This is a genomic window from Vibrio sp. D417a, from assembly GCF_030248595.1.
GTDB lineage: Bacteria > Pseudomonadota > Gammaproteobacteria > Enterobacterales > Vibrionaceae > Vibrio > Vibrio alginolyticus.
Genome location: NZ_JAHGAM010000005.1, coordinates 56,168 through 171,510, shown reverse-complemented (window position 1 = coordinate 171,510; position 115,343 = coordinate 56,168). Strand labels below are relative to the sequence as shown.

Below are 115,343 nucleotides of genomic sequence, written 5' to 3'. Positions count from 1 at the left end.
TTAGAAGTGATGAAACTGCTGAGTGAAATCACCACCCAAGGCAATACCGCCGTGCTCTTGGTGACCCACAGCCATGAATGCGCTGAATTTATGAAAGCACGGCTGCGATTGGATAACAGTCAGCTACAGAACAGCCATCAAGTAAACAAACATGAGCTTCACCATGAAGCAAACTAAGCCATCAAACAACAGATTCACTCATACTCGACTCGCCCTGAATCTGTTTGCAGCGCACTATCGGCAGGCGCCACTGCAAGCCGCCGCAATTCTGATCGGTATCGTGCTGGCCGTGACCTTGTTTGTTGCGGTGCAAGCCATCAACCTCAATGCCAAGCGCAGTTATGCTGAGTCTACCGAGCAGCTCAGCGCACAAGCTCAGAACTTAATTATTCCACCAGCAGGGCAAAACTACCTGCCTGAATCGCTCTACTTCACCCTTAGACAAAACGGACTCAGTGCAGCGCTACCTGTAATCGAAGGGCGAGTGAGAGACGAACAAGGGCGTCGCTGGTCAGTGCAAGGTAGCGAGTTGATTGCCGCCATCTCTTCGCGTTCTCGGTATTCTGCAAACGGAAAGTCAGCAGAAAACCAGCAGAACGTGTCTTTGTTCGACAGTGCTTTACCTTTGCCTGAGCTTTTAGCCGGCAAGCCGATCGTGATGATGAGCCAATCTCAACATCAAAACTTAGGGGAGGTAGAAACCCTAACTCTGGACGACATTCCAACCCAAGTGGTGGTGCTACCTGACGAATGGCAGTTAGGTAGCCGAATGTTGATGGACATTGGTTTTGCGCAGCAACTGCTCAATAAACAAGGACAGCTCAGCTACATTGCGGTTTTCCAGTCAGGTGATAAAGGGAATAAAAACACGCAAGCAAAATGGCAGAACCTGATTGGCGATCAAGGGCAATGGATTGCCAATAATCAAAGCACTGACCTTGGCTCACTGACCGACAGCTTTCACCTCAATCTCACCGCAATGAGTTTACTCGCCTTTTTAGTTGGGCTGTTCATTGCCTACAACGGCGTAAAATACAGCTTGCTGAAACGCAATCGTCTGTTAGTACAAATCCAACAGGCAGGTGTTGCACCGAGCATTGTGTTCTCTGCACTGTTAGTTGAACTCACTCTTCTCGTTACCATCGGCGCTTCCCTCGGTTTTGTATTGGGCATGCAGCTCAGCCATTGGTTACACCCGACCGTGGCACTGACTCTAGAACAGCTTTATGGCGCGACACTTCTGCCCGGCACTTGGCAGTGGCAATGGTGGGCGCAAGCGCTGCTGCTCACGTTAGCCGCCACCCTATTAGCATGTTGGCAGCACTTTAAACAGCGAGTACGTCAGCCGCTTTCCTCTCATGGTGGATTTTATCAAGCGCCGGAAGCCTCTAACGAAAACCAATTGTTCGTGATAGGTGCTGCGTTGACGACTCTCGCACTCGCAGGGTTATGGCTGAGTGAGCATCACCGCTTCACCATGGCGTGGCTCGGCGTGCTTGTGGTGTCGATTCCTTTGTACCTACCCAAAGCACTCAGCGTGTTAGCCAATTGGTGTGAAAAGCGCACCAGTTCTGGTTTGATGCAGTATCTGTTTGCTGAGCTACGCGAGCTGATTTCTCCGCTTTCTCTCGCCATGATGGCACTGCTGCTCGCCGTTACAGCCAATATGGGCATGAACACGCTAGTTGGTAGCTTTGAATCCACCCTAAAACAGTGGTTAGAACAAAGGCTGCACGCCGATATTTACGTCAGCCCTGCCCAAGGAGAAATCGCTGATGTAGAGCGCGCGTTGGGGCAGTTCGACAAGGTTGAGACCGTCTACAAGCAATACTACGTCGACGATAATCTGCAAGGCTTACCGATTTTGCTTGGCACCAAAGACAAAGACACCTTAGAGCAAACCATGGTTTTCAAATCGCATTTGGAGAACTTCTGGCCACGCTTTTACCAAGGTGAGTTAGTCGCTATCAGTGAGCCAACCGCGGTCAAACTGGGTTTATCACTGGGTAGCGAGCTCACGCTTGATGCCGTTCCAAATAAGAACCCACTTGTGGGTGCGGTATTCCATGATTACGGCTCACCTAACGGTGAAGTCTTATTAGCACCAAAGCTATGGCAAGAGAGCGACTTTACGGACTTGCCGACAAGCCTTGGCATTAAAGTATCTGGTGACCCACAAATCGTGTACGACCAACTGCGCGAGCAATTGAATCTGCACCCAAGTCAGCTCTACGATCAGGCGCAAATCAAATCCATCGCGTTGGATATATTCTCGCAGACCTTCGCCATTACACGCGCGCTCAACGGCGTGACGTTGATGGTCGCGGTGATTGGTTTGTTCAGTGCTTGCTTCATGTTGCTCGACGCGCGCAAAGCCGCCATTGCAAGGCTGTACGCACTTGGCGTTAGTCGTCGTAAATTAATGACCATGGTGGTCGGACAGATCGTCGCTTTGGTCAGTTTTACTCTGGTTATCGCCCTGCCCCTCGGAGCCATAGTGGGTTACGTACTGACAGACATCGTCACCTTACGCGCTTTTGGTTGGAGCTTAAATTATCTTTGGAATTGGAGTGACGCGCTGAGCATTGCGGCAATCACCATCTTGGTGGCGGTGATTGCAACCTTGATTCCGCTGTGGCGATTGGTCAGCAAGCCTGTCGTATCCAGTTTGCAAAGCGAGGTGTTGTGATGGTTCGATTAGCAAGCAAACTTGCTCTACTCATAAGCAGCTTATTCCTGTTCGGTTGTGAAGATGCCCAACAAAAAAATATGGGCACGCAAAATATGGGCACGTTGCTGGGAAGCGGAGATACGCAAAGCGAGAGCAAACTATTCACACCCGTAGAAAAAGGGATTGAACTCACCTTCCCCACCGATCATCAAGCGCACCCGAATTTTCGTCATGAATGGTGGTATTTAACCGCCAACTTAATCGATGCAGACGGCAACCCACTTGGCGTCCAGTGGACACAATTTCGCTTTGCTGCTGCGCCGCCAAAGGACGAAGATGACGTGAAGAAAACCGAGTGGCAAGCTCAACAAATCTACATGGCGCACAGCGCAGTCACGACCGCAGACAAACACTACGCCGATGAAAAATGGTCGCGCGATCAAGCCTCTCTCGCAGGCGTTGATTCTTCACCATTTCGGGTTTACCTCGATGATTGGCAGTGGACTTCTTCAACCACCGATCTCTTCACTGCCACATTGAATGCAAACTCCGAACAGTTTGGCTATTCGCTGACGCTTACCAGCACTGCGCCTTATCAAAAGCAAGGCGAGCAAGGTTACAGCACCAAAAGCGCCGATGGTCAGGTGGCTTCGTATTACTACAGCCAACCGTTTATTGATGTCTCCGGTGAAGTCACCATCGACGGCAAAACCCATCAAGTGTCGGGCAAAGGCTGGATAGACCGAGAGTGGAGCTCGCAATTCTTACTCGACTCACAACAAGGCTGGGACTGGTTTGCCCTAAGGTTGAATGACGACACCAGCTTGGTGGTGTTCCAATTGCGGGATTCCAAAACCGGAGCAGCCAGTTACTCCAGCGCAAGGCTGATGCAACAAGATGGTTCTGGCATCGCCATTTCTCAAAAATACATTCAGTTAAAGGCGACTAAGCAAACAGAAATCCAAGGTCGCAATTATCCAACCGAGTGGCAAGTGTCGATTCCTAACCAGCAAGTTGAGCTTACGGTTTCTGCACTCAACCCGAACGCAAAAATGCCCCTTTCTGTGCCTTATTGGGAAGGCCCGGTGCGTATTGATGGCTCTCATTCTGGGACGGGTTACATGGAGCTAACAGGGTATTGAAATATTGCGCGGGAGCCCCAATTATTCTGCTAGAACAAATACTGGCAACCAAGTCATACACTGATTGAAAGGAAATATGATGAACCCAATTATCGCCTTGCTGAAAGAGAACAACATCAGCGATGAACAGATCAACGAAATCTTCCAGACTCTGACGCAAAACCCGCTCGCAGCAATGGCAACCATCAGCCAACTAGGTTTGCCACAAGACAAGCTACAAATGCTGATGGCGCAAGTGATGCAAAACCCTGCGCTAATCAAAGAAGCCGTAGACGAGTTGGGATTGGATTTCTCAAAGGTTGAAGAAGCACAAGAGAAGCTTCAAAGCCAAAACCAAGGCAACTAAGTCTTAGCCATTTAGCGCTGAATATAGAAAAGGCCGTTAACCCGAGCATTTGGGTTAACGGCCTTTTTTATTGGCTACTTTTTTGTCGGCTAATAATCAGCGATTTAAAGACGCGAATTGTTCTGCGGTCATACCGTAGTAAAGTTTATCGTCAAAGCCTTGCTCTAGTTTGTAGTAGTCTTTCTGACGGCCTTCTTGAGTAAAACCATTTTTCTCTAACGTCTTGTAAGAACCAGCATTAGAAGCGTAGCAATCGGCACTGACTTTATGCGCGTTTAGCTCAGTAAAGCCAATCTCGGTCATCATTTGGCAAGCGCGAGTCGCAACGCCTTTACCCCATGCACAAGTTGGTAATTGATAACCCACTTCGTAGTTGCCAGTTAAGAACATCACCGCGGTCACTGCACACATTCCCATGTACTGGCCTTGTTGGTCACGAATCACGAACGTTGGGCTATCTGGCCAAACACCCTCTTTGATCGCTTGTGCCGTATTTTCAATAATAGGGCCAAAGAAACCCTCATACAGGCTGTTGTCAGCAGGTGCGAAGAACAGATACTGATTGACCTTATCGTCGTTCAACATCTCGATAATATCTTGTAGATCAGAGCCTTGAATCAGTTGGATAGTCAACGATTCGTTAAATGGGATGGCTTCGCCTTGTTTTAGTTTTTGATATGACATGTGTTACCTCGTTATCTGCTGAAAATAGTAGCTCAGCGGATAAGAGAAAAATTGGATTTTTGCGACAACTTTCGGGCTGATTAGCAATGAATTACGACTCAAAGTCGCCATAGATATCGATGGTTAAGTCGCGCTTTTTCAAGTATTTGCTCGGCGTTTTTCTTAGCTGCTGTTTGAGGGTACGAATCAAATGTGATTGGTCACTGAAACCAAATTGTTGTGAGAAGCTCGCCCAATCAATCGCTTCTTGTTGCTTGTAGAGGGTCAAAATCATCTGCTCCAGACGTGCCATTTGTTGATACTGCTTAACGCTCAACCCCACCACTTGCTTGAAACTGCGCTCAAGCGTTCTTCGAGAACAGGCGCACTGTTTGGCTATCTCATCAATATCCATCGCTAGTTCAGGTGAGCGTAGTGCTTGAGCGTCCATCACGGCCACCGCTTTTTGCGATGCCAAAAACGGTTTGCTGCGGCAAGGTTCGATATCTAACGCAGCTAGATGTTGTTTGATGTAGTTCAGCAAACATTGCGGTGAATCTTGCAACTCTAGCTGCCATAACCCCTGTTGAAAGCGCTCATCAAACGCCGTGTTGAGCCAATCAAACCATTCGCATTGGTTAATTGCAGCTACTTGGGATGCATCACTAAACTGTGATTCAATGGCATACAACCCTCTGGGCGAAAGGTGATACCAATACGCTTGATGGGTGCCCTATCTTCCAACAACAGCAAGTGTTCGTTAGCCGTTAATAAGTGACAGCCTTTGCCAGCAAGCTTAGTGTCTCCCGTGTCGTAGCTGTAGCCTTGCTCTGGTGGCGTAAAGAGTAAATGAGCACGCGGGTTTGGAATAAGGTGCGGCTTGGGGTTAATGACTTCACCCTCTGGCACTTCCAAGTACCAAACTTGATGAATGAGCCATTCGTACTCTGGCAGAGACTGTTTCCAAGCTATCATGATTGTCCTAGCGGTTAGTAAAGATAATAAGCGCGACGTTTTTGCTTCAACATCTGTTCGTTGAGTGTGACTGATTGACGCTCATCTCGCCACGCATTTCTCACCTAGTTCCCTTGCAAGCTTGTTGGATTACGGTAGGCTTTGAGCAGAGAATACAAGCTGAAAAGAACAAGGAAATACCTCGATGCGCGTCGACTACCACCAACGACTGATTCCTGTGATTCGCTTTTTAGAACAACACTTTAATGAACCACTCAACCTGCCAGAAGTAGCCGCGCTGGCGAACCTTTCCCCTTATCACTTTCATCGTACCTTCAAAGCCGTGCAAGGCGAAACACTGGCCGACTTCATTCGACATTTACGTCTAGAAGCCGCCGCCGATGACTTATTCAAATCCAAGCAACCAGTATTGAACATTGCTCTAGAGTACGGATTTTCTAGCTCACAGAGCTTAGCCAAAGCCTTCAAACAACATTATGGCGTTACACCTACGGCCTTTCGTGACTGCGAAAACTATCAGCAATTTTCTGAATTAGCACGAAACAGCAAGATTGGACACACTTTGCGCAAGAATGGAAACGAAGTAACACCAAGCGATTCATATACTGGCTCTGAACTCACCAAATGGAGCACGACAATGGAAACGCAAAACTTTGAAAAAGCAAAACTGGCTTACATTCGCGTAAACGGCCCTTACGGCCAAGGCTATGAAGAGCCATCAGGTCGCCTGTATCAATGGGCAGGAATGAAAGGTTTGGCGGGCAATACCTGCATCTTCATCTACCATGACAATCCTGAAATCACGCCAGACGAGAAGTGCCGTACTGATATCTGCTTGATGGTGCCAGAAGACACGGAAGTTCCGAAAGGCATTGAGCGGCAAGACTTCCCCGGCGGTCAATATGCGGTGATGCGCCAACACATTACTGATCCGAGCCAATACTCAAAAGCATGGGATGATGTCATGAGCAAGGTAATTGAATCTGGTATTGAGAACGACGACCGTCCTTGCTTTGAGCTTTACCACCGCTTCGACCCACAAACACACGATGCAGACGTTAGCTTCTGCACCGCCATCAAATAAACCAAAAGCCTGCGTACTTGCAGGCTTTCTTGTCTTTGTAACGTGGTAAGAACCGCTTAAATCGCTTCGCCGTTTACCGTTACTGCTACATCAATGTTGCCACGAACTGCGTTTGAGTATGGGCAAACTTGGTGTGCAATGCGCGTTAGCTCTAGCGCTTGTTCTTGTGGCATGTCTAGCTCTACCGCTAGGCTCACTGTTAATGCAAAGCCGCCGTTATCGTTCGGACCAATGCCCACTTCCGCTGTTACGGGTGCACTTTTCAGGTTTACTTTACCTTCACGTGCTACATGCAGAATCGCGTTAGAAAAACATGCCGAATAACCCGCTGCAAAAAGCTGTTCTGGGTTAGTTGCTGCGCCTGTGCCGCCCATTTCCTTCGGGTATGACAGCTCTAGATCGAGAAGACCGTCATCAGTTTTTACTTGACCATTACGACCAGCCAAAGCGGTAGCTTGAGTTTTGTATAGAGTAGTCATGCGAGTGTCCTTCTTAATTTAAGTTGCGCACAATTTAATTGCTTGCAATCTTATATCGAAGTAAAGATCGTTTGCAACTATATTGTGCACAATTTATTTTATGACTCTCTTTCCCTGTGAGCAGGTAGGCAACGCCAATGAGCCAGTGTTACACCGACAACACCATGACCGACGACGATAAACTCTTACTCGAAAACCAAGTCTGCTTCCCGCTCTACAGCGCAGCAAATGCAGTGATCCGAGCGTACCGCCCGTTGCTGGACGAGCTTGATCTGACTTATTCGCAGTACTTAGTGATGATGGTGTTGTGGGAGAAAGATGGTGCCAGTGTGAAAGAGTTGGGGTCACAACTGCATTTGGACTCAGGCACACTCACACCGCTGCTTAAACGCTTAGAAGCAAAAGGCTATGTAGAGCGTGGTCGCAGTGAAACCGATGAACGCGTTCGCGTACTCAACCTAACCAAGCAAGGTCGTGACCTTAAAGAACAAGCTAAGTCGGTGCCAAATGCCATGATGTGTAAAATCACATTAGAGCTGGATGAAATGATCATGCTGAAGAAGCTGTGCGGCAAAGTGCTCGATAATCTGAGCTAACAAGATAGAAGCATCCGCTTCACCACTTCCTATTAGAAAGAGCCTGCCGAGATGCAGGCTCCTTCGATCTTAGTTAGACGATCTACTCAAAGTAATCATCGGTATTCTCTATTGCTAATCTGCCTTCATCTTCAATAAAACCTATCAAAGCAAACTCATCTACATCGGATATGCCTATCAAGTGAAATAGGAAATGGCTATCAATAGGATAGTTACAAGCGATTTTCCTTAAACACACTCCGATGAGAATATACTTTCCGAAAGCAACAACAGCTCAGCTTAAAACATTCAAAGGAAAGTAAATTATGATTAATACTCAAATCAAACCATTTGCAGCTACAGCGTACAAAAACGGTGAATTCGTTGAAGTAACAGAACAAGACGTTCTAGGTAAATGGGCAGTATTCTTCTTCTACCCAGCAGACTTTACGTTTGTATGTCCAACAGAACTGGGCGACCTAGCAGACCACTACGAAGAGCTACAAAAACGTGGCGTAGAAGTTTACTCAGTATCAACTGACACACACTTCACTCATAAAGCATGGCACGACAGCTCAGACACAATCGGTAAGATTCAGTACTACATGCTTGGCGACCAAACAGGCAACATCACAAACAACTTCGGTGTGATGCGTGAAGGTCAAGGTCTTGCAGACCGTGCAACGTTCCTAATCGACCCAGAAGGTACTATCCAAGCAATGGAAATCACTGCTGAAGGTATCGGTCGTGACGCAGAAGACCTACTACGCAAAGTGAAAGCAGCTCAATACGTAGCAGCACACCCAGGCGAAGTTTGCCCAGCAAAATGGAAAGAAGGTGAAGAGACACTAGCTCCATCACTAGACCTAGTTGGCAAAATCTAAGCCACTGAAATTTAAGTTCTAATCAGTTCCGATTTCCTTTTTCTGATTAGAACTGAATTAGAGAGCACTTCAGGTTAGATACCTTGACGACCTTCTGCCTGATTTGCTCTCTCACCCTCAGGTTTTATCTACAGTAACCACTTTTTATTACCTATCTGAATAAGTAGGTGTGCAGTAATTGCGTAGAAAAAATCGTTTAGAACCAGGCATAGATTTTCGATAGCTAGTTACTCTAACTACAAAATCTATAACGCAGTTATCAACGATTTTAGCTAGCAAGAATGAACAAATACTTGTTTTGATTGGTAACTATTTAATTAAGGTAGTAACAACTATGTTAGACCAAGCGATCCAACAACAACTCAAACAATATCTGGCTAATGTAAAAGAAGAAGTTCGTTTAGTGGTTAGTCTAGATGAAAGCAAAGCATCGAATGACATTTTGTCTCTAGCGAACCAAATCGCAGAGATGAGCGACCTAATCACTGTTGAACGTGACGACAACGCAAGCGCACGTAAACCAGTGATGGCGGTAACTAACCCAGCAAAAGGCACAGCACTACGCTTTGCAGGCTTGCCAATGGGTCACGAATTTACCTCTCTAGTATTGGCACTACTTCACTCTGGCGGTCACCCAATCAAACTAGAACCAGAAGTGATTGAGCAAATCGCAGCACTAGACAAAGATCTAGACGTAGAAATCTTCATTTCACTGTCGTGTCAAAACTGTCCGGACGTGGTTCAAGCGTTCAACATGATGGCGGCGATCAACCCGAAAGTAAAAGCAACCATGATCGACGGTGGTTTGTTCCAAGATGAAGTGAAACAACGCGACATCATGGCTGTACCAAGTGTATTCGTGAACGGTGAGCTATTCGGTCAAGGCCGTATGTCTCTGACTGAAATCCTAAACAAAGTGGATGACGGCGCGAGCGAGAAAGCGGCGAAAGCACTGAGCGAAAAAGACCCATACGACGTGCTTGTTGTCGGCGGTGGCCCTGGTGGTAGCGCAGCTGCTCTATACGCCGCTCGTAAAGGTATTCGCACTGGTGTTGTTGCTAAACGCTTTGGCGGTCAGGTTATGGACACCATGGCAATCGAGAACTTCATTTCGGTAAAACGTACTGAAGGTCCAAAACTGGCAACTGACCTAGCAGAACACCTAAAAGAATACGACGTAGACGTAGTGACTGAGCAACAAGCTGAAAAGCTAATGGGCGCAGCACACACAGAAGATGGTTTGATTCACATCCAACTTGAAAGCGGCGCAACGCTGAAGAGTAAGAGTGTCATCTTAAGCCCTGGCGCACGCTGGCGTGAAATGAACGTTCCGGGTGAGCAAGAGTACCGCAACAAAGGTGTCGCGTACTGCCCACACTGTGACGGTCCACTGTTCAAAGGCAAGAAAACCGCAGTTATCGGTGGTGGTAACTCAGGCATCGAAGCAGCTATCGACCTTGCTGGTATCGTAGAACACGTAACGGTTCTTGAATTTGCAGACGTACTTCGTGCAGACCAAGTGCTTATCGACAAAGCGAACTCACTACCAAACGTAGACATCATCACGATGGCGCAAACAACAGAAGTAGTGGGCGACGGTACTCGCGTAACAAGCTTGAAGTACAAAGACCGCAACACAGATGAAATCAAAGAGATTGAACTGTCAGGTATCTTTGTTCAAATCGGTCTAGTACCAAACACAGAATGGCTAAAAGATTCAGAAGTAGCGCTATCTGAGCGTGGCGAAATTGAAGTCGGTAGCCGTGGCGATACTAGCCTAGAAGGTGTCTTCGCAGCTGGTGACGCAACAACCGTTCCTTACAAACAGATCATCATTGCGATGGGTGAAGGTGCAAAAGCAAGCTTAGGCGCATTTGACTACCTAATCCGTAAGCAAGGTTAATCTCCAATTTCTTGAGCACAAAGCGCACGGTGCTGTGTTTTCTTCCCCGGAAAACCAATCGGGGCACCGTGACAGCGATGAGTAACAAGAAATACAATCAAAAAACCTAGAAGCCCAAAGACTTTGCCAGCAGATATTAACTGCTGGCTTTTTTGGTTTGGGGAGAGGTGTAAGCAAATCTCTCAGCGCTCCGAGTTCAAACTGGAGGGAATGGCTCTACAATCACGGATAATTCAGTTCACTCCACCAGCATCACAACGCGCTGCGAATAGATTCTGAATACTCGCTTAGGCTCTTGCAGAATGACGCTGTTCGTTTATCGTTCTCTCCCCGTCATTCCCGCGAACCTAGGTGAGACTCGGAATCTACTCACCGTAAACTCGATCGAAAATGAGTAGCACGAACAAACAAAAGTTGAAACAAGGTTGCAAGCACCTTACCCAACATTCAACCTCAAACCAGCAACCCCACCTAACCTCCCCTTGTATCAAACTCCGAAGCTCTCAACACGCAGAGCTCAAAAGGGAGGAACTGGTTCTGTGCTCGCGGATAGTTCAATTCACAACGCAACATAACAACACACTGAAAGTAGATTCTGAATACTCGCTTAGGCTCTTTCAGAATGACGCTCTTCGTTTAGCACTCTCTTTCCGTCATTCCCGCGAACCTAGGTGAGGCTGGGAATCTACTCACCACAAACTCGATCGAAAATGATTAGCAAGAACACGAACAAACAAAAGGTGAGACAAGGTTGCAAGCCCCTAACCCAGCTCTCAGATTCAAAGCACCAAACCCACCGAATCTCTCAATGTATCCAGATCCAAAGATATCAACCCTAAAAAATTTTAAAAAAGCCCTTTACCTCAACTTTACTTGAGGTTTTAGCATATTCATCGTTGGCTAGAAAATGACAAAAAGGAGCACATCATGATCCAACTAGAACATATTAACTTAGTCGTGAAAGATATCCCTGAAATGCTGAAGTTTTACCAAACTGCATTTCCACATTGGTACGTGCGTGATGAAGGTAAAGGCGAATGGAGTGGCAAGCCAAGAAACTGGCTACATTTTGGCGACGAGTATCAATACATAGCCATGAGTGACCATGGCGAAGGAGAAAACCGCGAGTTGAGCGGGCACCAAGTTGGGCTAGCGCATTTTGCTTATGTGACCAACAACGTCGATGCAATCATCAAAAGACTAACCGATGCAGGTTATCTGATTGCCCAACCTGGTGCTGATGAACCATACCGCAAAAATGTGTATTTTGTTGACCCTGCCGGTTTTGAGATTGAATTTGTTGAATACCTGGCGGATGACCCAAAACTTCGTAACCTGACAAGCTAAAAGAGATGTAAATAATAAAACGCCAGCAGATAGTGACTGCTGGCGTTTTATTTTTTATCTATCGGGCTTCTTTATCGCATTAGCGCTGTTTGGCAAAAACCTGAGTCCAGTAATACCCGTAGCGTGCAGAGTGATTTTCGACAAGCGACGCGCCCATCTGATCAAAATCCGCACTCATGATATTAAGGCAGTGGCCTTCACTCGATAACCAAGCATTAACGACGGCGTTAATGCTGCTTTGCCCTACTGCGACATTCTCACCAATGGCGCTCCAAGCATAGCCCGTTGCGTTAACTCGATCTGACATTTTGCTGCCATCAGAGCCTGTGTGGCTCATGAAATCGCTGTTCGCCATGTCGCTTGAATGTCGATAAGCGGCGCTTTCCAAATCGTAGCTCCAAGTCAGGGCCCCAACAGGTGGCATGGTGGTTGCACCACACTGTTGTGTAGTAGAGCGGGCGCTGTTGACCGCTGCAAGCATCTGCTCGGCAAATGTGCCTTGTGACGATGTGGAACCTGTGTTTTGTGAGCCGCTTTCTGCTGGGGCTGACGACTCCCCGTCGCCGCCACATGCGCTGAGAAGTAGGGCCAAAGCAGGCACTAAGATCTTAGTTGGCATTGTCTTTCCTTTATGAGTGACGAAGAGCAAACTGCGCTTTTCGATAATAACGCCCAATAAACTAACAAAAACCAATAAAAGCGCCATATAGCTTAGGGGGTTTTAACCAAAGACTCACATGAAGTTTTCAATCGCCTTGGTTCGGTCGATAAATCGGCAACGTTTCAGCCCAAGTATGGAATGGCGTTTCATCCATATCCTGTATTGCTTGAGTGATAAAATCGATGAACACCCTAACTCGTGCAGGCACATATTCCCGGTTGGCATAGAGAAGATACACGCCATTTCCTGCTTGGCGCATGCTCGGAAATATCGGCACTAAACGCCCCGATTTAAGCCAGTCTCTCGCGATAAAATGAGGGATCTGAGTTAATCCTAAGCCTTCTGCGCAAAGCTCTGCCATGGATTCACCGTCATTTACAATATAGTTTCTTTCGGGGTCATATTCACTCGCACCGTCTGGTTCTGGCATCCGAATCGGCAACAGTTTCCCCGTTTGTTTAAAACGAAAACGAACCCAAGAATGGTCATTGAATACATCCGGGCCACTCGGAACACCATGGCGCGCTAAGTAATCCTGACTGGCACAAATGATAAAATCGATAGGGCTCAGCTGACGCACAATCAATTGACTATCGTGAACGACACCAGAGCGAATCGACACATCAATACCTTGCTCAATAATATCAACGTAGGCGTCATCGTAATGAATATCGATAGTGATGTTAGGGTAGCGGCGACAAAACTCTTTTAATAAAGGACGAATATAGAGGCGACCGTACGAGACTGGCACATTAATCTTAAGCTGCCCTGAAAGCGCATCATTGTGACTTTTTAATGAATCCTCACATGCCGCCAGCTCCTCCAGTACAAACCTAGCAGTATTTGCGTACCTACGACCAGCTTCTGTCAGGCGGCTCTGTCGCGTAGAACGTTGAAAAAGCTGTATACCCAAATCGCTTTCAAGACGATGTATGGCTTTACTCACGGTCGAAGGGTCAGTGCCATACACTTTGGCAGCCGCAGCAAAACTACCGCCATCTAAAGTGGCAATAAAAAATCGTAGGGACCGTATCTTATCCATATAACCAATGAACTCTATTCATGAATTTTATTCACTTTAGTAAAGACCAAGTGGCTCTTCAATCACTAATTAGCCTAAATATAATGAACCTCAATAACTTGATGCTCTGTTAGCGAGGAAAAAACCATGGGTAAAAACGGATTGAAGAATGCACTACAACTATTGATAGCGACACTAGTCCTATTCTTTGGGGTGCTTCAAACAGCACATGCCGCAGATAAACGAATTGGTATTCTGGTTTACGATGGCGTACTGACCTCTGATGTTACTGCGCCTTTAGAGGTCTTTGGCGTCGCAAGTCGTCTCACTTGGTTTAGTGATTATGACGTGCTCACCATTTCCGTCTCAGATCAGAAAACCATCACCACTGAAGAAGGATTAAAAATTGGTGTGGATGCTTGGATTGGTGATCTGCCGGAACTCGACGTATTGGTTTTAACATCCAGCTATGACATGGATGCACTAATCGAAAATAAAGATCTCATTCACTTTATTAGAACTACCTCAAAGGCGGCAGATTGGATGGCAAGTAATTGCTCTGGCGCGTATTTGTTAGCCGAAGCTGGCCTTTTAAACGGTAAAAAAGCAACAACTTGGGCCGGAGGTGAAAACGGCTTTCAAAGAGATTACCCAGCAGTCAAAGTACAAGTCGACCAGAATTTTGTCATTGATGATGGCGTTATCACTTCGAACGGTAGCCTAGTTAGCTATCAAGCTGCTCTTAAGCTACTTCACCTTATGACTTCAGAGTCTAAAGCTCAGGAAGTCGCAGATGCCATCCAGTACTCACGCTTTTCCAACCAACCATTTTAAGCGTGTAAGAAAGAAATCAGAGTCACCCTTCGATATTTGGAAGGTTAACTCTTCGAATTTGTCTTCCTAATCGAACAACCCTTTTTATCACTGTAAAAGCGATAAAAAGGGTTGTCGTTCATCTGGCAGACACAACGTGCTCTCCAAACTTTTTATCTTAATGCTATGGAAAAACATAAACGTTACGAAGCACTGACGAAAGATCGATACCAAGAGATCTACCGTCTCGCGTATTGGTTATGCAAAGATCACCACCTTGCTCAAGATTTAGCGCAAGAAACCTTTCTGAAAGCGTGGCGATTCTTTGATAAATTAAATGACCCCAACGCCGCGAAGTCTTGGCTCATTACTATTTTGCGTCGTGAGAATGCTCGGCGCTTTGATAGAAAACAGTACGATTTTGTCGACATTGATGAGTGTGCAATACAGACAAAAACCTACCCTGGCAGTGACTACGACATGGCCCAAGATTGGCTTCAAAAACAAATGATGATTCTCGAACCCAAATACCGAGAACCGTTGCTCTTGAGCTTAGTGGCTGGGTTGAATCATGATGAAATTGCCCAAGCCTTGAGGCTCAACCACAACACAGTGGCGACTCGATTATTCAGAGCGCGTAATCAGATCATCGCACAGAAGGAGAGTCATTAAGACACAAAAAGTAGTCAACCATGTAAACTAACTGGCTATGCTCCGGTCTATTTCATAAGTCGTTACACAACTCGACGCTTTAACGCTTTACATCAAGCGCGACTAGATGAACACTTCTTGTCAAAGTACAATAACAGCCGACATAGAGTAGAGTCAGTAAAACATTATGAGTAACACGACGGCGAAAAAGCCGAATCCCTTATTTGAAATCCTTTTCAACGTATTTATCCCTTCCTTCATTTTGATGAAGTTTAGTGGCGATGAGCATCTAGGGACAGCAATGGCGCTGGTTGTCGCTTTGCTATTTCCTATCATTTATGGCGGTATGGACCTTGTCCGTAACAAGAAATTTAACTTTATTTCTGCTCTGGGCTTTATCAGTGTTCTACTAACTGGTGGCATCGGCTTGTTAGAGCTTGATACACGCTGGTTAGCACTAAAAGAAGCCCTGATTCCTGGCCTGATCGGTTTAGCGGTTTTGGGGTCAACGTTTACCCGCTACCCACTGATGCAGAAGTTAGTACTGAATGACACAGTGTTGAATCTCGCGTTGATTAACCAACGTTTAAAAGAAAATGGTAAAACCGATGCGTTCGAACGTTGCCTTATGTCTTCTAACTACCTGTTTGCAAGTACTTTTGCGTTCTCATCTGCAATGAACTACTTCCTTGCGACTTGGATTGTGACTAGCCCTTCTGGTACTGCTGCCTTTAACGAAGAGTTAGGAAAAATGACGCTGTACAGTTACCCAATGATTGCCATCCCAAGTATGTTGATGATGTTTGGTATTTTTTATTACATTTGGCGTCAAGTACGTGCGATGACATCGCTCGAAACAGAGCAAATCTTCCATCTAAAATAGCCCTATCATTACAAATAAACCCATAAAAAAGGGAGGATTTTATCCTCCCTTTTCTCAACAGACTCACTGTAAATCATAGCGTCAAAATGATTTTACCTGACACTGCTGACGAGCGTCGCTCAACCATTTCAATCGCTGTTTGAAAGTCCTCTAACGACAGATCATATGCAACGTTTAACTTTATGTCGCTGCTAATAAAGTGTTCTAACATTTCAGCGAACACCGTCTTTCTCCCGCCTTTACCTACCGATTCTTCCCAATACCGCAAAAAGAATGTACTAAAGTCGATGTTGTTGGCCTTCATCGATTCAAAAAACTCAGGCGTATAAGGCGTTAACGACAATGTTCCGTAGTTGATGTATTGGCCGTTTTCTTTCAAGGTACGAATGAGATCCGTGCCAGCCTCACCGCCTATCGCATCCAAAGCGACCGTTGGTTGTGGCAGTTGGCGCGTTTGCAGCTGCGCTTGTAAGTTTTTCTTCGCGTCCAACACTGGAATGGTATCGTACGGATACTCGTCTCGCTTTGAGGTCACAGCAATCAGTGCAAAACCCAGTGAATGGGCGAGCTGGGCAAATATCTTACCGATCGCTGACCCTGCTGCATTGATGATCACCACATCGTCTTTGTTCAACTTAGCTACTTTAGTGGTGATCACCCACGCGGTTAACGCGTTGATGTACAACTGACAGGCATAGCCGTTCTCCAAACTCTCAGGTAGCGGAAAAAGATTCTCAGGCGAGGCATCTATGTAGTATTGCCAAGTCCCACTCATCGCCACCAACACCTTTTGCCCAACTTGAAGGTCAGTTTGATCAACTGCACTGACTTCCACCACACGCCCAACCGCTTCAAATCCCGGCACGCGAGGTGGTACGTGAACGCGGCGGTATTGCCCAACACCATGAATGGAAAGCAAGTCACTTGGGTTAATATTGGTGGCTTCCAGTCGCACCCGAACCTTGCCCTGAGCAAGCGGTTTGAGGGGCTCTTTTTCCAACGACAGCGACGTTTTGGGTTGACCAAAACAGAATTGATTCACTCGAGTATTTATCGTTGGTGCCATTGTTATTCATACCATGTAATTGAAATTCAAAAAGGAAGTTTCGTAACTTCTACTCAAAAGCATTAAGTGAAGTCGAAACTCTGTATTTCTACCTGCGCGATGCGCCGTTCACTCTAAACTGTTGTGGCGTCATATCAAAATAGGCTTTAAATGCTTTGATGTAGGATGAGTCGTTTTGATAACCCACTAGGTCTGCAATGGCTTGGATTGGCAACGATTCATCTAACAAAGAAAGCGAGTAAATTAGCCGAATTTGTTGCCGCCAAAGTAGAAATGAAGTGTTGAATTCCTTGGCGAACAGCCGTGATAAAGTACGCTCAGACGCCCCAATTTTCTCCCCCCACTCTTTTAGCGAACAGCTCAACGCTGGCTCGTCAGTCAGTCGCTCGAAAATCAGTTTTAGTCGTCTGTCTTGTGGCAGCAATAACTGAAATGTCTGCACGTTGCGTTTCAAAATTTGATCATGCAGCACCGCCAGTAAATGCAACACTTCTTCGTGGCTTATCTCACCTTCACACAGTCTGCGGATCTCTTGTAAAAGCTCATTTAAAAACGACGTTAAAGCAATGGTTCTCACTTGTGGCTCGTACGTCGCACCAAACTCAGGGTTGAGGTAAATACCAACAAATATCGTATTGCTTAGAGCAATCGACTCGTGTTGAACACCCGCAGGAACAAATAACGCAGAGGTGTGCGGAACCAAATGCTGATAATGCTCCGTTTGTGTTTGCAATAACCCTTTGATAGGAATGATGATTTGATGCCAAGTGTGTTGATGCAGCGCATCAATGTAACCTTTTGGCATGTCGATGGTTTTCACTAAAACAGGAGAATGGGAATTCGCGGCCATCATCTCATTGGAGGTGACGACGCCTGACTTCGAATCAATTTGGCGAGTTAGCATTGTTAGTTGTCTTTTCATCCCTACACCGACACAAGTTTACTAGGCTATCATGCTCCGCATCGCGAATGAAGGTAAACACTTTATCTCTCATTCAAATAATAAGGAGGTTGCATGAAGAAAATCGGCGTCGTAAAAGCTGTGCTAGCAGGGAAAACCGTCCCTTATGCTCATGGAGCGCAAAGCGCAATCAACAAACAAGTGCTGCCTGAGCGCCAGCACGCAACTGAGCTTGGTTTTATCAGTGATGAACAAGGCGATCCGCGCTTTCATGGTGGCATTCAAAAAGCGCTTCATATTTACCCAAGCGAACACTACCCAATCTGGCAACAAGAATTAGGCGAAAGAACCATTTTCCAATCCGTCGGCGGCTTTGGCGAAAACATCAGCTCCGAAGGCGTCACCGAATCCACGATTTGCTTGAAAGATAAAATTCGCATCGGCTCAACACTACTGGAAGTGTCGCAAGGTCGCATGCCTTGTTGGAAACTTAACGTACGCTTTGACCAACACGACATGGCGAGAAGACTGCAAGATACGCTTCGAACAGGCTGGTATTTCCGAGTGCTGGAAGAAGGCGATATCGGTGCAGGTGACGAGATTATTCTGTGCGAAAGACCTTATCCAGAATGGCCATTGGCTCGTATCATGGGTGCGGTTTTCACTGGCTGTTTAGATAGAAAAGAACTCACTAAGCTGTCTGAGCTGCCGTTAGTCGAGTCTTGGGGCAAGCTGGTCGAGCGCCGTCTAGAAACTGGTGAAGTCGAAGATTGGGAAATGCGCTTGATTGGCCCAACTGCCGTTAATACTCAAAAGTAAAATTTGTAAGCCATGCTCTGAACCGACTATGCCGTCAAGAGCGTGTTTTTTGTTTTACTTCGCACTCGGGGCTGGGCGTTTCGACTTACCTTGAAACTGCTTAATGCTCTTCTTAGCATGAGTTCGACGGTTGGCTTTTTTATCGCGTGGCGCGCGTTTGCTCTCGCCAGTTGATGGCTTATCCGTTACTGGAAAACCTGCCAGATCTTGCACTGGTAATGCACGTTGAGTCAGATGACGAATCGCGCTTAGTGCGTCCATTTCACCATGACAAACCAATGACACCGCCACACCTTGTTCGCCTGCGCGAGCGGTGCGCCCTACTCGGTGAACATAGGTTTCTGCATGCATTGGCAGTTCAAAGTTGATCACTACAGGCAATTGCTCAATGTGAATGCCGCGCGCTAGTAGATCGGTGGCAATCAACACCTGAATTTGCCCAGATTTAAACTGCGCCAGTGCTTCTTCTCGCTCATCTTGACTCTTATTGCCATGCAGCGCATTGGTTGAGATGCCCGCTTTATTCAGCTTCTTCGCTAAGCCATCGGCGTTCTCTTTCGCACCAATAAAGACTAATGCCTGAGTCCACGCGTTTTTTTGAATCAGTTCAATCAATGCCTTGGTTTTACTGCCTTTGTTAACGAGGTACAGCGTTTCAGCAATATCTTGGTTGGTGCTGTTTTCTTGATGCGCTGCAACTTGCTTTGGTGCCGGCATAAGCAGCTTCGCTTTACCCTTCAACTCATCTGAAAACGTTGCCGAGAACATCGCGGTTTGACGCTGGTTTGAAATCAGCCCCGCAATATTTTGTACGTCAGGCCAAAAGCCCATATCCAACAGACGATCCGCTTCATCCAACACTAGGTAATGGATATTGCTTAAGTCTAAACCGTTGTTTGCCAGATCAACCAAACGACCTGTCGTCGCGACAAGGATATGAGGATTTGTCGCTAGCGCCTGCTGTTGTTGCTCTTTATCAACGCCGCCACACAAACACACTGCGTTGAGTTCAAGAACTTGACCAACTTGGTTAATTGCTTCACTCACTTGCATTGCCAGCTCACGAGTTGGCACAAGAATCAGCGCTTTTTGCTCTGGATTGACACCCAGCTTTTCCAACAAAGGCAAACCATAAGCAAGGGTTTTGCCGCTGCCTGTATTTGCCAAAGCCAATAGATCTTGACCAGCCAACAGCTCAGGAATGGCCAACGCTTGAATATCGGTCGGTTTCTTGAAGTCTTTTGGCAGTGCGTGAATCAGCTCAGAACTCAATGAGAGAGTAGAAAATGGCATTAACGAAAACCTTGTACTTTGGGTTGAAGAAGCAATAAAAATAATGAAGATGCGGTAAAACGCAGGCGCGGACTTTACCACAATCTGCTAGGTGAACCATCCTATTTTAGGCGCTTAAACCAAGCGTCGCCTACGCAAATCGTCAGAAAACTAAAAAGCGCAAAAAAGCCGTTAGTCTGTACTGCCACAGAGCTAACGGCTAAAAAACCTTGAAGAGAACGCTTCATCAGCCTTTCACTGCGGCTGAAAAGAAATGTGCAGTTTATTAAAGCACAGCTTTACGATTCGGTAAGAACACTTCACCCAACATGCAACGAACCGAACCACCACCAATAGATTCTATGGTAGAAACGTCGAATGGCAGCAATTTACCGTGCGTTGCCAATTGGTTTCTTTGTGCTGGTGAAAATGCATCGTACGCCGATTGCGACATCGCAATCACCTTGTCGCCGTTGATCGTTTCTAGTTGCAGAATGTTACCGCAGAACTGGTTCATCTGATCAAGCGAAATTGAGATGACTTGCTTGTCTTTGGCGAGTGACTTCATTACAAAACGACGCTCAAATTCTGGGATCACTTCGTCACAAATCACGCAAAACTGTTCGCCAACCGCCATCATCACATTGGTGTGATAAATCGGCGCACCAGACGGCAAACGAGTTTGGAAAGAAATCACTCGTTCATAGCCAATACGATCGGCGTAATCTTCTAAAACCAGACGATCACAACGTTGTGAGAGTGCGGCATAGACCGTTTTATTTAGGTGGTCAAACACCATCACACCCGTGCTTTCTAAATACGCTTGCTCGTCAAGATATTCAGTTAGACTGCTGCGTCGATGAACTTCTCGCCCTGCTTGCGCTAGTGCTGCCACAAGCGCATCGGGACGTACTTCTTTTTGACGGTTTTCACAGGCCATTGGAAAGGTGTACAACGTGCCATCTGGCGTAGTGCTAAACCAATTGTTTGGAAATACCGCGTCTGGCGTTGCAACATCTGAAGTTGGATAATCAAACTCAACAACTTGAACGCCCTCTTGACGCAGCGTTGCAACCATACTCGCGAACTCGGCCATTACTCGACGTGAGACTTCTTCTTGGCTGAGTGACACTTTATGTTGGAACTCATTATCTTGTGCGGTTTCTTCATTAAAACGAAACTCTTTCGGTGGCACCATCACTACGCAGTTCGCGGTTTGGCGCTGAGCACTTTGCGTGCTTTCTTCTTTCCCATTAGCAAATTGGGTCACTGATTCGTGTAATAGCATCCAATACATTCCTTATCACTAGAATGAGGAGATTGTAAATTTATTGTTAACTTCAGTTTTGCTGTTTTGACAATTAATTTAATTGCCCAAAAGTAATTTTTGCTGCATTAAGTTCATTTTTCCCTAAATTTTATTGTCACTTTGCAGGTTTAAGCTTTTATTGCACCGTGATGAACATGATAAGAATTCATCATAAGAATCAGAACCATAGACAATCACACCCATAACCAACTAGTTACATTTAAGACACAATCGGTTAGACTATTTTTTCGCCCCTCTCGTCAATCGGTCTGCTTTATCGAGGAGCAGGCAAGAAACTCTCATACACGCGGTTTCGTCCAAAGCAGCGTGAATCGATGGATTTAGCCACCCCAAATGGCACTGTTTTAACTTTAGGATGAGTTATGTTTAAACGATTTGAAGGCTTTACAGAGCCGTTCCCCAAATCTACGCCGGATCAGCCTCCTTCAGGGATGTTCGCTTTTCTGCGTTATTACACTCGTGGTTATGAAAAGCCTTTGATCATCATGTCTTTGATGGCCACAATTGTGGCTGTTGTTGAGGTAATGTTGTTTGGCGCCATGGGACAATTGGTTGATTGGTTGTCTACCAGCAATCCAGAAACGTTCTTACAAGACAACAAATCGGATTTGATTTTCTACGGAGCCTTATTGCTGGTTGTCATGCCTATATTGGTGATCTTGTACTCGTTGCTCGTTCATCAAACGTTATTGGGCAACTACCCAATGTCTATCCGCTGGCTTGCACACCGGTATTTGCTCAATCAAAGCTTGAACTTCTATCAAGATGATTTTGCAGGTCGAGTCGCAACGAAAGTCATGCAAACCTCATTAGCTGTGCGCGAAACCGTGATGAAAGCTATGGATGTGTTTGTTTACGTTACGGTTTACTTTACCAGCATGATCATTATGTTAGCGACGGCAGACTGGCGTTTGATGATCCCAATGATTGTCTGGCTACTCGCTTACATCGCTATCCAAATCTATTTTGTCCCTAAGCTCAAAGACGTCGCTTCAGCGCAGGCCGATGCACGTTCGACAATGACAGGGCGCATCGTCGACAGTTATACCAATATTCAAACCGTCAAACTGTTTTCTCATAGCCAGCGCGAAACCCAATATGCCGAGCAAGGCATGAAAGGATTTTTAAATACGGTCTATCGTCAAATGCGCCTAGTGACCGGCTTCGACGTCGCTGTAGAGATCTCAAACTATATTTTGGTATTTTCCGTTGCTGCTTTATCGATTTACCTGTGGTTGGATAGTGCCATTAGCGTTGGCGCGATTGCGATTGCTGTTAGTCTTGCATTGCGCGTAAACGGTATGTCGATGTGGATAATGTGGGAAGTTGGCGCCCTCTTTGAAAACATGGGAACCGTTGTCGATGGAATGAAAACGCTCTCTAAGCCTATTGATATTAAAGATAAACCAGGTGCAAAAGACTTGGTTGTCACTGAAGGAGGCATTCACTTTGATAACGTCAGCTTCCATTACGGTGAGAACAAAGGCGTAATTAGCCATCTCGATCTCAACATCAAACCAGGAGAGAAAGTCGGCTTGGTTGGGCGCTCCGGCGCCGGAAAATCGACTTTGGTGAACTTGTTACTTCGTTTCCACGATGTCGAAGACGGCAGCATTAAGATCGATGGACAGAACATCTCAGAAGTCACACAAGACTCTTTGCGTTCAAAGATCGGTATGGTGACCCAAGATACTTCTCTGCTACACCGTTCAATTCGAGACAATATTTTGTATGGCAATCCAGATGCGACAGAAGAAGATTTGCTGAAAGCCACTAAGCAAGCGCATGCCCATGAGTTTATCGAAACTCTGACCGACCCATTTGGTAATGTCGGATACGATGCGCAAGTTGGTGAACGTGGTGTGAAACTGTCTGGCGGCCAACGTCAGCGTATCGCAATATCTCGTGTGCTACTCAAAGATGCACCATTGCTGGTATTGGATGAAGCAACATCGGCTCTAGATTCAGAAGTCGAAGCAGCGATTCAGGAAAGCTTGAATGAATTAATGCAAGGGAAAACGGTTATTGCTATCGCTCACCGATTATCGACCATCGCACAAATGGATCGCCTCATCGTGCTAGATAAAGGCAGCATCGTTGAACAAGGTTCTCATCAAGAACTCATTGCGAATAACGGCATTTACGCCCAGCTTTGGGCGCATCAAACTGGCGGATTTATCGCTGAAGAACTAGACAATCAACACGCTTCTTAACGAGTGATAAGCTCAATAAAAACGGCGCTTTAAGCGCCGTTTTTTATTTAAATCCATGGCTAGATGCTCATATAGCCATTGTGGTTTCTCATATATGAGACACTCTCCATGATAAAGCTCACACTTTTTCTGCTAATATACCGCCTCGTTGCGTATCCATTGCAATGAACACAATACAGAGTATTGAGCCGTCTTCATTTGTCATTTCACTTTTTGAGAAACAGCTATACTCAATAGATGGCTTAGTTATTATATTAACAATAAGGTAATTAGCTTATGTGTAAATGTGGTTCAATGCAGATCGTACAACTCAAACCAAGTTGGGCTGACAAGCTATTTGGCTACTCAGAAAGATGGAAATGCCAACTTTGTTGTAAGATCTACCGCATCTAAAATTAAAAATAGAATCTTAGTTTTTCTAAGAAAAAGCAGTGGCCCGACAATGATTGTCGGGTTTTGTTTTTCTGAGCATTCATTTTTTGTCCCTTCTCTACAAGATTACTCATCACGGCAAAACCTAGCATCTTAATGTGACTTAGGTATAGAATCAGGCCCACTTATTCTTTCCGATATTCATATATAACTGGTCACTATGAACAAAAGTTTGCTAACGAATGTCCTCGCTATCGCTTTGATGGCTGGAGGTCATCAATTACAAAACGACTATCTTTGGTATGCAGGGCTGTTTGCGTTCTCAGGCGCCATCACCAACTGGCTTGCCATCCATATGCTGTTTGAGAAAGTGCCTGGATTATACGGTTCTGGCGTGATCCCCGCACGATTTGAAGAGTTTAAACTGGCTATCAAAAACCTGATGATGGAACAGTTTTTTACTGAAGCGAACATTGACCGATTCTTGAATAAAGAAATGGCGGGCGGTGTGAACATCGATCTTCAACCAGTAATTGAGAAAGTAGATTTAAATCCAGCATTTGATTCCCTAGTGGAAGTAATTGAAGGCTCTCAGTTTGGTGGCATGCTAGCGATGTTTGGCGGCTCGGAAGCGCTACAACCCATGCGCCAACCTTTCGTCGAAAAGATGCAAGAATCCATCATTGAGTTGAGCAAGAGCGATAACATCAAAGAAGCACTGAAAGAGCAATTCGAATCTCCTGCAATGATGGATGAGATAAAGCAGAACATTGAAGGTATCATCGATCAACGTTTAAGCGAATTAACACCGGCATTAGTTAAAGAAATGGTGCAAAAGATGATCAAAGAACACCTTGGCTGGCTAGTCGTTTGGGGCGGTGTTTTTGGTGGTTTAATTGGCGTTATCAGTACCTTTATCGGGGTATAATCGCTCACCGATTTATTAAAAAGGAGCTTCGGCTCCTTTTTTTATCTTGAAAAAATAATACGCCAAGTCACGCTCAATAAGGAGACTCAACACATACCTCGCCTAACCAAGGAGCTCGGGATTAACACCAAATCCCGTTTTATGTTCTTCTATGACCACTTCACTACGAGTTTGAATCACGCCCGGAAGCGTGCCTAACTTGCTCGACATAAACTCCTGATACGCTTTCATGCTCTTAACACGAACTTTTATCATGGTATCGAAATCTCCAGAGAGCGAGTAGCACTCTTCAATTTCAGGCATCAATTCCACCGCTTTCGCAAACTTTTCAAAAATAGAAAAACTGGTTTGGTCTAAACGAATATGGATGAATACTTGCACATCCAGCCCCAACTTTTCCGCATTCAACTCCGCATGATAACCATTGATGTACCCTTCTTTTTCTAGTCGCTTTACACGGTCAGAACATGGAGAAGTCGTTAAGTTAATCAGCTTTGCTAGTTCTACAACCGGAATTCTGCCTCTCGAATGAAGCACTCTCAAAATATGTAAATCAATCCGGTCCAATTGATAACTCATTAACCCACTTCCTTGTAACCACTTAGAAAGCATCACATTAATCGTTGCTCAAACAATTGCAAACCATCAAATGCACAGCATGTGAAATTCAGCAGAGAATAACCAGAAAACAACGAAGGAGGGAAAGAGCTATGATTATTGCCGCTCACTTAGTAACCGTGATATGAAGAGAAAAAGCAACCTAGCGGCTCCCGCGGAGTCGCAAATTTGAAAGCGCATGACACGCCTGTATAGATATGTCGTTCGGGCAACACTGCCCTATTTAGCCATTAATCATGGCTATCACTCAGAATTAGAGTGCGGCCGATGTATGCCGTGTAGGATGTGGAACAACCTCTCCAATTGCACGATGATTACAACAACGGCAGTAGTATTGAGGCTCCATCTCGTAATAATGTTCACCTGATACAAATTTCGCCATCAGCTGTGTAAAACTCACCATTTTGCCTGTTAACGAGTCAACAGACTGAGGCTCGCAACGCTTCATAATCACTTTATGTTGCGTTGATTTTCTACAAGCTGCGCAATATATATCCGGCATTTCTCTTCTCCCTACTTTTTCGTCCTACTGACAATTGACATATTTTGTTCAAAATAATTCCACAATTAAAAAGCTCCTTTAATTTTTTGTGCCCTATCTTCAAAAAATTGAACGAAAGTATCAAAAAACTGAGACATTGGTCAGACCTCAACTTTTGCACCATCAATATGAGCAAATGTGCTTATGTGTGTAATAATACGACACATTACACATAAGCAATTGTTCGGGCTTATTATTTAGTAAGGCGCATGACAACTACACGCCTGGCTAGATCGAGCTTTCGAGACGCCTTGTTATCTCGATTTACCCCGCAAACCAGTTGCTAGCAGCTATAGCCGTCTCATCAAGGAAGAAATGCATGACGATACAACCGATTCTCACTACCGAAAGACTCGTCCTCCGGCCATTCAATATCGATGACTGCCAACAAGTGGCTTTACTCGCTGGAGATAAGCGAATTGCCGACATGACAGCAAACATCCCTCATCCTTATGAGCGACCGATGGCGCAAGCATGGATAGATAGGCACGATCCGATGTATCAGCAGCATCAAGGCGTGGCGTACGCTATTACCTTGCGAAACACTGGGGAGTTACTTGGTGCAGTGAGTTTACCGCGTATCGAAGAGGGCTACGGTACATTAGGCTATTGGGTTGGCGTGCCACATTGGGGGAAAGGCTATGCATTCGAGGCCTCCAAAGCCTTACTCGAATTTGCTCGAATGCACTTTGAGTTAAACGGAATAACCGTGATGCATTTGGTGGACAATCAGCGTTCTAAATCGGTGATCCAAAAACTAAATATCCCTTACATCGGTGACAAAACATTGCGCATGCAAGGCAAAGAACGAAAGGTTTGTGTCTACCAACTCACGTTCGTCGCTTCTGAATAAAGTCGAGGAATATGTCGGATGATCATCCATGAAACTTCACAAAATCTGCCCAAGAACAACCCTTTCTTGCTAGGAACTGTATTGTTGTCGCTGTTCTATTTTTCCTACCTAGCAGACAAGATCGTCGAGTTTGGACTCGTAGCACTCACAATAATAGGATTGAAACTGCTCTCAACGTACTTCACGCGCCGCGCGTTCAATCCTAAAACGCTAGATATCGAGGCAAGCACCAACACCTTGAAGTACCGCCAGGGCTCAACGGTTTACTTCCGTCTACCTCTTGATGACATTGTCAAAGTCCAAATACAGAAAGAGTTCTTCTCTAGCAAAAGTTTGATGCTCTACACAGTCAACGACGCTTACCAAGTGCCGAATTCAGACAATTTCGATTCTCTACAGTTAAAGGATTTAATGAAACAACTTGAAGAGAGAATTGATGATCAATCTCGCTAAAACGAAAAGAGAAGACATTCTAGAATGTTGCCAATTTGGTCTCTAAATAGAAAGACAAAAAAGCCAGCAATAACGCTGGCTTTTCTCTGTGTTAGTCTTGTGCGACTTTCACGCGAATTTTGCTTTTTTCTACGTTCGTCAAATTCAGTGCTTCAAGAGCAGAAATGGCTTCTGCTTCGTCCGGCATGATGACAAAACCGAAGCCTTTCGACAAACCCGTGTCTTGATCAAGCACTAGCGAACACAGTTCTACTTTGCCGTACGCTGAGAATAATTTGCGGATATCTTGCTCGGTCATGTGACGAGCCAAGTTTCTTACTAAAAGTTTCATAATGAACCTAGTTGGTTTGATAACGGTTCGATTCTCTCAGTTTCTCTCTGGCAAACCAAGTGAATAATATGACGGCGTTGACTAGATCATTCTAAGTACATCTGTTTAAATGATTTTCCGTTCATTTTTCACCCATAGGAGAGTCGGCATGGAAACGAAACGTCTCAAACTCATCCCTGCTTGTTTAGAACGAGCCGAAGAGGCGCATCAAGCTGTCGTTCGCAGCCAAAAAACTCTCGAAGTCTATCTGCCGTGGGTGCCTCATGTGCTGACATTAGAAGCGATGATAGAAGGGACAGAGAAAGCCATCGCAAACTTTGAAAACTTCGAAGAAGAGCTGCGTTACTACATCATTGAAAAGGAAAGCGATCGCTTACTGGGTGCGGTCGGCCTGATGATTCGAGATCCCGACGTACCATCCTTTGAGATAGGTTATTGGTTAGATAATGCTGCCGTTGGCAATGGGTATGTTGCCGAGGCTGTGCTCGAAGTTGAGCGCTATGCGTTTGATGACTTGGGTGCCAAGAGAATCGCAATTCATGCTGATAGCACCAACCAAAAGAGCCGGGCTGTAGCCGAGCGCTGTGGTTATGAGTTCGAAGGAGAGCTCAGAAACGAACGTCTGACTACATCGGGAGAGCTGAGTAACACCGTTATTTACGCCAAAATTCGTCGCGACTAACACTCCAATCTAACCGAGCAATGCTAAGCTCTGATCTCAAGCTACCACCATTAACGCTAATTAAGTTTCAGATAAAACAAAGCCCGCTAAAATAGCGGGCTTTGTGTTCATATACGGGAAGTTACTAGTCTAGTTCAACCAGTTTTTTCTCGAACGACTGGTGTTGGTCTAACACGTCTTGCGCAGCACCGCCCGTTGCTTTACTTACCACAATGATAGCAAGCGTAGAGAAGATGATGCCCGGTACGATTTCGTACACATCAAACCAACCGCCAGTTAGCTGCTTCCAAACCACGATAGTGATACCACCAACAAGAATACCTGCTAACGCGCCGTTACGGTTCATACCGCTCCAGTAAAGGCTAAGTACAACCGCAGGACCAAATGCCGCACCAAAACCAGCCCAAGCGTAAGATACAAGACCAAGTACTGAGCTATCAGGCGTCATCGCTAGGAATAGCGCAACAAGAGAAATAACGATAACACCGATACGACCAATCATTACGATTTCTTCAGAAGACGCTTCTGGCTTGAATACTTGCTTGTAGAAATCTTCTGCAAGCGCTGAAGATGAAACAAGGAGCTGTGAGTCAGCGGTACTCATTACCGCCGCTAGGATTGCTGCTAACAACATACCCGCAACGACAGGGTGGAATACTGCGTTAACCAATAGCATGAAGATCTTCTCGCCGTCTTCTAGTTGAGTACCCGGATGACCCGTAACCCAAACCAGACCAACAAGACCAACAAGCATTGCACCAACCATAGATAGTGCCGTCCAAATCACTGCGATACGACGTGCAGTCGTTAGATCTTTGTTTGAACGAGACGCTTTAAAACGCGCTAGGATGTGTGGCTGACCAAAGTAACCAAGGCCCCACGCCGCTAGAGAGATAATGGCAATCGCAGACAATGGTTCGCCTTTCGCGTCATTCCATAGCGTTGCAAGTTCTGGGTTGATGTCATGTAGATCAGAACTTAGCTGACCTAAACCACCGTCCATTACCGCTATAGGAACAATCATTAGCGCAGCCGCCATTAGAAGACCTTGCACTAAGTCAGTCCAAGATACCGCTAGGAAGCCACCGAATAGTGTGTAAGAAACGACACACACCGTGCCGATGATAACAGCGTAGGTATAATCTAGACCGAATACCGTCTCAAACAGTTTGCCCCCTGCGACCAAACCTGAGCTGGTGTAGAAAAGGAAAAATAGAAGAATGAAAAACGCAGAGATTGTCTGAATCAGTTTCGACTTATCGTTGAAGCGACGTGACAGGAACTCTGGCAACGTTAGCGCGTCAGTTTGGATACTGTAGGTACGAAGGCGTTTTGCACTGATGAGCCAGTTTGCCCATGTACCAAGAAGTAGACCGCCGGCTAACCAGAAGGCCTCGATACCCGCAGCGTACGCATAGCCAGGCAAGCCTAGCAGCAACCAACCACTCATGTCTGAAGCACCTGCAGATAATGCAGCAGGCCACGGACCTAGGCTACGGCCACCTAGGAAGTAGTCAGATGAATTGGAAGTCCTCTTATACGCGTAAACGCCAATAGCAACCATAATCAGTAAATACGCCACAAAAGTGGACGTGATAGCAAAGCTATTTTCTATCATTAGATAGTCCTCGTTATAATTATTTCCTTCCTTGCCTGCCCTGATATTTTACCGTCTCAGCAATACATCAGAGTATAAAAAACCAATCTGGACCGGCTCTCAGTCCAGTTACTCCAGATTGGCATTACAAGTCAGGTTAGTGAGTTTCGTTCCCCAACTCGAGTAGAGTTGCGTTACCACCCACCGCGGTAATATTTATCGTTCGAGTGCGCTCAGTAATGAAGCGCAACGAGAGATGAGGATCATGAGCCCATTTCGGTGACTCTAAATCCGTTTCAGAAACTAAGCCGACGATTGCACCGTCACGCTTAGCTAGTTGAAGATTGAGCGCATGCTCAACCTGTGAACGCCCAACATAACCCACACTACGTACATCGCTCTCAAGCAACGGGGCAGACGCATCGTACGCAACAACCTGGACTAAGTTAGATGGGAAGTTTGCCAACGCTACAGCTTGCTTAACCAATTGGTTTAGCTCTGCATTGTCACTGCAAACGACCACACTGTTGCCTGCAATTAAGGCACAGGTGATCATCGCAAAAGCACTGTATAACGCATTATCAGCAGGCTCGATGTTGTTTTCACAAATCACCAAAGCCACACCGCGTCCTGCGGCATACAGTTCGTTAGTTTCCCCTGTAGGGCCAACTAACTGGTGAGTTTCTGCAAGAAGAGCTGATGCTTGTTGCAAGTGGTAAGAAACCACTTTGGCAACGCTAGACTGCTGCCCTTCTAGTGCAGATTTAAATGCCAGAACATGCTCGCATTTGTAATCAAAATCAGTCAGATTCCACTGCTCCCACGCAGAGAATGCATCTTTAAAATAGGTGATCTGATGAACCATAATGCGACTCCTTATGCGTTTTCTGCTTGAGCAAGAAGATGTTGAGTAAAGCGGAATAGGTAGTGTGGACCACCAGCTTTCGGGCCAGTACCCGACAAGCCTTGACCACCAAACGGCTGTACACCAACCACAGCGCCAACTTGGTCTCGGTTGATGTAGCAGTTACCTACTCGAGCATGTTTCTCAATCCAACGGTACGTGGTTTCGTTACGGCTATGGATACCCATCGTCAAGCCAAAACCTGTTTTGTTGATCTGCGCAACCACGTTCGGTAATTCAGACGCTTTAAAGCGAACAATGTGCAAGATTGGACCAAATTGTTCTTCTTTCAGCACATCGATGCCCGAGATTTCAAACGCACTTGGTGAAACAAAGTCACCATGCTGACACGATTCATCCAGCTGTAGTTGAGCGACTTTAGTCTGTGTTTTGCTCATTTGCTCAAGGTGAGCGAGGAGTTTTTGTTTTGCATTGCTGTCGATAACCGGACCAACATCTGTTTTGTGTAGGTAAGGTAAACCAACATGCAGTTCATTCATCGCACCCTGAATCAGGTTGATCATACGGTCTGCTACATCTTCTTGTACAAATAGAACACGAAGGGCAGAACAACGCTGACCAGCAGATGCAAACGCCGAACGAATCACATCACGCACCACCTGCTCTGGCAATGCAGTACTGTCCACAATCATTGCGTTTTGGCCACCTGTTTCCGCAATAAACGGAACTGGTTTCGCGCTGCGCTCCGCGAGCGTAACGTTAATGCGTTGCGCCGTTGCCGTTGAGCCAGTGAATGCCACACCAGCAATGGCATCATGAGAAGTCAGTGCATGACCAATCTCAGCGCCGCGACCAGTAAGTAACTGAATCACACCTGCAGGGAAACCAGCATCCAGCATTAGTTCAATAGCGCGAGCGGCAATTAAGCTTGTTTGCTCAGCAGGTTTTGCAACCACTGTGTTACCCGCAATCAGTGCTGCCGTCACCTGACCAAGGAAGATAGCCAACGGGAAGTTCCAAGGGCTAATACACACAAACACACCAAGACCTTCACGGCTAGAAATGCGTTTCACACCATCAAAGCCTTCTAGCTCAAATGGCTGTAGGTTTTGCGCTTGTTTCGCGTAATAACGACAGAAATCCACCGCTTCACGAACTTCATCAATGCTATCGTGAATCGTTTTACCCGCTTCTTTGTGACAAATCGCCACCAGCTCAGCTAGGTTTTCTTCCATTAAGTCAGCAAGCTTTTCTAAACAAGCCGCTTTTTGTTCAACAGGAACGGCTTTCCAATCAGAGAAAGCAGTTTGCGCCGCATCAATTGCAGCGGAAACGTGATCAAGAGTTGCAAATGCCACTTTGCCGACTTCAATTCGGCGATCGTACGGTGCGGTGATGATCTCAGCGGCATTTTCCTTGATCATGCATTCGGCAAAACGCTCACCATTGATCATCGGGCCTGCAACCCACTGATTGTCCATGAAGCTTTCTACCTGCGCTTCAAATGGCTTCGCCTCACTGTCGATATCAATGTTGACGCCATATGAGTTCTTACGCTCAGGGAAAATATCGGCAGGCAATGGAATTTTGTCGTTGTGTAGCGTGTCAAAACCCGTCAACACATCCACAGGGTGGTGGGTCAACTCATAAATCGGACAACGCGCATCAACTAGACGGTGTACAAACGAGCTGTTCGCACCATTTTCAAGCAGACGACGAACCAAGTACGGAAGAAGATCAGCATGGCTACCGACAGGTGCATAAATACGTACTGGCTGACCGTACATTTTCATAACATGGTTATACAGAGAATCACCCATACCATGCAGGCGCTGGAACTCGTATTCTTTGTGCTCCGCCATGACAGCAATTGCCGTCACCGTGTGAGCATTGTGGCTTGCAAATTGTGGGTAGATATTACCGCGAACACCTTCGCTAAGTAGGAAACGAGCACAAGCTAGGTATGCAACGTCCGTCGCTTCTTTGCGAGTGTATACTGGGTAATTTGCATAACCCGCTTGTTGAGACCACTTGATTTCGCTGTCCCAGTACGCGCCTTTAACCAAACGCAGAGGAATAACGTCACCTTGTTCTTTTGCGAGTGCATTTAGCCACACCAAGACTGGTAGCGCACGTTTTGAGTAGGCTTGAATAACCAAACCAAACTTGCCCCAACCCTTCACAAGATCGCTACGGTATACTTTCTCAAATAGCTTCAGAGAAAGCTCAAGGCGATCCGCTTCTTCTGCATCGATTGTGATTGCAACGTCGACTTCAATTGCACGTTTCAATAGCTGCATTAGTGAGTCATACAACTCTGTCATTACACGTTCTTCATTTGCGACTTCGTAGCGCGGGTGTAATGCAGAAAGCTTGATGGAAATCGAAGGCGCAGGGCTGGTGTCGTTACCGTAAGTCTCGCGACCCACCGCTTCGATCGCCATTAGGTAATCTTTGAAGTACTTGTTCGCGTCCGCTGTAGTTAACGCCGCCTCACCCAACATATCAAATGAGTAGGTGAAACCTTTGTCGCGCATTGGGCGACCGTTCTTCTGCGCTTCTTCGATCGTACGACCACGAACAAACTGGTGACCCATGATCTTCATTGCCTGATACATGGCTTTACGAATCACAGGCTCAGAGAATTTATTTACCAGACGGTTTACAGCCTGACCTGGGCTCTGGGTGCCTTGCTCACCAAGACCAACCACTTTACCTGTTAGCATGAGGCCCCATGTTGATGCGTTAACAAACACAGAGTCAGAGTTCTTCAGGTGAGATTTCCAGTCTGCGACACTCAACTTATCTTTAATCAAAGAATCTGCTGTCGCGGCATCTGGGATGCGCATTAATGCTTCTGCAAGACACATCAGCAAGATACCTTCTTGAGTATCTAAGCTGTATTCCAGCAATAAAGCATCAATCATCTGGATTGACTTCTTATCGGCACGAATGGCTTCGATAAGGTGGGTCGTTTGGGTAGTGATCGCCGATTTTTCATCCTCTGTCGGCGTCGCTAGTGGCAATAGTTGCTCTAGCCATTGAGACTCGTCCACCATATATAATGGCGAGATCAGTGACCACAACTTATCAAGCGGCTGCCCGATAAATTCCGGTGTCAACACGTTCGTAGCTGTAAACATGTGTGTTCCTCAATCTCACTCCTCGAAAACCGCTTCGAGGATTATCAATGGCTGGCAGTGTATTTTGAGGCCGATAAGAATACTTGTCAAAAACTACGACATTTTTGCCAAAAACTCGCTTTTATAACAAAACATCCACATAGTCACATTCAAATAGGTAATATTTTGTGTTGTAAATTTTAATTTTTTCATTGCATTCACAACAAAATATCAAGAATATCAATAAGATTTTTGTGAAGAGCTCGTTCTAAGAGAAAATGTAGGATCAAGTGGCATATCAACCACTGCAAAGAACAGAGAATTTAAAAAAACGAGAGATAGGTCACGTGAATAAAACATAAAAAAACCATGCATAGTGCATGGCTTTATTCTGATTGATGATTATTTGACCTAAAAAAACGCGTTGTTATCCAACTTGTTTTTTATAACGGGAAGGTGATATTCCCTGTAAGCGAGTAAAAGTATGAGTAAAAGTACTCTGGCTTGAGAAGCCAGTAAACTCTGCAATTTGCCCTAAAGAAAGGTGCCCTTGCTCGATTAATTCACGAGCCATGTCGATTCGCTTTCCAAGAACATATTGATGAGGTGTAATCCCCATCTGCTCTTTAAACAAGCAATGGAACTGACTTTCCCCAAGAAACACTCGCCCGGCCAATTGAGCCACACTAATCTTATGACTCAGGTGCTGCTCAATGTAACGATCAATCGCCTCCAAATCAAAGCGCGACTCTTTTCGACTGGTCTCAAATGCCGAGATATGGCGCTGCATTAATGCAATCACAGTGTCGTTACACGCACGACTTAACAGCAGGTCATCCGGATGGTTTCGCATTTCCTGAACCAACATCTGTATCAACTTCTGAATTTGACTATCTAACTGGAAGTAGACATGATCTCTCTCCAGGTTATTGATTTTTTGAAGCATTTCAGGATCATCATTTGTCGGTTTGGGCATATTCAGCACCAAAATATCCGATTGATTGATGACGCCACCGAAAGCATGATCAGAGCATGCGGTGACCACACAACCTTGACCAGGGCCGACAAGATTACCTCGCCCGCGCACTTCAAATTCGGCTTGCCCTTTTAAACCAATCACGATCTGCGTATAAGAATGATCGTGGCAATCCATATAAGACGGAAGTGTGATCAGCTCCGCCGGCTTTGGCAGAATAATCTCTTGATATGAAAGGATTTTTTGGTTATCTGAGTCACTCATTTTAAACAGTCGTCTTTACACGGTCAGCTTACGTCTTCGCATCATATACCTTCTTTGTTGGGTTGCAACTTTTACCCAACTCAATCGACAAGATCAAATCAGCATGATCAAGTTCATTTACATGATCATAGTTCCGGAACGATGATCATGCGAGGTTAATTTACGGTCAGTGAGCAACCAATTTTATTAACAAAAACGGATAGATAGGCAACACCTTACGTATACATAATCAATCAATGTAAAGATCCTTGTTACCGAACAATCTGTTATTTTGTAAAACACCGTGCTCCATATTAGATAAGTCGTCTCCGAAACGGATCGAAACCCACGCTTAAACTCAACATAGAGGGATTTCCCCCCTTACTAATATGCCTCTGATTCAATACATTAGTTATCGAGCTTTAAGATGCATACGATCTAAAGCTCTCGGTATCTCATTGATACCTCTAACTTACTTAGCAGACCCTCGCTAGGTAATTTAGAACCTCTTCTACACGTCGACAAGATTATATCTTGTGTTGCCAGCCCGTCTTCAGGCTGGCTTTTTTTTCGCTTCTCAACAATGAAAACAATGGCATAAGCTGATATCATAGCTTTTGTCTCACTGTCCCTCTCATATGCTTAGGTGCTGCTCTTTCGCTCACAAGTGATATGAACGTCAACCACATTACAACTGAGTTGTAGGAAGCATGATCAAGGACGATACGAGTTGTAAGCCGAACATTAGGCGGACATCCGTGAGCGCACATATCTGTAATGAAACAGACCATTTTCCCAATTAAACTCTTCGTTCCATTTCGTCGTTGTCTATGACTACCTGACGAAAACATCGAACACCATGAATTTAATTGGATTGAGCGCCAATCAACGAACGTGTTCTAGCAACGTAACTGCCTACTTGGCAACATCAATACGAGCCATGTAACACGGACGTCTCTGTATTGGTAAAAGCAGTATGTAGTGAGTCCTTTTGTGAATATTTCAGTCGATACCATAGAACAGTCCCTCCTTAAACAGCTACCAGGTTGTTGGGGATGCAAAGATAAAGATTCGGTATTCCTATACGTAAACCAGGAATACGCAGAACTGTTAGGGCACACGTCGCCCGAGGAGTGCTTGGGTAAAACTGATTTTGATATGGCCAGCCCAACCACTGAATGCGCGCAAGAATTTCAACGCCAAGATAAACACGTTCTCGAAACTGGCGAGTCACTAAAAATTCTGGATATCCACCCTTATCCAGATGGCCGCTGGCGAGCACATATATTTACTAAAACACCGTGGCGAGATGACAAAGGCGACATCGTAGGCACCATTTTCTACGGAAGGGAACTCACCGACACCGCCGTGATTGAAGTCGGGTATTGGGTTTGTCGTGCAATCAGTACCAACCCAAATCAACAATCCATCTTTCGTTTTTCTGACTTACAACCAAAACCAGAGAAGCTCACATGCCGCGAGCAAGAAACGCTTTTCCTCTTGCTCTATGGCAAAAAGCCTCAATTCATCTCTCAGGTCATGGGCATATCAACAAAAACCGTTGAAGGTCACGTCGCACGCTTACGTAATAAGTTTGCAGCGAACAGCAAGAACGAGCTAATAGATAAAGCAATGGAAGCAGGCTACGGCTCTGTTGTACCCAAAACGCTGCTTAAGCATCAATTATCGGTTGTGTTGAATGGAGAGCGATAATTCGCATCGCTTCCACCTACAAAAACACCGCCCCAATTCGGCGGTGTTTGTTTATTCATGAGGGACCATAAGCCTATGGCGCTAGACGATCAATGTCCCAACTTCCATCATGCTGGGAGAAAAGAAAACGATCGTGAAGGCGATGTTCGCCACCTTGCCAAAATTCGATGCTCTTTGGTTTTACGCGAAAGCCACCCCAAAAGGTTGGTACTGGTATTTCACCCTTAGCAAACTTCTGTTTTAGCTCTAAAAACTTACCTTCCAACACACCTCTGGCAGAAATACGGCTACTTTGTTTGCTCGCGATTGCGGCCAACTGGCTCTCTTTAGGACGAGAAGTAAAGTATTTCATATTCTCTACGGCGGTAAGCTTTTCAGCCACACCAGTAATATGAACTTGGCGCTCTAACGGATGCCAAGGGAAGTGCAAACTAATATTGCTGTTATGCTCTAGCTGCTGGGCCTTGCGACTGCCTAGGTTGGTGTAAAACACAAAACCATCTTTGTCGACGTTTTTCAATAGAACAATGCGTTGAAACGGCATGCCATTTTCATCAACCGTTGCAACTGTCATCGCAGTCGGGTCCGTTAAACCCGCTTCAACTGCTTGCTCTAGCCACAGATTAAATTGATCAATAGGATCAGCTTTCAAATCTTTACGACGCAGCCCACCTTTGGTGTACTCACGACGAATATCAGCAAGTTCCATCTTTACTCCTTCACTCGTTTTTGTCGATTGTGCTCCCGATACTGAGGAAATACAAGGACATCATTGTGCTTGTTATCGTTGCCGCTCACAGCATCACAGTGCGTCATTTGATACCATGACACAAAAAACCAGTGAGCCGATCGTGAACTTACTCAACCCCAAAGCCCTACGTCATTTTTTACTGCTACTGTGTGCCGTCGGCATTTCAGGGCTTGCGCTTACTCATCATTACGCAACTCAATACCAACATGATCAATGGCAACAAAAGCTAGAGAGACAAGCCGCGCAAGTGTCACAAGAAGTGGACTACGAACTGGCAAAGTTTGAACAGATACCAAACCTATTAAGTCACGACCCAAGACTACTCAAAGCAGTCGAGCGCGGAACGCCCTCTCAAGAGCTCAACCTACTGTTATCAGATTGGTTGAAGCAAAGTTTGGCCGATACTATTTACGTTCATGACCGCACCGGGTTAGTCATTGCCTCAAGTAACTTTCAGCAAGAAGATACGTTTGTTGGCTCTAGTTTTAGCTATCGCCCCTATTTTAAAAATGCGCGACGCGGTGAGCCCGCTCAATACGTTGGATTAGGCGTACGCTCGAATAAACGTGGGTACTTCTTCTCATCTCCGCTGTGGGTAAATGAGGAAGTCGTTGGCGTGATCACAGTAAAAGTGAATTTGGAGCAATTAGAACAGCGCCTTTCGCAAACCACGACTGACGTACTCATTACAGATAAACACAATGTCGTGTTTATGAGCAATTTACCAGACTGGCGCTATCGTGCACTTTTCCCACTGTCATCGAGCGCAATAAATGAACTTACTGAAACGCGTCAATATGGCGATACCTTGCCCGAATATTTTGGTGAGTTAACGGCACACAGTGGTGTCACGGAGTTTGATGACAATCAATTGCTTCTATCACCGAATTACCTCGCATACGCAACACACTTATTGGATAAAGGGTTTCGCGTCGTTGCCTTAATTAACCACAACAGCGTTCTTGCCGCCGTTTTACAGGCCGATATCGTCTTCCTGATCTTATATGCGCTCATTGCTCTAATTGCGTTAGCGTGGTTCCAAACCCTAGTTAACAAAGCACGCCTTGCCCATCTCAATGTGAGCCTAGAAGAAAAAGTAGTGCAACGGACACTAGTTCTGAGTGAAGCCAACCAAAAACTACAACAGACTATCCGCCAATATGAGCAAAGCCAACAAGAGCTTAAACAAACACAACAAGAACTGACGCAAGCCGCGAAATTGGCACTGTTGGGCGAGCTATCAGCCAGTATTAATCATGAGATAAATCAGCCACTTTCCGCACTAAGAACCTATACCGAAAACTCGCAGCGTTTGTTGGCAATGGAAAAATACCCAATGGTCGCTGACAATTTGGGCAAAATGCTGACACTCAATGACACCATTTCGGAAGTCATTGCCCGCTTAAAAGTCTTTACTCGGAAAACCACGCACGATTCACACAATGAAATCTCAGTACTGCACGACGCGGTACATACTGCCACCAGCATTTTGAGCAACAAGCTTATTAAGCAAGGAGTAACACTAAAAGTTCCGGCCATAGACTATGATGTGAAGCTGGCCATTCACAGCGTTGAATTAGAACAAGTGCTGATAAACCTCTTCCACAACGCCGCACAAGCGATGGAAAACCACTGTATCGATCCGCAAATATCCATTGCTGTTCAGTGTCATGATGACAGTTGCGACATTCTTGTTTCCGATAACGGACCAGGGATGTCAGACGAAGCCCTAGCAAAAGTGTTCGACCCATTTTTTACGACTAAGCCGGAGGGTCTTGGATTAGGTTTGACCATCTCCAAGCGGATTATAGAGAGCTATCACGGCTCCCTCTGTGCCTATAAACATCAGAACACAGAACAACAAGCAGGAGGGATGACCTTTATCGTGACGCTACCAATAGTCAATCAGAATAAACGTACCCCAGAAGTGGAAAACGACCATGAATAACCCAGTTTTCTTTGTTGATGACGAACCACACATTCGTGATGCCGTGTCTCAAGCCCTGCTGATTGAAGGGATAGACGTCACCTGCTTACCAAACGCAGTAGAAGCCTTACGCGTAATCGACTCAAATACGCCTGCGATTATCATTACCGATATCCATATGCCCGTGATGGATGGCTTGGAGTTTATGCGAACTTTGCGAAGCAAAAACGATCACTTTCAATTCATCGTACTTACTGGACATGGAGATGTGAAAACCGCGGTAGATGCGATGAAAAGCGGCGCGTACGACTTTCTAGAAAAACCGTTTTCAACGGAACAGCTCATGAAATCGCTCAACAATGCCAGCGATAAACTGAACTTGTTGCAAGAAAACATCTGGCTTAAGAAAGAGCTCGACATGCAAACTCATGTTGGTCCGAAAATGATTGGTCACAGTAAGGCCATGGTGAGCATTCGTCGCGCCTTGATCAGTGCGCCTACAAGCCAGCCGCTCATTTTTGTAGGTCAAGATGGTACAGGTCGCCGTCTCGCCGCACAATTTGCCCACGACATACATGCAACACCGGATAGTGAGCTAATCGCCGCTTCTGGTGAAGACCTCTATGAGCTTTCATTAGAAGCGCTCGACAAAGCCATACACCGCTTAAGTGAAGGAAAACGCCACTGCAGTTTGTACTTACATAGCGCAGAGCATGTATCATTTGAGCAATGGGAATACTTGTTCAAGCACCCAAAACTTGAACGTGTTTTTGGCGCGACCACCCAAGCCGAGCCGCCTCTAAAATCCCTGGCGACTCTAATTCACTTACCAACGCTCGATGAAAGAAAGGAAGATATAGGGCCTTTATACAAGCACTTTGTGCGCCACACCGCGAGCCGATATCAGTTACAGCCACCACATATCAGCCTAGAAGAAGTCAAACACCTCACCAGTCTCGAATGGCCAGAAAACGTTAAGCAGCTACGCCAATTTGCTGAACTTCGTGCCCTCAAGCCAGATACTTTTAGAATGGAAGATTGGAATAGTGAGAAAAGTCTTGAAATTCAGAGTATGACTCAGCGCACAGAATACTTTGAATATTGCTTGTTATTCGATGCATTGCAAAGACATCGCGGCAGACTCAAAGAGGTTCAACTAGAATTACAGGTATCACGCAAAACCTTGTACGACAAACTAAAAAAACATCAGTTGGATAAAGCCAAGTTCAAGGCGTAATAGCTATACTCCGGCGCTAATTATGCTTTTGTTTGATTTAGAAAGTGTAAGAAAGCTCATTTGAAGAGAGAATAACCCTCTTCTCATATTTTATTAGCCGAGCATGCTGACATGATCGGTTAATAATAATAAGATCAAAAAGATAATCCGTAATTATATAAGCAGGGACTGTGATGAGCCGAGATAACTACAACAAACTCAACGATGAAGAGTTGGATTTTGTTGATGACAAAACTGCAGCATTGCTCCTCAATACCCCCAACAGCGCGCGTTTTATGCTCTGGGTTATGGTGCTATTTTTCATTGCAGCAATAGGTTGGGCATCTTGGGCTGAAATCGACAAAGTCACGGTTGGTCAAGGCAAAGTGATTCCCTCCTCACAGGTACAAGTAGTCCAAAACTTAGAAGGTGGCTTAGTCAAAGAAATCTTAGTCAAAGAAGGTCAGTTGGTTGAAAAAGGCCAACAGTTACTGCTTATCGATGACACCCGCTTTCGCTCAGATTTTCGTGAACGTGAGCAACAAGTTGCCAACCTTACCGCATCTGTGCTGCAACTATCCGCTTCTATTAACAGTGTTGCCGTTAATCGTGATTTTGAAACGGAAAACTGGCGTCAAAGTGTACTACTTGATTACGGTAAACTGACCTTCCCACCAACCTTGGAAGAGACTCGACCTCAACTCACACAGCGTCAAAAAGCAGAATATCGCGAAGATCTAGATAATTTACGCAACCAACTTTCTGTTATTGACCAACAAGTGCAGCAAAAGCAGCAGGACTTGGTAGAGATCCAAGCACGAGTAAGGAACTTGCGTCAAAGCTACCAATACGCGAAAAAAGAACTCGATATCACCAAACCTTTGGCAGACGAGGGCGTTGTTCCTCGTATTGAACTGCTCAAATTACAGCGCCAAGTCAACGATACCCGTCGTGAAATGACGTCCAGTGAGCTCAAAATTCCCGTATTGCAATCAGCGATTCGAGAATCCATGCTCAACCGTATTGATGTTGCACTCAAATTCCGCTCTGAACAGCAAGAGAAACTCAACAGCGCCCAAGACCAGTTATCTGCTTTGGTTGAATCAGCGGTGGGCTTGGAAGATAGAGTAAACCGAACGGTTGTGAATTCGCCAGTAACAGGCAAAATCAAAACACTGAACATCAATACTGTCGGTGGTGTTATCCAACCTGGTATGGATATCGTCGAGATCGTACCAACAGAAGACACACTATTGGTAGAGGCGAAAATTGCGCCAAAAGACATCGCATTTTTACGCCCAGATCTTCATGCTATCGTGAAGTTTACAGCTTACGACTTCACAAAGTACGGCGGTTTAGAGGGAGAGTTGGAACATATCAGCGCGGATACCACTCAAGATGAAGAAGGCAACAGCTTCTACATTGTTCGTGTACGCACCGAAAAAACAAACTTTGGTCAAGATGCAGATTTACCAATCATTCCAGGAATGACAGCATCGGTCGATATCATCACAGGGAAGCGAACCGTTTTGGAATATCTACTTAAACCGATTTTAAGTGCCAAAACGAACGCCTTGAAGGAGTAAACCACATTAAGATACTCGCGATAGGGAGTATTGAGCGATAAGCGATTAAATAAAAAGCACTTATTTCTCACTGACGAACTCTCTAGAAGAGTATACTTGTGATACGAGTCGAATATGCGATCCAATTTGCAGCGTAAAGTTACATTATTAATCAGCTTAAGTTGTTTGTCGTTCCAACTTGGTGCGCTGAACAGTAAAGAACAACGATGGGTCAATACGGTCACAGCGGTGTACGGCGAACGTGCGGGATTGCGCGTAAATACATGGCGAAAGAACCTCGACTTATTTAAACAATTAGAGACTCATGAACAGCTCGCTGGCGTTAACGACTTTTTTAATCAGCTGTATTTCGTTGACGACATAAAACTGTGGGGAAAGACAGATTATTGGGCTACGCCACTCGAATTTTTAGGGAGTAACGCAGGAGACTGTGAAGATTTCACTATTGCTAAGTACTTCTCTTTACTCGAGCTAGGAATACCAGATTCAAAGATGCGGTTAATATACGTAAAAGCCATCGAACTGAATCAGTTTCACATGGTATTAGCTTACTACCCTACCCCAAGTTCTGAGCCGCTCATTCTCGATAATATCAATCCTGACATTGTCCGAGCCTCTAAGCGTAGCGACTTGCTACCGATATACAGTTTTAATGGTACAAACCTGTGGTTGATGAAGTCATCTGCTAGCACTGGAGAGCTGGCAGGGAAAGCATCACGGTTGAGCCTTTGGAATGACTTACGCTCGCGCGAACGTAAGTTGCAGTTAAATAAACCTAAAATTAACTATGACGAGTGAGAAACATGACCCTATATAAGAAGCTTGTGGTGGGGATGGTTACGGTCTTTATACTCTTGTTGGCATCAGTATTCGTAATCCAATTCAACACGACTCGAGACAGCTTGGAGCAACAGCAACGTTCAGAGGTCAACAACACTATTAACACCGTAGGTTTGGCATTGGCTCCTTACCTAAAGGACAAAGATAAAGTCGCGGTTGAGTCCGTGATTAATGCTCTATTTGACGGCAGCACCTACTCAGTTGTTCGTCTTACAGCATTAGATTCTGACTACCAGATCGTGCGTACTTACCCAGTTAAACCAAGTACGGTGCCACAATGGTTTATCGACATGAATCTATTTAAAGCGATTCACGATAAGCGTGTTGTGACCAGTGGTTGGATGCAGCTCGCCGAAGTAGAAATCATTAGCCACCCAGGCGCAGCTTACGAGCAGCTCTGGCAAGGTTTTATTGGCTTGCTGTCTGTATTCAGTGTCATTTTTCTAGCTGGTTTAGTGGCAATTTCATACATCCTACGTCGCTCGCTAAAACCATTAACGGCCATCGTAAATAAAATGCATGAAATCGCGAATAACCAATTTGGTGAACCGCTTGCTCGTCCAAGAACCAAAGATCTTATCGCGGTGGTAGATGGCATTAACATGATGTCTGCTCAAATCGAGCTATCATTCAAAGAGCAAGCCAAAGAGGCGCAACGTCTGCGTGCTCAGGCTTACCTCGACCCTATATCTAAATTGGGTAACCGCTCATTCTACATCAACCAAATTGACCAATGGCTTGCAGAGCAAACGCAAGGGGGTATCGCGCTACTCCATGCTGAATACATTGGGGACATTTACGAGACCAAAGATTACCAACGCGCAGATGCCCACGTTAAAGAACTGTCTCAACGTTTGAAAAACACCATTGATGTACCGGGTGCCACTATTGCTCGCTTATCTAGTGATGAGTTCGGCTTGCTTTTCCCTCATATGGATGAGAGCGAGTTACGCATTTTATCGGACAGCATCGTCAATTGTGTGAACGGCCTAAATACTGACCCAACAGGCTTAGCAAAACCTAAAGCGTCACTAGGGGTTGCACACAGCAAAGATCAGAAAACGCGCTCTGAAATCCTCTCGATGGTGGACAACGCACTATCGAAAGCCAAAGCGCAACCAGACAAGCCATACGGCTTCATTGGCAGTGATACACCTTCTAGTTTGATGGGTAAACAGCAATGGAAAGCGTTGGTTGAAGAAGCCATTCATAGTGATTGGGTTAAATTCCGTTTCCAAGCTGCGAAAAACACATGGGGTAAAGTATTCCACAACGAAGTATTTTCAAGCATCGAAAAAGATGGTGAAACGTATCGTGCGAATCAATACCTATTCGCACTAGAACAGTTAGACGCCACCAACATCTTTGACCAGTATGTCATTGAATCAATGATTAAGATGCTAGAAAGTGGTGAACTTAATGACCCAGTCGCGATTAACATCGCGCAAAGCAGCTTGTCTCAACCATCGTTTATTCGCTGGACAACTAGCATGCTGGAAAAACACGCCAAAGTGGCCTCTAAGCTACATTTTGAAATTCCAGAGGAATGCTTTATCGATCAGCCTCACCACACAGCACTGTTATGTAATGCCATTCGCCAATCAGGTGCTGAGTTCGGCGTAGATAACTACGGACGTAACTTCCAATCTTTGGAATACATCCAAGAGTTCCGCCCGAACTATGTGAAGCTCGATTACCTATTCACACACAACTTGCACGACGAAAAACAGAAATTCACGCTAACGTCGATCTCTCGTACTGCCCACAACCTTGGTATTACGACTATCGCATCGCGTATCGAAACTCAAATCCAGTTGGATTTCCTCACTGAACATTTTGTTGAGGTATTCCAAGGATTCATCGTCGACAAGGAATAAAAAGGTTTATCAACGATGAAAGACCCTTTACTGAATTCGCTCATTTACGTTAGCCGTTACTATGGGTTAGCTAACTCGCCAGAAGCGCTAGTCAACGGACTACCGCTATCTGACGGTAAACTGACCCCATTTTTGCTACCAAGAGCAGCGGAAAGGGCCGGATTGGTTGCCAAGGAAAACCGCGCAGAGCTGGAGAGCATCTCCAGCCTAATTCTGCCGGCAATCTTAGTTCTTAAAGGCGGTGACTCTTGCGTTCTCAACAGCATCAATATGGAGAAACGCGAGGCCGAAGTCACAACCCTAGAAAGTGGAATGGTGCCGATCTCTATTCCATTAGAAGACCTACTTGAGCAATACACTGGTCGGTACTTTTTAGTTAAAAAGCAATTCCGTTTCGATGAGCGCTCTCCCGAAGTGCTCAAAACCAACGAAGGCCACTGGTTCTGGTCAACCTTGTGGCAGTCAAAACGCATCTACCGTGATGTTTTAATCGCATCACTTCTCATCAACCTCTTTGCGGTTGCCGCTCCGCTATTCACTCGCTTGGTGTACGACAAAGTGGTTCCGAATCTTGCGTTTGAAACCCTATGGGTACTAGCAAGTGGCATTTTTGTCGTGTTCCTGTTCGACTTCATTCTCAAGTCGCTGAGAAATTACTTCATTGATGTGGCGGGCAAGAAGTCTGACATTCTGATTTCATCCAAACTGTTCAGCAAAGTGATGGGGATTAGAATGGAATCGAAGCCGCCTTCGGTCGGTGCCTTCGCTCGCCATTTACAAGAATTCGAATCTATTCGAGAGTTTTTTACTTCAGCGACCGTCAGTGCTCTCATTGATTTGCCTTTTGCCATTTTATTCTTAGTGATTATATGGCTAATGGCTGGCGATCTTGTGTATGTACCGATGGTGGGCGTGGTCATTTTGATTATTCACTCGCTACTGATACAGGGGCCGCTGCGCCGCTCCATTGAGGAGGGTTCACGCCTAGCATCGCAAAAATATGCCAATTTGATAGAGAGCTTGGCTGGGTTAGAAACCGTAAAAATGCTCAGTGCGCAAAGCCAATTCCAATACCGCTGGGAAGAGGCAGTTGCGCACATGGCGAACTGGAATATAAAAAGCCGACGAATTACGGATAGCATTCAAAACGCGGCGGGTTTTGTGCAGCAAAGTAGTAACGTAGGGATGATCATCCTAGGCGTTTACTTAATTGCAGAAGGCGACTTAACCATGGGCGGTTTGATTGCCGCAACCATGCTTAGCGGCCGCGCGATTGGTCCTTTGGTTCAGTTATCCTTACTCTCTACGCGCTACAACCAAGCGAAGTCTTCTATGACAATTATCAATCAAGTCATGGAAATGCCGGATGAACAAGAAGAAGGTAAACGTTACATTCACCGCCCAATAGTACAAGGCAAAATTGAACTTGAACGCGTGACCTTCCACTACCCAGATTCACCGGTGGCGTCGATTCGAGATTTGAGCTTGACCATTAACCCAGGCGAAAAAGTAGCGATCATAGGCCGTATCGGTTCGGGTAAAACCACGTTAGAACGTCTCATCATGGGCTTGTATCAGCCGACGGAAGGTCATGTTCGCATTGATGATACCGACATCGCACAGCTGCATCATGTCGACATTCGCCGTAATATTGGTTGTGTGCCGCAAGATTCGAATCTGTTCTTTGGTTCTATCCGCGACAACATTACGCTAGGTCGCCCATTAACCGATGACCGTGACGTACTAGACGCAGCGAATCGTGCCGGTGTTACTGCGTTTACGCAATCTGACCCAGCGGGCTTAGAACGCCAAGTTGGTGAAGGCGGTGCAATGCTTTCGGGTGGTCAACGTCAAGCAGTCACGATCGCTCGTGCATTTTTGGGTCGTCCTCCTGTTCTACTCATGGATGAACCAACCAGTGCGATGGATAATCGCTCAGAGATGCACATTAAACATCAATTAGCACAGTTGAAACCTAGTGAAACGCTGATTCTGATTACGCATAAAACGTCTATGCTCGACATCGTTGATCGCGTAATTGTGATGGAGAAAGGCAGCATCATCGCAGATGGCCCTAAAGCGCAAGTGCTGAACGATTTGAAACAAGGCAAAGTGCGTGCGGTTAGCTAGCCTGAATTCACATTGATAAAAGACAAGGGCCCCGTTTAACTTGTGTTTAACGGGGCTTATTTTATTGTGAGCCCGAGATAATTAAGTTCTTCAAGCGCGACCCAAACGAGTACAAGGCCAACAATCACGAATAAAATCATAATCGCCTTTTCATCTTCTTCCATTTTTCAACGCCCTAAAAGCTATTTCAATTAATACACCTTAGGTTATCAGGACAAAAGTCATATTCAGCTCGTTTATAAGGAACTAGCGTCATAGAATGTCGGATATGGGATACAGCTCAAAGATTGCTCTCTTCAAAATCACGTCAGCTTTGATTGAATATAAGTCATAAAGCCAAAGAGTTCGCAATGCTCACTAAGTCTTTGATTAACCGATATAGTACTCTGTGGTACCTCAACACAGAGACAAATGGTGTAAAGAAAAATTGTGATTACTTACAGCAAAAAATCAGCTATAAAAGCCGCTTTCTAGATATCGTCGAGATGAAGAAATGAATGATTGGATCCAATTAGAGCAAGTGAGCCAGTATTTCACTACGGGCTCCCTCGGTTACAAACTATTGATGGGCATTTTTGTCCTGATCGCGTATCGCATCCTGAAGAGGATTGTAAATAGAGCCATCCTAAATTTGGCAACAACGAAAGGTGTAAAAAAGGCTCGTTTGAGTTTTATTCAGCGTTGTTTCAATGTCGCGCTGCTATTTTTGACCGCCTCTATTTTTGCCATTATCACAGGTATTGGCTATGGCGATGTGTCTTTGTTCCTATCGTCCATTTTTGCCGTATTAGGTGTGGCATTTATTGCGCAGTGGTCAATTCTGAGCAACATCACTGCCAGCTTTTTGATCTTTTTTGTCTTCCCATATCGAGTGGGTGACCGAATTAAAGTCGTAGACAAAGATGAAGACATCTGCGGTGAGATTCAAGAAATCAGCATGTTTCACGTGTTAATTAAGCACGACAACGGTAACTTGATCACTTACCCAAACAACCAGATTTTGCAAAAAGCAGTGCTAAAGCTGGCGAAAAACAAGCCAGAGCCAAGTAAAGTAAAATCTCGGATTTATACTCGCAGAAAGAAATAACCCACTAAAAAGCCGATGTATCTACATCGGCTTTTTAATGCACTTCTTTTTAAGTTTTAGTGTTGACCTCAACCTAGCTTGAGGTTTTAGCCTTAGTCGCACGATTAAAAATCAACAATGAAAAAAAGGAACCATTGTGTCCAAAATTGCGATTATTTATTTCTCTAAAACCGACGTTACTGGTCAGCTTGCTCGCGCGATTGCCGCAGGTGTTGAACAACAAGGCATTAAACAGCAAGATGAATGTGAAATCCTCTCTCACCGAATTGAAGGCAGTGAGATTATTGAGGGACGTTTTGTGAACCCTAAACTAATGGATGAACTTGCTGAGTGTGATGCGATTATCTTTGGCTCACCGACCTATATGGGCGATGTAGCAGCGCAGTTTAAAGCATTTGCAGATGCAAGCAGTGAATCTTGGTATTACCAAAAATGGGCGAGCAAAATCGCGGCTGGCTTTACCAGTGGTGGGGCAATGAATGGCGACCAATCTTGCACATTACAATATCTACAAACGCTCGCTAACCAACACGGCATGATGTGGGTCGGGTTGGATAAGATCAGCAATTCTGGGGAGCAAAACCTGAATCGTTATGGTGTACAAGGTGGTATTGTTGCACAAGGTGGTGAAGGTGGTCAGTTGCATGCTTCTGATGTTGCAACAGCGGAGTATCTTGGCAAACGAGTCGCTATGCTCGTGAACAAGCTCTCCACTCGCTAACAATAAAAAGAAGCCCCGTAAGATACATCTTCGGGGCTTCATATTTATCGCTTGTTTTGAGCGCTACTTCTTGATGTAGAGGTCTTTCGAGTAGATACGACCTTCTACGTTGTTCTTGGCAAAACCGCCAACCGTAGGACGAACCAAACGCGCTTGCATGTAGTAGTAAATCGGTGCGATTGGCATATCCGCCGCCAACAATTGCTCGGCTTGATCATAGAAACCTTGGCGCGCTTTCTCATTGGTTGCGGCCAATGCACTGTTCATCGCGTTGTCGTACGCTTCACTGCTGTAACGTGCAAAGTTACCCGAGGAACCTGAGCGAAGTAAGCTCAGGAAAGTAGACGCTTCATTGTAATCACCACACCAGGAAGCGCGCATCACATCGAAATTGCCTTGTTTACGCGCCACTAAGTATGACTTCCACTCTTGGTTTTCTAACTCCACGTTTGCACCGAGATTTTTTTGTAGCATCGACGCTATCGCAACCGCGATCGATTTGTTTGCCTCACTGGTGTTGTACAACAATTTAAAATCGAGCGGCTTGTCTTGGCTGTAACCCGCTTCTTTTAACAACTGACGCGCTTTCTCGTCACGTTGTTGCTGACTCCACTTACTGTATTCAGGCGGCGTCGCATCAAACCCTGCGGTGTACTGATGCGCAAAAGTATAAGCAGGAAGGTTGCCCACTTGCGTGACACCATTCGTAATCACATCGCGCATGATGGAGTACGACACCGCTTGACGCACTCGCACATCATCAAATGGCGGACGAGTGGTATTGAACGCGTAGTAATACGTGCACAATAATGGCACCACCGTGTAAGCCTGCTTGTAATCTTGTTTAAGCTTCTGCGCCATATGAGTCGGCACATCTGACGTGATATCCACCTCACCTACCGCATAGCGATTGATCGACGCGTTTTGGTTTTCAAACGGAATGTAAGTCACTTTGTTTAAATGCGTATCAGCACTGTCCCAGTAATTTGGGTTCTTGACCAGTTCAATGCGCTCATTCACAACCCACTCATCCAATGTGAATGCACCGTTGCTAACAAATTGGTCTGGATCGCTCCACGGCTTGTCGCGGTTTTCCACTGTCGCTTGATGCACTGGCATCATGGACGTGTGCCCGGTCATGGCAACAAAGTACGGAACTTGACTGTCCAACTCAAAACGTAAGGTGTATTTATCCACCGCCGTGATACCGAGATCGTCCAAAGGCTTTTTACCCTCTGCCACATCGGCGATGTTTTTGATCTTGGTGAGTTTGAGATACCAAACATTTGGAGAAGCGGTTTTCGGATCTACCGCTCGGCGCAGTGAATAGACAAAATCATCCGCCGTCACAGGCTCGCCATTCGACCATTTCGCATCTTTGCGTAGGTGAAAAACAAAGGTTAGGTTGTCCTTGGTTTCCCACGATTCCGCCACTCCGGGAATTATGTTTCCGTCACGATCTTGAATTACCAGCCCTTCAAATAAATCACGAATCACGTGCATTTCTGGCAGACCTTCGGCTTTTGCCGGATCAAGCGTTGCCGCCTCTGCGTCATTCGCACGCACTAAATGTTGCTCTGCGGCGAGTTGAACGCCGTTAGGTAAGGTATCCGCAACAACAGATGCAGAAAAAAAAGGGGTGAATAAAGAGGAAATCAGCAACGCCGTTGAATGTTTTTTAAAATCCATATCGTTTTTCGTTCTCCTAACGCGTCTTGTGAAGCAAGCGCCACAATTAACATTTCAACCGTTGACGAGTTTAAACGGTTCGGTTTAGCTAGGTTTAATTAGCTTAGATATTGATATTACTTCATCAATCAGGAGATTACGGTGAGTCTAATTCCAAGAACGGAAAGAGCGACATTTTTAATTCGGCCAACAACATACGGTCATTCCGTGCTTGGTGCGCCATTACTGTATTTTCCGGCGCAAGTCGAAAGTGCTTCGCGAGGTTTGATTTTGGCAGGCACTCACGGGGATGAGACAGCCTCGATTGCAGGTTTGTCCTGTGCGCTAAGAAGCTTGCCAGCTAAAAACTTACGACATGATGTGATTCTGTCAATGAATCCTGACGGCAACCAGCTAGGCACACGCGCAAATGCAAACCAAGTGGATCTCAATCGCGCGTTTCCAACCCAAAATTGGACTGAGCATGGCACCGTATATCGATGGAGCTCTCACACACCCGTTCGAGACGTAAAGGTGAAAACAGGCTCTAAAAACCAGCTAGAGCCAGAAGTTGGCGCATTAATTAACTTGATTGAACTGCGCAGGCCAAAGTTTGTGGTGTCGTTTCATGAACCGCTTGCGTTTGTAGATGATCCCAAACATTCCAACCTTGCCAAATGGCTCGGCGAGCAGTTTCAGCTGCCAATCGTGGACGATGTCGACTACGAAACACCCGGCTCATTCGGCACTTGGTGTAGTGAACGTGATTTACCTTGCATCACGTTGGAGTTACCGGCAATTTCTGCCGATCTCACCATTGAAAAGCATCTCCCCGCCTTTATTGCTTTGCTGATGCACGATCCGGATCTTTAGTTCGCTGTTGGTTAAGCGATCATGTAAGGATCTGTTTGATGTCGGTACTGATATCGCTGATCAACTGACGTGCACTTTCGTCTCTTTGCTGAACCAAGATGATAAACAGCAAATCGGTGATCACGTTTTGCGCGGTGCGCGAAGCAATGGATGAGCTGCGATGTTCCGTTTCATTGGCAATCGTATCAAACGTAATATCGGCAATACCGCGCAAGCGGCTTCTCCCAGGAGCAGATAACGCAATCACCTTCGCGCCCTGCTCTTTTGCCGCTTCTGCCGCGACGAGAGTTTCTTTGCGTTCGCCCGAATACGAAATCGCAATCTGCACATCTTCTGAAGAGAGGGTACGAGCAACAGCAATCTGCACGTGGCTGTCTTGTTCAGAAAGCGCCGTAATACCGAGTTTAAGCAGTTTAAAGCTTAAATCCTTCGCGGTCAGGGCTGAGCCCCCAATCCCGACCACTTGCACTCGACGCGCTTCACTCAACCATTTCACCGCTTGGTGACACGCTTCAAAAGACAGCGCATTGGTGGTTTGAAACATAGCGTCGGTTTTCGCTTTCACCAGTTTCTGTGAAATAACCGCGATGGGATCATCTGCCAAAATATCACTGTGCAACGGTGTCGACTGCATCGCATGCTTACGGCCAATCTCTTCATTCAGAGCTAACTTAAACTCGCTGTAGCCTTTAAAGCCAATACGCTGAGTAAATTTCACAATGCTCGATTGACTCACTTTTACTTGCGCCGCAAGTTCTTGGCTAGTGAGCAGCGCCGCCTTTTCTGCGTTTTCAACAATCCAATCGCCGACCAAACGACCACTTTGCGAAAGCTGAGTACGCCTCGCGACTATCTTATTGACAACTGACACAACAAAAACCTCAAAAAATTTAAATAAATTATTCCAAAACAAAAATAATTGGAGTTTGATTTAACCCCATGATTATTCTAACCAAGCCAGTTTATACCGGATGTAATGGACGTATATTTTCTCTCATTATTCCAAATTTCTCCTGCACAAAGAATAACCTCAAGTGTGATTTTTATCACCAAAACAGAATATTTTATTCCATAGAATCACCCTCAGATTGAACATTACGAAGAGTGTAAAACATGAAAATTGATTTAAGCCGATTGGTGACAGAAAGCTGTAATCCAGCCAGTGCAGAGATTGATACGCTTTCGACCATCGAGATGCTGCAAGTCATTAATGAAGAGGATCAAAAAGTCGCGCTCGCGGTCAAAGCAGTGCTACCACAAATTGCAAAGACGGTTGATGCAATTACTCAAGCGTTCGCCAATGGTGGCCGTTTGGTTTACATGGGAGCTGGCACATCAGGCCGCTTAGGAATTCTTGATGCGAGCGAGTGTCCTCCTACCTACGGCACGCATCCAGACATGGTGATTGGCTTAATTGCTGGTGGACACCAAGCGATTTTGAAAGCGGTAGAAAACGCAGAAGACGACGTGAAAATGGGTCAAGACGACTTAAAAGCGCTTCACCTCACCAAGCATGACGTGGTTGTAGGCATAGCTGCAAGTGGCCGCACGCCTTATGTGCTAGGTGGTTTGGAGTACGCTAAATCCATCGGAGCTACGACCGCATCTATCGCCTGTAATCCGGAATGTGCAATGGCAAAAGCAGCCGACATCGCGATTCTGCCGATTGTTGGCGCAGAGGTCGTTACTGGATCTTCTCGCATGAAAGCCGGCACTGCACAAAAACTGGTGTTAAACATGCTCACGACAGGCGCAATGATTCGTAGCGGTAAGGTATTTGGTAACTTAATGGTGGATGTAGAGGCCACCAACGCCAAGCTCATCCAACGCCAAACTAACATTGTTGTAGACGCAACTGGCGCATCAAAAGAAGAAGCAGAGCGAGCATTAAATGCCTGCGATCGCCACTGTAAAACCGCCATCTTAATGATTTTGGCCGATTTGGATGCCGAACAAGCCAAATCACGCCTCGCCGCGCACAACGGTTTTATTCGCGCAGCACTAAATAATAACTAAATAATCCGAGTTCTGAAGGATAGACCCTATGGCAAAAATAACTTCAAACACAGTATCGCAGTTGCTGTCCGCAGTGGGTGGCAGCAGCAACGTAAGCAAATGTGGTAACTGTATGACGCGTTTGCGTTTATCGCTCGCCAACAATGGCTTGGCTGACCAGTCTGTTATCAAGCAAATTCCCGGCGTAATGGGCGTGGTGGAAAGCGATGAGCAGTTTCAGATCATTCTCGGTCCCGGAAAAGCTCAACAAGCGGCTGAGATGATGAATCAATTGATCGACAGCTTAACCTCTGGTGACAGTGAAGAACCAGATATGCCGCAACAAGATCTTTCTGCCGTCGCGGCCGAGCAAAAAAAGCAGATGAAGAGCAAACAAACCAGTGCGGTTCAGCGTTTTTTAAGCAAGTTTGCTACCATCTTTACGCCGTTGATCCCTGGTTTTATTGCCGCTGGTTTGTTGCTAGGTTTTGCGACGTTATTGGAACAGATGTTTGTTCTCGACCAGACACCAAGCCAGTTTATGCTGGATTTGATCGCCTACATGAAAGTCTTTGGTAAGGGTCTGTTTGCTTTCTTAAGTATTCTGATTGGTTACAACGCGCAGCAAGCGTTTGGCGGCTCTGGTGTTAATGGTGCCATTCTCGCCTCTTTGTTTGTGCTGGGTTACAACCCAGAGGCTACATCCGGCATTTACTCTGGCATGAACGAGTTTTTCGGCTTTGCGATTGATCCGCGCGGCAACATTATCGGCGTACTTTTGGCGGCGATCATCGGTGCACAAGTCGAGCGTAAGGTTCGTCAATACATGCCAGATGATCTGGACATGATCTTAACGTCCGTTATCACTCTGTTGATCATGGGTGCGGTAACCTTCTTGATCATCATGCCGATCGGCGGCGAGCTATTTAAAGGGATGTCTTGGTTGTTCCTCAACTTGAACGATAACCCATTAGGCGCTGCAATCTTGGCAGGTTTGTTCTTAATTTCTGTGGTATTTGGCATCCACCAGGGTTTTGTTCCAGTGTACTTCGCATTGATGGAAGCACAGGGCTTTAACTCGCTATTCCCTATCCTAGCGATGGCTGGTGGCGGTCAGGTTGGCGCGTCAATGGCGCTGTATTTCAAAGCCAAAAAGGACGCTCTACTGCGCACTCAAGTTAAAGGCGCTATTATTCCTGGCCTTCTAGGTATTGGCGAACCATTGATTTACGGCGTGACATTACCACGCGTAAAACCATTCGTTACCGCTTGTATTGGTGGTGCTGCGGGCGGCTTCTTTATCGGCTTAGTTTCTTACCTTGGCTTGCCAGTTGGTCTTAATACGGTGTTTGGCCCGTCCGGTATCGTGGCGATTCCTCTCATGACATCAGAAAATGGCATCTTCCCGGGCATGATGGTGTTTGTTGCTGGCCTGCTTATCTCTTACATCGTCGGCTTCCTCGCGACTTACTTCTTTGGCTGCAAAGACGTCGATTTAAGCTAAATCATTCTTCCCCTATAGGAATGGACTAGCTCGCGCCCTTGGCAAACAAGGGCGCACCCTCTCTCTACTTCACGACAATTTTTCTTATTCCGTTACTCGGAAGGGGCTTTGTCGTACCTAAAACAATAGAAATGAAAGGTCGTTAATCATGAAAAAGCACATTTTGACTCTACTTATCCCAACATTGATGGCATCAAACGCAATGGCAGCGCAGCTGTATCAAGCGGAAGATGGGTCAGTTTTAAATATTTACTCTCGTCTTGGTTTCAATGTCACCAGTAAAAATGATGAGCACGGCGATGCAAATGGCGAGTTTGATGGCCGTATTGGTTTAAACGGTTCACAAACCATCAACGAGTACGCGTCGATCATCGGCCAAGCGCAATACCAAGTGGGTGCCGCTGAATACGCAAACCAAGTAAACGACAAACCGTCTCTGACCGCACGTTATGTATGGGCGGGTATTGATGCGAAAGATTATGGTCGCATTACTGGTGGTCGCGTGGCATCTGGGTTGATTATGTTTACCGACATTGGTGATGTGTTCGCCTCTTCCGATGTTTCTATGGCGCGCCAAGCGAATAAAGTCGACAAAACCGCAACGCAAGTTTTCCGTCAAGATGGCACGCTGCAATACCAAAACAGCCTAGGTAATGTCGATTTTTCTGTCGCGTACATTTTAGGAAACAACACTTCTGAGCTCGACTACGGTTACAACGCTGCACTGCGTTATACGCTAGACATGGGGAATTTGGGTACCTTGGCACCAGTGATAGCGATGCAGAAGAATAAAGGTGATGCACGTGAAAGCAACGACACCGATTACACATTCTGGGGCGCAGGTACGCGTTACTACCTAGGTGATTTGATGTTGGGTGCGTTGTACTCGGAAGATGAACTAGAGGGCTATTACTCACAAACCAGTACCGACAAAGTGATGGAACTAACGGCGGTTTACAGTGTAAATGACAAATGGGCACTGCGTGCTGGTTATCGTTCTTTAGAAAATAGTGATGGTGACGAGCTAGAGCTGAAAGATACAACGCTAGAAGTGCAATACAAACTGACGCCTCGTTCTTCTATCTACACAAACTACGTTGATCGTAACGGCTCGCGTGGCTACAGCAATGGACAAGAAGTCTCGTTTGGCGGTGCACACGCAGACGAAAGCTACTACCACTTAGGTCTCCGTTACGAGCTGTAAGCACGATACTTAATGTAAGTTAGCTGAATCCATGAGCTTCTTCTATGTCCGGTCAGTAGTTATTGCCTTTAATGCTGATTTGAAGAAGCTCACCCTCGCAATATGTTTTCTTCGTTACCTGTTTTAACCAACACGCCTGCATCAGGGAGACTGGTGACAGTAGCTAACAATTTTCCATCAACAAAGTGCAATGCCGCATAATCGTGAATGCCAAAACAAGTGATGCTCGGTTGAGAACGAGCAAAGGCTTGGAAAACCTCGAACTTCTCACCTACATGAGAAAAATGTGCCGCAGCCAAACCGTCAATAAATCCAAGACAACGCATAACTTGGTATGCTTCGGGATCACTGTCTGTCACCGCAAACTCAAACCAACAAATTGCACCTGCGCTCATGCCACAAATGATGATGCCTTGTTCATAACACTGCTTGAGTATTCTATCGATTCCCCATTCGCGCCAAATGGCCAACATCGAACGCGTATTACCGCCACCGACGTAAATGATGTCTTGTTCAAATAGCGTTTCTTTCCAACCAGCTTCAAACTTAAACAGCGGAAAATGGGTCACGTTTTCACTAAGCTTCGCATCGTAAAAACGTTCAATCACTTCATCGGCATCTCCCGTGGCTGTAGGTATAAAACAAATGTTTGGATTCTCCTTACAAGACAAAGACAAAATGTATTGATCGAGCGGGCTCGGATTCTCTCCCATCATCCAGCCCCCACCGCCAATCACAATACAGTGTTTTCGCATTCCTTTGCTTCCTCAATTGTTGCTAAGTTTGTTGTCGCTATTCGCCGACAGAATATATGTTCCTAAAGTGATCAATGAACGCTCGCGTTCTTCTTGGTAAGTGCTCACGTTTTGGGTAAAGCAGATAAAGCGGCAAAATCGCATCCGTTTGCCATTCTGGCAGCAAACTCACGAGTTTTTCTTTTTGTGCAGGGTCGAGTTTAGCCAGTGCAAATTCATCTAACATGGCTACACCACAGCCAGCCAAAGTAGCATCCAACATGGACTGGACAAGATTAAAACTCAGCGTACTTTCTAACTCAATGCTGCACTGCTGTTGAGTTTGCTTATGCGTAAACGTCCACTTGTCTAACACCAAGTCACGACTTTTATAAAGTATGTGCTCTAAGTCACCAAGATCCTCTGGCGTACTTACATTTGGTTTATCAGCTAAATACGAGCGATGAGCGATCGGTTTACAGTGTAAAGTGCGTAGCTGATGGCCGACGTATCCCTCTGGGGGAGTATCGGTAAAGTAGAATGCGATATCAAACCCAGCCTCAATCAAGTCGAGAGGTGTCTCTGTGAAGATCACTTCGACGCTCACTTGTGGATGTTGCAATCGAAACTCGATCAATGTTTGGCTGAGTAACGCAGCTCCGAAAGAAGCGGACGCCGCTATTCTCAATTTTCCCGATACAATCTCGTTTGCCATGACTTGCTCATTGATCTGCTCAGCGCCTTCGAGCAGTTGCTTTACCTGCTGATAAAACCGCAAACCATCGTAGGTCAAATTAAACTGGCGCGTAGTTCGCTGAATAAGCTGCACCGACAATATGTCTTCAAGCTGTTTAAGTTGCCGACTTACATGCGCATTCGAACAATTCAGGCGCTTTGCTGCGCCAGCAATACTTCGCTCCTCGCACAAAGCGACGTAAAGTGGTACGTAGCTGAGCCATTTTATTTCCATACAGTAATTCTGAATCTCTAAAATCAAACTACTGGAAATAATAGAAAGCCTCTAAACTCTGTACAACCTAAATTTGAAAGGATGAGTTATGAGTGTTTTCGACACGTGGTTAAAAGGTCAAGTCATTAAAGATCACATCACTAATCCCAATATCATCGTTGGCGATTACAGCTATTACTCGGGCTTCTATCATCAAAAAAGCTTCGAAGAGCAAGCGGTACGCTACTTGTTGGGTGACCCCGTCACACTTCAAGAATGGCAAAGTAGAGAACCCGATAGCATCGACAAATTAATCATTGGCAAGTTTTGTTCCATCGCTTCTGGAGCCACCTTCATGATGGCAGGAAACCAAGGTCATCGCATTGACTGGATTTCAACCTTCCCCTTCTCTCCTGAAGAATTTGGAGAAGGCGTACAAGACGGTTTCGAGCGTGCCGGAGACACAGTGGTGGGAAATGATGTTTGGATTGGCAGTGAGGCGATGATCATGCCCGGAGTAAACATCGGCGATGGAGCCGTCATCGGAGCACGCACCGTAGTGACGAAAGACGTGCAACCTTATTCGGTGGTGGTTGGAAACAACCAAGTCGTACGTCAACGATTCAGCGATAAAGAGATTGAAACTCTACTCAATATCCAATGGTGGAACTGGCCAATAGAACACATTAAACAAGCAATGAAAGTAATGTGTAGCAGCCAAGTCGGTGCGCTTGCGGATTACTATCAAGAGCACATTGTCGATTTGTAGATAAACAAAAGCCCACACATCTTGTTGCGACGTGTGGGCTCAGTGAGTAAGAAAGCTTAAACCGCAGCGACGTCCTCTTCTTCCAAGTTCGCCGAGACTTTAATTTCGTATTGATTGAAACGGAACGAACAACCGCCATGAGTGCGCTTTGTCGTTACTTGTTCGTCGCCAAACTGCACCGTCACGCGAGTGAAGACACGCTCTTTGGCTTCGACAATATTTTCTTCTAACGCGACTTCAAAGTCATGTTCCGTTTGTTCTAGCTTTTGCTTTATCGCTTCAAGCTGCTCGTTGTTTTGTGTTTTCATCACATCAATCTGAGCTTGTTCTTCGTCGGTACGTTCGGCTTTAGGACGTTTCTTAAATTCGAGCTCTTTGCGAATCACATCCATCGTGCCTTCTTGAGCGCGTTTGTATTGATCTTTTAGCTCTGCTAATCGCTCCTTAAATGCAGAATAGCGCGCGAACGCTTCTACCTTAGTGGCGGTGTCGCCTTCTACGCCCAATTGCAAGCACACCACTTTGTCACCGACTTTTGCATCTCCGCCGCTGAGCGTACCGTTCCTACCGTTCGCATCCAGCACCGTCAGATTGCGCCCACAAACAATATCGTTATTCATGCTGTGCACCGCCAATTCAATATCTTCTCCGGCTTGCAAATCACAATATTGGGCGTAGCTTGCGCGAATCGAACCTTTGGCTTTGACGTGACAACTCTTTGGCTGGCCATCACTCACGGTGTGGCCAATGATCCCTTTACCAACTTGAATGTCGTCTTGCGCTTGTACGTCAGCCGATTCAATGAAGCCGCCTACAGTAATAGAGCCCGTAGCTTTAACAATCATGCCGGATTCAATGTTGCCACCGATAATCACATTCCCTTTAAATTTCACGTGACCTGTATTCACGCCAACGCTATTGAGGCAAAGTGCGTTATCAACTTCGATGGTTTTATCTTTAATCAGAGGCGTACCGGATACCGATGCGATCAATAGGTTTGGGTCGTGCTTGCATATCTCGGTGCCCTTGCCTGGCTTCATTGGGCTGTCTTTTCCAGCTTGTGGAGGAATCACTCGCCCTTGAACAGTAAAACCAGGCGTACCTTTGGTCGCAGGCGTGTGGCGCATCACCTCATCGCCTACGTCAACCGCGATAGTTTCACCGAGGTTACGTAAATCAATTTTGTCGCTAGCAGATTGGCCGTCTTTGGGTTTGAGGATGCGTTTGGTGATGTCTTTAACGAGAGGAGTAAAAAGAGCGTCTTTGCCTTTGATAGGTTGCTTACCAACCGCTACAGGTTGAGAAAAAGTTTCGCCGGGTTTGAGCTGAGTGCTGACAACCAACACTTTCTTCAAAGCCAGTTTGTTGATGCCTTTCGAAACTCGCGCTTGAGCAAGGGCTTGAACAATCTCGGGGCCACGTAAACCTCGGCCTCCGTACGCGCCGACAACGTTCATACTGGCGAGCATGTCATTATTCGATAATTCAACCTCAACTTGCGCGTTGCGTTTTTCCGCAATGACGATGCCTTCGTAGGCCTCGGCTTTACGTTCTTTGGCGCAGTTAATGAATCTCACGACTTCCCCCTCAACAACAAACATCTTTTCAGCGTTCATTGCGACGAGCTGCTCGTTTAATTCATTTTGATTTAGCTCACCACCGAGGTCCACTTCTCCCGGAAGACGGGCTATCACCTTGGTCTTATCTTCAGATAACTCAAGACACAGCTTCCACATACCCTTACCACTTTGCTTCCCATCAACACTTTCAGTCTACCCAAATCCGTTTTCTGAACAAACCTCGCATTTCTTATTATAGGGCTCACGTCACTAAAGAAAGTAATCCATCAATAACGGTTAAACAGATATTAAGAGAGCATTTCGATTTAACCTAAAGCTCAATCAAAATACACGCCGAAATAAAAAGGAGCTGGATTTACAGTGTAAAATCAGCTCCCAGTAATTTCATTTACAGTGTAAATTTCCCTTTATTGTTTACAGTGTAAATCGCTCCAAATGTGTCTTACTTCGTCCCTTAACTGCTGCTCAACTTGCCTTCTTCCAGGTAAACCAAATTGCTGAGCACATTCAGTCCAACTACGGTTAAGAAAAAGCTTACTGATCATCAAGTCGGAAGCGGAGTTCAAACCTAAGTTAAGTAACCACTGCTGAAGCCACACAGACACAGACTCATAACTGTTACCACCATCAGCATAACATTCAATTAGTAATAACTTAGCGGGATGAAGTGGACTCATTCCCAAAGGTTGCGGCAATAGAGCTCGAAAAATAGGGGCTTCTAATTTTGGATAGACGTCAGCCACATTGTTAGACAACATTTCTTCAAATAGCGCCTGAGATTGGTCGACCCAAGCCGTCTGTTGGGAATCACAAGGTTTGACCATCAAGACTGAATAACAACCGCTAGCAGCATCGCGCATTGACCCTAAGCGAATTGTACGGAAGTTCGATTGTCGCCAGAAATAGAGCAACTCTTCCGTCGCACCAAAACTCGTGGATAAGTAGGCAATGTGTTTAGCAGCCATTTGCTCAAGTTGCTGCAGAATTTTTTGACCAATGCCTTTGCCTTGCAATGCTGGATGAACCGCAATTCTCATGACTCGCAGCGTCGATAGATTCGCGACATTCGGGAATCCTAGGTGGTTTGCAATCGTAATTGGGGCTAAGTGTCCTTTAGGACGACGCTTACCAAGCTGAATTTCTTCAACCAATTCAGCGTCAAGCCCACCCTCTTCGACCGCTAATATTACCCCCACAACCGCATTATCTTGCTTAGCAAAATAGAGCTGACTGTTGTCGTCTTGCAAAAGGTGAATCAAATCATTCGGCGAGGTCTGATAATGAGCATTCACCAAAAGAGCGAAGCACTCACGCAGCAAACTAGGCTGCGATATCAAATTTTTCTTATCGGCTTTAGAAAGGGAAATTGAGTCGACCTGTTTAAGTTGATGGTGCGTTAACTCCGCATCCAACAAAAACGCGTCATAGAGCCATGATTCAAGCGCATCATTCATGCTCCAGCGGATGGGCTGTGTCATGTGCCATGTTTTCATTCCCGAACGCTGTTTCTGAAGCCAATCAACAAATTTAATCGTAAAGCCCCGGCCACAACCTTCATAACCGTGAATAGTCGTAGAAAAAACGAGTCGATGATAATGTTCGGTAATGCTTTTGAGCATAGGAACTGGAATTGCAGCCGCTTCATCGACAAGTAACAAATCACATTCAGGTCGACTCAATAATAGTTCATCTGGAGCAATAAATTGAATGGCTCCCTGCCCTGATTCTAATCTGTCCTTCTTAATACGCTGTGCGCTAGGGAGTAAACGTAAAGCATGTTGGTAAACAGGCTCAACGGCTTTTATAGATGGTGCCGTAATTAAGATTCTAAGCGGCTTCTGCTGTAATAAGTTCGCACACGCAATTCCGAGGGCACTTGTTTTTCCACGTCCACGATCAGCGGTCAAAATTAATGGTCGCTTTCGATGTCCTGTCACCACCTTTTCAATTAGAGAAATGGCATGTTCTTGTTCCGTGTAGTGGCTTTCTTTTTCTGCTTGCTTGATGTCTGGAGCCGTTGGCAATGGTTTGTCTTGCTCAATAACAACGAGCTTCTCCCATTGTTTGTGCATCCATTGTTGAGCAAAATTCGCATTTTGTCGCAGCTCAGTAATGACAATAAGAAAACCGCCGCCAACCAATGAGCCAAGCGCGGCGGTAAAACTATTGGCGTCAAAGCCATTTCGAGCATCAAACAATAGAACGTCACACTCTCTGCCTAGCAACATGTGCCCTTGTTTAGACGAAACACTGGATACGTTTTTCAAACCAAAATCACCAACAGAAAACCAACGTTGATGGCGCTGCGTTTTATGGAACTCTGACATCAACGCATTTTGCCAAGAAGCCTCGCCTTGAATGACAACACCAATCCTTTGGAAAGATTGGTGAGCTTGATGTTGAAGTGATGAAAGGAAATCAGATTGTGTCTGCATTTTGTCTATCCAACGTTGAACTGACGCAATGGTATCACATCTTTAATTTGACGCTTCTCAGATATAAAAAAACCGCCCGGAGGCGGTTGATTCAATCATCATTTGTTATTGCAGTTTGGTTTGTACAAACGCAAGAATCTCTTCCATTAAGCTGTCGTCAACTTTCTTCAAGTTCAACGCCAGGCTGCTACCTTTTCGGCTATAGCTTGCTCGACCTTTAACTAAGTCGACTTTTTCCGTCTTCTTACCAGGTTTTGCTGGTGCAAGTTCAGTAATCCAATTTTCGATGCTTTCCGTGACTTCTTTTGTCAGACGAGCAACGCCTTGAGCAGTGCTTCGCTGCCATAAAAACCCTTCGCTAGAGCGACATTTATCTAACAGCTCTTGCTGCTGCTCTGGCGTTAGCGTTGAAAACTGTTTGTGCAGTTTCACGATTGTTGGGCGACCGAGATCGCCAACATTCGGATACGCTTGAAGCAGTTCTAACGGTAATGCTGCGGCTTTTAAAGCGCCACTTACCAACGCTTCACTGCACTGGAACATTTTTGCCAATGCTTTCTGATCCTCAGCTTCACCACTATCAAGCTTAGCCTGCATCTCTTTCCCTTTTTCATATAAAGAGAGCGGCTTGTGAGCATTTGCCACATCAGACAAAAACTTAGCATGGTCAGTATTAATGTTGTCAGCAACATAAACCAAAAAGTCTTGTTCAGCGAGGATACAAGACATGCGACGACGGCTACCATCTAAAACTTCAATCTTGCCATCTTCAGTTCTACGACCCACTGCTGGATATTGTTGGCCACGCTCTTTGAGTGTGACTAAAACATCAGATAAAGCATGTTCGTTTAGGAACGATTGCTCACGAGCGTTATCAACAAATACTGTTGTTTCTGTCGCAACTTTATTTGCAGGAATACGCACAAGTTCAAACTGAACAATATTTTCACCTGCAACTGCTAGTTCAATCGTTTGAGCTTTCTCTTTTGCCGCAGTTTGCGCCTCTTGCGGAGTCACAACACGACGCTTATTCGTTTTGCCAAATAATTTCGCGTTTAATTCAGACGTTTTCAAAGCCATTTACTTATTACCCCTGATTCAATGACGGCCAATTAGAGTGCAGCACACGCTCTAATTCCAGTGCGCTTTTATGAACAGCGTCTTGCGCGGTAGCTAGTGTCTTCTTACCGCCTTCAAAATCGCTTACTGTCAGATCAAATACTGTGCTGTAGGTATCGGCACAGGTTTCAAACGCACGGCTACGAGGAATAGTAGCCATCATAACTTGGTCACCTAGAAGATAGTTCATTTCAGTTAAAACAGAAACTTGCTTCTTATTGTCGTCCTCAAACATGGTTGGCATCAAGCGAACAAACTCAAGACCATTCCAGTCCTCCGGGAACATTTCATATACCGTAGGCAAATGCTGGAAGAAGTTTACTGTTGAAGCCCAGTCCAGACGCTTAGCCGCACAAGGAATTAGCAAGGCATTTGATGCATACATCGCATTCCATACTAATGGGTCAACGTGTGGACCGGTATCAATCATAATGATATCGAAGTCATCAGCAATTTTATCAATCAGTTGCTCTTTCAGCAGACGGACGATATCGAGTGATGGGTCTTCAGATAGCGTTTGCCATGCTTCCGCATTAAACATCGCGTCTTCTGGAAACGCTGAAATCGACTTTAAGTTCGGATATTGCGTTGGCAGCAATACGTTTTTACGTAAAAATTCACTGTCAATTTCCACACCATCAGGCACGTTACCCAACATAATGTCTACCGCAGAATAGATATTATCATGCTCTGCCATGCTGATTTGCGGGTTGAGGAATAAACGTAGCGAGCCTTGTGGGTCTAAGTCGATTAAACAAATACGGTATCGTTTATCCAAATTTAGCGCTAAACATGCCGCTAAATGAACCGCGGTCATTGATTTACCTGTACCGCCCTTTTGGTTCTGCACATTAATAATCCAAGGTTTGTTACCTGAATTCTTTTTACGCTCATGAAATTTAGGCACTTCAGCCGCATCCATGAGCATGTGTGCTTCTTCTAACGTAATTGAATAATGATTCGCGTTGTTTTTAGTAAATTGATGCCCAGCGGCTTCCATTTTACCAATCGCGTCGTCGAGCTTACGGCGAGTTAGACCAGAACGGGTTTCCATCATCGCTTTCGACATTGGTGGGAAGTAGTTATCGCTTCGCTCTTCTAAAACAATTTCAATACGGTCAGCTTGAACCTGCTGAGTCAGCTCCGCTAACTCAAGAAGGTTTTCAATCGTTTTTTCTCTTTTCATGCCAAATTCCGTTGGAAGGATTTATAATTGCAATTGTACAGCAGTAAAGACCAAAAACAACAAAAAGGTGCACGAACATTTTGAATTACCATCACATAAAAAAACACCCAAATCGACGCTTTTATGATTTATGGTCAAAAAGATAACTATTTTTAATCAAATAATCTTCTCATAAGTGGACACCTAAACTTAAAAATAAAAAGTGTTACAGCGTCACTCATTTACAATGTAAATCAATTTTCTACCGGAACGATTATAATCTTAAGCTAAATTACGGATTATGTTAGACCAACCTAATTTAAACGAAAAATAGTAAGTAATATCGGAACAATAAAGACCTGAACACCTTGATCATGTCTCCGAGCAAAATAGGGCAGTTCCAGCGAAACATCTATGGAAGTATGATCAAGGTATGCTTATGATCATGCTTCCGTGTTAATAAGCAAATCCGAAAGCATGATCATGGAAAAATAGAGCAGAGTACGGTGTAAACACGCAAATAAAATAAGATCCATTAATCGGAAATATGATCAAGCCTTAGAATCTCTCGGAAGCATGAGTTTTCTTCTCTGATTTACGGTTGAGTGCAGACAGAATGGGGGATTGAGCAGAAATTGACGTTATAGAAGCCGGAACAATGAAATTGCTCAAGTTGCTATGATAAATCACGCTCTCATGATCATGCTTCCTGTAAATAAGCAGAGACTAGGATTTACTTCTAAATATGAGCGACTTGAATGTATTTTAATCAGATGAGTGATATCTCATCAATATGGGCGCCAGAACGATAGATATATTGGCTCTTGATCATCGATCCGAGTATAAATAACATCACCAATGCACAATATAATCATCGTGAAGATCATTATTAAATACTGCATCTGTGGATAACCTGTAAAAACATCATGATCATCGTTTCAAGACTCTTTTGATCATCTTTTCATAACCTTAATGATCATGCTTACGAATAAATATGATCATGCTTTCAGGTTATTGTTGATCATACTTTCAGACTTCTTATGATCATAGTTCCGAAACACATGGAAATAATAGTCTTATAGAACAAAAGCTTAGCGAGAAATTTCAAGCCAGATCATTAGATCATATAATCAATTAAGATCAGATTAATCAAAAAGATCAGTTATTTAAAAAACAATCTTTTTTCTTTATTTATGATCTGTTTTTCTTTATTCTTCGGAACCATAGCACAACTACGGCTAGTGTGATCTGGATCTAAAATGACGGCTGATGAAAAAATTCTGATTAAAGCACCGAGAAGCCACAAAGATGGCCATCTTTTTGAGGTACATGAATCCTCTGCGGATTGGGTAGAGCAGTACCAACATTTCAAAGGGGTGACCAAAAGCATCTTAGAGTTGCTTAATCTGATCTCATTACGAGGCTTCAGCAGCAAGGATGGTTTGGTTTCAACCACAGAGATTGTTGAAGCAACAGATGGGCAACTTACACGTGCAGCTCTGCAACAACGTTTGCGCGCAGCAGTAAATATTGGTTTATTTACTCAAACACCAGTGCGTTTTGAAGAGGGACTTGCTGGTAAAACGATGCTACATAAATTTGTGAATCCAAATCAGCTTATATCTGTATTGGGAGCAACAAGTCTTGTTACCGACAAAGTTCGCCAGAACGAGAAACAAAAACGTTCGAAAGCATTGGCTCAGACTCAAGTAAACAAACGTTTGTTGAATGAGCACGGGTTAAACACACCTCCCACGATGAAAGATGAAGCCGATCAATTTGTTGTATCTCCAACAAATTGGGCTGGGATCATTGACCAAGCACTTGCGCCACCAAGAACTCGAAAAAGTTATCAGAAATCCATGGTGTCGATCTCTGGCACAAAAGCCGTTATCGAGACGCGATCATCCAAAAATATCATGACTGTGGATGATCTCATGACCCTGTTCGCTCTCTTCACGTTAACGGTTCAATATCATGATCATCACAAAGATCAGTATCAGCTTGATGCGGCTCACGTACCAAACAAAACGCCGCTATACATCACTGATATTTTGTCGCTCAGAGGCAAAAAAGACAGTGGCCCAGCTCGTGATTCCATTCGCGATAGCATTGATCGCATTGAATTCACTGATTTTCAGCTCCATGAACTTACTGGACGTTGGCTAAGTGAAAACATGCCAGAGGGCTTCAAAAGTGATCGTTTTCGTTTTCTTGCTCGAACCATCACGGCCTCTGAAGAGGCACCTGTGGAGGGAAGCGATGGTGAAATTCGTATCAAGCCAAACTTATATATTTTAGTTTGGGAACCTTCGTTTTATGAAGAGCTGTTAACACGCGATTATTTCTTCTTGTTTCCGCCAGAGATCTTGAAACAACATACTTTGGTGTTTCAACTGTACTCTTTCTTCCGTAGTCGCATGGTTCGTCGTCACACGGATTGCATGCTACTGAGTGAGTTAAACCAGAAACTTGCACGTAACATTGAATGGCGACGTTTCTCCATGGATCTGATCCGAGAACTAAAGCGTTTGTCTGATGGAAAAGGGAATGATGATCTATTCGTCGTTAATTTGTGGGGTTATCACCTGACGATCGAAACCATGATCGAAAATGACAAAGTGATGGACTACCAGATCGACATCAAATGTGATGTCGAAGAGGTCTTACGTTACTCGCGAGCGCGAACGACCAACGCAGGAAAGCGTAACATGGCGCCTACGCTGCCAAATCCACTTCGTAATGAGATGGTAACCCGACAACAGCTTGAGGAGCTCTCAGGCATCATAGACGGCGAATTTGAGCCCATTCAACGCAAAGCACCGTCTCCAAGAGGAAATTTAGGGCGACGCGTGAAGCAAAGAAAACATTTGGTAGAGATCAATGCTGATGAGATCACCATTACTCTATCTAAATATACCTCACCAGAGGCTCTAGAACGCAGTATAACGGCTTTGTCTGCGATGACAGGGCACTCCTATGCCTCAATCAAAGAAGAGTGCTCAGATTACATAGAGAAGCTCGATTGGCTAAGGGTAGGGGATGAGCCGATTCCTTATGAGACATTAAGTAAAACCGTCGAGCTGTTTAACACCCAGAACGATGTTAAGCATCTTACCATCGAGCGCTTGATTGCGGGGTTAGCGGTGCGTCGGAAAGTTTGTCGTCAAATCTTCGATGGTCACATGGATGAAATGGTATTTCGTGCCTTGGATGAAATGGCGATTTAAAAGTGTCGCTTGATGTGTATCAAGCTATAGGTGTGATGTATCGGTTTGAAATGTAACAATGTCTTTCGATGATAAAAAACAGACTTAACTCTTACAAACCACTGACATTAAAAGCCAAGCCTAATACTACTATTTATCCCGAATAGACAACCTTTTGTCCTTTCTGATGATTAATAGATTGGCTCATATTGTTACATTCATTCTGAATAGACTTCGCGAGTTTCTCCTCAGGAAACTCGCTTTTTTTTGCCTAAAATTCCGCTAATTAAGCCTTGATCATTTTTCCGGACTAATGAGGTAAACCTTGATCATGCTTCTTGGATTCATTCCAGTGTAATGAACGCATCAACGCAACATGTGATTCGATTAAGCTATGGGCTTGTTCCTGCCACTTGTTTTGATCACACTGCTGATTACAAAACTCTAACGCCACAACGGTGAGATGCTGAAGTCGTCTCAAACACCAATCTTTGATCAGAATATCAGTCGAGACTTGGCATGCTGCTTGTTCAAGCTTTGCACTCGTATAAAGCAAGGTTTGATATGCTTTCTGAGGGTCTTGGTACCTTGCATGTTGAAACACGCGTAAACATCCATCCAACCAGCAAGCAATCGCTTTACTTTGAAGATCACTCAATTCGGGTCCAAACACGTCATCAGGCACCTGATATAAGATCGTTTCCAATTTTTCTACTTGATCATGTTTCCGCTGTTCGTACCACATGGCGATTTGATCTTGCCAAGTACTCAAATCCATTACGCTGCCTCAGTCCATTGTTTTACATAGTGATTTGGCCCTATTTGATCAAATTCGTCGACAATTATGCTGCTACGTTGACGAATTTCATCGGCATCTATCGAATAGTTTGGCTCATTTTTCACTAAGTTACCAAAAGGTAAGTCAGGATCAGGAACGGCAGAAATCAACAGCTTAGTATAAGGATGCTGCGGATTCTTAAGTATTGAATGAGTGTCGCCCCATTCAACGATTTGCCCTTTGTACATTACTGCGGTTTCTTCCGCGATGTAGTGCGCAGTCGCCAGATCATGAGTGATGTATAAAAAACCAATTCCCAGCTCTTGCTTCATTCGTTGCATTAAATTCAACACTCCCAAGCGAATAGAAACATCCAGCATAGACGTAGGCTCATCCGCAAGAATGATTTGCGAACCTACCGCTAAAGCCCTTGCTAAGTTTACTCGCTGACGTTGCCCACCACTGAGTTCGTGAGGGAACTTATTCAATGTCTCTTCAGGTAGTTCCACCAGCTTTAGGAGCTCTTCCAAGCGGGCTGGGATGTCGCGCGCGTTTTTGACTTGTTTATGAATTTTTAAAGGACGTGTTAGGTGATGGCGAATGGTATGAGTTGGATTGAGAGAGCCAAACGGATCTTGAAACACCATTTGTACTTTACTGCGATATTCTTGTAGAGCCGATCGTGACGTGATCTCATTTATGTCAGTGCCATTGAAAAGGATCTCGCCTTGCGTTGCTGGATAGACTTTGGTTATTAAACGAGCGCAAGTACTCTTACCGCAGCCTGACTCTCCAACCAAAGCCAAGGTTTTTCCTGCGTACAGATCAAAAGTCACTCCTTGAAGCGCACGAAAGGTTTCCTCTTTCGCTAAACCACCGCCCACTTTGAATTCTTTAATCACATTTTTCATTTGGATGATAGGCTGGCTCATGGTTACGCTCCTTGTAACTCTGGTTGTTTGTGGACGTCATGGATGTTTGGGAAAGAAGCCCATAGCTTTTGCGTGTAGGGGTGTTGAGGATGATTGCGTATATCGTATGCTCGATTGACTTCGACGATTTCTCCGTGACGCATGATTGCAATTCGATCACATAGTTGGCTCATGAGTGCCAGGTCATGAGTGATAAAGAGGACTGAAAAACCGAACTCATCTCTAAGCTGATAAATTTGCTGTAAAATTTCTCTCTGTACCACTACATCTAATGCTGTTGTGGGTTCATCCATAATGATCAGTTTTGGATTTAGAGACAAAGCAATGGCTATCACCAAGCGCTGACGCATTCCTCCTGAAAATTGATGAGGATATTCTGCTAAGCGTTCTCGAGGAATATTGACCAAGTCCAACAACTTTTCTGCTCTATCTTTTGCTTGAGCGTTAGTGAGGCCTTGATGATGTCGTAACACATCTGCAAATTGCTCTTGTATCGTTAAGACAGGGTTGAGTGAGTTCATCGCGCTCTGGAACACCATGGCGATTTCACTCCACCTTAGAGCGGTCAGTTCAGAGTCTGAGATACTAAGGATATCTTTGCCATCAAACCATATTTTACCGCCAGAAATGAACGCTGGCGGCTTATGAAGACGATTTATTGAGAATGCGATTGTGCTTTTACCACATCCAGATTCACCGGCAAGACCAAATACTTCGCCTTTGCCGATATCAAAGCTGACGGACTTTACCGCATTAAAATCACCATTATCAGTGATGTAATCGACGCACAAATCTCGGATCTGGATGACCGGGTCATTGTGGTATGCATGACTTAAGTTAATACCATCCATATAAACACCTTACCAATCTAAAAGATAATTATTATCATTATCAGGTGTGGCGGTTTTTAGAAAGTATCAAACTATGAATCAGTGAAGTGACTCGAAAGTTAGGTGAAACAGGAAGTGGTGTAATGCGTCGTTGATAAAACTAAAGAAGAGCAGAATTGAGAGCTAGATCAGCACACTTTTCGTAGGGGGAATTACTCAAATTTAATCGTAAATTTGTCCCTTGGCAAAACTTAAATGATGAATCTATTAAGGAGTTAGCGAAAGGGCGGGAGGGGTCACATTTCCCTACAGTTTTTCTTACCACCTTGTTCCGGTTTTGCTATAGATTACGCATCGAAAACATGGTGTGTTCGGAGGAAATATGTCCATTAATTCTATCGACCATGACGAGATGACCAACATCGCTCACAAATGGGAATTACCTGATGAGGAAACCGTTGTGAAGCCAGAGAAAACAGTGAAATCAGCAGAAGCCAGAAGACGCATTGAAGCGTTACGTGAGATCCGTGAAAGTGGGTTGACCATTGAAGAAGCAAGGGAGCTTGGCTTGATACACTGATCGCCTCAGGTTGGTTTAGCAACCCATAGGGTAGTCGACGGACTGCCCTTTTTATTTTTTCACTCTATTACTCTCTTATTCAAACTCTCCATTTATCTGTCTTGCGCCTCAAAAGCACGAGTTTCACACTCACGTCCCGTCCCGAAGAAGTTTGACAATCTGACCTTGTGTTACTAGATATATCAGTAGCGATATGCTTTTTGTTGATTATCGCAACCACAAAGCAAGGAGCGCAAGTATGGTTGATCAAATCCTTTTTTATGAGCCCGATGAGCCCCACGGTTTTCTCTCAAATTTTTGCCATGCCCCAGTCAATATCTCCTCCCAAACTTGGCCCACCAGCGAACATTATTACCAAGCCCAAAAGTTTCTCGATGCTCAGTTGCAAAGTAAAATTCAGCACGCAAGCACCCCTGACGAAGCGTTTGCTTTAAGCCGCAAATACGAACACTTTGTCAGAAGCGATTGGGACGATATAAAGTTGGCTGTTATGGCTTTCATCGTTAGGGAAAAGTTTCTACAAAATCCACCATTAGCGCAGCAATTAATGAGAACGGGTAACGCTTGCCTAACAGAGCATTCTCATAAAGATGCCTTTTGGGGAGACGGGGGAGATGGTAAAGGAGAAAATCATCTAGGAGAGATTCTGATGAATGTGCGGGCAGAGCTGAGACATGTTGAGCCTTACAATCTCGTGAAGTTTATCGATAAAGCCAAATTGCCCACCCAGTGGGGCACATTTATGATGTACGGCTTTATTGAAGCCGCGACAAATAAAGAGCATCTTGCTCTGGTCTATGGTGAGCCAACAAAAAGTGCAGCTCCACTTATTCGGTTGCATTCGGAGTGTCTTACAGGAGATGCTCTATTTAGCACGCGTTGTGACTGTGGTTTTCAGCTTAATAGAGCGCTACAAAACATCGTCAAAGAGGGATGTGGCGTGCTGCTTTATTTACGTCAAGAAGGGCGTGGAATCGGCTTGATTAATAAAATTCGTGCCTATCACTTACAAGATGATGGCGCAGATACCGTGGAAGCAAATGAGCGTTTAGGTTTTGCCGCTGATATGCGTGATTACGCGTTCTGTAAAGGAATGCTAGAGCATTTGGGGATTGACGCTGTGCGTCTAATGACGAATAACCCACGCAAGCTCGCCGCCTTAAAAGCGGTTGATATTAACGTCATTGAACGAGTGCCATTACAAGAAGGGAATAACCCAAGTAATCAACATTACCTGCAAACCAAGGCGAGTAAATTGGGGCACATGTTTGATCCTAAGTTTGTTAACCACATTAAGTAAGTGCTACAGATTTCCCAGAAACAAAAACGCCAACGTATCATCGTTGGCGTTTTTGTTAATGAGTTGATTCATTGATACTTTTGAATGATTTCATCAATTTCCCCTGAGGCTTTTAATTCAACGAGTCGTGTATTGATGTAATTTTGAGTTTCTGGTTGCATTTGAGGTGAAAAAGCCAGGTAGATTGAGTAGTCAGGAATAACCGAGCTGAAAGGCTGTATCTGAAAATTCTCTAACGGCAAATTGAGTCGCTTTAAGTTGTAAAGGACTCGGGATTCCATCTCGACAAAAGCTGTATCTCCAGGGGTTCGGCTTATCACTCGGTATGCGGCGTTGTAGTCTTTCACGCGCATTTCATTGACACTGCCATTTTCAAAGAACGGCGTTAAATTTGGATAATCAAACCCCAGCAGTAATACAATAGAACGACCATGCATCGTATCCATATTTTTGAATTCTAAAGGCTTCTTGCTACTCGACACCAGTACATGTTTTACAGTGTAAATGGGCTCCTCAGATAAATTTTCCGATTGCACCTTGCCCCAGTTCGGGCTGCCATAAGTTAACCAGTTTGGCTCAGCGCCTTCTTCCAATATGGAAATCATACGTTTAAATGGATAAGTATGATAATTCACTTGGTAATCCGACTCCGCGAAGATAGCGCTGACGATATCGGTCACAATTCCGGAGTGCATTTGTCCCTGTTGTTCAATTTGAAATGGTCGAGCTTGTTCAGCAATGACGTAATAGTTCACTTGATTTGCGGTCACATGAGAACTTACAACAATTAAGCTAAAAGCCAATCTAAGTAGAAGTCTTTTCATCGTATCCTCGATTATTATTTGTGCGTAGCTATATTTAGAGTAGCGCAAGTTTATCGGAGCGGTTTCATATGGATGAAAAAGAGCGATCTCAACGTCGTTTTAGTATCGGCAACCAACTTATGTTGGCGGTATTAACGTTGAGTTTAATCTTTACGGTCATCATTTCTACAGTGAGCTTATATCGAGTTTTTCACGAAGATTTAGCCCATTTAGATGTTGAATTAAAGCAGGTTGAGTCTAGCTATTTATCGAGCTTTTCTGCGAGTTTGTGGGTAGAGGATAGGGAGCTGTTGTTGACACAAGCTCAAGGTGCAATGCGTATGCCCTCGGTGGACTACTTACGTATTGCTAGTGAAGACGAAGTTATCATTGAATTAGGTTCGGCGCTTTCTGAGGATGTTGTCGAGAGAAGCTGGCCGATGCAGTATCGGGTCGGCGATAAAACGTATGATCTCGCGATATTAACGGTTCAATCGGATCTTAGCGCGATATATGAAGATCTTTGGCAGCAGTTCTTTTTTCTACTTACGACAGAAGCGATCAAAATTCTTGTCCTCATCATTGGTGTTCTTTGGGTGGCGTTTCGCTTGTTGGTCAATCCGTTACAATTGCTGTCTGGTGCGGTGAGCGATTTTCGTGGCGGTACAGTGCCGAGTAAAGTGACTCTCCCTAAACGATGGTGCTTTGATGAAGTGAGTGTTTTGGCAGAGAAATACAACCGAAGTGTTGAGAAAGTGAAAGAGCACCAGACTGAGTTAGAGGCTGAACGCGATAGGGCAGAAGTCGCTAATCGTAAGAAAAGTGAGTTTCTTGCCACTATGAGTCATGAGATCCGCACACCGATGAATGGCATTATTGGTGTGTCGTCGTTGCTCAATGACACCGACCTCGATCCCCAGCAAAAAGAGTTTGTAGAGATCATTGACAGTTCTTCTCACTCACTAATGACGATCATCGACGACATTTTGGACTTCTCTAAAGTTGAAGCTGGCAAAGTAGAGCTGGAATACACGAGCTATGATCTTCGCGAGCTACTTGACGATGTCATCAGTTTACATAGTGTCAAAGCCAAGCAGAAAAACTTACAGCTGCTAAGTGATATTGATCCTCACTTGCCAATCGAAGTGCAAGGTGATGCCACACGATTGAAACAAGTTCTGAACAATTTGTTGAGCAACGCGATTAAATTTACCGAGCGCGGCCATGTGAAGCTTCTTGTAGCGTTATCTCGACTTGATGGAGAGACCGCTCATATCCGGTTTCGAGTTGTGGATTCTGGTATTGGTATTGCGAAAGAGCACCAACAAGCAATCTTCGAACGCTTCCAACAAGCTGATGGTAGTACCACCAGAAAGTATGGTGGGACAGGGCTTGGTTTGGCGATAGCTGCACAGTTGGTTAACTTGATGGGAGGGGAAATACAACTAACAAGTGAGCTTGGGCTGGGAAGCTGTTTTGAATTTTCGATTCCTGTTGCTGTAATAAATGCGCAATCGACCTATACCGACCAACTTAATGTATTAGATTTCCGGAAAGCGGAAGACAACGAAATCAGCCCTCAAGATAATGATAAACCTTGGGTATTGGTTGTTGAAGATACCATCGTCAATCAGAAGGTAGTTCGCATCATGTTAGAAAAACTGGGTGTGCGAGTGAGTGTCGCCAACCATGGCGAAGAAGCATTGCAGCTGTGTGATCAGCAGCCTTTCGATTTGATTTTTATGGACTGCCAAATGCCTGTGATGGATGGGTTTATTGCTACGGAGCGAATTCGAAAAATGGGAGAGTGGGGGAAACACGTTCCAATTATTGCGCTAAGTGCCAATGTCATTAAAGAGGATCAGCAACATTGCTTCGATGTTGGGATGAACGAGTTCGTGGCTAAACCCGTTACCAAGACTCGATTACAACAAATATTCGAACAGCATTTACCAAAAGCACTGAAAATCAGCGCTGTGCCTAAATAGTTAACTTGAAATCGATCAAGTTAAGTGCGTTTCTATTCTGTAATTGTAACTCTGTGTGATATAGTGCCCGGCTAGTATTTAAAGTACCTTGAGGCTGTGAATGTCGTTTAATCTATCCCTATTGCCGCCTGACGAAAAAAACAAAATCGAACTGGATAAGCAGGCGTCGTTTTTGGTTTGGAAGCTCAGAGAGGCCAAATCTGGTCCTGAAGCAATAGAAGAACAGTTGTCCAAGATTAACGATGCTGATGAAAAGGCGTTTTTCCAGCAATCGGTCGAAAAGTACAAACGAGTAATGGGTGTCGCTTAACGCGAACCGTGGCAATGGTTCAATCCAATGTGACGAATGAGGTAACCTCCCTATTCCTTTGCTAAGCGAAATTGAAAAGGTTTCGCTTTTTGCTAAAATCCTTCGCATTAAATTTGAATTTAGAGAGACATCCCGATGGGAAGAAGTTTTGAAGTGCGCAAAGCCTCTATGGCGAAAACTGCAGGCGCGAAAATTAAAGTTTATTCCAAATACGGTAAAGAAATTTACATGTGCGCGAAAAACGGTGGTGGTGATCCAGACATGAACTTGTCTTTGAAACACCTGATCGCAAAAGCGAAAAAAGACCAAGTTCCTGCGCACGTTATCGATAAAGCGATCGACAAAGCGAACGGTGGCGGTGGTGAAGACTACACTCCTGCACGTTACGAAGGCTTCGGCCCTGGCGGTACTAGCGTTATCGTTGACTGTCTAACAGACAACGGCAACCGTACTTTCCAAGATGTACGCCAATGCTTTGTGAAAGTCGGTGCGAAAATTGGTGTTGAGGGCTCGGTTTCTCACATGTTCGACCACCAAGCGGTATTCCAGTTCAAAGGCGACGATGATGAAATCATCCTAGAAACGCTAATGATGGAAGACGTAGACGTTACTGACGTTGAGCTAGAAGATGGTGTTATCACTGTATTCGCACCTCACACAGAATTCTTCAAAACAAAAACTGCGCTTAACGGTGCATTCCCAGATCTAACGATCGATGTTGAAGAAATCACATTCGTTCCGCAAACTCATACGCCTGTATCGGGTGAAGATGCTGAGAAGTTCCAGAAATTCCTAGATCTTCTAGATGACTGTGATGATGTTCAGCAGGTTTACCACAACGCAGAGCTGTAATTAATTCGCTCATATCGTTGTAAAAAGGCTTCCTCAGGGAAGCCTTTTTTGATCGCTTTTTCTCAAGCAGAGCTATACGTTACGATATTTGGAATAACACAGCGACATGATTACACCAAAACAGATACCTTGAGTTAGCATCGCCGTGCCGCCATAGCTAAAGAAGGGAAGTGGGCTACCCATTACTGGCAACAAGCCACTCACCATGCCCGTATTGATAAAAGCATACAGAAAAAAGCTCATCGCTAATGCGCCACTTACCAGCCGACTAAAAAAGTGGTCAGACTGACATGCAAGCAACATAACGCGTGCAGTAATAAACAAGTACAATGCGAGTAAGACTAAACTGCCAACAAAGCCCCATTCTTCCGCATAGGTCGAAAAAATAAAGTCCGTATGACTTTCTGGAATAAAGCCAAGTGTTCCCTGCGTTGCATTCATCCAACCTTTGCCTTTCATACCGCCTGAGCCAATCGCAATCAAAGATTGGATGATTTGGTAGCCCGAACCCAGTGGATCGGACTCAGGGTGCAAGAACTGTGTTACACGGCTCTTTTGATAGGTTTCCATAACGAAGAACCATAAAATAGGTGCTAACGTTAAAATGCTCGCAATAAACCCGCAGATTATTTTCCAGCTCATGCCAGCCAAAAACAAAACGAACAATGCATAAATGATGGTAAAAACTGCACCGTCTAAATCCGGTTGTAGCGCGATTAACCCGGCAGGAATCATTGTAATAAGTAAGCAAAACGCAATTTTCCGACTGTCTGGTCGACCTCCTTCAATATGAAGCATCCAGGCGATCATGATTGGAATGGAAAGCTTGATTAGCTCAGACGGTTGAAAGCGGAAGAAGCCGATATCGAGCCAACGTTGAGAGCCATTGGTGCTATCACCAAATAAAGCGACAGCAAGTAGCAGAGCAACCGCAATAATGTAGAGATATGGAGCTGAGCGCTGATAGCTGGACGCTGGAATCGAGGACATGGCCAAGATGCAAACTAATGTCAGTCCGCAGCGCGCCAAATGTTTGAAGAGCATCGCCTCATTAAAGCTACTGGCACTCCAGAGAGTGAGCGAACTTAACAGCATGATCGGAATGATCGCCATGAGTAGTGGCAAATCAACTCTTGGGAAATAACGCTTATTCATTTTCAACGACCTAATAACGCACCTATTTTGAGTGCGAAAACAACTAAAACTCGAAGAGTTCAAACTATTCCGATGCTAAGAATCTCGATTTGGAAACAACAGACACCATGCAAAGGTGTGTAAGAAAGGAGAGTGCGACACGTCTGTTATGGGTAGCTGTGGGATGGATAAATACACTAGCCTCAGATTTTAAGCCAGTGTTTTTATTGTGACTGCCGTAAAAATGTAGAGTTACGAATGAGCGGAATTGTATTTTCTGTTTAAGTGAATGTCATTCATCCTCTCTCAATACCATTCACTCCGCATAATTGCCATTGGTCGCATGCAAAAGCAGCGTGCGATCTTCTCCCTTAATCTGAAACCATCAAATCACGTTCAACTAAGGACAGTACATGATGGTTTCTCAATCTCGCTCAATCAAAGCTCTTAAACTGGCAAGTACGTTTATCGCCGCATTTGCACTCAGCAGCAATCTGGCTCTGGCTAACCCAAGCGAGCGCACACTCAGTCAATTCAACCAAGCAGCACAGGGTGACTCTGGCTTAGTTGATACTGTTTATGGCGAACTATCCAAACAACTCGAAGAGCAGGGCGCAACGCCGGTGACCTTGGTTTACTTGGGCAGTGCGGAGACGTTGCAAGGTCGTGAGGCGTTTATGCCTTGGAACAAGATGAAGTTCACCGAGCGTGGTCTTGCCACTATCCAAAAAGGTTTGGACCTAATGGCGAGTCAGCCAGTACCACTGCAAGAGCAACAACGCTTACAAGGCTTACCTGAATACCAACTGGCCACCGCCATGGCAGCCACTACCTTTACCTCTCTGCCAGATATGTTCAATCACTTTGAGCGTGGCTACGAGCTGTACCTTTCATTGCTCGATGAACCGAGTTTTAGCCAACAACCTTTCGCGGCTACTTCGTGGATTTATCGCTACGCCATTGAAGCGGCACTGCGCGCTGAAGACGTTCAACAAGCCAAAACATGGTTAGCGCAAATGGAGCAATTGGGCGACAGCAATCTAGAAACGCAAACCGCGAAAGCGCTGCTAGCGAAATATTAGGGAGGCGTCATGATCGTTTTTAATCAAGTCAGTCGCGATTACGCCCTTGGCAGCCAAACGGTGCGTGCATTGCGAGACGTTTCTGGTGAAGTGTTTGCGGGCGAAATGGTGGCATTGTGTGGACCGTCTGGCTCAGGCAAAAGCACCTTACTTAACGTGCTTGGCATGCTGGATACTCAATACCAAGGTCAGGTGACATTTGCAGGCAGCCCATACCCAACTGGGCAAATGCAGGCTGCGAAAATGCGCCGTGAAAAGCTTGGCTTCGTATTTCAAAAATTCAATCTTGTCCCTGTGATGACAGCGTTGGAGAACGTGGCGTATCCGCTGCATCTCAATGGCTTTTCAAAAGCAGAACAAACCGAGCTCGCTACACAAATGTTAGAACACGTTGGCTTGGGTGAGTTTATTCATCACATGCCCGATAACCTATCGGGCGGTCAGCAACAACGCGTGGCAATTGCTCGTGCGTTAGTACACAAACCAGCATTGGTGATTGCTGATGAGCCAACCGCAAGCCTTGATAGCCAAACTGCCAACAAGGTCATCGACATTATGAAAGGGCTCGGACACGAGCTAGGCACCACTTTTATCGTCGCCACTCACGATCCTCGTATGGCATCCCGCTGTGATCGCACCATTGAATTGGTGGATGGCAAGATTACCCAAACGCACGCAAGTGTGGAGGAGGTTTCATGGGCAAGCTAATTCCTGTTTCGGTTCGCCTTGCTTGGTTGAACCTGCAACGCAATCGCCGCCGCAGTTTGTTGTCGATGCTGATCATCGCCATTGCCGTGTTTGCCTTAACCAGTGCGGGCGGTTTTGGTCTGTACACCTATGACAGTTTGAAAGAATCGACAGCGCGTGACACGGGGCATCTGACGTTAACCACGCCGGGTTATTTCGCCAAAGAAGAAGAGATGCCGCTGAGTAACGGTTTAACTCATGCCGACGACATCACCAAGCAATTGATTGGGTTGAATGAAGTGCGAGGTGTGCAACCACGAGTTGAGTTCAGTGGTTTGATTTCCAACGGTAACAAATCATCGATCTTTATCGGCATTGGCGTGAACGAACGTGAATTCGATATGAAAGGACCGTTTTTGGATGTGCGCGAAGGGCAGACGCTGTCCAACATTCATGCATCGCGTTATGACCCAGCGGAGCCAGAAGTGATGCTCGGTGTTGATTTGGCGAACAACCTAAGCGTGCACGTTGGCGACTGGATTACCTTGCTGGCGACCACTACCGACGGCGCATTGAACGCGTATGACTTCAAAGTTCGTGGCATCTATTCAACAGGCGTGCCTGAGCTTGATAAACGCCAGCTTTACGTGCACATCAACAGCGCACAATCGTTGTTGGGCTCAGACAAAGTCAGCGCGTTATCGGTCTTCCTGTTCGACACCAGTTTAACTAACCAAGTCGAGCAACAAGTGGCTTCGGTTCTGAGTAAGCAAAAACAGAACTTTGGTGATCAAGATATTGAGATTACGCCTTGGCAAGAACGTGCGTTCTTCTATCTCAAAGTGAAAGATTTGTACGACCGTATCTTCGGCATCATGGGCGCAGTGATGGCGCTAGTGGTCTTTGTCGCGCTGTTCAACACCATGACCATGTCTGTGACTGAACGTACACGTGAAATAGGCACCTTGTCGGCTCTTGGTAGCTACCCTCGCGAAATCATTGCTGGGTTCTTGCGCGAGGCAGGGTTACTCGCGGTGATTGGCAGCTTAATTGGCGCTTTGTTCACTGCATTAGTCACCATTTTACTGATGGTCGTGGATGTACAAATGCCGCCACCGCCAGGACGCACAGAAGGTTACCCATTAACGATTTACTTCTCTTGGGAGCTGGTGGTTGCCGCAGGATTCGCAGTATTGATGATTTGTTTGGTTGCGGCGTTTTTCTCGGCACGCAAAGGGGTGAACAAGCCAATTACGGAGGCACTGATTTATGTTTAATTTCAAATCACTATTACCAATTGCATTGCTGACGGCAAGCGGCATTGCAAGCATGAATGCCAGTGCGAATGAAACAGCGTTAGATGCACAACAAGTCGCGCAATTGATTGAAAAAGCCGACAGCTACCGCTTGCAAGATGATTCCTCCAAAGTGGTGTCTCTGGTGCGCTTATATCAAGACCAAGAGTTAGATAAAACCCGCCTTTACCACGTGTACACGCGTCCAAATCGTGAATCGTTGGTGGTGTTCAAATCGGCAGTCGAAGCTGGGCAAAAGATGCTGATGATGGGCGACAACTACTGGCTGCAAATGCCAAAGAGCCGCCGTCCGATTCGCATTACGCCAATGCAAAAGCTGCTTGGTGAAGCGTCTATCGGCGACATCTCAACGCTGACGTGGAGCCAAGATTATCAAGGTGAATGGAAAGCGACAGAGACCGTCGCTGTGAACGGAGAAAGTGTCGCGGCTTATCACCTTGCCTTAACCGCGAAAACCAAAGGGGCGAGTTATCAGAAGATCGACTTATGGTTGTCTGAGCAAGATGCGTTTCCAATCAAAGCTGATCTTTACTTGCGCTCTGGCAAACTCGCCAAGCAAGCGCAATATGGGCGTGCAACTGACAACGGTGAAGACTACGTCAGTGAGATGACCTTGCTTGATAGCATTCAGCCGAGCAAAAAGACCGTTATCGAGTATCAAGAGATCGTGCCTTGGCAGCTGGACAACAAGTTCTACAACCCAAGCTATTTGCCGAAAGCCAATACGACTCAGCTTTAGCCTGAACTCCTTAAATAGAACCATGAAAACGAGCAAGGAAGTCACATGAAATCGCACCAGTCTAACCTTAACAAAAGCACCAGTTTGTTGATTGCTGCGTCGTTGTGTGTGGGCACAGCAGCCCCAGTTTTTGCCAATGATGAGCTGAGTTTTGAGTGGGATTGGGCTGTCAGCTACGAAACTGCCAAGCAGCGTGATAGCGCATTTATGCAAGCGCAGGGCAGTTCTCGTGATTCACTTAATGCACTGTTGGATGTACAGGTGAATTATCACAACTTCAGTGGCTTGTTTGCTCTGTACAGCCAAGGTTTGTACCTCAATCAACAAGGAAAGAGTGATTGGTGGAGTGAAGCTGATAACCAACTGCTGATTCGAGAACTTGCTTGGCTAGGGGAGTGGCAAGTCGGTGAAACCACTCTTGATGTGAGCTTAGGTAAGTTGCGCGTTGATTGGGGCGTGGGTTATGGCTACCGACCTTTGGATCTGTTTAAGCCATATCGACAAAATCCTGTTGGCTTAGTAGCAGAAGAGGGGGCGGGTGTGTTTTCACTCTCACACTACGATATGGCAGGCGAGTGGACAGTTATTGCAACGGATTCAAGCTGGGGGCAACAAGACCAGAGTGCACTTGATCAAGCCGCAGAGCAGCAAGGTGTTGGTATTCGTCGTTATGCGCTGGTGGGTGATACCGAGTATCAACTTATTGGTTATTACGATGATGTACGCCGAGGTTTGCTTGGCGCCAGTGCCATTGCTGTGTGGGATGAATCCATCGCCATACACGGTTCCATGCTGTGGCAAAAGCAAAGTGTCGGCTATCAGTTTCAGCAGGATGATCTTTACCAACCCGTTTCAGTTGAGGAGCAGGGAAGCGCATTCCAAGCTTTAGTTGGGGTGAACTGGGCAAACCAAGCCGGACACAACGTGATTGCTGAATATTGGTACGACAGCCGTGCATGGTCGAAAAGCGAATGGCAACAAGCAATAGATCGTGGCGAATTACTCTCTCAGATCTCCGACCATAATGTATCTCTACTTGCGACAAGCTACGCCCAAGGGTTTCAGCATGCCAATATCGCTCAGCATAACGTAATGCTGCACTGGAGTTGGGATGTAGAAGCATGGGCTGCATGGAACGGCGAAGCAGATATGGGCTGGCTAAGTGATGTAACCCCTACGTTGGATGTGATGCTGTCGCCACAAGATGGTGGTGTGATCGTCACGCAGTGGCTTAACTACCAATGGATTGATACCGGCGATCAAAGTGTAGAAGTGGAAGTTGCCGCACGCTTTTTAACCGGAGACGACCAATCTGCTTACGCACAAATCAATGATAAGCATATGATTGTATTTAACATCAAAGGGAAATTCTAAATGGGTTCAGCAAAATCAGTGGTGAAAAGTGGATGGCCGCGTAGCTTATTAGTGACCACGGCATTTTGTTTCTTTATCGCAGCAATGACGCTCTCGGTTTGGGGCGGTCCATTCTACATTCATGTGGCGGTTAGCTTTGGATTTGGCTATTCGGCTATTTTCTTCTCATGGCTTGTCGATCGCCTGTTTCCTACTATTCCTCGTTTGGCGGAAGTGGCTATCTCTTTGACGGCTTGCCTATTGTTTGGTGTGGTGAACGCCCAGCTTTGGCTTGGGGAATACTTCGGTATCTCAAGTATGCTGTCGGTTGGTCTCATGGGCTTGTTATTCAGTGCCATGTGCTTTTTCTATTTCTACTCACGCGAGCAACATGCGATCGCTCAAAGAGAGTTAGAGGCCATCAAACGCGAGAAAGCAGAGCAAGATCGTGCGCTGTTGCTGAGTCAGCTTAAGCAGATGCAAAGCCAGATTGAGCCGCATTTTCTATTTAATACCTTGGCAAATATCAGTGCGCTCATGTCGCAAGATGTTGATAAAGCTAAGCTGATGCTAGAACAGTTAACCGCGCTGCTGCGTGCAACGCTCAAAAGCTCACGTGAAGAGCACACTACCATAGACAATGAAACGGCGTTAATTGAGGCTTACTTAGGCATCCAGCAAACCCGTTTAGGTGACCGACTCAGTTACAAGATTGAGGTAGAAGAGGGGCTAGGTAGAACCGAGTTACCGCCGATGATGCTTCAACCCTTAATCGAAAACGCTATCATCCATGGTATTGAGCCGAAGCGAGAAGGCGGTGAAGTCCGTTTGCTGATTAAGCGCGAACAACAGAACTTGCAGATTGAAGTCAGAGACACAGGTGTTGGCTTGAATCACGTGAGTGGGCACATGGGCTCTGGCGTGGGTCTAAGTAATCTCAAGCAGCGAGTTGAAGCTTTGTTCGCAGGGCAAGGAGAGGTTTCTATCAGTGAGTCTGCTCAGGGTGGCGTTTGTGTTCGCCTGAGTTGGCCAATGGAATCGTAATCAAGGAAGAAAGGAATGAATACAGGGTTTACTGCCATTATTGCTGATGATGAACCGTTATTGAGGCGTCATCTTGATAAAAGCCTAGCTGAAGTGTGGCCAGAGCTAGAGGTGATAGCCAAAGTCGCCGATGGTGAACAAGCGTTGCAAGCCATTGAGCAAAGCCAACCTGATATTGCGTTTCTCGATATTCGTATGCCAGTTTTGGATGGCATGACATTAGCGCAAAAACTCAATCAACTCGCCAATCCACCTTTGATTGTGTTTGTCACCGCGTACGATGATTACGCCATCAAAGCTTTTGAGCAAAATGCCGCCGATTATTTGCTCAAGCCTATCTCGGATGAGCGCCTCCTGACGACGTGTGAAAGAGTGAAAACACGCCTTGCTAAGCGAGAACAAGAGAGCAGTAATGCGCAGATGAGCAGCCTGTTAGAGCAACTGCAGCAATTATCTGCTCCACAAACGCCGCAATATCTTCAGTGGATCAAAGCGACGCAAGGGGAAGATATTCATCTGATCGCCACGTCTGATGTGCTGTATTTCAAAGCGGAAGAAAAATACGTCTCTGTGTATGCCCAACAAGGACAAGGCAAAGTGCAAGAGTATTTGATTCGTACATCGTTGAAAGAGTTGATAGGACAGCTTAACCCAGAACAGTTCTGGCAAGTGCACCGTTCAAGCGTGGTGCAAGTGTGCAAAATTAGCAAAGTAAACAAAGACTTTGCAGGCAGAATGTTTGTTCACGTTGGAGAAACTAAGCTCGCTGTGAGCCGTGCATCTCAAAGTTTGTTCAAAGGGATGTAATCGCTAGAACTGCTCACTCTTTACACTGTAAACTCGCTGCTTTTAACCCACATTATCAAGGAAGATAAATGAGTTATCGCGTAACCCTGTTAAATGCGACGGGAGAGTTGTCTCCAATCTCTGAGTATTTGCATCAGAAACTTGATGATCTGAGCTCACCACTTTCTAGTTACTTTGATTTGAGTAACGTCGACCTGACCGTTAGCCCGTTTGATCGCAATGACGTACCGCAGACGGGGATTGGTGGCTATTGCTTAAGTGCCTATCGTGTAGAGATTCTGCTTGATACTCTACGTACTGATATTAAAAACGTTATTGAGAAAGAACTAGCTGCGGTGTTAGCGCATGAGTTGCATCACCTGTTCCGTATGCGAGCGGGAGAGAATGACGTTGCACTTGGTGATGTGCTGATTATGGAAGGGTTAGCTTGTCATTTCGAACGTAAGATGAATGGCGGCGTCACTCCGAGCTTGTTTGAGCAAATCAAAGATCAAGATTGGCGCCCTTTCTATGCTGAGATGAAAGGCAAGTTGACCAGCTTAGATTACAACTTCGACGCTTACTTTCTTGGTAGCGATGAAAGCCGCTGGCCGAAATACATGGGGTATTGGGTTGGGTACAACCTTGTTGCTGAATATCTGGCTGATTTTCAAGGCTCTGAACTGGATTTAGTCGGAGCAAAAGCCGAGCTTTTCTATCAATAGCTCCGACACAAGCCAAACTAATAGGCTGAGTCATAAAAACAAAAAGCGCCTAGGTCATAAGACGTTAGGCGCTTTTGTCATTTTATAGCGACGATTTCTTCGAAGAGGCGAATGGGCTTATTCGCTGATCGTAACTTTTTCGATAATGATTGGATCGCATGGCACATCATCGTGACCAAGCTTAGAGGTCGTTTTTACTTTCGCGATGCGGTTTACGACATCCATACCCGCGGTCACTTTACCAAACACGGCGTAGCCCCAGCCTAGGTTGGTGGTTGCGGTGTGGTCTAGGAAATCATTGTCTTCCAAGTTAATGAAGAACTGTGCCGTTGCAGAGTGCGGTGCATCGGTACGTGCCATTGCGATAGTGCCAACAAGGTTCTTTAGACCACGGTTTGCTTCGTTCGCAATCGGGGCGCGTGTTGGCTTTTCTGCCATGTCTTCTGTATGACCGCCACCTTGGATCATAAAGCCGTCAATAACGCGGTGGAAAATGGTGCCGTTGTAGAAGCCATCTTCACAGTATTTTTTGAAGTTTTTTGAGCTAACTGGCGCTCGTTCTAGGTTCAGTTCAATCTCGATATCACCGAAATTGGTGGTCATAATAATCATCTGGTTTGCCCTTATGGGTGCTAAGTTGGCGGCATTATAGCTAAGTCGTATGAGGATAGCAGAAATAAAAACAGCGACGTTTTGGCGTCGCTGTTTGCATGGAGAATGGGTGAGGAAAGCGTTAAACCGTAAAGCGACCGACCAAGTCGTACAGCTCGTTAGCTTTGTGGTTTAGGTTGCCACTACCTGCGCGGTTTTGATTCGCAAGGTGTGCCGATTGGCTGCTTTGTTGAGAGATGACTTCGATGCGTTGTGAAATCTCTTGGCCAACTTGGCTTTGCTCTTCGGTTGCTGTTGCGATCAGGGTGTTCATGTCCATGATGTTAGCAATTGCGGCTTGGATTTCTTGCAGTGCGGCAGAGGCAGCTCGTGCTTCCTCAACCGTTGCTTCACCACGCGCTTGGCTTGAGCCCATGGCTTTCACTGCTGCATCCGAGCCAGACTTCAACTGCTCAATCATTTGGTGAATTTCGCCTGTGCTGTCTTGAGTGCGACTTGCCAGTTTACGAACCTCATCGGCAACGACTGCGAAGCCTCGACCTTGTTCGCCTGCACGGGCTGCTTCAATGGCTGCGTTTAGTGCCAATAGGTTGGTTTGCTCGGCAATGTCTTGAATCACTTCTAGCGAAGAAGAAATGTTTTGTACGTCGCTCTCTAAACGAGAAATTACCGTGCTGGCTTCCGACACCTCTAGCGCGAGCGCTTCGACGGAGTTTGCTGCGGAATCAACAATGTGTTTCGCTTGCTGTGAATTTTCATCGGCGTCTCTGGCTGATTGCGCTGCTTGGTTAGCGTTGTTTGAAATCTCGTGCGCCGTTGCTGTCATCTCGGTCATTGCCGCAGCGACCTGTTCGGTTTCTTCACGTTGACCTGAAGCTAACTCGTCCACTTGCGATGCACGCTGTGACATCTCGTTGGTCTCTGAAACCACTTCTTGTCCGACATGGCTAACACTCTTGATGATGCCTTGCAGGCTTTCAACGAAGATATTGAAGTTGCGGCTCAGCTGCGTGAACTCCGGCACGCTAGATTCTTCCATGCGCGCGGTTAAATCTGCATCGCCTTGTGCGAAAGAGTGGATTGAGGCATCAAACTGCTCAATAGGTTTCATGATGCTGCGGTTAACAAATACGGCAAAGACTGCAACTATCGCTGTTATCGAGGCACAAAACAGGGCTATCGCAGTTAGTGTGGTGTTGAGATCTTCGTGTGCGGCTTTTTCCATGTCTGCCACAATGGCGTCGATATCGTCCGTGTAGAAACCCGTTCCCAACATCAAGTCCCATTCAGGAATAAAGACTGAGTAGCTGAGTTTCGGTAGTGCTTCACTCTGACCGAGTTTCGGGAAGTAATAAGTCGTGAACTCACCAGTTTTGGCATTTTTTAGCAAATCCTGAATCAGGTAATTGCCTTTCTTGTCCTGCAAGTTATAGAAGTTTTCCCCGATGCCTTTGGTGTTTTTACCCACCACGACGCGAACGCCTTTTGAATCATAACCAAAGATGTAGCCGGATTGACCAAACTCTAGTTGTTTCAAGATAGGCAGAGCCTCTTCCAGTGGGGCATTTTGTGCGAGTAGTGGCTCGACAGCGGAACGCGCCATTTGCACGTAACTTTTGAGTTCGGCTTTTTTCATCTCCATCATTCGACTTCGAGTTTGCTCAATCTCGTGCTCGTTGTAGGCAGTGGTTTGTAGGTAGGTGAACCACATCATGCCTATTGCCATAGTTAGAATTGGAATTATTGAAAGGATATATAGTCGTTTTCTGATCGTCAGATTCATAGAGACGTCCTTCTCTCGGCGCAGCGTTACAAGTGACAAGCTGAATAAGCTTACCTGATAAAAGTGTTAATACTTATTGTTGTAATGCTTAGAGATTAACCGAGTTACTCAATCAGAAGTACTGGAAATTTGTAAATCTAGACGAAGGTCGTAGCATTTTTAAGCGGGATCACAATTAACGTGAACAAGACCCACTATTGCAACGAGAAGTCCCTGTTAACCAATATGAGACGCGATACCTATTCTTTGCGAATTTGAGGTAAAGCCAGTCAGCAACAGGTTTAACGAGGCGCCAACGCAGTGGAGCGTAGAGCCAACCGCGACCAACTAATTGCCACGCACGATGAGTCACGTCCAACCCAAGCAGAAGCTCCCCCTTTTCGTTGAGGGCGTGCAAAATGGTGTTGGCTTGTTCAGGATCGATCTGCGGATAATCTGCGAATGTATCACTATAGATATCGACGGTTTTGATGTGCTGCTTGGCATCGCGTTGTTTTAGCGCCTTCATCTCTTTGACACAAAGCGGGCAGGTTCCGTCATAAAATATGGTGAGTTTTGTCATTGCGGTCTTCTTATTTGAGATTTTCTAATCGCTTTTACGTGGCGAATTTTCTTTTGGTTCATTGTTTTGCAAGTAATGCAGCCAATTGTCGCGAATGTTGCCGTAATTGAATTGGCAGAACTCTTTGCGATCACGCAGGTAGTCTTTTTCTACTTCATCGAGTAAGGCTTTGTATTGCTCAGGATCACTACCGTACACCAAACATAACGTTGAAAAGTAACGCTGCAAATCAAAGCTGTGTTCGTCAATGTACTCGCCAAAATCGTAGTAGTCCGGTCTGTCGTCGGATTCGAATGCGAACATGTCGGCGGCGCTAATGGCCATATCTGCGCCATCTTCTAGGAAGTCAATCATTAAAATAGTGGCAAAATTATCGACCGCATCTTCTTCTTTTCCGAGAACAGGGATGCTTTGATCTTCGATGTAAGCATGTCCAGCTTCATGAAGTAAAGTGTGCAATAACGTATCTAGCGCCCCTGTTTTTGGGGATTTTCCGAAGCGTTCTTCATACTGATTATTGGAGAAGTAATTGAGCGACTCCAAATAAAAAGTGTAAGGAACGTATATTGTGTGTGTATCAGGATCATACATTGGACCATCTTCTCCGCCGTAAACCAGCGTGAGAGCTTGATCAAATGGAAAGTAGGCCTGAGACAGCTCAACAAAGATGGTGTTTACATCGCTGCTTTGAATAGATTGTTGGGCGATTTTTTCATGAGTTGTCTCTATGGGAGAATATTGAATACGAATGTTTTCAGCTGCTGTAGCTGATGAGACGATGCTGAGTAATAGCGCAGCGCAAAGCGAATGAATGTTCATGTGGGACTCTTGTTATTGAATAACTTGTATAAAAAATTATACATGTTTTTGTCTGATGCATAGTTGGGGGCGTACTCATTAGCCAAAGTCGGGACGTCGGTCTCGAAAAGCAATCATGATAACATCGCATATTTCGGCTGCTTGGTTCTCTAGGGCGTTTATCAAGACCTCTTGGATAAGAACGGCGGTGAAGTTATTAGCTATGCATCGTATTCTAAGAAGCTTACTGAGTAACTGTGCTTCGATTTTTATCTGTGAAAATGATAATAGGCAGTTAATCATTGCAAGGTTTAACTATGGGGTTGGTGAATGTCACTGAATTGAAGAAAATTATCAGCGATATGTTATAATCCTGCTCCGTTGTGACGAAAACGTTTGTTGCAGCCTGAGAGTTTCCTTGGATTCGGCTCGTTTATACACCATGAGCCAGAGTTGAAAAGCTACGACAGGAACAGGCAAACCCAATTGTTTTGAACGCGCTCTCGGCGTTTAGCGGTTACAACGGGAAGGAACTTTGTTTGATAGTAATTGACACATTCTGTTTAAGTAAGGGAGCCCGAAGTGGTTCAGAAAGTGTCACCCAGAATTTACTCACAACACAACACCCCAAGCGATAACGCACAGGTATTGCGAGGGGCCATTTGAAGGAGCTGTATCAGCTCCTTTCACATTTAAGGGCTTGCTAACAGCGTAAAAACTGACACATCGCTTAAGGAGCGCCCCTTAAACTAGCCTAAGGCGCATCTACACCAACTTTTTGAGTATTTTCGAAACAATAAAGCGAGAAAATTTGCTATTGAACGAAGGTTAAACTAACACTCATTCATTACGGAGAATGAAGAGAACAATAATAAGAGGCGATATGAATCATTTAATATCTGTAGGTGCACTGGAGTCCTTCTTGGTCGCAATTAGTGTGCTTTTCCTGGGGCATTTTATTAATGCTAAGCTACCGATTTTAAAGAAATTCAACATACCTGAGCCGATTGTAGGTGGCCTTATTGTGGCCTGCATGATTACTGCTCTTCATTTCAACGGCATCGATTTAGAGTTCGACTTGCCATTACAAAATACGTTTATGTTAATGTTTTTTGCGACAGTTGGTTTGGCCGCAAATTACACTCAGTTGATGAAAGGAGGTGCGAAGGTTTTTATCTTCTTAGCTGTCGCATCGTTTTACATCATCATACAAAACGGCGTTGGCGTTTCACTTGCGGCGGCGCTCGGTTTAGATCCTTTGATGGGGTTAATTGCTGGCTCGATTACTCTGTCAGGTGGTCATGGTACAGGTGCTGCGTGGTCACAAACCTTTCAAGACGTGTATGGATTGGATAACGTCTTAGAAATTGCAATGGCATCAGCGACTTTTGGTTTGATCATCGGCGGTATCATTGGTAGCCCTGTAGCGCAGCGTCTGGTGGAAAAGAACAGCATAGAGTCTGAGTATGGTCGTGGTGGTCGAGATGCCAAAACTCACGAGAAATTCCCGGAGTTGGTGACTTACAATGAATACGAAGAAGATAAAGTAACGGCGAAAAAAGTGGTGGAGAAACTCTTCTTCCTACTGATCTGTGTTACTGGGGCCAAGTATGTCGAGCAATGGGTAAGCACGTATGAAATCTCATGGCTGATGATTCCAGACTTCGTATATGCGCTATTCATTGGTGTGATCATTACGAATTTCTTGGAAGTGACCAAGATTCGTAAGTTAGATGCCGAAACGGTCGATATGTTAGGTACGGTATCGCTATCTCTGTTCTTAGCGATGGCTCTGATGAGCTTGAAGTTATGGAATATCTTCGATCTAGCGATTCCATTCTTGGTTATTTTAGCTGTGCAGTCTGTCGTCTTAGCTATCTTTACGTACTATGTTACGTTCAAAGTGATGGGAAGCAACTACGATGCTGCGGTTATTGCAGGGGGGCACTGCGGTTTTGGCTTGGGTGCAACCCCAACAGCCGTAATGAACATGGGTTCGATCGTTAACCGATTTGGCCCGTCGCCGCAGGCATTTATGGTGGTGCCAATTGTGGGGGCTTTCTTTATCGACATCGTTAACTTAATCATTTTACAAGGTTACATTTCATTCCTTGGTTAAATTTAAGTTCATGATCTCCTAAGGTCGAAATAAAAACGGTCACAACACAGGTTGTGACCGTTTTTTTATGGCTCGATTTTGGCCGTTTATCGGACGACGGATTATTGAATGGTTCGGCTGAACTTGAGGCTAGCTGTCCAACCAAGAATACCAATGAAGGCGTAAATGCCAACGTTTAACCAACCCGCTTGAGGAATGGTATTGAATGGGTTTGGTGTAATAATGGCGTGCAGCGGAAGGTAAAGCACTTCGGAGAAAAAGTGATCTAGCCCGTAGTAACCAAAAAGTGCGATAGGCATCCAACGTAGCGCATAAATGGCGATAAACAAAATGACCAGTGGTGAGTTCACTTTTTGTGAAATAGCCATCGCAGTTAATGCCAGCGGTAACAGCAGAATACCGGCGAACAACATTCTGATTAAAAACTCTCCCCAATGCAGCAGCACGTAACCTAACGAGGCTTGGCGGTACAATAAAGCCAATTGGTGATCAGTAGAGATGTTCAGCAACCACAACATTAAATTTGCAGCGAGTACGAGCACCGAGCAGACGAGCGGAATCACCAATAAGCCAAACCCTAGCTTCACTAAATGGGTTTTTACGTCACTGACAGGCATACTGCGCCAAAACATAATGCTGCCTTCCGCCCGTTCTTTGCGTAGCGTTCTTGGGAAGTACTGAACGGCTAACAAGATAGACAGCAGCCCTGCTCCTCCGGTAATCAACATATTGACGTCATCACCAAGCTCTCTGTGAATGTCACTGACATCGCCACCAAAGCTCATTTGGAAAAACATATTGTGTTGTAGAGTATCGTTACTCATTAAACTCACAAAGAGAATAACTCCACACGCCAACACAAACAGTGGAATACGTAAAACAAGAGGGTTTTCTAACCACTCTTTTTGCAACATCGCGACAACTGAACGCATTACGCTGCCTCCTTCTGCAATGCTAAAAATAGATCCGCTAACTTCACCCCATGGATGGAACCCATTGTTTCTGCTTGTTGGGCATACTGGGCTTTGAGTAACCATTTCGTTGAACCGAGGCCTTTTTGTGACGAGAGTGGGTTCATCGCTTCAATTTGTGTGCGGTGCTCGTCGTTGGCTTCAAGAATGAAGTAGTCTTCACTGATACTGTCCATCGAGGTTTGCAGAACGGGGCGACCATGCTTAAGAATCAGAACATCTGTCAGCAAGTGCTCAATCTCTGATACTTCATGACTGGCGATGATCAACACGCGCTCGCCGTCGTGAAACCATTCCAATAAGTGACGATAAAACGTCTCGCGATACACGAGATCTAACCCGAGTGTCGGTTCATCCAATATGAGGATTTGGGTGTTGGTCGCGATCACAATCGCGAGGTGTAATTGCACCTTCATCCCTTTGGATAAAGATTTGATGCGCGCACGAGGTTTGATGTCCGTTTGACGAAGTAGCGTATCTGCTTGGGCGCGATTGAACCCTGGATGCACGCCCTCGGTATAGTTAAGCAGTTGAGCAACGGTCATCCAATCTGGCAGAACGTTGACATCCGAGATGTAGGATAAGCTCTGCATTATCTTGTCGCGTTGCATAATAGGTTCAAATCCGTTGATACGAATAGTGCCCTGATATTCATGTGCACCGAGTAGGGCATTAATAAGCGTTGATTTACCTGCGCCATTATGGCCGAGTAAGCCAAGTACTTGTCCTGCATGTAGGTCGAAACTCACTTCATGCAGTGCTTCTCCTTGTTGCTGATATTGCTTGGAGACGTTGTTTACACTGACTAATGCGCTCATTGGTCACCTTTCAAGTGTGGTTTTAGTTGTTGAATGAATTCGTCGAGTGACATATCCAGACGCTGTATTGTGTCGGCTATCTGCGGAATTTGTTGCTGAAGAAAACGTGCCTTCTCGTCTGCGAGTAATTTGAGCTTTGCTCCTGAAGCGACAAACATACCTTGACCGCGTTTTTTCTCCACTAGCCCGTCATCAACAAGCAATTGATAGCCTTTCATAACGGTGAGGTGGTTAATTTTCATATCTGCAGAGATGCTACGGACGGAGGGCAGAGCATCGCCTTCTTGCCAGACACCTTGCAGTATTTGCTGCGTGATCTGGTCTGCCAACTGTCGAAATATCGGTTGGCGATCATGCCAATTAGTCATGAGTGAATCTCTTGGTTGATATGGTGTTATATATATGTATAACACCTAGTGCGTTAGAGAGAAAGTAATAATTTAAAACCTAGTGTATCCGCCTGTCTTATTCGCTCTAAATATCCACCTATGTGGTCGTTGTTTTGAGGTTTTGTTTTATATGGAAATTAATTGCTTCTCATAAGTTGAGAAGTGTTGTTTTTCTCTTCCCATCAATACACTTATCGCCTGTTCTAAATGAATATTCTCACTGAATGATAATTAGCATAATTTTAGGTCTGCCTATTTCTTACTTGATGAGAATCAATGGTCAAAGAGGCCTAGAAAACAAAAGTTTCGAGAGGCAATCTGACTGGCTTAGGCACCTATCTCACGTTGAGCGCGTGCTCAATGAATGAGAAAGAGTAGAGTAAAGAGGTCTCATGAATCAGGTAATATCTATCGGCCCACAGGAGTCGTTCCTCGTCGCAATTTGCGTGTTGTTTTTAGGGCAGTTCATCAATACCAAGTTACCAACCTTAAAAAAATTTAATATTCCAGAGCCAATTGTTGGTGGTCTAGTGGTCGCTTGCGTCATCACGACGATGCACTTAAACGGTGTGGATGTTTCCTTTGATTTACCACTGCAAAACGTCTTTATGCTGATGTTTTTTGCAACCGTTGGCTTAGCGGCAAATTACACCCAACTGATTAAAGGCGGTGCGAAGGTTTTCATCTTCCTAGTTGTGGCATCGGTCTACATTCTTATCCAAAATGCGGTCGGCGTGTCCTTAGCAACAGCGTTGGGGTTAGATCCACTCATGGGGTTGATCGCCGGATCCATTACGCTTTCTGGCGGACATGGAACTGGAGCTGCGTGGTCGCAAACTTTTCAAGAAATGTATGGTTTGCATAATGTTCTAGAGGTGGCAATGGCTTCTGCTACATTTGGCTTGGTGATGGGCGGGATTATTGGCAGCCCTGTTGCACAAAAGCTACTAAACAAACACAACTTGGAATCGGAATACGGACGCACCAATCAAAGTCATCAGAGTTTCCCTGAACTGGTGACGTACAACGAACATGAGGAAGATCGTGTCACAGCGAAAAGAGTCGTTGAAAGCTTGTCCATCATTCTACTTTGCGTGACAGGCGCGAAGTATCTGGAGAGTTGGGTAAGCAGTTTTGACATCAAGTGGCTAATGATTCCCGATTTTGTGTATGCGCTGTTTATTGGTGTTGTTATCACTAACATCATGGAAGTGACGAAGGCGCGCAAGGTTGATTTAGAAACCGTTGATATTCTTGGCACGGTTGCACTATCTCTATTTCTTGCCATGGCCTTGATGAGTTTGAAATTGTGGAATATTTTCGATCTTGCGATCCCATTCCTTATTATTCTTGCTATTCAGTCGGCAGTGTTGGCGATGTTCACTTACTACGTAACATTCCGCATGATGGGAGGCAACTACGATGCGGCGGTGATCGCTAGCGGACACTGCGGTTTTGGGTTAGGTGCTACACCGACTGCGGTCATGAATATGGGCTCCATCGTGAGTCGATATGGCCCATCACCACAAGCATTTATGGTGGTTCCAATTGTCGGTGCATTCTTCATCGACATTGTGAATTTAGTGATTTTGCAAGGATGCATCGCTTTTATTAAATAACATTCGCTTTTTTACCGAAATAACAAAGCCAGCACCTATACGCTGGCTTTGCTATTTGTAACACGAAATCTTGTTTGCCTGACTTCAAGCCGTGAAATCAATGCGTTACTATGACGATATAGTGTTCAATTTTGCAGCAGCATGAGGTACCCACATGTCTGAAAAAATATCGACGTCGGCATTAGCGAAAATGCGCAAGGTAGAAGCTAAGCTGCTGTTTGCCGATCTCAAACGTGCAGGCTACATCGTTCGCCAAGATGAAAAGTGGATTTTGACCGAAGAAGGGGCAAAGTTTGGCGGTGAGTATGTGGATCACCCTAAATTTGGCCAGTTCATCGTCTGGCCGACCAACTTACATATTGAGCTGACTCCCAGCTCAGGGAAAACATTGAGCGCTACACAACTGGGTGAAAAGCTGAAATTGAATGCGAAGCGCATGAACCAGCTTTTGAGTGAACTGGGTTGGTTGACCAAATCCGAAGAGGGATGGAGTGTCACTGAAGCTGGTGTGCGCGCTGGTGGACAGCAAAGAACCGATAAAGAAACACAAAATACCTTTGTCGTATGGCACGATGTGGTGCTGCGTAACAAGCGTCTTAAGCAGTCTGTCATTGAGTTTTTAGGGCAAGACGCGGAGTCACATTCTACGGATAAATCGTACTCAAGCTTTCGCCAAAAATTTGAAGCCAAGCACCGAACATTAGATGGGCATTACGTGCGCTCTAAGGGGGAGTTGCTCATCGACAACTGGCTGTACTTGGCTGGTGTTGTGCACGCTTATGAGCGTCAGTTGCCGATTGACCAAGATGTCACTAGCGATTTTTACTTGCCAGGTGGCAAAGTCTATTTGCAATTTTGGGGAAGTGACGATGGGGAGATGGCTCAGGCCGACCGTGAGACCATTCGTACTGTTTATGAGCAGCATCATTTCAATCTTATCGAAGTCGAACCGAGTGAACTAGACAAGTTGGATGAAGTGCTTCCTAAGCGTCTTCGTCAGTTTGGTATTAAAGCTTATTGACGACTTAAGCCCGCTGTTCAGATAAGAAAAAACCCGTGTTCAACACGGGTTTTGTATTTTTAGTGTGTTTCTAGGCTGCCATCCTATGGGTTAAAAGCCTTTGATGTTTTCTGCTTCTAGCTCAGAGAAGTACTTCACTGTCTTCACTTTCAGTTCTTGTTGAGCTGGTTCGTCGCATACGATCACCGCTTTAGGGTGAAGTTGAAGAGCAGAAACTGTCCATAGGTGGTTTACACAACCTTCCACGGCTGCTTCAAGTGCCTGAGCTTTGTTATGGCCAGTGACCAAGATCATCACTTCTTCTGAGTCTAGAAGCGTACCAACACCGATAGTCAGCGCGTATTTAGGCACTTGGTTGATATCGCCGTCAAAGAAGCGAGAGTTCGCAATGCGAGTGTCTTCAGTGAGGGTCTTGATGCGAGTACGAGAAGAAAGAGATGACGCTGGCTCGTTGAACGCGATGTGACCGTCGTTACCCACGCCGCCCATGAACAGGTTGATCTTGCCGTAAGACTTAATTTTGTCTTCGTAACGCTTACATTCTGCGTCGTGATCGTCTGTGTTACCGTTCAGTAGGTTGATATTTTCTTCTTGAATATCAATGTGATTAAAGAAGTTGTTGTACATGAATGAGCGGTAAGATTCTGGGTGATCCGCAGGGATGCCAATGTACTCATCCATGTTAAAAGTCACGACGTTTTTGAAGCTGACTTCGCCGGCTTGGTAAAGCTCAATTAGGGCTTTGTAGGTTGCTAGAGGAGTGCCACCAGTTGGTAGACCCAGAACGAATGGACGCTCAGCAGTAGGTTTAAAGTCGTTGATACGCTTAGCGATATGCGCAGCTGCCCACTTACCTACTTGTGCTGCTCGAGTTAACGGGATAAGTCTCATTTTGTGCCCCTAGTTATTGGAATTGACGATGTACTGAAACATTAATTCGCATTATAAAATAAGTAATGGCGAACTGCTATTGTTTTAGGTCAAAATTTTGCTTTTTCTTTAACCAATGTTGGTTTTGTCGACGATTTTTATATCTAAATGCTTTTATAAGACGATTTTTTACAAAGAAATTGCATTATGAAACTGACGAATCAATAGATAAAATTTATGATCTAAATTAAGTTCTGCCTTCGCACTTAACCTTGTTTTTTAACAACCTACAGAGTGCGAAATCGCACACGAACTTCAAATATTATGGGTTAGATATGGCATGGCGCTCATTCTTTAACCATAATTGAAATGTGTAAACCAGTGAGGAATTCGGTATGAAAAATGAGTTAGATCCGAGCAAAGTACTACAGGCTTACGAATGTGTGATGAACAACGGTACGCCAACCGAATTTGGTAAAATGTATGAAGGTGTAGAAGCGTTTTCTGACTACGATGGGTACAACGTTTTCTTGAGAGGGAATGGTGTTGAGCTAAAAATTGGCTTCCACAACACCTATCACTTGGAATATGACCAAGAGCATTTGAAAGAGAGCTTTCTGAAAAAGATTGCGACGCTCGCCAAGTAAACGGTCATCACCCAAATATTAAAAAAGCCCTTGGGAGAACGCCCCCTTGGGCTTTAGGAGAAGAAATGAGCTTGTCTTGCTCGCTCAGTAAAGTCAAACGAGCTTTCGCCTACTGCTAGAAAAAGGCGAGAACTAGGTAGGTTATTGGTTATTAATCGTCTTCAACCAAACTCTCTTCAATGTATTCTTCTGTGGCGTCAGGCTTGTTACGACCATTTAGCGTATGGAAGCGCTTGCGACCACGAGCAAGTTGGGTGTACTTTAGCCACGTACGCTCAAGTTTTGTTTTTGCTTTGCCCGGGTTTTCTAACACCTTGATGAAGTGTTTCTCTTCGCTGTTTTCAGGTGTTAATTCGCCTGACTCTAAGCCAAGCATTGTATCCCCATAAATTGTTAGGATTTCCTCTTCTGAAAGAGTAAAATCGCCAGACTTTGCAAAGCCGCGTGGGAATTTTACGTTATCGTAAAAACGTTTTTTGCCATGACGGAATTCAGTGTCAGACATGTCAACAGCCTCTGTAACCGTTATTGATGAATGTAGTGAACTTACGGCGAAAATTAGGCTTAAATCTAACAAAAGAAAAACAAAACTTTTTTGTCGTCATGATTTTAATTAGTTGTTAATCTGGTTTTATATTAACCAGGAGATGGTTTATGGATGTAAAAGTCTTTCGAACATTTTTAGAGCTGGCAAGAGTTCGTCACTTCGGACGTGCTGCTGAGAACCTTTATATTACCCAAGCCGCTGTGAGCGCACGTATCAAACAATTGGAAAGTTACTTCGATACGCAATTGTTTATTCGTGATCGAAATAACATAAAGTTGACCTCTGCAGGTGAGCGCTTAATCAGCTATGCCGAGGTAATGGTCACTACATTGCAACAAGCGAAGCTAGAATTATCGCTTGAAGATGGCAAAGCGCTGCAACTAACGTTAGGTGGTACGCCAAACATTTGGGACGCTTATTTACAGAACTGTTTAAGTGTCGTCACAGATTCGTTTGGTGGTTATGGCTTCATGGCAGAAGTGATGGGACGTGAGATGCTCAGTCGTAGCTTGCTAGAGCGCACGTTAGATATGGCATTTGCGTTCGATCAGATCAAAGCTGATGAGCTTAACTGTAAAAAAGTGGCAGATGTTGTTCTCGTTCTGGTATCAACTGAGAAAGATTCTTTAGACACCGTTTTCGAAAACAAATATGTGTACGTTGACTGGGGGACGCGTTTCTCCTCGGAGCATTCTGAACGTCACCCTAAGATTCCGGCTCCATATTTACGCACTTCAACAGCGCGTATCGCATTGGACTTTATTTTAGAGAAGGGTGGAGCCGCGTACTTACCAATCTCTCTCGTGGAGCCATTTATCGCTAATGGGCAGCTTCACAAGGTGTCTGGAGTAGAAGATTGGTGTCGCCCTATCTATTTGAGCTATCGTAAAGCTAGCTCGTCTGTAGACGCAATTAAGCAAGTGGAAGAAATTGTCAAAGAGATCGATCCACTGACCGCTTACAGTTTTCAGCAAATTGGTTCTGGCACTTCCGACGAATAGCGTTGAATGAAAAGTCAGAAAAACGAAAAAGCCGCCTTGAGAAATCAAGGCGGCTTTGTTTTTATCTCGATGAATCGATAGTTATGGTAAGTCAAACAACAGGGCTGTTGTGCTTTCGTTTGATGTATTGCGCAAAACAACCTTACTTTGGTGTTCAATCTTCGCGCCGTCGCCAGCCGTCAAAGTGGTATTGTCGACACTAAGGCTGCCTGTTACTTGATGGATGAATAGATTTCGGCCCGACTCAATCTCAAAGTTTAGTTCGCTACTTGGCTCAAGAATTAACTGATGCAAAGTCGCATCTTGCTTAATAAGTAGCGTGCCGTTTTCTCCAGTTGGAGTTGCGATAGTCGTTAACCCAGGATTGCGACCAAAATCTTTTTGCTGATAACCTGGTTTGGTTCCAAATGTGTTCGGTTGGATCCAAATCTGTAGAAACCGCAGCGTATCTTGGTTCGACGCATTGTACTCACTGTGGTAAATCCCTTTCCCTGCCGACATGAGTTGGAATTCACCTGCAGGTAGTGTTTTGACGTTACCTTCACTGTCTTTGTGTGCGATAACACCTTCCAACACATAGCTGATGATCTCCATATCACGGTGGCCATGTGTATCAAAACCCGCGCCAGGCTTGACTACATCGTCATTAATGACTCTCAGCTCAGAAAAGCCCATATGTTGAGGATCGTAGTAGCTACCAAAAGAAAACGTATGTTTGCTATCAAGCCAGCCAAAGTTTGCTCGACCTCGGTCTGCTGCATGTCTTACCGTAATCATAAGGCCTCCTTAAGAGAGCTTTTTGTTTAAAAAGTTATCTAACGCTGCTTTACCTGCGCCAGAGAACGCCAGAGAAACGCTCGCTGCCAGTAATGCCAAGCCAAACTCGTAACCGTTGTTTGCCATGAACAGGCCATTTTCAAAGTGGACAGAGAATATCGCTACCACCATCGTGAACGCCAAAGCAATCGCTGCTGGTCGAGTTAGCAGACCAAGTAAAATGAACAAGCCGCCAAAGAACTCTGCGCTGCCCGCAAGTAACGCCATGAGCAAGCCAGGACCTAAACCGATAGATGCCATCCACTGACCTGTGCCTTCTAGCCCGTAGCCACCAAACCAGCCAAATAGTTTTTGTGCGCCGTGCGCCATAAAGATAATGCCGATTGGAACGCGAAGTGATAGTGCGCTGTAACCTGCGTTTGATGTGGTAATTTTCTGTAATAGTGCTTTCATGATTCTGTCCTCTGACTCTTTTCAATGAGTGGGATGCGTGTGCTCCCGTGCTGTTGAGAACAGTTTAGGTAGAGGCGAACATAAAAATAACGGGAGGATTTTGATAAACTCATTCTAAAAAATTGAATAAGTGTTTTTTATTATTTTAAATCAATATCTTGTAAAGTTTTTTTGGGTTTATATTTGCCTATTATGTTCTTTTTAAAATCAAGGTCTGTCATTATTTTCGATAAACATTTTTGCTGTTAAACAAAAAAAGAGCACATGTACTGTGCTCTATTGCTTTCGCTTTTAACAAGGGAGAAAGGTGTGTTAAAGAAAACCGTCAGAGGTTCATTAAGCTCTCTAATGACTCCTCTACATTGTTGTAGTGATAAGTTCGAATATTACGTCCATCCGTCGCATTAATCTGAATTTCTGAGATCTCGTTATCTGAGTCTCGTTCGATAATTCCGATAGAATGATCTACGGATTTACTGGTAATAACCTTTTGGTTTCTTAATACAATTACGCAAGTATGTAAGTCCATGCCAATTCCCTTTAGCCGACGTTGTTGTGATGTTCTGGATCTAACTTTAGTGTACAAAAGCGCTAATGCCAATAAATCTCAATATTGAGTTCCGAAAATGGCTAATTGTGGGCGCTTAAGCAAGCTACAATAACACTATATTGAACGATGCCTATGAACAATAAATGACAAAAGGCATGAGCAAGGAAAGCACTATGTTTATTCACCCTCATACCTCACTGACCTTCGAGCAGTGTCACAAGGCGCGAGTCGCGCGAGACAGCCGTTTTGATGGGCGATTTTATGTGGCGGTAAAAACAACGGGAATCTTTTGTCGTCCGATTTGCCCGGCAAATTTGCCTAAAGAAGAAAATGTTGAGTATTTCGCTGATAAGACGCAAGCCCTTCAAGCAGGGTACCGTCCGTGTTTACGTTGTCGACCTGACAGCGCGCCTGGATCTTGGGCATGGAAAGGTGTCGAGACGACCTTTCAACGAGCGATTTCGTTAATTGATAGAGGGGAGTTGCATCACCATTCGGTGTCTGAGTTGGCTGAGCGTGTTGGGATTTCTGACCGTTACTTACGTATGTTGTTTGAGCAGTATCTAGGTATGTCACCCAAGCAGTATGCGCAATATCAGCAACTAATGTTCGCCAAACAGTTGCTTCACTCCAGCTCTATGTCGGTCACCGACGTGGGGTTTGCATCAGGTTTTAACAGTACGCGCCGCTTTAACGATGCTTTTCAAAAGTTTCTCAAACTAACGCCTTCTCAAGTACGCCGTAAAGAGTTTGATGGTGCGGGTTGCAATCGAATTGCCTTACCTTATCGAGGTGAGTTGAATTGGTCGCACATGTTGGGCTTCTATCGTTTGCGAGCGGTTGAGGGGGTTGAGCTAGTGAGTGATGAGAGTTATCAGCGCAACGTTTTTTTGGATGACAGCAAAGCCTGGTTTAAAGCGACAAAAGGTGAAGGATACTTAGAACTGGCGTTTGAAATTGAAGACGTAACGAAGCTGCAAAACTTGGTGTCTGACATTCGTCGTATGTTCGATCTTGACGCTGATATTTGTACTGTTGAGCAGCATTTGGAGTATGTCGCGCCTGGACTCGTGTCGAGTAAAGGTATTCGTATTCCTGGTGTATGGAATGCATGGGAAGCAGGGGTTAGAGCGATTTTAGGCCAGCAAGTGTCGGTTAAAGCGGCGATTGGTCAACTTAACTTATTGGTGGCCACACTTAGTGGAGAGTCAGAAAAACGTTTTTTCCCGACTCCCAGTGATATTGCGAACGCCGACGTGAGCTTTTTGCGCATGCCGCAAAGCCGTAAAGAGACGCTAGTGCGCTTCGCCCAGTTTATGCAGGACAACTCAGAAGCTGACCCCCAGCAGTGGCTAGCTTTGAAAGGCATTGGACCTTGGACCGTCAGTTATGCTCAACTGCGAGGGCAATCTCAACCCGATTGCTTTCTAGATAAAGACTTAGTGGTGAAAAAGGCGATGCAGCGTTACCCATCACTGAATACGCACACTGCGGCCCCTTGGGGAAGCTACGCGACGTTTCACTTATGGAATCAATCATGAAAACATTTTATACCGAAATGCCGAGTCCACTAGGAACGGTGACTATCCAATCGAACGCTGAGGGCTTACTTGGCATTTGGTTTGAAACATGCACCACTAAGCCGAGTGAGCTGGGGGTGCGAGACGAGCAGCATCCGGTCTTGCGCCAAGCTGTCACCCAACTGGATGAATACTTTGCTGGTCTGCGCAACGAATTCGACTTGCCCCTTGCTGCGACAGGCACTGATTTTCAAAATCAAGTTTGGCAGGCACTAACGACCATTCCATATGGGGAAACGTGGAGCTATCAAGATCTCGCGAATGCGATAGGTAACCCTAAAGCTGTGCGTGCTGTTGGGTTAGCAAACGGGAAGAATCCGATTTCTATCGTGGTACCTTGTCATCGCGTTATTGGCAAAAGCGGAAAACTGACTGGGTATGCAGGTGGAGTGGAGCGCAAGCAACGTTTGCTCGCGCTGGAGCAAGGTACACCGCTTTAAGTGAGGCGATTCTCGTATTGGGATTAAGCGTGCTACACAGGGGTAACGATAGTGTAGAGTTTCATAATCGTTATATGAATAGAAGAAGGACAATAAGGACATGCCTTTCAAAACGGATTTTGATGCCTTCATGAGAGAGTGTTGGCAGCATCACGAGGAAAATCCCGAACAAGTTTATGCTAAGCTAGAAACGGCTCTGAGCGAGGTGGAAGACGTTACCCAAATCGAGCGAATATTCGCATTGATGCTGCATACCGCTATTGGGCATCTCCAGTGCCCAGAACAGTTTCTTACTTGTTTAGAGCACTTTGATGAACGCAAGGTTGCCGAGAGTTTGGCATTTCAACGCAGTATTGCCGTTGCGCGCTATTTTGTAGATGGCACTGACAATATGGAATTATTGGAAGAGCAAGAACAACGCCGAGTTTACGCTTTGATTTCGAATGAACTTTCTGCACTTGTTCAGCTTGAACTGGCGAGTCAATGGTTGGTGAAGGCAGCGTTAGGAATGACGCCGAACGATGCAGAAGGGCCATTAGCGCGCGCTATCGCGATCACTGCGAACAACTTAGCATGTCAGTACGAAGCGCTGGCTGAGCGCACGTGCATGGAAACATCGAAGATGTTAGAAGCAGCAACACTCGCGCTAGACTATTGGAAAGTGGCAGGGGGTTGGATGCAAGAAGAGCGCGCAGAGTATCGCTTAGCTATGAGCTTGCTTAAAGCGGATAAACCGCAAGAAGCCAAAGTGCATGCTGAGCGCTGTGAAGATATTTGTCAGCAACATGGTAGCGACGCGCTTGAGCTGTTCCACGCACATGACTTGCTGATGTAAGTACACTTCCATCTTAGCCAGAAATATAAAGCTAAATTGGATGAGGAGATGCAGCAGCACTGCAAAACGAGCTCGTTGACGTGATCTTAGCGTAGAATGAAAAAAGCCCCGAGCGACTGGCTGGGGGCTTTAGGGTTGTTGACTATGCAGCGATGATTATGCTGCTTGCGCCTTTGCTTGGTATCGTCCTGGTTTATGGTTCATCGCCAAAATCAAGTTTGTTGCGATGGCACCTAGAACAGATAGAGCGATAAGGTGCACATCTACAATGAACAGTGACATCACCACGATGGCACAATCTAACGCCATTTGAACTTTACCCGCTCGAACTCCAAAACGTTCCTGAAGGTACAACGCTAGAATGTTAAAGCCACCCAAACTCATTTTGTGACGGAAAATTACCAACATACCGATTCCAATCAGCCCACCACCCAAAAGTGCCGCATAGAAAGGTTCGATTCGTGAAATCTCAATCACATGATGCAGATGATCGACCGCAAAAGAGACAATCGAAACCGCAATAAAGGTATTGATAGTGAAGCGCCAACCCATGCGCATCACAGATAAAATATAAAAAGGGAGGTTAAGAGCGAAAAATATCTGACCAAAACTGAAGTCACTCACTTTGGTTAGGAAGATCGCCAAACCAGCCGTACCGCCAGTGAGCAATCCTACTTTGCTAAAAAATATCACCCCAAGTGACACCAACGCACTGCCGAGCGTCAGAGCCAAGAGGTTCTCTCTTAGGCTATGATCTTTGTCCATAAATTAATTTCCTTGGTTTAAAAACCGCGCCGGAGATAACACGTCTCACGGACGCGATAGACAGTCGCCAAAATAGCAACTAACAAATCGGCCAATAAAATGTCGCGAAAAGTGATGGATGTCGAGTTTTTGGACGAGATTATGATGATATTAACCTGTTTAACATAATGTACACAGATAGAAAAACAACAAGGAAAAGTTATGATTAAGAAAGTTGGCAACACCCAAATCAACACATTACATCGACTGAGTTGTCACTGTGGAAAAGTTGAGTTGGAACTGGCGTTACCCAATGGTATTGAGAAACCGAGACGGTGTGACTGTTCTATGTGTCGACGTCGTGGCGCGATTGTCGCGTCTGTACCTTTGAACGGTATTCGTATTGTGCAAGGCGAAGACGTCTTGAAGCAGTATCAATTTAATACACACACTGCGAAGCACTTTTTCTGTGGCGAGTGCGGAATTTATACGCACCATCAGCGTCGTTCTGACCCGAGTGAGTATGGCTATAATGTCGGCTGCTTAGAGGGCGTCAACCCATATGAGTTGGGAGCGATTGAAGTGATGGATGGCGTTAACCATCCATCCGACCGCTAGGTTGTGTTGCAAGTTAAGCACCTGATTGTCGGTGCTTTTAAGTAAATAAACCGCTATTCATCCACAAGTGTACCGCAATACTGGCGGCATAACCCAAGGCGATGACGGGAGCCCACTTTAGGTGGCCAAAGAAGGTGTATTGTCCACGCGCGGCTCCCATTAAAGCGACGCCTGCCGCGGAGCCAATGGAAAGCAAACTGCCCCCGACACCTGCGGTTAATGTGACCAGTAGCCAGTTGCCCATCGACATGCTTGGTTCCATGGTCAGTACAGCAAACATAACCGGAATGTTATCGACGATTGCAGATAGGACACCAACCATTACGTTTGCCCAGACAGGGTTCCATTGCGTGTACATGACGTTTGAAACCAGTTCGAGGTAGCCAAGTAAACTTAAACCGCCAACACACATTACAACACCGTAGAAGAACAACAAGGTGTCCCATTCGGCTCGAGACACACGATGAAACACATCAAACGGAACCACTGAGCCTAAGCGCTTCAATGCCTGATCATCGCCATTGGCAATTGCCATAGCTGCTTTTTTTGCGAGTGAGTGTTTGAGAGTTTGGCGCAAAAAATATCCGAAAAACTGTAAGTACGCCAAGCCCATCATCATGCCCATAACGGGTGGGAAGTGCAGCACAGCATGGAAAGAGACTGCGGTGGCAATCGTCAGAATGAATAATGCGACAATACGCCTTGCCCCGCGTTTTAGCTCAACGTGTTGGTGAATCGTATTCGGTTTTGTGTTTGGAACAAACAGTGACATCAAAAACGCGGGAACCAAGTAGTTCACCAATGACGGTACAAGCAACGGAATGAACTCAGCAAAGCTGACATGACCGGCTTGCCACACCATCAGGGTTGTAATATCCCCAAATGGGCTGAATGCACCGCCAGCGTTGGCTGCGATAACAATGTTGATACAAGCAAGATTGACGAACTTAGGATTATCACCAGAGACTTTCATCACTACAGCGCACATCAATAGGGCCGTAGTTAAGTTATCGGCAATCGGTGAAATGACAAAAGCGAGAAACCCCGTCAGCCAGAACAACTTTTTGAATCCAAAACCTTTACCAACCATCCACGCCTGTAAGGCATCGAAGAGTTTGCGTTCTTCCATTGCGTTGATGTAAGTCATCGCCACGAGCAAAAACAGCAGCAACTCGGCATATTCCAACAAGTTGTGTTCTAGTGCGGATTTGGCGATTTCAGGCTGGTTGTGTTGAGCAAAGGTGTAGCCAATCAGAATCCAAATTAATCCTGCAGCGAGCAGCACTGGCTTGGATTTTCTCATTTTCAGATACTCTTCCAACATAACCAGTATGTAAGCGATCGAAAAGATAATCAGAGCCGCGTAACCGACACCAGAATTAACAAGGTTCAGTTCATTGGTTGATGCAGCAAAGGTGGCGCTAGAGAACAACAAACAGCAGAAAGCCACAATTGGATAGATTGGCATAGACATTTCTCCTTTGTCTGGTTGGAGAAATATTAGCCACAAATGAATGAGTTAGTTGTGAGAGAGCTCGAATTAACAGTAGGAGTTAGGAAATGATAGTGTGCGCCACTATTTTCTGAGTGACGCAATGCTTGCTGCGCCGAATAAAACCGCAGCGGCATATAAACCGTAAGTTAACCAGTGACTAATCTCTAAAAAAGGAACGAGTCCTTGACCTGCCCACATACAGCCTCCGTTTAATGAGCAATGTTGTAATAGTCGAGTCAATTTAAAGGAAATGAACAATGTTTTTTGTGAGTGAAAGCAAATTCTGAAGGATTAGAAAGTCAAAAATTGGTCAGTGAGAGAGAAATCTCATTTTTAACTGGCTAGCTCTAATCCTTTTGAGTTAAAGCTAGCTATATCTAGAGCTGAATGCATTTAGCGTAGGAGCCATTTTTTCAACGGTGAAGCGTCGATTGCTTTCACAAGCAGTATGGTTGCAACAATCGTTGCAGGATAAATAAACACATCTTTCGCGAGGTGTTGCAGCCCGATAAATCCAGCGACATTCATCATGACAATTATGATAAGCAGATGGCTAACATATATCCCTAACACGCTAGGAGATAGTTTGAAGATCCAAGGCATGTCGCCAAAATGAGGGTGAGCCAAAAACCACATAAAGACACCTACAGCCCAGATAACGGTACCGAATAGGAAGTCGTGCGAGTTGAAAGCGATGTCATGTTGCATCAGCCAGTAAGCTTCACCAAAATGCAGTGCCATGCCAAGAATAATGCATCGAACCGTATTGTTTCGCGACCACCGCCACTGCGCTTCTCGTGCGAAATAACCCAGAACAACTAGCAACGTGCTGAAAAAAGGCCCATTACGAGTAAAGAAAGGCGCTGGCAGGTCGGTAATGGTCGCGTAACTGCCAGCAAAGACCCCGTATATGTATAGCAATACTGCAGTTGGCAGTATCATTTGCGCCATATTGATATGCACGAGAAAGGCAATTAACGCTACGGCAATGACCAGAGCCGGAATAAACCACAGATGAACGAGTCCGCCTTCGATGAGTGAATTGATCGGGGTTGACATTAAGTACCCCCAATAACCTTGCCTTTCGGCGAGATACCCTGCCTCAGCGACCGTCTGCCATTGGAATGGCATCAGTAAACTGATCATGCTCCAAATGAGCCAAACCTTCATTAACGGTTTGGCGTAGTTCTTCAGAGTATCGATAGGTGAATGACTCAACTTCGGCTGGATTAGATAACCCGAGATGAGAAAGAACAGCGGAACAGCAAAACGAGCCAGTTGGTTGAGCATATAGCCAACCCATGGTATCCCATTCCACTGCCAGTACGTCAGTGCCATCTGGCAATGCAAACCCACAATCGCAAGCATCGCAATGATACGTGCAAACTCTAAGCTGGCTATTTTTTGTTTCTTTGCCATTACATTGTTTACCTAAATAAAAAACTTAGGTGAAAATAGCAGGTTGTTACTGAAGTAATACGTGAAAAAGTCAACAGACTTGCGCTTACATTGAAGCTGTTTTGAAAATTAAGACTTACTTCAAACTTCTTAATTATTAACCTATTAACGCAATCAATACCTGATTCGTGAGTCGAAAATAGCACTGAATAATGGTTAGACCAGTTAACTCGAGATTGCAAAAAAGAACGATCGTGCTAAAAATAAGACTATGCAAAAAGGAAAAGTGACAAAAGAGTTTATTCTGCAGCGGGCTTTTGAGATCGCCAGCGAAGACGGATTGGAAAGTCTTACGATTGGAGAGTTAGCCAAGCAATGCGGTATGTCGAAAAGTGGTCTGTTTGCCCACTTTAATTCGAAGTTGAATTTACAGCTATCGGTGCTTGATCACGCCAATAAAGTGTTCGCTGATCGGGTTATTGAGCCTGCTCGAGAACTCGGGGATGGCAATATCGAGCGTAAAATTCGAGGGTTGCTCGACTCTTGGATGACTTGGAATCACGCATTCCAAGGAAGTTGTATGTTTCTTGACGCTTGGAATGATACGGCAGATAAAGATTGCCCGCTTCAGGCCGGACTGCGTAAATCCATAGACACTTGGCTGAGTTATTTGGAGATCCAAATAGCGAAAGGCAAAGAGAAGCAAGAATTTGCAGCAGACTTAGATACACGCCAAGCAACGTTTGATTTGTACGGTCTCTATTTGAGTGCGCATGTTTTTTACTCAATTAAAGGTGAGCAAGAAAGCTTGCGTCTGTTTTGGCAAGGGATCGACAACTTATTTTCTCGCTGGAAAGGCTAATATTGGTTATTCGCTTCCCAGATTCGTAGACATAAAATCACAAAGAGCGGCTGAGTTCGCTCTTTCTTATCAGTATAAAAAGCACGACCGTTCTATTTTGTGCAAAGCTGATAGTTAAGGACATGATTATGAGTGAAAAAATTTACTTTAATACATCGCAACGTTTCAGTATTAAGCGCAGTTTGGTGAACATTAGTACTCGGTTACACCATACACTGGCCCCGTCACATGCAAAGAAGACCGCGCGCAAGCTTCTCCTGACACCTGCTCGTACGCAACCTAAAAATATTGAACCTCAAGGGCTTATCAAAGGTGAAATTAAAGGGCATGCAGGCATCATCAAAACCTATACTTTGGGCTCTGGACCTATTTGGGTGCTAACTCATGGTTGGTCTGGAACGGCAAGTCAGTTTTATCCACTGATGGAACATATTGCGTCGAAAGGGTTTACTGCTTTGGCGTACGATCATCCGGCACATGGTGAGAGTGAGGGGCAGTATGGGCACATTCCGGGGTTTGTCAGAGGATTAGAAGATGTGTTGGATACGGTCGAGGATATTGTTGGTCTAGTTGGGCACAGCATGGGCACCGCTTCTGCTCTTGAGTGTAGGCACAGTAAGTTAGAAAACAAGCCTTTGCTGCTTATTGCTCCGGTATTAAATTACGTAGAGAACTTATTCGGTAGCATTGCACGTTCCGGTTACTCGATGAAGCTTTTTAATGCTGTGGTTTCAGAAGTTGAAGACCAATTTGGTTATCCGTTACAGTCCATTGATCCGATGAAGCGGTTGTCTGAGCGTCCGTCTCACACCATTATTATTCATGATGAGCAAGACAAGTTCACCAAATACAGTGTCTCGGCAAAAGCGGCTGAAGAGATTAAAAACGTTGAGTTAGTGACAACACAAGGTCAGGGGCATGGTCGAGTGATGAAGTGTGAGCAAGTCTTCAGTAGTTTTGACCGTTTGCTCGATAGTGCTTGGTAACCCTTACTTTTACTGATTGATTCGCTCCGTTTTGCGCTAATTCGATTTGAAAGTAACACCTCAGATTTTTTCGTCTCTGGTGTTGCTCTCTTCGTTAAGAGGTTAAATCCAAAAAGGACAGCCGAAGCTGTCCTTTGTTTATTTAGCAGAACGTCTGCAAGGCTGAAATTAGTTACAGTTAGCTACGCCAACTTCTTTCCAAACGCCCCATTCGCCAGATTGGCTAGGATCGTCACCCTGAGTCCACCATTTCGCTTCCCACGTTTTACCTGCGTGAGTCACTTGGTTACCACCTGTGTACACTGCGCTCGCATTCCATGCGTTGTCACAAGTACCAGGGTTCGGATCGGTTGCGTGCTGTGCAACAACCACTGTCGCGCTTGCCGATGAAGACGCTTTACCGTCGCTCACACTTACAGTGAAGCTTAAGCTTGTGTCTTGCGGGTATTCCGCAGCAGTGAACGTGACTTTAGAGCCTTCAACCGTTGCATTCAGACCTTGAGGTAGAGTCCAGTTGAATGTCAGGGTATCGTTGTCTGCATCGCTAGACGCAGATGCATCTACAACCACAACGTCACCAGCGTTTGCTGTTGCTGGAGCAACAACTTGTGCTACTGGTGCGCTGTTCACTGGGTCAACAACACCTGCTGGTTTCACTGTTACTACAACGAGGTCAGATGCCGTTGCACCCTCGTTATCAGTCACCGTCAGCTTGAAAGTTAATTGCTCTTCAACAGTAACTTCTGCTGCATCAAAGCTTGCTTTCGCTGTGTTTGCACCTGTTAGTACCACTGCTGTGCCAGATACTTGTTCCCAAGCGTAGCTTGCGATGGTGCCGTCAGAGTCTTTTGACAGGCTGCCATCTAGAACCACATTTGCAGGACCTGTTACCGATTGATCTGCGCCAGCGGCTGCGGTTGGTTTACGGTTTGGTTGAGGAACCACACCACCAGCCATACCTTCGTGCATCGCGTTTAGAATGTCACCGTTATCCGCGTCAATTTCCCAAGAGAATAGACCAGCAAGACCAAGAGACTTCGCGTAGCTACCTTTTGCTAGCACTGAACGGTGGTCATCAAATGTGATCAACTCGCCCGTAGTACGGTTCCATACCCATGGTGCTTCAGCTTGTGCATCGTAGCCGTACTCGAAGCCGTTAATACCAGTGTTGTTTGCACCTAGCATGAATGACTTAATGCCTTTGTAGTCAATTACGCCATCTTCCCAAACACCTTGCGCTGTGCTGCCCTTCAGTTTACCTGTAGCAGTACCTGTCATTGGGTCGTTTGGATCGGTTAGCGTATCTGGAGTTACGCCTTCCCAGCCACGACCGTACATTGCTGTACCAAGTACTAGCTTGTTTGCAGGAACGCCTTGAGCAAGAAGAAGTTGGATGCCGTTATCTGCTGTGTAAGCAGGACCTTTGTACGGTTCGCCGTTCTCATCAACGCCACTACCGTCACACTGACCAGGACGCATGAATGAACCACAGTAAAGCGCAGTTTGGTGACCAGGAACGTTATTCCAACCACCGTAGAAGTCGTAAGTCATTGCGAAGATGTAATCCATGTACTGAACTGCATCTGCGTAGTCTACGTCTTCAATCTTGTCGTAACCGACACCGATAGCGGACGTTAGCTCGTAAGTACGGCCTGTCTCAGCTTCTAATTCATCAAGCATTACGCGCAGTTCACGCATCAGTGCGATGTATGCTGGGCCATCGTTTACAGGGTCGCCCTTATCGGCTGCTGCACCGCCGCCGCCAGGGAATTCCCAGTCGATATCAACACCGTCGTAGAATTTCCAAGTTTTCAGGAACTTCTTAACTGATGCGACGAATGTGTCACGGTTTTTCTTGTCCACGAAATCGAAGAATGGGTCAGACAGTGTCCAACCACCGATCGATGGGATGATTTTTAGATCAGGGTTACGTTGTTTCAATGCCATTAGCATTGCGTAGTTACCCTTGATAGGCGTGCTGTATTCATGACCAGCTTGTGGGAAGCTCTTCTGATAAGCAGCCCAAGGGTCATGGATAACGACTTCATAATCAGGCACACCTGTACAAGCAGTTTGTAGCGCGTTGAAACTGTTGCCGCCAACAGACTTCACAGACTCATTTGGGCCACAAATTGGGATAAAACCGTAAAGGATGTGAGTCAAGTTGTCGACCGGCATATTATCGACTGTGTAGTCACGGCCATAGATGCCCCATTCAACAAAATACGTACCCATCACGACGCTTGGATCGGTATTGTAGGTTTTGTTGTTTGGATCAACATTCATCGTTAGTGGCTTCAGGTGAGAACCATCGGTATCTGCAATCGTGATTTCAGCTGGTGCGCTTTTCGCACAACCTGTCGCATCACATGCTTCGATTTCCATTTGGTATAAGCCACCTTGGCCGTATTCAAACGAAGCTGTCGTTTGGCTACCAGTGATAGGGCCGCTTGCTACTTTTACACCATCAAAATAGACGTTGTAAGTGTCACCAGGTGTGCCACTCCACTGGTTAAATTTAACAGTGATCTTCGCTTGCTCATGGTATTTCACCATGTCGTAGTAGCCTGACGTGGTTTCCATCGCGAGTTCAATTTTAGAAAACTGAAGGTTGTTGGAACCGTACATATCGATACTTGGTGCGGTTGGAGCCGCAACTGCAGCACCTGATAGCGCTAAAGCAACTCCAGCTGCACATAGGTTAAATCGAATCATAACTTCTCTCTCAATCCTTGGATTCATGTTCTACCTAGAACATAGGCTGCTCTTGCACCAGATAAGATGATTGGATTTACTCCACGTGCAAAAGCATCACACTCAGCATTTCAGAGAGTTTTTTTTCGTCAAAAAAAATTAAGACGGTTTTCGAGGCACTTGAGAGAACTTAACTAAAACTCGCACTCTGTTACACAGAAAGTGTCAGACTGAGTCAATAATTTATAAAATCTCAGCAGAAACTAAAATTATTGTTTACTCAGTAACGAGTTAGTTAAATGCGATGAAGGCCTTATTTTGTTGTTTATTAAGGTTTTGTTTCATTGATATAGAAAGAGAATTGAAAGGAAAAATAGCCGTGAAGACGTACTAGTCACGGCTGAAGTGTTCACTCAACGCGGCACGACGTTTAGAGGCTGCGCCGGTTTCTGAGCCCTGAACGGTATGCTCAAATCCTTTACGAATGAATCGCTGATCTGGAATAAGAGGCTCAATACGGCGTATTTGAGGTGAAAGATGAGAACCCGAGATCTGATACGCTGTCTTTCCTAATCCGGTATTCAACGTGATGACCTTGCCATCGAATTCAAATTCCGTCGTAATAAGTCGATGGTTTCGGTATACCCCATCTTCAGTGAAAACGAGACGTTCTGTTTGGTAGGGTGGCGCGCCAATCTCAATCCATTCGCCGTACACCTTTTCCGGATCAATGTGGTCTTGATAGGAGAGGTGGATTTGATAGCCAAAAAACGTCAACAGACCCATCCCGAAGCAGACAAATGTACTCTTGAAGATTTTGGATTGGTGGCGAGCCAAAAATGAAAGTTTTGGTTCTTGTCGTGCTTTTCGCCTTCGGCGAGTTGAGTCCGTCATAGATCTAATTTTCTCCACTTTTTTAACATGGTGGAAACCTTCCTTTTTAAAAACAAACAATCCCGCCATTGAGACGACGAAACTATGATCTAATGTCCACTTTTACATTCAGATACACATCTTATTGATGGTTTTGTTGTTTGCTCACATTCATTACTTCGCAGGTTTTCTTGCTCGGTTTAGGTCGCCTGATTAATCCTCGCGAAAAGAGGTTCTCGCTCAGTAGCAAAGGATGTGCGTTACTACGTTGAGTTTAATGGCTTTCAAAGCTTGAGTAACGGAAAGAAACAAGGTAAAAAAGAGCGGACTTTTGATAAGGAAACCAATAATGAATATTAAGGAAAATAGCTATTTTGCTGGTAGTGTAAAATCACTAGGCTTTAACCAGAAAGATCAGGATGTTAGCGTTGGTGTGATGCTTCCTGGTGAGTACACTTTTGGTACTCAAGCACCAGAGCGTATGACGGTTGTAAAAGGTGCGCTTGTGGTCAAGCGTGTTGGCGAGAGCGATTGGACGACTTATCAAAGTGGTGAGTTTTTTGAAGTGGAAGGTAATTCTTCATTTGAGCTTCAAGTGAAAGAAGCGACTGCGTATTTATGTGAGTACTTCTAGCGTTCATTTGTTGCTCGTCATAAAACCACCTTCGGGTGGTTTTTTCGTCTATGTGCTTCACTTATAACGCATCTTTTTGGTTATTTGGGTATATACTTAATAAAAATGTACCCATCGACCAGGGAGGAAGTGATGGCAGTACAACGCAAGCATTCTGATCTCCCTCCTCGTTACGAGGATAAAGATCTCACCAATGAGCAAAGACAGCGCTTTACCGAAGTTGCCAACGCCGCTCATAAGAGACGTGAATTTTATCGACGTGCTCTAGGGAAGAGCTTAATGGGCAAAATGAAGGGCCGTGCGTTTAAAGATCACCCCACTCGTCAGCAAGACAAGCCGAACAGAACGTTGCAAGTAGTGTGGTTAATCGTATTCCTCGTTGTGGGGCTTTGGGTGATGCATGTGTTCGCTTAGTCATTAGCAAGCTTCTGGTACCGCTGGTGCATCAGATGTTGACTGTTCTTCCGTATTGCAGTGCTCATAAAAGGCGTACTGGTTTTTACCAGTATGTTTAGCTGCGTACATTGCTTTATCTGCACATCGAGTCAATTCAGACAAATCCTTTGCATCTTGCTTATAGATAGCAGCACCTACACTCATCGTTAACTCGTTAATCATATCGTAGCTTCGGTAACCTGTCGGAAACAGATTTACGATCCGTTTTAGGATGCTGTCGAGGTCATCTTTACTTTTTACATCGTAAAGCATGATTACAAACTCGTCGCCCGCAAATCGAGCGATGGAGTAGTCGTGTTTATCTGTTTTTCTGTCTTTGTTGCGAATGTTATTTTTTAATCGAGTTGCGAAGGCTTGAAGTACTTGGTCACCAATATCGTGCCCGTAGGTGTCGTTGATGTGCTTGAAGTTATCGATATCGAGAAAGACCAATGCGGTGATGCTGTCATCAGATGAGTGCTTGATTTCATCGAGCTTTGCGCGCGCCCAAGTCTCAAAGCTCCAGCGATTGGCAAGCCCAGTGAGCTGGTCAAAATATGCTAACTCCTCAATCCCCTCACGATACAGTGTTTGAATGTAATTGAGGACTTTCGTGTAGTAATACGAGAACGTGTGACACA

Annotated in this window: 105 protein-coding genes and 2 pseudogenes (2 of these 107 running past the window's edge); 59 read left to right on the top strand and 48 right to left on the bottom strand. The window is 45.3% G+C overall.

The annotated features are described in order from the left end of the window. The 4 genes from KI742_RS06250 to KI742_RS06235 form a co-directional block, all read left to right on the top strand. Positions 1-177, top strand: the final stretch of a protein-coding gene (locus KI742_RS06250) for an ABC transporter ATP-binding protein (protein WP_130545675.1). Its footprint begins 534 nt before the window's first position; 177 of the gene's 711 nt are visible here — the last part of the coding sequence; its start codon lies off the left edge, out of view; it ends in the stop codon at positions 175-177. Next, entirely contained in the window at positions 164-2,689 is a 2,526-nt protein-coding gene (locus KI742_RS06245; RefSeq protein ID WP_285385357.1) for an ABC transporter permease, read from the top strand. Before KI742_RS06250 ends, KI742_RS06245 begins: the two co-directional genes overlap by 14 nt. Then, the gene (locus KI742_RS06240; RefSeq protein WP_285385359.1) at positions 2,689-3,813 is read left to right on the top strand and encodes a lipocalin-like domain-containing protein; all 1,125 of its coding nucleotides are present in this window, start codon (positions 2,689-2,691) and stop codon (positions 3,811-3,813) included. The genes KI742_RS06245 and KI742_RS06240 overlap by 1 nt, the downstream gene beginning before the upstream one ends. Before the next feature lie 79 nt (positions 3,814-3,892). Next, a complete protein-coding gene (locus KI742_RS06235; RefSeq protein ID WP_285385360.1) occupies positions 3,893-4,159 on the top strand; it encodes a DUF2999 family protein in 267 nt (88 codons plus the stop codon). Positions 4,160-4,255: 96 nt separating this feature from the next. Here KI742_RS06235 and KI742_RS06230 read toward each other — a convergent pair whose 3' ends face one another. Further along, positions 4,256-4,843, bottom strand: a complete 588-nt coding sequence (locus KI742_RS06230; protein ID WP_180826811.1) for a GNAT family N-acetyltransferase — start codon at positions 4,841-4,843, stop codon at positions 4,256-4,258. A gap of 91 nt (positions 4,844-4,934) precedes the next feature. Then, positions 4,935-5,797, bottom strand: a pseudogene (locus tag KI742_RS06225) (helix-turn-helix domain-containing protein). Positions 5,798-5,981: 184 nt separating this feature from the next. Here KI742_RS06225 and KI742_RS06215 point away from each other — a divergent pair. Further along, the gene (locus KI742_RS06215) at positions 5,982-6,881 is read left to right on the top strand and encodes a GyrI-like domain-containing protein (RefSeq protein ID WP_285385365.1); all 900 of its coding nucleotides are present in this window, start codon (positions 5,982-5,984) and stop codon (positions 6,879-6,881) included. A 56-nt stretch (positions 6,882-6,937) separates the two neighbouring features. On the opposite strand, the gene KI742_RS06210 is transcribed toward KI742_RS06215, so the two are convergent. Continuing rightward, a complete protein-coding gene (locus tag KI742_RS06210) occupies positions 6,938-7,360 on the bottom strand; it encodes an organic hydroperoxide resistance protein (RefSeq protein ID WP_005374640.1) in 423 nt (140 codons plus the stop codon). Positions 7,361-7,497: 137 nt separating this feature from the next. Here KI742_RS06210 and KI742_RS06205 point away from each other — a divergent pair, with 137 nt between their 5' ends. The 4 genes from KI742_RS06205 to KI742_RS06190 all read left to right on the top strand — a co-directional run bounded on the left by KI742_RS06205 (position 7,498) and on the right by KI742_RS06190 (position 12,069). Then, entirely contained in the window at positions 7,498-7,956 is a 459-nt protein-coding gene (locus tag KI742_RS06205; protein WP_005374637.1) for a MarR family winged helix-turn-helix transcriptional regulator, read from the top strand. A gap of 305 nt (positions 7,957-8,261) precedes the next feature. Further along, positions 8,262-8,819 carry an alkyl hydroperoxide reductase subunit C gene (gene ahpC / locus KI742_RS06200; protein ID WP_005374632.1) on the top strand — a complete coding sequence of 186 codons (558 nt, stop codon included), beginning with the start codon at positions 8,262-8,264 and terminating at the stop codon, positions 8,817-8,819. Between the two features lie 334 nt (positions 8,820-9,153). After that, positions 9,154-10,722, top strand: coding sequence for an alkyl hydroperoxide reductase subunit F (ahpF, locus tag KI742_RS06195; RefSeq protein ID WP_005374617.1), 1,569 nt, complete (start codon positions 9,154-9,156; stop codon positions 10,720-10,722). A 927-nt stretch (positions 10,723-11,649) separates the two neighbouring features. Beyond that, entirely contained in the window at positions 11,650-12,069 is a 420-nt protein-coding gene (locus KI742_RS06190; RefSeq protein WP_253657588.1) for a VOC family protein, read from the top strand. A gap of 79 nt (positions 12,070-12,148) precedes the next feature. Here the strand turns inward: KI742_RS06190 and KI742_RS06185 are convergent, their stop codons facing one another. Then, entirely contained in the window at positions 12,149-12,688 is a 540-nt protein-coding gene (locus KI742_RS06185) for a CAP domain-containing protein (protein ID WP_017820077.1), read from the bottom strand. Between the two features lie 127 nt (positions 12,689-12,815). After that, entirely contained in the window at positions 12,816-13,772 is a 957-nt protein-coding gene (locus KI742_RS06180) for a LysR family transcriptional regulator (protein ID WP_042522258.1), read from the bottom strand. Between the two features lie 126 nt (positions 13,773-13,898). On the opposite strand from KI742_RS06180, the gene KI742_RS06175 reads away from it, so the two are divergent. The 3 genes from KI742_RS06175 to KI742_RS06165 all read left to right on the top strand — a co-directional run bounded on the left by KI742_RS06175 (position 13,899) and on the right by KI742_RS06165 (position 16,098). Further along, positions 13,899-14,585 carry a DJ-1/PfpI family protein gene (locus KI742_RS06175; protein WP_053350144.1) on the top strand — a complete coding sequence of 229 codons (687 nt, stop codon included), beginning with the start codon at positions 13,899-13,901 and terminating at the stop codon, positions 14,583-14,585. Positions 14,586-14,705: 120 nt separating this feature from the next. Continuing rightward, positions 14,706-15,236, top strand: a complete 531-nt coding sequence (locus tag KI742_RS06170; protein WP_255209459.1) for a sigma-70 family RNA polymerase sigma factor — start codon at positions 14,706-14,708, stop codon at positions 15,234-15,236. 166 nt (positions 15,237-15,402) lie between these two features. Beyond that, on the top strand, positions 15,403-16,098 hold the full coding sequence (locus KI742_RS06165) for a VC0807 family protein (protein WP_005383527.1): 696 nt from the start codon (positions 15,403-15,405) through the stop codon (positions 16,096-16,098). A 73-nt stretch (positions 16,099-16,171) separates the two neighbouring features. Here KI742_RS06165 and KI742_RS06160 read toward each other — a convergent pair whose 3' ends face one another. Further along, positions 16,172-17,164: a zinc-dependent alcohol dehydrogenase family protein gene (locus tag KI742_RS06160; RefSeq protein WP_213964021.1), complete on the bottom strand. Its 993-nt coding sequence runs from the start codon at positions 17,162-17,164 to the stop codon at positions 16,172-16,174. Between the two features lie 88 nt (positions 17,165-17,252). Further along, on the bottom strand, positions 17,253-18,068 hold the full coding sequence (locus KI742_RS06155; RefSeq protein WP_285385418.1) for a helix-turn-helix transcriptional regulator: 816 nt from the start codon (positions 18,066-18,068) through the stop codon (positions 17,253-17,255). A gap of 111 nt (positions 18,069-18,179) precedes the next feature. Here KI742_RS06155 and KI742_RS06150 point away from each other — a divergent pair, with 111 nt between their 5' ends. After that, positions 18,180-18,884 carry an MOSC domain-containing protein gene (locus tag KI742_RS06150; protein ID WP_285385367.1) on the top strand — a complete coding sequence of 235 codons (705 nt, stop codon included), beginning with the start codon at positions 18,180-18,182 and terminating at the stop codon, positions 18,882-18,884. 54 nt (positions 18,885-18,938) lie between these two features. On the opposite strand, the gene KI742_RS06145 is transcribed toward KI742_RS06150, so the two are convergent. Next, positions 18,939-20,177, bottom strand: a complete 1,239-nt coding sequence (locus KI742_RS06145; RefSeq protein ID WP_213866657.1) for a DEAD/DEAH box helicase — start codon at positions 20,175-20,177, stop codon at positions 18,939-18,941. Between the two features lie 265 nt (positions 20,178-20,442). Continuing rightward, entirely contained in the window at positions 20,443-21,444 is a 1,002-nt protein-coding gene (locus KI742_RS06140) for an arginine deiminase-related protein (RefSeq protein WP_005374598.1), read from the bottom strand. 404 nt (positions 21,445-21,848) lie between these two features. Between KI742_RS06140 and KI742_RS06135 the strand changes: the two genes are divergently transcribed. Beyond that, complete coding sequence (locus KI742_RS06135; protein ID WP_005374597.1) at positions 21,849-23,699, top strand: ABC transporter ATP-binding protein; 1,851 nt, start codon at positions 21,849-21,851, stop codon at positions 23,697-23,699. Between the two features lie 592 nt (positions 23,700-24,291). Then, complete coding sequence (locus tag KI742_RS06130; protein WP_285385368.1) at positions 24,292-24,999, top strand: DUF445 domain-containing protein; 708 nt, start codon at positions 24,292-24,294, stop codon at positions 24,997-24,999. A 102-nt stretch (positions 25,000-25,101) separates the two neighbouring features. On the opposite strand, the gene KI742_RS06125 is transcribed toward KI742_RS06130, so the two are convergent. Further along, entirely contained in the window at positions 25,102-25,578 is a 477-nt protein-coding gene (locus KI742_RS06125) for an Lrp/AsnC family transcriptional regulator (RefSeq protein WP_005374595.1), read from the bottom strand. Between the two features lie 292 nt (positions 25,579-25,870). Next, entirely contained in the window at positions 25,871-26,119 is a 249-nt protein-coding gene (locus tag KI742_RS06120) for a hypothetical protein (RefSeq protein WP_005374593.1), read from the bottom strand. Positions 26,120-26,477: 358 nt separating this feature from the next. Here KI742_RS06120 and KI742_RS06115 point away from each other — a divergent pair, with 358 nt between their 5' ends. Both KI742_RS06115 and KI742_RS06110 read left to right on the top strand, forming a co-directional pair. Then, the gene (locus KI742_RS06115) at positions 26,478-27,011 is read left to right on the top strand and encodes a GNAT family N-acetyltransferase (protein ID WP_085569453.1); all 534 of its coding nucleotides are present in this window, start codon (positions 26,478-26,480) and stop codon (positions 27,009-27,011) included. A gap of 18 nt (positions 27,012-27,029) precedes the next feature. Next, the gene (locus tag KI742_RS06110; protein ID WP_213905563.1) at positions 27,030-27,464 is read left to right on the top strand and encodes a hypothetical protein; all 435 of its coding nucleotides are present in this window, start codon (positions 27,030-27,032) and stop codon (positions 27,462-27,464) included. Positions 27,465-27,555: 91 nt separating this feature from the next. On the opposite strand, the gene KI742_RS06105 is transcribed toward KI742_RS06110, so the two are convergent. Further along, on the bottom strand, positions 27,556-27,795 hold the full coding sequence (locus KI742_RS06105) for an RNA-binding protein (RefSeq protein WP_005374587.1): 240 nt from the start codon (positions 27,793-27,795) through the stop codon (positions 27,556-27,558). A 148-nt stretch (positions 27,796-27,943) separates the two neighbouring features. Here KI742_RS06105 and KI742_RS06100 point away from each other — a divergent pair, with 148 nt between their 5' ends. After that, the gene (locus KI742_RS06100; protein WP_017820066.1) at positions 27,944-28,477 is read left to right on the top strand and encodes a GNAT family N-acetyltransferase; all 534 of its coding nucleotides are present in this window, start codon (positions 27,944-27,946) and stop codon (positions 28,475-28,477) included. A 124-nt stretch (positions 28,478-28,601) separates the two neighbouring features. Here the strand turns inward: KI742_RS06100 and putP are convergent, their stop codons facing one another. The 4 genes from putP to KI742_RS06080 all read right to left on the bottom strand — a co-directional run bounded on the left by putP (position 28,602) and on the right by KI742_RS06080 (position 35,301). After that, complete coding sequence (putP, locus tag KI742_RS06095) at positions 28,602-30,095, bottom strand: sodium/proline symporter PutP (protein WP_005374582.1); 1,494 nt, start codon at positions 30,093-30,095, stop codon at positions 28,602-28,604. A 136-nt stretch (positions 30,096-30,231) separates the two neighbouring features. Beyond that, positions 30,232-30,939, bottom strand: a complete 708-nt coding sequence (locus tag KI742_RS06090) for a 1-pyrroline-5-carboxylate dehydrogenase (protein WP_262658482.1) — start codon at positions 30,937-30,939, stop codon at positions 30,232-30,234. Positions 30,940-30,950: 11 nt separating this feature from the next. After that, entirely contained in the window at positions 30,951-34,082 is a 3,132-nt protein-coding gene (gene putA, locus KI742_RS06085; protein ID WP_285385369.1) for a bifunctional proline dehydrogenase/L-glutamate gamma-semialdehyde dehydrogenase PutA, read from the bottom strand. A 406-nt stretch (positions 34,083-34,488) separates the two neighbouring features. Then, positions 34,489-35,301, bottom strand: a complete 813-nt coding sequence (locus KI742_RS06080) for an AraC family transcriptional regulator (RefSeq protein ID WP_017820064.1) — start codon at positions 35,299-35,301, stop codon at positions 34,489-34,491. Positions 35,302-36,273: 972 nt separating this feature from the next. On the opposite strand from KI742_RS06080, the gene KI742_RS06075 reads away from it, so the two are divergent. Then, positions 36,274-36,993, top strand: a complete 720-nt coding sequence (locus tag KI742_RS06075) for a PAS domain-containing protein (RefSeq protein ID WP_017820063.1) — start codon at positions 36,274-36,276, stop codon at positions 36,991-36,993. A gap of 73 nt (positions 36,994-37,066) precedes the next feature. Here KI742_RS06075 and pdxH read toward each other — a convergent pair whose 3' ends face one another. Next, the gene (pdxH, locus tag KI742_RS06070) at positions 37,067-37,702 is read right to left on the bottom strand and encodes a pyridoxamine 5'-phosphate oxidase (protein WP_005374570.1); all 636 of its coding nucleotides are present in this window, start codon (positions 37,700-37,702) and stop codon (positions 37,067-37,069) included. A 115-nt stretch (positions 37,703-37,817) separates the two neighbouring features. Between pdxH and KI742_RS06065 the strand changes: the two genes are divergently transcribed. The 8 genes from KI742_RS06065 (at position 37,818) to KI742_RS06030 (ending at position 49,128) form a co-directional block, all read left to right on the top strand. Continuing rightward, entirely contained in the window at positions 37,818-39,692 is a 1,875-nt protein-coding gene (locus KI742_RS06065) for an ATP-binding protein (RefSeq protein WP_285385370.1), read from the top strand. After that, entirely contained in the window at positions 39,685-40,908 is a 1,224-nt protein-coding gene (locus KI742_RS06060; RefSeq protein WP_005383565.1) for a sigma-54 dependent transcriptional regulator, read from the top strand. Before KI742_RS06065 ends, KI742_RS06060 begins: the two co-directional genes overlap by 8 nt. 173 nt (positions 40,909-41,081) lie before the next feature. After that, positions 41,082-42,473, top strand: a complete 1,392-nt coding sequence (locus KI742_RS06055) for an HlyD family type I secretion periplasmic adaptor subunit (RefSeq protein ID WP_213866652.1) — start codon at positions 41,082-41,084, stop codon at positions 42,471-42,473. 114 nt (positions 42,474-42,587) lie between these two features. Next, entirely contained in the window at positions 42,588-43,271 is a 684-nt protein-coding gene (locus KI742_RS06050) for a transglutaminase-like cysteine peptidase (RefSeq protein ID WP_005374561.1), read from the top strand. 5 nt (positions 43,272-43,276) lie between these two features. After that, the gene (locus tag KI742_RS06045; protein WP_005383568.1) at positions 43,277-45,190 is read left to right on the top strand and encodes an EAL domain-containing protein; all 1,914 of its coding nucleotides are present in this window, start codon (positions 43,277-43,279) and stop codon (positions 45,188-45,190) included. Between the two features lie 15 nt (positions 45,191-45,205). After that, positions 45,206-47,320 (top strand): type I secretion system permease/ATPase, encoded by a 2,115-nt coding sequence (locus tag KI742_RS06040; protein ID WP_005374556.1) that lies wholly within the window; start codon positions 45,206-45,208, stop codon positions 47,318-47,320. Positions 47,321-47,813: 493 nt separating this feature from the next. Next, positions 47,814-48,407: a mechanosensitive ion channel family protein gene (locus KI742_RS06035; RefSeq protein ID WP_042522270.1), complete on the top strand. Its 594-nt coding sequence runs from the start codon at positions 47,814-47,816 to the stop codon at positions 48,405-48,407. A gap of 136 nt (positions 48,408-48,543) precedes the next feature. Further along, entirely contained in the window at positions 48,544-49,128 is a 585-nt protein-coding gene (locus tag KI742_RS06030) for a flavodoxin family protein (RefSeq protein ID WP_285385372.1), read from the top strand. A 63-nt stretch (positions 49,129-49,191) separates the two neighbouring features. Here KI742_RS06030 and KI742_RS06025 read toward each other — a convergent pair whose 3' ends face one another. Next, positions 49,192-50,817 carry an ABC transporter substrate-binding protein gene (locus KI742_RS06025; protein WP_285385373.1) on the bottom strand — a complete coding sequence of 542 codons (1,626 nt, stop codon included), beginning with the start codon at positions 50,815-50,817 and terminating at the stop codon, positions 49,192-49,194. 141 nt (positions 50,818-50,958) lie between these two features. Here KI742_RS06025 and mpaA point away from each other — a divergent pair, with 141 nt between their 5' ends. Then, positions 50,959-51,669 (top strand): murein tripeptide amidase MpaA, encoded by a 711-nt coding sequence (mpaA, locus tag KI742_RS06020; RefSeq protein WP_025540277.1) that lies wholly within the window; start codon positions 50,959-50,961, stop codon positions 51,667-51,669. A 19-nt stretch (positions 51,670-51,688) separates the two neighbouring features. On the opposite strand, the gene KI742_RS06015 is transcribed toward mpaA, so the two are convergent. After that, entirely contained in the window at positions 51,689-52,540 is an 852-nt protein-coding gene (locus KI742_RS06015; RefSeq protein ID WP_285385374.1) for an SIS domain-containing protein, read from the bottom strand. 242 nt (positions 52,541-52,782) lie between these two features. Here KI742_RS06015 and murQ point away from each other — a divergent pair, with 242 nt between their 5' ends. The 3 genes from murQ to KI742_RS06000 all read left to right on the top strand — a co-directional run bounded on the left by murQ (position 52,783) and on the right by KI742_RS06000 (position 56,372). After that, positions 52,783-53,685 (top strand): N-acetylmuramic acid 6-phosphate etherase, encoded by a 903-nt coding sequence (murQ, locus tag KI742_RS06010; RefSeq protein WP_285385375.1) that lies wholly within the window; start codon positions 52,783-52,785, stop codon positions 53,683-53,685. A gap of 28 nt (positions 53,686-53,713) precedes the next feature. Continuing rightward, positions 53,714-55,168, top strand: a complete 1,455-nt coding sequence (murP, locus tag KI742_RS06005) for a PTS N-acetylmuramic acid transporter subunit IIBC (RefSeq protein ID WP_005500182.1) — start codon at positions 53,714-53,716, stop codon at positions 55,166-55,168. 148 nt (positions 55,169-55,316) lie between these two features. Next, positions 55,317-56,372: a porin gene (locus KI742_RS06000; protein ID WP_285385377.1), complete on the top strand. Its 1,056-nt coding sequence runs from the start codon at positions 55,317-55,319 to the stop codon at positions 56,370-56,372. Positions 56,373-56,461: 89 nt separating this feature from the next. Here the strand turns inward: KI742_RS06000 and KI742_RS05995 are convergent, their stop codons facing one another. Together KI742_RS05995 and KI742_RS05990 are read right to left on the bottom strand one after the other, a co-directional pair. Then, positions 56,462-57,127, bottom strand: a complete 666-nt coding sequence (locus KI742_RS05995) for a peptidase E (protein WP_285385378.1) — start codon at positions 57,125-57,127, stop codon at positions 56,462-56,464. A 37-nt stretch (positions 57,128-57,164) separates the two neighbouring features. Then, positions 57,165-58,076, bottom strand: a complete 912-nt coding sequence (locus KI742_RS05990; protein ID WP_053308011.1) for a LysR family transcriptional regulator — start codon at positions 58,074-58,076, stop codon at positions 57,165-57,167. An 88-nt stretch (positions 58,077-58,164) separates the two neighbouring features. Here KI742_RS05990 and catC point away from each other — a divergent pair, with 88 nt between their 5' ends. Then, positions 58,165-58,824 (top strand): type C chloramphenicol O-acetyltransferase, encoded by a 660-nt coding sequence (gene catC / locus KI742_RS05985; RefSeq protein ID WP_025516497.1) that lies wholly within the window; start codon positions 58,165-58,167, stop codon positions 58,822-58,824. 56 nt (positions 58,825-58,880) lie between these two features. Here catC and KI742_RS05980 read toward each other — a convergent pair whose 3' ends face one another. From KI742_RS05980 to KI742_RS05965, 4 genes are all read right to left on the bottom strand, one after another. Beyond that, entirely contained in the window at positions 58,881-60,560 is a 1,680-nt protein-coding gene (locus KI742_RS05980; protein ID WP_225473582.1) for a DUF342 domain-containing protein, read from the bottom strand. Between the two features lie 251 nt (positions 60,561-60,811). After that, positions 60,812-62,839, bottom strand: a complete 2,028-nt coding sequence (locus tag KI742_RS05975) for a tRNA(Met) cytidine acetyltransferase TmcA (RefSeq protein ID WP_285385379.1) — start codon at positions 62,837-62,839, stop codon at positions 60,812-60,814. Between the two features lie 105 nt (positions 62,840-62,944). Continuing rightward, the gene (locus KI742_RS05970) at positions 62,945-63,919 is read right to left on the bottom strand and encodes a ParB/RepB/Spo0J family partition protein (RefSeq protein ID WP_005374504.1); all 975 of its coding nucleotides are present in this window, start codon (positions 63,917-63,919) and stop codon (positions 62,945-62,947) included. Between the two features lie 7 nt (positions 63,920-63,926). Then, a complete protein-coding gene (locus tag KI742_RS05965) occupies positions 63,927-65,144 on the bottom strand; it encodes an AAA family ATPase (RefSeq protein ID WP_005374503.1) in 1,218 nt (405 codons plus the stop codon). Positions 65,145-66,382: 1,238 nt separating this feature from the next. On the opposite strand from KI742_RS05965, the gene KI742_RS05960 reads away from it, so the two are divergent. Next, positions 66,383-68,353 carry a replication initiator protein RctB domain-containing protein gene (locus KI742_RS05960; protein WP_017635223.1) on the top strand — a complete coding sequence of 657 codons (1,971 nt, stop codon included), beginning with the start codon at positions 66,383-66,385 and terminating at the stop codon, positions 68,351-68,353. A gap of 289 nt (positions 68,354-68,642) precedes the next feature. Here the strand turns inward: KI742_RS05960 and KI742_RS05955 are convergent, their stop codons facing one another. Genes KI742_RS05955 through KI742_RS05945 form a run of 3 tightly spaced genes read right to left on the bottom strand, consistent with a single transcriptional unit; the run spans position 68,643 to position 70,893 of the window. Beyond that, entirely contained in the window at positions 68,643-69,110 is a 468-nt protein-coding gene (locus KI742_RS05955; protein ID WP_065275567.1) for a transcriptional regulator, read from the bottom strand. Further along, the gene (locus tag KI742_RS05950) at positions 69,110-70,042 is read right to left on the bottom strand and encodes an ATP-binding cassette domain-containing protein (RefSeq protein ID WP_104980285.1); all 933 of its coding nucleotides are present in this window, start codon (positions 70,040-70,042) and stop codon (positions 69,110-69,112) included. The genes KI742_RS05955 and KI742_RS05950 overlap by 1 nt, the downstream gene beginning before the upstream one ends. Before the next feature lie 2 nt (positions 70,043-70,044). Next, entirely contained in the window at positions 70,045-70,893 is an 849-nt protein-coding gene (locus KI742_RS05945) for an ABC transporter ATP-binding protein (protein ID WP_005374497.1), read from the bottom strand. Between the two features lie 361 nt (positions 70,894-71,254). Between KI742_RS05945 and KI742_RS05940 the strand changes: the two genes are divergently transcribed. Then, positions 71,255-71,452, top strand: coding sequence for a PA3496 family putative envelope integrity protein (locus KI742_RS05940; protein ID WP_005374493.1), 198 nt, complete (start codon positions 71,255-71,257; stop codon positions 71,450-71,452). 238 nt (positions 71,453-71,690) lie between these two features. After that, on the top strand, positions 71,691-72,752 hold the full coding sequence (ribA, locus tag KI742_RS05935; protein ID WP_005374492.1) for a GTP cyclohydrolase II: 1,062 nt from the start codon (positions 71,691-71,693) through the stop codon (positions 72,750-72,752). A 68-nt stretch (positions 72,753-72,820) separates the two neighbouring features. Here ribA and KI742_RS05930 read toward each other — a convergent pair whose 3' ends face one another. Then, on the bottom strand, positions 72,821-73,576 hold the full coding sequence (locus KI742_RS05930) for an ABC transporter substrate-binding protein (protein WP_213866644.1): 756 nt from the start codon (positions 73,574-73,576) through the stop codon (positions 72,821-72,823). Positions 73,577-73,644: 68 nt separating this feature from the next. Between KI742_RS05930 and KI742_RS05925 the strand changes: the two genes are divergently transcribed. The 3 genes from KI742_RS05925 (at position 73,645) to KI742_RS05915 (ending at position 76,705) form a co-directional block, all read left to right on the top strand. After that, the gene (locus tag KI742_RS05925) at positions 73,645-75,543 is read left to right on the top strand and encodes an ATP-binding protein (RefSeq protein WP_182038565.1); all 1,899 of its coding nucleotides are present in this window, start codon (positions 73,645-73,647) and stop codon (positions 75,541-75,543) included. A 100-nt stretch (positions 75,544-75,643) separates the two neighbouring features. Beyond that, positions 75,644-75,853: a DUF3283 family protein gene (locus KI742_RS05920; RefSeq protein ID WP_005374484.1), complete on the top strand. Its 210-nt coding sequence runs from the start codon at positions 75,644-75,646 to the stop codon at positions 75,851-75,853. A 135-nt stretch (positions 75,854-75,988) separates the two neighbouring features. Then, entirely contained in the window at positions 75,989-76,705 is a 717-nt protein-coding gene (locus KI742_RS05915; protein ID WP_005374482.1) for a YebC/PmpR family DNA-binding transcriptional regulator, read from the top strand. A 72-nt stretch (positions 76,706-76,777) separates the two neighbouring features. On the opposite strand, the gene rodA is transcribed toward KI742_RS05915, so the two are convergent. Next, on the bottom strand, positions 76,778-77,860 hold the full coding sequence (rodA, locus tag KI742_RS05910) for a rod shape-determining protein RodA (RefSeq protein WP_285385380.1): 1,083 nt from the start codon (positions 77,858-77,860) through the stop codon (positions 76,778-76,780). A gap of 392 nt (positions 77,861-78,252) precedes the next feature. On the opposite strand from rodA, the gene KI742_RS05905 reads away from it, so the two are divergent. The 8 genes from KI742_RS05905 (at position 78,253) to KI742_RS05870 (ending at position 85,571) form a co-directional block, all read left to right on the top strand. Then, on the top strand, positions 78,253-78,921 hold the full coding sequence (locus tag KI742_RS05905; RefSeq protein ID WP_061066077.1) for a hypothetical protein: 669 nt from the start codon (positions 78,253-78,255) through the stop codon (positions 78,919-78,921). Between the two features lie 9 nt (positions 78,922-78,930). Further along, complete coding sequence (locus tag KI742_RS05900; RefSeq protein WP_285385381.1) at positions 78,931-79,629, top strand: ABC transporter ATP-binding protein; 699 nt, start codon at positions 78,931-78,933, stop codon at positions 79,627-79,629. Then, positions 79,617-80,885, top strand: a complete 1,269-nt coding sequence (locus tag KI742_RS05895) for an ABC transporter permease (RefSeq protein ID WP_285385382.1) — start codon at positions 79,617-79,619, stop codon at positions 80,883-80,885. Before KI742_RS05900 ends, KI742_RS05895 begins: the two co-directional genes overlap by 13 nt. After that, entirely contained in the window at positions 80,878-81,663 is a 786-nt protein-coding gene (locus tag KI742_RS05890) for an outer membrane lipoprotein-sorting protein (protein ID WP_258497940.1), read from the top strand. The genes KI742_RS05895 and KI742_RS05890 overlap by 8 nt, the downstream gene beginning before the upstream one ends. A gap of 45 nt (positions 81,664-81,708) precedes the next feature. Continuing rightward, entirely contained in the window at positions 81,709-83,037 is a 1,329-nt protein-coding gene (locus KI742_RS05885) for a hypothetical protein (protein WP_285385383.1), read from the top strand. Continuing rightward, entirely contained in the window at positions 83,038-84,060 is a 1,023-nt protein-coding gene (locus tag KI742_RS05880) for a sensor histidine kinase (RefSeq protein ID WP_285385384.1), read from the top strand. A gap of 15 nt (positions 84,061-84,075) precedes the next feature. Further along, positions 84,076-84,867 (top strand): LytTR family DNA-binding domain-containing protein, encoded by a 792-nt coding sequence (locus KI742_RS05875; RefSeq protein ID WP_285385385.1) that lies wholly within the window; start codon positions 84,076-84,078, stop codon positions 84,865-84,867. A 68-nt stretch (positions 84,868-84,935) separates the two neighbouring features. Continuing rightward, a complete protein-coding gene (locus KI742_RS05870) occupies positions 84,936-85,571 on the top strand; it encodes a DUF2268 domain-containing putative Zn-dependent protease (RefSeq protein ID WP_285385386.1) in 636 nt (211 codons plus the stop codon). Positions 85,572-85,688: 117 nt separating this feature from the next. On the opposite strand, the gene KI742_RS05865 is transcribed toward KI742_RS05870, so the two are convergent. From KI742_RS05865 to KI742_RS05850, 4 genes are all read right to left on the bottom strand, one after another. Next, on the bottom strand, positions 85,689-86,183 hold the full coding sequence (locus KI742_RS05865; protein WP_020195057.1) for a peptidylprolyl isomerase: 495 nt from the start codon (positions 86,181-86,183) through the stop codon (positions 85,689-85,691). A 121-nt stretch (positions 86,184-86,304) separates the two neighbouring features. Beyond that, a complete protein-coding gene (locus KI742_RS05860) occupies positions 86,305-87,966 on the bottom strand; it encodes a methyl-accepting chemotaxis protein (protein WP_053303981.1) in 1,662 nt (553 codons plus the stop codon). A gap of 175 nt (positions 87,967-88,141) precedes the next feature. Next, positions 88,142-88,528, bottom strand: coding sequence for a thiol-disulfide oxidoreductase DCC family protein (locus tag KI742_RS05855; RefSeq protein WP_285385387.1), 387 nt, complete (start codon positions 88,526-88,528; stop codon positions 88,142-88,144). A 24-nt stretch (positions 88,529-88,552) separates the two neighbouring features. After that, positions 88,553-89,347: a DUF4344 domain-containing metallopeptidase gene (locus tag KI742_RS05850; protein ID WP_053303983.1), complete on the bottom strand. Its 795-nt coding sequence runs from the start codon at positions 89,345-89,347 to the stop codon at positions 88,553-88,555. Positions 89,348-90,209: 862 nt separating this feature from the next. On the opposite strand from KI742_RS05850, the gene gltS (KI742_RS05845) reads away from it, so the two are divergent. Continuing rightward, the gene (gene gltS / locus KI742_RS05845; protein WP_005374448.1) at positions 90,210-91,445 is read left to right on the top strand and encodes a sodium/glutamate symporter; all 1,236 of its coding nucleotides are present in this window, start codon (positions 90,210-90,212) and stop codon (positions 91,443-91,445) included. A 101-nt stretch (positions 91,446-91,546) separates the two neighbouring features. Here the strand turns inward: gltS (KI742_RS05845) and KI742_RS05840 are convergent, their stop codons facing one another. From KI742_RS05840 to KI742_RS05830, 3 genes are read right to left on the bottom strand one after another with little or no spacing between them, the layout of a single operon-like run. Continuing rightward, positions 91,547-92,377 carry a hypothetical protein gene (locus tag KI742_RS05840; RefSeq protein WP_053303984.1) on the bottom strand — a complete coding sequence of 277 codons (831 nt, stop codon included), beginning with the start codon at positions 92,375-92,377 and terminating at the stop codon, positions 91,547-91,549. Beyond that, positions 92,377-93,234 carry an ABC transporter ATP-binding protein gene (locus KI742_RS05835; protein ID WP_005383221.1) on the bottom strand — a complete coding sequence of 286 codons (858 nt, stop codon included), beginning with the start codon at positions 93,232-93,234 and terminating at the stop codon, positions 92,377-92,379. Before KI742_RS05835 ends, KI742_RS05840 begins: the two co-directional genes overlap by 1 nt. Then, entirely contained in the window at positions 93,231-93,602 is a 372-nt protein-coding gene (locus KI742_RS05830) for a GntR family transcriptional regulator (protein ID WP_005374444.1), read from the bottom strand. The genes KI742_RS05835 and KI742_RS05830 overlap by 4 nt, the downstream gene beginning before the upstream one ends. A 413-nt stretch (positions 93,603-94,015) precedes the next feature. Between KI742_RS05830 and gltS (KI742_RS05825) the strand changes: the two genes are divergently transcribed. Continuing rightward, positions 94,016-95,242, top strand: a complete 1,227-nt coding sequence (gene gltS, locus KI742_RS05825; RefSeq protein ID WP_025768732.1) for a sodium/glutamate symporter — start codon at positions 94,016-94,018, stop codon at positions 95,240-95,242. Between the two features lie 154 nt (positions 95,243-95,396). Further along, the gene (locus KI742_RS05820) at positions 95,397-96,263 is read left to right on the top strand and encodes a hypothetical protein (protein ID WP_005374442.1); all 867 of its coding nucleotides are present in this window, start codon (positions 95,397-95,399) and stop codon (positions 96,261-96,263) included. 90 nt (positions 96,264-96,353) lie between these two features. Here KI742_RS05820 and nagB read toward each other — a convergent pair whose 3' ends face one another. Beyond that, positions 96,354-97,154 carry a glucosamine-6-phosphate deaminase gene (gene nagB, locus KI742_RS05815; protein ID WP_005374441.1) on the bottom strand — a complete coding sequence of 267 codons (801 nt, stop codon included), beginning with the start codon at positions 97,152-97,154 and terminating at the stop codon, positions 96,354-96,356. Between the two features lie 374 nt (positions 97,155-97,528). Here nagB and KI742_RS05810 point away from each other — a divergent pair, with 374 nt between their 5' ends. Beyond that, on the top strand, positions 97,529-97,780 hold the full coding sequence (locus tag KI742_RS05810; protein WP_005374440.1) for a DUF3081 domain-containing protein: 252 nt from the start codon (positions 97,529-97,531) through the stop codon (positions 97,778-97,780). A 151-nt stretch (positions 97,781-97,931) separates the two neighbouring features. Here the strand turns inward: KI742_RS05810 and KI742_RS05805 are convergent, their stop codons facing one another. Then, on the bottom strand, positions 97,932-98,285 hold the full coding sequence (locus KI742_RS05805) for a DUF413 domain-containing protein (protein WP_005374439.1): 354 nt from the start codon (positions 98,283-98,285) through the stop codon (positions 97,932-97,934). Positions 98,286-98,434: 149 nt separating this feature from the next. On the opposite strand from KI742_RS05805, the gene KI742_RS05800 reads away from it, so the two are divergent. After that, a complete protein-coding gene (locus KI742_RS05800) occupies positions 98,435-99,328 on the top strand; it encodes a LysR family transcriptional regulator (RefSeq protein WP_005374436.1) in 894 nt (297 codons plus the stop codon). Positions 99,329-99,409: 81 nt separating this feature from the next. On the opposite strand, the gene KI742_RS05795 is transcribed toward KI742_RS05800, so the two are convergent. The 3 genes from KI742_RS05795 to KI742_RS05785 form a co-directional block, all read right to left on the bottom strand. Continuing rightward, entirely contained in the window at positions 99,410-100,105 is a 696-nt protein-coding gene (locus KI742_RS05795; RefSeq protein ID WP_005383228.1) for a pirin family protein, read from the bottom strand. Positions 100,106-100,114: 9 nt separating this feature from the next. Then, complete coding sequence (locus tag KI742_RS05790; RefSeq protein WP_042522325.1) at positions 100,115-100,558, bottom strand: DoxX family protein; 444 nt, start codon at positions 100,556-100,558, stop codon at positions 100,115-100,117. A gap of 325 nt (positions 100,559-100,883) precedes the next feature. Beyond that, positions 100,884-101,087: a hypothetical protein gene (locus KI742_RS05785; RefSeq protein WP_017633816.1), complete on the bottom strand. Its 204-nt coding sequence runs from the start codon at positions 101,085-101,087 to the stop codon at positions 100,884-100,886. 194 nt (positions 101,088-101,281) lie between these two features. Between KI742_RS05785 and KI742_RS05780 the strand changes: the two genes are divergently transcribed. The 3 genes and pseudogenes from KI742_RS05780 (at position 101,282) to KI742_RS05770 (ending at position 104,047) form a co-directional block, all read left to right on the top strand. Then, the gene (locus KI742_RS05780) at positions 101,282-102,649 is read left to right on the top strand and encodes an AlkA N-terminal domain-containing protein (protein ID WP_064369534.1); all 1,368 of its coding nucleotides are present in this window, start codon (positions 101,282-101,284) and stop codon (positions 102,647-102,649) included. Beyond that, entirely contained in the window at positions 102,646-103,128 is a 483-nt protein-coding gene (locus tag KI742_RS05775) for a methylated-DNA--[protein]-cysteine S-methyltransferase (RefSeq protein WP_005374431.1), read from the top strand. Before KI742_RS05780 ends, KI742_RS05775 begins: the two co-directional genes overlap by 4 nt. Before the next feature lie 100 nt (positions 103,129-103,228). Next, a pseudogene (locus tag KI742_RS05770) lies at positions 103,229-104,047 on the top strand (hypothetical protein). 72 nt (positions 104,048-104,119) lie between these two features. Here KI742_RS05770 and KI742_RS05765 read toward each other — a convergent pair. After that, positions 104,120-104,728 carry a YitT family protein gene (locus KI742_RS05765; RefSeq protein WP_005374427.1) on the bottom strand — a complete coding sequence of 203 codons (609 nt, stop codon included), beginning with the start codon at positions 104,726-104,728 and terminating at the stop codon, positions 104,120-104,122. 201 nt (positions 104,729-104,929) lie between these two features. On the opposite strand from KI742_RS05765, the gene KI742_RS05760 reads away from it, so the two are divergent. Then, positions 104,930-105,325, top strand: coding sequence for a GFA family protein (locus KI742_RS05760; protein WP_017821038.1), 396 nt, complete (start codon positions 104,930-104,932; stop codon positions 105,323-105,325). 37 nt (positions 105,326-105,362) lie between these two features. Here the strand turns inward: KI742_RS05760 and nhaD are convergent, their stop codons facing one another. Both nhaD and KI742_RS05750 read right to left on the bottom strand, forming a co-directional pair. Beyond that, on the bottom strand, positions 105,363-106,793 hold the full coding sequence (gene nhaD / locus KI742_RS05755) for a sodium:proton antiporter NhaD (protein WP_285385388.1): 1,431 nt from the start codon (positions 106,791-106,793) through the stop codon (positions 105,363-105,365). 420 nt (positions 106,794-107,213) lie between these two features. Next, positions 107,214-108,239: an acyltransferase gene (locus KI742_RS05750; protein WP_137282909.1), complete on the bottom strand. Its 1,026-nt coding sequence runs from the start codon at positions 108,237-108,239 to the stop codon at positions 107,214-107,216. 250 nt (positions 108,240-108,489) lie between these two features. On the opposite strand from KI742_RS05750, the gene KI742_RS05745 reads away from it, so the two are divergent. Together KI742_RS05745 and KI742_RS05740 are read left to right on the top strand one after the other, a co-directional pair. Continuing rightward, positions 108,490-109,080 carry a TetR/AcrR family transcriptional regulator gene (locus KI742_RS05745; protein ID WP_005374416.1) on the top strand — a complete coding sequence of 197 codons (591 nt, stop codon included), beginning with the start codon at positions 108,490-108,492 and terminating at the stop codon, positions 109,078-109,080. Between the two features lie 128 nt (positions 109,081-109,208). Further along, the gene (locus tag KI742_RS05740) at positions 109,209-110,066 is read left to right on the top strand and encodes an alpha/beta hydrolase (RefSeq protein WP_017633823.1); all 858 of its coding nucleotides are present in this window, start codon (positions 109,209-109,211) and stop codon (positions 110,064-110,066) included. A 168-nt stretch (positions 110,067-110,234) separates the two neighbouring features. Here KI742_RS05740 and KI742_RS05735 read toward each other — a convergent pair whose 3' ends face one another. Then, positions 110,235-112,781, bottom strand: coding sequence for a glycosyl hydrolase family 18 protein (locus KI742_RS05735; protein WP_137282908.1), 2,547 nt, complete (start codon positions 112,779-112,781; stop codon positions 110,235-110,237). 369 nt (positions 112,782-113,150) lie between these two features. After that, complete coding sequence (locus KI742_RS05730) at positions 113,151-113,654, bottom strand: DUF2850 domain-containing protein (RefSeq protein WP_025998550.1); 504 nt, start codon at positions 113,652-113,654, stop codon at positions 113,151-113,153. A 328-nt stretch (positions 113,655-113,982) separates the two neighbouring features. On the opposite strand from KI742_RS05730, the gene KI742_RS05725 reads away from it, so the two are divergent. Further along, the gene (locus KI742_RS05725) at positions 113,983-114,267 is read left to right on the top strand and encodes a pyrimidine/purine nucleoside phosphorylase (protein WP_005383244.1); all 285 of its coding nucleotides are present in this window, start codon (positions 113,983-113,985) and stop codon (positions 114,265-114,267) included. A 132-nt stretch (positions 114,268-114,399) separates the two neighbouring features. After that, positions 114,400-114,681: a hypothetical protein gene (locus KI742_RS05720; protein WP_005374405.1), complete on the top strand. Its 282-nt coding sequence runs from the start codon at positions 114,400-114,402 to the stop codon at positions 114,679-114,681. A gap of 3 nt (positions 114,682-114,684) precedes the next feature. On the opposite strand, the gene KI742_RS05715 is transcribed toward KI742_RS05720, so the two are convergent. Continuing rightward, positions 114,685-115,343 carry the 3' portion of a GGDEF domain-containing protein gene (locus tag KI742_RS05715; protein WP_025768745.1) on the bottom strand. 490 nt of this gene lie beyond the right edge of the window, so 659 of the gene's 1,149 nt are visible here — the last part of the coding sequence; the start codon falls outside the window, past its right edge — the gene reads right to left on this strand; it ends in the stop codon at positions 114,685-114,687.

Excerpts from the sequence above, each read along its gene's own strand:
- murQ (WP_285385375.1), top strand. The coding sequence starts at position 52,783 with ATGAAAATTGATTTAAGCCGATTGGTGACAGAAAGCTGTAATCCAGCC.
- KI742_RS06165 (WP_005383527.1), top strand. The coding sequence starts at position 15,403 with ATGAGTAACACGACGGCGAAAAAGCCGAATCCCTTATTTGAAATCCTT.
- KI742_RS06055 (WP_213866652.1), top strand. The coding sequence starts at position 41,082 with ATGAGCCGAGATAACTACAACAAACTCAACGATGAAGAGTTGGATTTT.
- KI742_RS06140 (WP_005374598.1), bottom strand. The coding sequence starts at position 21,444 with ATGCTATTACACGAATCAGTGACCCAATTTGCTAATGGGAAAGAAGAA.
- KI742_RS06135 (WP_005374597.1), top strand. The coding sequence starts at position 21,849 with ATGTTTAAACGATTTGAAGGCTTTACAGAGCCGTTCCCCAAATCTACG.
- KI742_RS06210 (WP_005374640.1), bottom strand. The coding sequence starts at position 7,360 with ATGACTACTCTATACAAAACTCAAGCTACCGCTTTGGCTGGTCGTAAT.
- KI742_RS05955 (WP_065275567.1), bottom strand. The coding sequence starts at position 69,110 with ATGGATTTGAGTACTTGGCAAGATCAAATCGCCATGTGGTACGAACAG.
- KI742_RS05820 (WP_005374442.1), top strand. The coding sequence starts at position 95,397 with ATGTCTGAAAAAATATCGACGTCGGCATTAGCGAAAATGCGCAAGGTA.
- KI742_RS06185 (WP_017820077.1), bottom strand. The coding sequence starts at position 12,688 with ATGCCAACTAAGATCTTAGTGCCTGCTTTGGCCCTACTTCTCAGCGCA.
- KI742_RS05780 (WP_064369534.1), top strand. The coding sequence starts at position 101,282 with ATGTTTATTCACCCTCATACCTCACTGACCTTCGAGCAGTGTCACAAG.
- KI742_RS05750 (WP_137282909.1), bottom strand. The coding sequence starts at position 108,239 with ATGGCAAAGAAACAAAAAATAGCCAGCTTAGAGTTTGCACGTATCATT.
- KI742_RS05720 (WP_005374405.1), top strand. The coding sequence starts at position 114,400 with ATGGCAGTACAACGCAAGCATTCTGATCTCCCTCCTCGTTACGAGGAT.
- KI742_RS06115 (WP_085569453.1), top strand. The coding sequence starts at position 26,478 with ATGACGATACAACCGATTCTCACTACCGAAAGACTCGTCCTCCGGCCA.
- KI742_RS05975 (WP_285385379.1), bottom strand. The coding sequence starts at position 62,839 with ATGCAGACACAATCTGATTTCCTTTCATCACTTCAACATCAAGCTCAC.
- KI742_RS06125 (WP_005374595.1), bottom strand. The coding sequence starts at position 25,578 with ATGAGTTATCAATTGGACCGGATTGATTTACATATTTTGAGAGTGCTT.
- murP (WP_005500182.1), top strand. The coding sequence starts at position 53,714 with ATGGCAAAAATAACTTCAAACACAGTATCGCAGTTGCTGTCCGCAGTG.
- KI742_RS06000 (WP_285385377.1), top strand. The coding sequence starts at position 55,317 with ATGAAAAAGCACATTTTGACTCTACTTATCCCAACATTGATGGCATCA.
- KI742_RS05945 (WP_005374497.1), bottom strand. The coding sequence starts at position 70,893 with ATGGATGGTATTAACTTAAGTCATGCATACCACAATGACCCGGTCATC.
- KI742_RS05740 (WP_017633823.1), top strand. The coding sequence starts at position 109,209 with ATGAGTGAAAAAATTTACTTTAATACATCGCAACGTTTCAGTATTAAG.
- KI742_RS05725 (WP_005383244.1), top strand. The coding sequence starts at position 113,983 with ATGAATATTAAGGAAAATAGCTATTTTGCTGGTAGTGTAAAATCACTA.
- KI742_RS05840 (WP_053303984.1), bottom strand. The coding sequence starts at position 92,377 with ATGCGTTCAGTTGTCGCGATGTTGCAAAAAGAGTGGTTAGAAAACCCT.
- KI742_RS05830 (WP_005374444.1), bottom strand. The coding sequence starts at position 93,602 with ATGACTAATTGGCATGATCGCCAACCGATATTTCGACAGTTGGCAGAC.
- KI742_RS06065 (WP_285385370.1), top strand. The coding sequence starts at position 37,818 with ATGACACAAAAAACCAGTGAGCCGATCGTGAACTTACTCAACCCCAAA.
- KI742_RS06245 (WP_285385357.1), top strand. The coding sequence starts at position 164 with ATGAAGCAAACTAAGCCATCAAACAACAGATTCACTCATACTCGACTC.
- KI742_RS05810 (WP_005374440.1), top strand. The coding sequence starts at position 97,529 with ATGAAAAATGAGTTAGATCCGAGCAAAGTACTACAGGCTTACGAATGT.
- KI742_RS05805 (WP_005374439.1), bottom strand. The coding sequence starts at position 98,285 with ATGTCTGACACTGAATTCCGTCATGGCAAAAAACGTTTTTACGATAAC.
- KI742_RS05915 (WP_005374482.1), top strand. The coding sequence starts at position 75,989 with ATGGGAAGAAGTTTTGAAGTGCGCAAAGCCTCTATGGCGAAAACTGCA.
- KI742_RS05925 (WP_182038565.1), top strand. The coding sequence starts at position 73,645 with ATGGATGAAAAAGAGCGATCTCAACGTCGTTTTAGTATCGGCAACCAA.
- KI742_RS05960 (WP_017635223.1), top strand. The coding sequence starts at position 66,383 with ATGACGGCTGATGAAAAAATTCTGATTAAAGCACCGAGAAGCCACAAA.
- putA (WP_285385369.1), bottom strand. The coding sequence starts at position 34,082 with ATGTTTACAGCTACGAACGTGTTGACACCGGAATTTATCGGGCAGCCG.
- pdxH (WP_005374570.1), bottom strand. The coding sequence starts at position 37,702 with ATGGAACTTGCTGATATTCGTCGTGAGTACACCAAAGGTGGGCTGCGT.
- KI742_RS05785 (WP_017633816.1), bottom strand. The coding sequence starts at position 101,087 with ATGGACTTACATACTTGCGTAATTGTATTAAGAAACCAAAAGGTTATT.
- KI742_RS06080 (WP_017820064.1), bottom strand. The coding sequence starts at position 35,301 with ATGAGTGACTCAGATAACCAAAAAATCCTTTCATATCAAGAGATTATT.
- KI742_RS05950 (WP_104980285.1), bottom strand. The coding sequence starts at position 70,042 with ATGAGCCAGCCTATCATCCAAATGAAAAATGTGATTAAAGAATTCAAA.
- KI742_RS05880 (WP_285385384.1), top strand. The coding sequence starts at position 83,038 with ATGGGTTCAGCAAAATCAGTGGTGAAAAGTGGATGGCCGCGTAGCTTA.
- ahpF (WP_005374617.1), top strand. The coding sequence starts at position 9,154 with ATGTTAGACCAAGCGATCCAACAACAACTCAAACAATATCTGGCTAAT.
- KI742_RS05920 (WP_005374484.1), top strand. The coding sequence starts at position 75,644 with ATGTCGTTTAATCTATCCCTATTGCCGCCTGACGAAAAAAACAAAATC.
- KI742_RS05745 (WP_005374416.1), top strand. The coding sequence starts at position 108,490 with ATGCAAAAAGGAAAAGTGACAAAAGAGTTTATTCTGCAGCGGGCTTTT.
- KI742_RS06150 (WP_285385367.1), top strand. The coding sequence starts at position 18,180 with ATGAAGAAAATCGGCGTCGTAAAAGCTGTGCTAGCAGGGAAAACCGTC.
- KI742_RS05965 (WP_005374503.1), bottom strand. The coding sequence starts at position 65,144 with ATGAAAAGAGAAAAAACGATTGAAAACCTTCTTGAGTTAGCGGAGCTG.
- KI742_RS05765 (WP_005374427.1), bottom strand. The coding sequence starts at position 104,728 with ATGGACAAAGATCATAGCCTAAGAGAGAACCTCTTGGCTCTGACGCTC.
- KI742_RS06110 (WP_213905563.1), top strand. The coding sequence starts at position 27,030 with ATGATCATCCATGAAACTTCACAAAATCTGCCCAAGAACAACCCTTTC.
- KI742_RS05885 (WP_285385383.1), top strand. The coding sequence starts at position 81,709 with ATGAAATCGCACCAGTCTAACCTTAACAAAAGCACCAGTTTGTTGATT.
- ahpC (WP_005374632.1), top strand. The coding sequence starts at position 8,262 with ATGATTAATACTCAAATCAAACCATTTGCAGCTACAGCGTACAAAAAC.
- KI742_RS05940 (WP_005374493.1), top strand. The coding sequence starts at position 71,255 with ATGTCCATTAATTCTATCGACCATGACGAGATGACCAACATCGCTCAC.
- KI742_RS06120 (WP_005374593.1), bottom strand. The coding sequence starts at position 26,119 with ATGCCGGATATATATTGCGCAGCTTGTAGAAAATCAACGCAACATAAA.
- KI742_RS06160 (WP_213964021.1), bottom strand. The coding sequence starts at position 17,164 with ATGGCACCAACGATAAATACTCGAGTGAATCAATTCTGTTTTGGTCAA.
- nhaD (WP_285385388.1), bottom strand. The coding sequence starts at position 106,793 with ATGCCAATCTATCCAATTGTGGCTTTCTGCTGTTTGTTGTTCTCTAGC.
- KI742_RS06145 (WP_213866657.1), bottom strand. The coding sequence starts at position 20,177 with ATGCCATTTTCTACTCTCTCATTGAGTTCTGAGCTGATTCACGCACTG.
- KI742_RS05850 (WP_053303983.1), bottom strand. The coding sequence starts at position 89,347 with ATGAACATTCATTCGCTTTGCGCTGCGCTATTACTCAGCATCGTCTCA.
- KI742_RS05990 (WP_053308011.1), bottom strand. The coding sequence starts at position 58,076 with ATGGAAATAAAATGGCTCAGCTACGTACCACTTTACGTCGCTTTGTGC.
- KI742_RS05970 (WP_005374504.1), bottom strand. The coding sequence starts at position 63,919 with ATGGCTTTGAAAACGTCTGAATTAAACGCGAAATTATTTGGCAAAACG.
- KI742_RS05930 (WP_213866644.1), bottom strand. The coding sequence starts at position 73,576 with ATGAAAAGACTTCTACTTAGATTGGCTTTTAGCTTAATTGTTGTAAGT.
- KI742_RS06105 (WP_005374587.1), bottom strand. The coding sequence starts at position 27,795 with ATGAAACTTTTAGTAAGAAACTTGGCTCGTCACATGACCGAGCAAGAT.
- KI742_RS06040 (WP_005374556.1), top strand. The coding sequence starts at position 45,206 with ATGAAAGACCCTTTACTGAATTCGCTCATTTACGTTAGCCGTTACTAT.
- KI742_RS05835 (WP_005383221.1), bottom strand. The coding sequence starts at position 93,234 with ATGAGCGCATTAGTCAGTGTAAACAACGTCTCCAAGCAATATCAGCAA.
- KI742_RS05860 (WP_053303981.1), bottom strand. The coding sequence starts at position 87,966 with ATGAATCTGACGATCAGAAAACGACTATATATCCTTTCAATAATTCCA.
- KI742_RS05735 (WP_137282908.1), bottom strand. The coding sequence starts at position 112,781 with ATGATTCGATTTAACCTATGTGCAGCTGGAGTTGCTTTAGCGCTATCA.
- gltS (WP_025768732.1), top strand. The coding sequence starts at position 94,016 with ATGAATCAGGTAATATCTATCGGCCCACAGGAGTCGTTCCTCGTCGCA.
- KI742_RS06155 (WP_285385418.1), bottom strand. The coding sequence starts at position 18,068 with ATGCTAACTCGCCAAATTGATTCGAAGTCAGGCGTCGTCACCTCCAAT.
- KI742_RS05775 (WP_005374431.1), top strand. The coding sequence starts at position 102,646 with ATGAAAACATTTTATACCGAAATGCCGAGTCCACTAGGAACGGTGACT.
- gltS (WP_005374448.1), top strand. The coding sequence starts at position 90,210 with ATGAATCATTTAATATCTGTAGGTGCACTGGAGTCCTTCTTGGTCGCA.
- catC (WP_025516497.1), top strand. The coding sequence starts at position 58,165 with ATGAGTGTTTTCGACACGTGGTTAAAAGGTCAAGTCATTAAAGATCAC.
- KI742_RS06090 (WP_262658482.1), bottom strand. The coding sequence starts at position 30,939 with ATGGTTCATCAGATCACCTATTTTAAAGATGCATTCTCTGCGTGGGAG.
- rodA (WP_285385380.1), bottom strand. The coding sequence starts at position 77,860 with ATGAATAAGCGTTATTTCCCAAGAGTTGATTTGCCACTACTCATGGCG.
- KI742_RS05800 (WP_005374436.1), top strand. The coding sequence starts at position 98,435 with ATGGATGTAAAAGTCTTTCGAACATTTTTAGAGCTGGCAAGAGTTCGT.
- KI742_RS05865 (WP_020195057.1), bottom strand. The coding sequence starts at position 86,183 with ATGATTATTATGACCACCAATTTCGGTGATATCGAGATTGAACTGAAC.
- KI742_RS06130 (WP_285385368.1), top strand. The coding sequence starts at position 24,292 with ATGAACAAAAGTTTGCTAACGAATGTCCTCGCTATCGCTTTGATGGCT.
- KI742_RS05995 (WP_285385378.1), bottom strand. The coding sequence starts at position 57,127 with ATGCGAAAACACTGTATTGTGATTGGCGGTGGGGGCTGGATGATGGGA.
- KI742_RS06215 (WP_285385365.1), top strand. The coding sequence starts at position 5,982 with ATGCGCGTCGACTACCACCAACGACTGATTCCTGTGATTCGCTTTTTA.
- KI742_RS05795 (WP_005383228.1), bottom strand. The coding sequence starts at position 100,105 with ATGATTACGGTAAGACATGCAGCAGACCGAGGTCGAGCAAACTTTGGC.
- KI742_RS05875 (WP_285385385.1), top strand. The coding sequence starts at position 84,076 with ATGAATACAGGGTTTACTGCCATTATTGCTGATGATGAACCGTTATTG.
- KI742_RS05900 (WP_285385381.1), top strand. The coding sequence starts at position 78,931 with ATGATCGTTTTTAATCAAGTCAGTCGCGATTACGCCCTTGGCAGCCAA.
- KI742_RS05760 (WP_017821038.1), top strand. The coding sequence starts at position 104,930 with ATGATTAAGAAAGTTGGCAACACCCAAATCAACACATTACATCGACTG.
- KI742_RS05790 (WP_042522325.1), bottom strand. The coding sequence starts at position 100,558 with ATGAAAGCACTATTACAGAAAATTACCACATCAAACGCAGGTTACAGC.
- KI742_RS06045 (WP_005383568.1), top strand. The coding sequence starts at position 43,277 with ATGACCCTATATAAGAAGCTTGTGGTGGGGATGGTTACGGTCTTTATA.
- KI742_RS05905 (WP_061066077.1), top strand. The coding sequence starts at position 78,253 with ATGATGGTTTCTCAATCTCGCTCAATCAAAGCTCTTAAACTGGCAAGT.
- KI742_RS06060 (WP_005383565.1), top strand. The coding sequence starts at position 39,685 with ATGAATAACCCAGTTTTCTTTGTTGATGACGAACCACACATTCGTGAT.
- KI742_RS06175 (WP_053350144.1), top strand. The coding sequence starts at position 13,899 with ATGGGTAAAAACGGATTGAAGAATGCACTACAACTATTGATAGCGACA.
- KI742_RS06230 (WP_180826811.1), bottom strand. The coding sequence starts at position 4,843 with ATGTCATATCAAAAACTAAAACAAGGCGAAGCCATCCCATTTAACGAA.
- putP (WP_005374582.1), bottom strand. The coding sequence starts at position 30,095 with ATGATAGAAAATAGCTTTGCTATCACGTCCACTTTTGTGGCGTATTTA.
- KI742_RS06190 (WP_253657588.1), top strand. The coding sequence starts at position 11,650 with ATGATCCAACTAGAACATATTAACTTAGTCGTGAAAGATATCCCTGAA.
- KI742_RS06235 (WP_285385360.1), top strand. The coding sequence starts at position 3,893 with ATGAACCCAATTATCGCCTTGCTGAAAGAGAACAACATCAGCGATGAA.
- KI742_RS05980 (WP_225473582.1), bottom strand. The coding sequence starts at position 60,560 with ATGTGGAAGCTGTGTCTTGAGTTATCTGAAGATAAGACCAAGGTGATA.
- nagB (WP_005374441.1), bottom strand. The coding sequence starts at position 97,154 with ATGAGACTTATCCCGTTAACTCGAGCAGCACAAGTAGGTAAGTGGGCA.
- KI742_RS06050 (WP_005374561.1), top strand. The coding sequence starts at position 42,588 with ATGCGATCCAATTTGCAGCGTAAAGTTACATTATTAATCAGCTTAAGT.
- KI742_RS06025 (WP_285385373.1), bottom strand. The coding sequence starts at position 50,817 with ATGGATTTTAAAAAACATTCAACGGCGTTGCTGATTTCCTCTTTATTC.
- KI742_RS05730 (WP_025998550.1), bottom strand. The coding sequence starts at position 113,654 with ATGACGGACTCAACTCGCCGAAGGCGAAAAGCACGACAAGAACCAAAA.
- KI742_RS06035 (WP_042522270.1), top strand. The coding sequence starts at position 47,814 with ATGAATGATTGGATCCAATTAGAGCAAGTGAGCCAGTATTTCACTACG.
- ribA (WP_005374492.1), top strand. The coding sequence starts at position 71,691 with ATGGTTGATCAAATCCTTTTTTATGAGCCCGATGAGCCCCACGGTTTT.
- KI742_RS06100 (WP_017820066.1), top strand. The coding sequence starts at position 27,944 with ATGGAAACGAAACGTCTCAAACTCATCCCTGCTTGTTTAGAACGAGCC.
- KI742_RS06180 (WP_042522258.1), bottom strand. The coding sequence starts at position 13,772 with ATGGATAAGATACGGTCCCTACGATTTTTTATTGCCACTTTAGATGGC.
- KI742_RS06205 (WP_005374637.1), top strand. The coding sequence starts at position 7,498 with ATGAGCCAGTGTTACACCGACAACACCATGACCGACGACGATAAACTC.
- KI742_RS05890 (WP_258497940.1), top strand. The coding sequence starts at position 80,878 with ATGTTTAATTTCAAATCACTATTACCAATTGCATTGCTGACGGCAAGC.
- KI742_RS05870 (WP_285385386.1), top strand. The coding sequence starts at position 84,936 with ATGAGTTATCGCGTAACCCTGTTAAATGCGACGGGAGAGTTGTCTCCA.
- KI742_RS05895 (WP_285385382.1), top strand. The coding sequence starts at position 79,617 with ATGGGCAAGCTAATTCCTGTTTCGGTTCGCCTTGCTTGGTTGAACCTG.
- KI742_RS06240 (WP_285385359.1), top strand. The coding sequence starts at position 2,689 with ATGGTTCGATTAGCAAGCAAACTTGCTCTACTCATAAGCAGCTTATTC.
- KI742_RS05855 (WP_285385387.1), bottom strand. The coding sequence starts at position 88,528 with ATGACAAAACTCACCATATTTTATGACGGAACCTGCCCGCTTTGTGTC.